The sequence below is a fragment of the Alcaligenes sp. AB3 genome (assembly GCF_031844565.1).
Classification (GTDB): domain Bacteria; phylum Pseudomonadota; class Gammaproteobacteria; order Burkholderiales; family Burkholderiaceae_B; genus Alcaligenes; species Alcaligenes faecalis.
Genome location: NZ_JAUZVM010000006.1, coordinates 57,672 through 173,014 on the forward strand (window position 1 = coordinate 57,672; position 115,343 = coordinate 173,014).

At 57.0% G+C, this 115,343-nt stretch carries 99 protein-coding genes and 4 tRNA genes (2 of these 103 cut by a window edge); 43 read left to right on the forward strand and 60 right to left on the reverse strand.

Features of this window, described 5'->3' with window-relative positions; translation table 11 throughout:
- The 3 genes from Q9R35_RS13340 to Q9R35_RS13350 all read right to left on the reverse strand — a co-directional run.
- On the reverse strand, window positions 1-423 hold the 5' end (the start) of the coding sequence (locus Q9R35_RS13340) for a sulfurtransferase (RefSeq protein ID WP_404977954.1). Its footprint begins 429 nt before the window's first position; the window shows 423 of its 852 coding nt (coding positions 1-423); the start codon lies at window positions 421-423; its stop codon lies beyond the left edge, outside the window.
- Window positions 416-1,324: a DMT family transporter gene (locus tag Q9R35_RS13345; RefSeq protein ID WP_080723741.1), complete on the reverse strand. Its 909-nt coding sequence runs from the start codon at window positions 1,322-1,324 to the stop codon at window positions 416-418. Before Q9R35_RS13345 ends, Q9R35_RS13340 begins: the two co-directional genes overlap by 8 nt.
- A 112-nt stretch (window positions 1,325-1,436) precedes the next feature.
- Window positions 1,437-1,571, reverse strand: a complete 135-nt coding sequence (locus Q9R35_RS13350) for a hypothetical protein (protein ID WP_255209290.1) — start codon at window positions 1,569-1,571, stop codon at window positions 1,437-1,439.
- Here Q9R35_RS13350 and htpX point away from each other — a divergent pair.
- Entirely contained in the window at window positions 1,570-2,451 is an 882-nt protein-coding gene (gene htpX, locus Q9R35_RS13355) for a protease HtpX (protein WP_026484332.1), read from the forward strand. The two genes, Q9R35_RS13350 and htpX, sit on opposite strands and share 2 nt — an antisense overlap.
- 239 nt (window positions 2,452-2,690) lie before the next feature.
- Here htpX and Q9R35_RS13360 read toward each other — a convergent pair whose 3' ends face one another.
- The 4 genes from Q9R35_RS13360 to aceE all read right to left on the reverse strand — a co-directional run bounded on the left by Q9R35_RS13360 (window position 2,691) and on the right by aceE (window position 7,019).
- A complete protein-coding gene (locus Q9R35_RS13360; RefSeq protein WP_063693575.1) occupies window positions 2,691-3,149 on the reverse strand; it encodes a GNAT family N-acetyltransferase in 459 nt (152 codons plus the stop codon).
- A 62-nt stretch (window positions 3,150-3,211) separates the two neighbouring features.
- Complete coding sequence (locus Q9R35_RS13365) at window positions 3,212-3,736, reverse strand: alpha/beta hydrolase (RefSeq protein WP_311219974.1); 525 nt, start codon at window positions 3,734-3,736, stop codon at window positions 3,212-3,214.
- Window positions 3,639-4,157: a hypothetical protein gene (locus Q9R35_RS13370; RefSeq protein WP_311219975.1), complete on the reverse strand. Its 519-nt coding sequence runs from the start codon at window positions 4,155-4,157 to the stop codon at window positions 3,639-3,641. The genes Q9R35_RS13365 and Q9R35_RS13370 overlap by 98 nt, the downstream gene beginning before the upstream one ends.
- A gap of 186 nt (window positions 4,158-4,343) precedes the next feature.
- On the reverse strand, window positions 4,344-7,019 hold the full coding sequence (gene aceE / locus Q9R35_RS13375; RefSeq protein WP_311219976.1) for a pyruvate dehydrogenase (acetyl-transferring), homodimeric type: 2,676 nt from the start codon (window positions 7,017-7,019) through the stop codon (window positions 4,344-4,346).
- Between the two features lie 178 nt (window positions 7,020-7,197).
- Between aceE and Q9R35_RS13380 the strand changes: the two genes are divergently transcribed.
- Both Q9R35_RS13380 and Q9R35_RS13385 read left to right on the forward strand, forming a co-directional pair.
- A complete protein-coding gene (locus tag Q9R35_RS13380; RefSeq protein ID WP_125304733.1) occupies window positions 7,198-7,647 on the forward strand; it encodes a MarR family winged helix-turn-helix transcriptional regulator in 450 nt (149 codons plus the stop codon).
- A gap of 60 nt (window positions 7,648-7,707) precedes the next feature.
- Window positions 7,708-9,372 carry a Na/Pi cotransporter family protein gene (locus Q9R35_RS13385; RefSeq protein ID WP_045931105.1) on the forward strand — a complete coding sequence of 555 codons (1,665 nt, stop codon included), beginning with the start codon at window positions 7,708-7,710 and terminating at the stop codon, window positions 9,370-9,372.
- Window positions 9,373-9,476: 104 nt separating this feature from the next.
- On the opposite strand, the gene polA is transcribed toward Q9R35_RS13385, so the two are convergent.
- A complete protein-coding gene (gene polA, locus Q9R35_RS13390; protein ID WP_311219977.1) occupies window positions 9,477-12,194 on the reverse strand; it encodes a DNA polymerase I in 2,718 nt (905 codons plus the stop codon).
- On the opposite strand from polA, the gene Q9R35_RS13395 reads away from it, so the two are divergent.
- The 4 genes from Q9R35_RS13395 (at window position 12,193) to hisM (ending at window position 15,165) form a co-directional block, all read left to right on the forward strand.
- A complete protein-coding gene (locus tag Q9R35_RS13395) occupies window positions 12,193-12,861 on the forward strand; it encodes a TIGR00730 family Rossman fold protein (protein ID WP_042484241.1) in 669 nt (222 codons plus the stop codon). The genes polA and Q9R35_RS13395 overlap by 2 nt on opposite strands.
- Window positions 12,862-12,963: 102 nt before the next feature.
- A complete protein-coding gene (locus Q9R35_RS13400) occupies window positions 12,964-13,758 on the forward strand; it encodes an ABC transporter substrate-binding protein (RefSeq protein WP_042484239.1) in 795 nt (264 codons plus the stop codon).
- Between the two features lie 16 nt (window positions 13,759-13,774).
- Window positions 13,775-14,464 carry an ABC transporter permease gene (locus tag Q9R35_RS13405; protein ID WP_042484236.1) on the forward strand — a complete coding sequence of 230 codons (690 nt, stop codon included), beginning with the start codon at window positions 13,775-13,777 and terminating at the stop codon, window positions 14,462-14,464.
- Entirely contained in the window at window positions 14,464-15,165 is a 702-nt protein-coding gene (gene hisM / locus Q9R35_RS13410; protein WP_311219978.1) for a histidine ABC transporter permease HisM, read from the forward strand. The genes Q9R35_RS13405 and hisM overlap by 1 nt, the downstream gene beginning before the upstream one ends.
- A gap of 75 nt (window positions 15,166-15,240) precedes the next feature.
- Here the strand turns inward: hisM and Q9R35_RS13415 are convergent, their stop codons facing one another.
- The 10 genes from Q9R35_RS13415 to scpB form a co-directional block, all read right to left on the reverse strand.
- Complete coding sequence (locus tag Q9R35_RS13415; RefSeq protein WP_172805346.1) at window positions 15,241-15,699, reverse strand: DUF1641 domain-containing protein; 459 nt, start codon at window positions 15,697-15,699, stop codon at window positions 15,241-15,243.
- 14 nt (window positions 15,700-15,713) lie between these two features.
- Window positions 15,714-16,904: an FAD/NAD(P)-binding oxidoreductase gene (locus Q9R35_RS13420; RefSeq protein ID WP_042484230.1), complete on the reverse strand. Its 1,191-nt coding sequence runs from the start codon at window positions 16,902-16,904 to the stop codon at window positions 15,714-15,716.
- 362 nt (window positions 16,905-17,266) lie between these two features.
- Window positions 17,267-19,084 (reverse strand): translational GTPase TypA, encoded by a 1,818-nt coding sequence (typA, locus tag Q9R35_RS13425; protein WP_063693561.1) that lies wholly within the window; start codon window positions 19,082-19,084, stop codon window positions 17,267-17,269.
- Between the two features lie 3 nt (window positions 19,085-19,087).
- Window positions 19,088-19,840 carry a tRNA pseudouridine(55) synthase TruB gene (gene truB / locus Q9R35_RS13430; protein ID WP_311219979.1) on the reverse strand — a complete coding sequence of 251 codons (753 nt, stop codon included), beginning with the start codon at window positions 19,838-19,840 and terminating at the stop codon, window positions 19,088-19,090.
- A 33-nt stretch (window positions 19,841-19,873) separates the two neighbouring features.
- Window positions 19,874-20,287 (reverse strand): 30S ribosome-binding factor RbfA, encoded by a 414-nt coding sequence (gene rbfA / locus Q9R35_RS13435; protein ID WP_009457603.1) that lies wholly within the window; start codon window positions 20,285-20,287, stop codon window positions 19,874-19,876.
- 3 nt (window positions 20,288-20,290) lie between these two features.
- A complete protein-coding gene (gene infB / locus Q9R35_RS13440) occupies window positions 20,291-23,347 on the reverse strand; it encodes a translation initiation factor IF-2 (RefSeq protein ID WP_311219980.1) in 3,057 nt (1,018 codons plus the stop codon).
- A gap of 67 nt (window positions 23,348-23,414) precedes the next feature.
- Window positions 23,415-24,899: a transcription termination factor NusA gene (nusA, locus tag Q9R35_RS13445; protein WP_042484214.1), complete on the reverse strand. Its 1,485-nt coding sequence runs from the start codon at window positions 24,897-24,899 to the stop codon at window positions 23,415-23,417.
- On the reverse strand, window positions 24,896-25,387 hold the full coding sequence (rimP, locus tag Q9R35_RS13450; protein WP_042484488.1) for a ribosome maturation factor RimP: 492 nt from the start codon (window positions 25,385-25,387) through the stop codon (window positions 24,896-24,898). Before rimP ends, nusA begins: the two co-directional genes overlap by 4 nt.
- A gap of 334 nt (window positions 25,388-25,721) precedes the next feature.
- Window positions 25,722-27,551, reverse strand: a complete 1,830-nt coding sequence (gene rluB / locus Q9R35_RS13455; RefSeq protein ID WP_311219981.1) for a 23S rRNA pseudouridine(2605) synthase RluB — start codon at window positions 27,549-27,551, stop codon at window positions 25,722-25,724.
- A gap of 2 nt (window positions 27,552-27,553) precedes the next feature.
- Window positions 27,554-28,594 carry an SMC-Scp complex subunit ScpB gene (gene scpB / locus Q9R35_RS13460; RefSeq protein WP_311219982.1) on the reverse strand — a complete coding sequence of 347 codons (1,041 nt, stop codon included), beginning with the start codon at window positions 28,592-28,594 and terminating at the stop codon, window positions 27,554-27,556.
- Between the two features lie 72 nt (window positions 28,595-28,666).
- On the opposite strand from scpB, the gene Q9R35_RS13465 reads away from it, so the two are divergent.
- Window positions 28,667-28,743, forward strand: a tRNA-Met gene (locus tag Q9R35_RS13465).
- Window positions 28,744-29,544: 801 nt separating this feature from the next.
- Window positions 29,545-29,621: transfer RNA gene (locus tag Q9R35_RS13470), tRNA-Met, on the forward strand.
- A 220-nt stretch (window positions 29,622-29,841) separates the two neighbouring features.
- Here the strand turns inward: Q9R35_RS13470 and Q9R35_RS13475 are convergent.
- Entirely contained in the window at window positions 29,842-30,807 is a 966-nt protein-coding gene (locus Q9R35_RS13475; protein WP_311219983.1) for a hypothetical protein, read from the reverse strand.
- 140 nt (window positions 30,808-30,947) lie between these two features.
- Between Q9R35_RS13475 and Q9R35_RS13480 the strand changes: the two genes are divergently transcribed.
- Complete coding sequence (locus Q9R35_RS13480) at window positions 30,948-32,090, forward strand: GNAT family N-acetyltransferase (protein WP_063693614.1); 1,143 nt, start codon at window positions 30,948-30,950, stop codon at window positions 32,088-32,090.
- 4 nt (window positions 32,091-32,094) lie between these two features.
- On the opposite strand, the gene phaR is transcribed toward Q9R35_RS13480, so the two are convergent.
- The 5 genes from phaR to Q9R35_RS13505 form a co-directional block, all read right to left on the reverse strand.
- Window positions 32,095-32,637: a polyhydroxyalkanoate synthesis repressor PhaR gene (gene phaR, locus Q9R35_RS13485; protein WP_009457627.1), complete on the reverse strand. Its 543-nt coding sequence runs from the start codon at window positions 32,635-32,637 to the stop codon at window positions 32,095-32,097.
- Between the two features lie 59 nt (window positions 32,638-32,696).
- Window positions 32,697-33,434: an acetoacetyl-CoA reductase gene (gene phbB, locus Q9R35_RS13490; RefSeq protein WP_009457629.1), complete on the reverse strand. Its 738-nt coding sequence runs from the start codon at window positions 33,432-33,434 to the stop codon at window positions 32,697-32,699.
- A 124-nt stretch (window positions 33,435-33,558) separates the two neighbouring features.
- Window positions 33,559-35,190 (reverse strand): alpha/beta hydrolase, encoded by a 1,632-nt coding sequence (locus Q9R35_RS13495; protein WP_042484201.1) that lies wholly within the window; start codon window positions 35,188-35,190, stop codon window positions 33,559-33,561.
- A gap of 142 nt (window positions 35,191-35,332) precedes the next feature.
- Window positions 35,333-36,100, reverse strand: coding sequence for a peptidoglycan editing factor PgeF (gene pgeF, locus Q9R35_RS13500; RefSeq protein WP_042484197.1), 768 nt, complete (start codon window positions 36,098-36,100; stop codon window positions 35,333-35,335).
- Window positions 36,082-37,047, reverse strand: coding sequence for an RluA family pseudouridine synthase (locus Q9R35_RS13505; RefSeq protein WP_052362931.1), 966 nt, complete (start codon window positions 37,045-37,047; stop codon window positions 36,082-36,084). The genes pgeF and Q9R35_RS13505 overlap by 19 nt, the downstream gene beginning before the upstream one ends.
- A gap of 116 nt (window positions 37,048-37,163) precedes the next feature.
- Between Q9R35_RS13505 and Q9R35_RS13510 the strand changes: the two genes are divergently transcribed.
- A complete protein-coding gene (locus tag Q9R35_RS13510) occupies window positions 37,164-37,940 on the forward strand; it encodes an outer membrane protein assembly factor BamD (RefSeq protein ID WP_042484476.1) in 777 nt (258 codons plus the stop codon).
- Between the two features lie 251 nt (window positions 37,941-38,191).
- Here the strand turns inward: Q9R35_RS13510 and Q9R35_RS13515 are convergent, their stop codons facing one another.
- The 7 genes from Q9R35_RS13515 to Q9R35_RS13550 form a co-directional block, all read right to left on the reverse strand.
- Window positions 38,192-38,872 (reverse strand): TetR/AcrR family transcriptional regulator, encoded by a 681-nt coding sequence (locus Q9R35_RS13515; protein WP_052695783.1) that lies wholly within the window; start codon window positions 38,870-38,872, stop codon window positions 38,192-38,194.
- Window positions 38,873-38,923: 51 nt separating this feature from the next.
- Window positions 38,924-40,219: a TRAP transporter large permease gene (locus Q9R35_RS13520; RefSeq protein WP_197313393.1), complete on the reverse strand. Its 1,296-nt coding sequence runs from the start codon at window positions 40,217-40,219 to the stop codon at window positions 38,924-38,926.
- A 2-nt stretch (window positions 40,220-40,221) separates the two neighbouring features.
- Window positions 40,222-40,728: a TRAP transporter small permease gene (locus Q9R35_RS13525; RefSeq protein ID WP_063693543.1), complete on the reverse strand. Its 507-nt coding sequence runs from the start codon at window positions 40,726-40,728 to the stop codon at window positions 40,222-40,224.
- A gap of 20 nt (window positions 40,729-40,748) precedes the next feature.
- The gene (dctP, locus tag Q9R35_RS13530) at window positions 40,749-41,741 is read right to left on the reverse strand and encodes a TRAP transporter substrate-binding protein DctP (RefSeq protein ID WP_042484192.1); all 993 of its coding nucleotides are present in this window, start codon (window positions 41,739-41,741) and stop codon (window positions 40,749-40,751) included.
- A 48-nt stretch (window positions 41,742-41,789) separates the two neighbouring features.
- The gene (locus tag Q9R35_RS13535) at window positions 41,790-43,115 is read right to left on the reverse strand and encodes an FAD-binding oxidoreductase (RefSeq protein ID WP_311219984.1); all 1,326 of its coding nucleotides are present in this window, start codon (window positions 43,113-43,115) and stop codon (window positions 41,790-41,792) included.
- On the reverse strand, window positions 43,112-43,477 hold the full coding sequence (locus Q9R35_RS13540) for an ethanolamine utilization protein EutQ (RefSeq protein ID WP_311219985.1): 366 nt from the start codon (window positions 43,475-43,477) through the stop codon (window positions 43,112-43,114). The genes Q9R35_RS13535 and Q9R35_RS13540 overlap by 4 nt, the downstream gene beginning before the upstream one ends.
- 357 nt (window positions 43,478-43,834) lie before the next feature.
- Window positions 43,835-44,722: an NmrA/HSCARG family protein gene (locus Q9R35_RS13550; RefSeq protein ID WP_311219986.1), complete on the reverse strand. Its 888-nt coding sequence runs from the start codon at window positions 44,720-44,722 to the stop codon at window positions 43,835-43,837.
- 90 nt (window positions 44,723-44,812) lie between these two features.
- Between Q9R35_RS13550 and Q9R35_RS13555 the strand changes: the two genes are divergently transcribed.
- On the forward strand, window positions 44,813-45,226 hold the full coding sequence (locus Q9R35_RS13555; protein ID WP_311219987.1) for a helix-turn-helix domain-containing protein: 414 nt from the start codon (window positions 44,813-44,815) through the stop codon (window positions 45,224-45,226).
- 25 nt (window positions 45,227-45,251) lie between these two features.
- Window positions 45,252-45,737 carry a hypothetical protein gene (locus tag Q9R35_RS13560; protein ID WP_144433385.1) on the forward strand — a complete coding sequence of 162 codons (486 nt, stop codon included), beginning with the start codon at window positions 45,252-45,254 and terminating at the stop codon, window positions 45,735-45,737.
- A 14-nt stretch (window positions 45,738-45,751) separates the two neighbouring features.
- On the opposite strand, the gene Q9R35_RS13565 is transcribed toward Q9R35_RS13560, so the two are convergent.
- A complete protein-coding gene (locus Q9R35_RS13565) occupies window positions 45,752-47,806 on the reverse strand; it encodes an ATP-dependent DNA helicase (RefSeq protein ID WP_311219988.1) in 2,055 nt (684 codons plus the stop codon).
- 160 nt (window positions 47,807-47,966) lie between these two features.
- On the opposite strand from Q9R35_RS13565, the gene Q9R35_RS13570 reads away from it, so the two are divergent.
- The 3 genes from Q9R35_RS13570 to Q9R35_RS13580 all read left to right on the forward strand — a co-directional run bounded on the left by Q9R35_RS13570 (window position 47,967) and on the right by Q9R35_RS13580 (window position 51,728).
- On the forward strand, window positions 47,967-50,315 hold the full coding sequence (locus Q9R35_RS13570; protein ID WP_063693535.1) for a Tex family protein: 2,349 nt from the start codon (window positions 47,967-47,969) through the stop codon (window positions 50,313-50,315).
- A gap of 3 nt (window positions 50,316-50,318) precedes the next feature.
- Entirely contained in the window at window positions 50,319-50,831 is a 513-nt protein-coding gene (locus Q9R35_RS13575) for a hypothetical protein (RefSeq protein WP_042484177.1), read from the forward strand.
- A gap of 240 nt (window positions 50,832-51,071) precedes the next feature.
- A complete protein-coding gene (locus Q9R35_RS13580) occupies window positions 51,072-51,728 on the forward strand; it encodes a CatB-related O-acetyltransferase (protein WP_197313398.1) in 657 nt (218 codons plus the stop codon).
- Window positions 51,729-52,016: 288 nt separating this feature from the next.
- Here the strand turns inward: Q9R35_RS13580 and Q9R35_RS13585 are convergent, their stop codons facing one another.
- The 5 genes from Q9R35_RS13585 to Q9R35_RS13605 all read right to left on the reverse strand — a co-directional run bounded on the left by Q9R35_RS13585 (window position 52,017) and on the right by Q9R35_RS13605 (window position 60,428).
- Window positions 52,017-53,339: a tryptophan--tRNA ligase gene (locus Q9R35_RS13585; protein ID WP_311219989.1), complete on the reverse strand. Its 1,323-nt coding sequence runs from the start codon at window positions 53,337-53,339 to the stop codon at window positions 52,017-52,019.
- Between the two features lie 75 nt (window positions 53,340-53,414).
- The gene (gene zapE, locus Q9R35_RS13590; RefSeq protein ID WP_311220009.1) at window positions 53,415-54,506 is read right to left on the reverse strand and encodes a cell division protein ZapE; all 1,092 of its coding nucleotides are present in this window, start codon (window positions 54,504-54,506) and stop codon (window positions 53,415-53,417) included.
- A gap of 217 nt (window positions 54,507-54,723) precedes the next feature.
- Window positions 54,724-56,151, reverse strand: coding sequence for a dihydrolipoyl dehydrogenase (lpdA, locus tag Q9R35_RS13595; RefSeq protein WP_042484170.1), 1,428 nt, complete (start codon window positions 56,149-56,151; stop codon window positions 54,724-54,726).
- 160 nt (window positions 56,152-56,311) lie between these two features.
- Window positions 56,312-57,526 carry a 2-oxoglutarate dehydrogenase complex dihydrolipoyllysine-residue succinyltransferase gene (gene odhB, locus Q9R35_RS13600; protein ID WP_042484168.1) on the reverse strand — a complete coding sequence of 405 codons (1,215 nt, stop codon included), beginning with the start codon at window positions 57,524-57,526 and terminating at the stop codon, window positions 56,312-56,314.
- Between the two features lie 34 nt (window positions 57,527-57,560).
- Window positions 57,561-60,428, reverse strand: coding sequence for a 2-oxoglutarate dehydrogenase E1 component (locus Q9R35_RS13605; RefSeq protein WP_042484166.1), 2,868 nt, complete (start codon window positions 60,426-60,428; stop codon window positions 57,561-57,563).
- 520 nt (window positions 60,429-60,948) lie between these two features.
- Here Q9R35_RS13605 and Q9R35_RS13610 point away from each other — a divergent pair.
- Window positions 60,949-63,243: an NADP-dependent malic enzyme gene (locus Q9R35_RS13610; protein WP_199265525.1), complete on the forward strand. Its 2,295-nt coding sequence runs from the start codon at window positions 60,949-60,951 to the stop codon at window positions 63,241-63,243.
- A 98-nt stretch (window positions 63,244-63,341) separates the two neighbouring features.
- Here the strand turns inward: Q9R35_RS13610 and Q9R35_RS13615 are convergent, their stop codons facing one another.
- Window positions 63,342-65,105, reverse strand: coding sequence for an L-lactate permease (locus Q9R35_RS13615; protein ID WP_311219990.1), 1,764 nt, complete (start codon window positions 65,103-65,105; stop codon window positions 63,342-63,344).
- A gap of 239 nt (window positions 65,106-65,344) precedes the next feature.
- Between Q9R35_RS13615 and lldR the strand changes: the two genes are divergently transcribed.
- Window positions 65,345-66,124: a transcriptional regulator LldR gene (lldR, locus tag Q9R35_RS13620; protein WP_045931083.1), complete on the forward strand. Its 780-nt coding sequence runs from the start codon at window positions 65,345-65,347 to the stop codon at window positions 66,122-66,124.
- 169 nt (window positions 66,125-66,293) lie between these two features.
- On the opposite strand, the gene gltA is transcribed toward lldR, so the two are convergent.
- The 7 genes from gltA to Q9R35_RS13655 all read right to left on the reverse strand — a co-directional run bounded on the left by gltA (window position 66,294) and on the right by Q9R35_RS13655 (window position 72,077).
- On the reverse strand, window positions 66,294-67,598 hold the full coding sequence (gltA, locus tag Q9R35_RS13625; protein WP_042484147.1) for a citrate synthase: 1,305 nt from the start codon (window positions 67,596-67,598) through the stop codon (window positions 66,294-66,296).
- Between the two features lie 18 nt (window positions 67,599-67,616).
- Window positions 67,617-67,877 carry a succinate dehydrogenase assembly factor 2 gene (locus tag Q9R35_RS13630; RefSeq protein WP_003802528.1) on the reverse strand — a complete coding sequence of 87 codons (261 nt, stop codon included), beginning with the start codon at window positions 67,875-67,877 and terminating at the stop codon, window positions 67,617-67,619.
- A gap of 18 nt (window positions 67,878-67,895) precedes the next feature.
- Complete coding sequence (locus Q9R35_RS13635) at window positions 67,896-68,612, reverse strand: succinate dehydrogenase iron-sulfur subunit (protein WP_003802530.1); 717 nt, start codon at window positions 68,610-68,612, stop codon at window positions 67,896-67,898.
- Between the two features lie 13 nt (window positions 68,613-68,625).
- Window positions 68,626-70,404, reverse strand: coding sequence for a succinate dehydrogenase flavoprotein subunit (gene sdhA / locus Q9R35_RS13640; RefSeq protein ID WP_042484142.1), 1,779 nt, complete (start codon window positions 70,402-70,404; stop codon window positions 68,626-68,628).
- A 3-nt stretch (window positions 70,405-70,407) separates the two neighbouring features.
- Window positions 70,408-70,791 (reverse strand): succinate dehydrogenase, hydrophobic membrane anchor protein, encoded by a 384-nt coding sequence (sdhD, locus tag Q9R35_RS13645; protein WP_003802535.1) that lies wholly within the window; start codon window positions 70,789-70,791, stop codon window positions 70,408-70,410.
- Complete coding sequence (gene sdhC, locus Q9R35_RS13650) at window positions 70,791-71,204, reverse strand: succinate dehydrogenase, cytochrome b556 subunit (protein WP_009457694.1); 414 nt, start codon at window positions 71,202-71,204, stop codon at window positions 70,791-70,793. The genes sdhD and sdhC overlap by 1 nt, the downstream gene beginning before the upstream one ends.
- Before the next feature lie 102 nt (window positions 71,205-71,306).
- A complete protein-coding gene (locus Q9R35_RS13655) occupies window positions 71,307-72,077 on the reverse strand; it encodes a GntR family transcriptional regulator (protein WP_042484137.1) in 771 nt (256 codons plus the stop codon).
- A gap of 289 nt (window positions 72,078-72,366) precedes the next feature.
- On the opposite strand from Q9R35_RS13655, the gene Q9R35_RS13660 reads away from it, so the two are divergent.
- A complete protein-coding gene (locus tag Q9R35_RS13660) occupies window positions 72,367-73,356 on the forward strand; it encodes a malate dehydrogenase (RefSeq protein WP_042484133.1) in 990 nt (329 codons plus the stop codon).
- A gap of 224 nt (window positions 73,357-73,580) precedes the next feature.
- Here the strand turns inward: Q9R35_RS13660 and Q9R35_RS13665 are convergent, their stop codons facing one another.
- A complete protein-coding gene (locus Q9R35_RS13665; RefSeq protein WP_311219991.1) occupies window positions 73,581-74,396 on the reverse strand; it encodes a helix-turn-helix transcriptional regulator in 816 nt (271 codons plus the stop codon).
- A gap of 101 nt (window positions 74,397-74,497) precedes the next feature.
- On the opposite strand from Q9R35_RS13665, the gene Q9R35_RS13670 reads away from it, so the two are divergent.
- Complete coding sequence (locus tag Q9R35_RS13670) at window positions 74,498-75,946, forward strand: MFS transporter (protein WP_311219992.1); 1,449 nt, start codon at window positions 74,498-74,500, stop codon at window positions 75,944-75,946.
- 67 nt (window positions 75,947-76,013) lie between these two features.
- Here the strand turns inward: Q9R35_RS13670 and prpR are convergent, their stop codons facing one another.
- Window positions 76,014-77,927, reverse strand: coding sequence for a propionate catabolism operon regulatory protein PrpR (prpR, locus tag Q9R35_RS13675; RefSeq protein ID WP_109088700.1), 1,914 nt, complete (start codon window positions 77,925-77,927; stop codon window positions 76,014-76,016).
- Between the two features lie 253 nt (window positions 77,928-78,180).
- Between prpR and prpB the strand changes: the two genes are divergently transcribed.
- The 11 genes from prpB to efp all read left to right on the forward strand — a co-directional run bounded on the left by prpB (window position 78,181) and on the right by efp (window position 91,162).
- Window positions 78,181-79,080, forward strand: coding sequence for a methylisocitrate lyase (prpB, locus tag Q9R35_RS13680; protein WP_026484284.1), 900 nt, complete (start codon window positions 78,181-78,183; stop codon window positions 79,078-79,080).
- 104 nt (window positions 79,081-79,184) lie between these two features.
- Window positions 79,185-80,348, forward strand: a complete 1,164-nt coding sequence (prpC, locus tag Q9R35_RS13685) for a 2-methylcitrate synthase (protein WP_042484119.1) — start codon at window positions 79,185-79,187, stop codon at window positions 80,346-80,348.
- Window positions 80,349-80,438: 90 nt separating this feature from the next.
- Window positions 80,439-80,840 (forward strand): hypothetical protein, encoded by a 402-nt coding sequence (locus Q9R35_RS13690; RefSeq protein WP_042484115.1) that lies wholly within the window; start codon window positions 80,439-80,441, stop codon window positions 80,838-80,840.
- 11 nt (window positions 80,841-80,851) lie between these two features.
- Complete coding sequence (locus Q9R35_RS13695) at window positions 80,852-81,127, forward strand: GNAT family N-acetyltransferase (protein WP_042484112.1); 276 nt, start codon at window positions 80,852-80,854, stop codon at window positions 81,125-81,127.
- A 139-nt stretch (window positions 81,128-81,266) separates the two neighbouring features.
- Window positions 81,267-83,852 (forward strand): bifunctional aconitate hydratase 2/2-methylisocitrate dehydratase, encoded by a 2,586-nt coding sequence (gene acnB / locus Q9R35_RS13700; RefSeq protein WP_022983544.1) that lies wholly within the window; start codon window positions 81,267-81,269, stop codon window positions 83,850-83,852.
- Window positions 83,853-84,166: 314 nt separating this feature from the next.
- On the forward strand, window positions 84,167-85,333 hold the full coding sequence (locus tag Q9R35_RS13705; RefSeq protein WP_162089982.1) for a TRAP transporter substrate-binding protein: 1,167 nt from the start codon (window positions 84,167-84,169) through the stop codon (window positions 85,331-85,333).
- A gap of 135 nt (window positions 85,334-85,468) precedes the next feature.
- Window positions 85,469-86,101: a TRAP transporter small permease subunit gene (locus tag Q9R35_RS13710; RefSeq protein WP_236780572.1), complete on the forward strand. Its 633-nt coding sequence runs from the start codon at window positions 85,469-85,471 to the stop codon at window positions 86,099-86,101.
- Window positions 86,098-88,020, forward strand: coding sequence for a TRAP transporter large permease subunit (locus tag Q9R35_RS13715; protein WP_311219993.1), 1,923 nt, complete (start codon window positions 86,098-86,100; stop codon window positions 88,018-88,020). The genes Q9R35_RS13710 and Q9R35_RS13715 overlap by 4 nt, the downstream gene beginning before the upstream one ends.
- A gap of 159 nt (window positions 88,021-88,179) precedes the next feature.
- Entirely contained in the window at window positions 88,180-89,391 is a 1,212-nt protein-coding gene (locus Q9R35_RS13720; RefSeq protein WP_311219994.1) for a DUF2863 family protein, read from the forward strand.
- 1 nt (window position 89,392) lies between these two features.
- Window positions 89,393-90,532 (forward strand): elongation factor P maturation arginine rhamnosyltransferase EarP, encoded by a 1,140-nt coding sequence (gene earP, locus Q9R35_RS13725; RefSeq protein ID WP_311219995.1) that lies wholly within the window; start codon window positions 89,393-89,395, stop codon window positions 90,530-90,532.
- Window positions 90,533-90,604: 72 nt separating this feature from the next.
- On the forward strand, window positions 90,605-91,162 hold the full coding sequence (gene efp / locus Q9R35_RS13730) for an elongation factor P (protein ID WP_003802564.1): 558 nt from the start codon (window positions 90,605-90,607) through the stop codon (window positions 91,160-91,162).
- A gap of 163 nt (window positions 91,163-91,325) precedes the next feature.
- Here the strand turns inward: efp and Q9R35_RS13735 are convergent, their stop codons facing one another.
- Window positions 91,326-92,474, reverse strand: coding sequence for an iron-containing alcohol dehydrogenase (locus tag Q9R35_RS13735; RefSeq protein WP_199265519.1), 1,149 nt, complete (start codon window positions 92,472-92,474; stop codon window positions 91,326-91,328).
- A gap of 135 nt (window positions 92,475-92,609) precedes the next feature.
- A complete protein-coding gene (locus tag Q9R35_RS13740; protein WP_026484276.1) occupies window positions 92,610-94,136 on the reverse strand; it encodes an aldehyde dehydrogenase family protein in 1,527 nt (508 codons plus the stop codon).
- A 242-nt stretch (window positions 94,137-94,378) separates the two neighbouring features.
- Between Q9R35_RS13740 and Q9R35_RS13745 the strand changes: the two genes are divergently transcribed.
- Complete coding sequence (locus tag Q9R35_RS13745; RefSeq protein ID WP_311219996.1) at window positions 94,379-96,256, forward strand: sigma-54-dependent Fis family transcriptional regulator; 1,878 nt, start codon at window positions 94,379-94,381, stop codon at window positions 96,254-96,256.
- Here the strand turns inward: Q9R35_RS13745 and Q9R35_RS13750 are convergent.
- The 8 genes from Q9R35_RS13750 to Q9R35_RS13785 all read right to left on the reverse strand — a co-directional run bounded on the left by Q9R35_RS13750 (window position 96,207) and on the right by Q9R35_RS13785 (window position 106,394).
- Window positions 96,207-96,683 (reverse strand): DUF1178 family protein, encoded by a 477-nt coding sequence (locus Q9R35_RS13750; protein ID WP_045931069.1) that lies wholly within the window; start codon window positions 96,681-96,683, stop codon window positions 96,207-96,209. The genes Q9R35_RS13745 and Q9R35_RS13750 overlap by 50 nt on opposite strands.
- Window positions 96,684-96,770: 87 nt before the next feature.
- A complete protein-coding gene (locus Q9R35_RS13755) occupies window positions 96,771-98,456 on the reverse strand; it encodes an ABC transporter ATP-binding protein (protein ID WP_063693498.1) in 1,686 nt (561 codons plus the stop codon).
- The gene (locus Q9R35_RS13760; protein WP_063693495.1) at window positions 98,453-99,907 is read right to left on the reverse strand and encodes an ABC transporter permease; all 1,455 of its coding nucleotides are present in this window, start codon (window positions 99,905-99,907) and stop codon (window positions 98,453-98,455) included. The genes Q9R35_RS13755 and Q9R35_RS13760 overlap by 4 nt, the downstream gene beginning before the upstream one ends.
- Window positions 99,908-99,914: 7 nt before the next feature.
- Window positions 99,915-100,892: an ABC transporter permease gene (locus Q9R35_RS13765; protein ID WP_311219997.1), complete on the reverse strand. Its 978-nt coding sequence runs from the start codon at window positions 100,890-100,892 to the stop codon at window positions 99,915-99,917.
- Entirely contained in the window at window positions 100,892-103,078 is a 2,187-nt protein-coding gene (locus Q9R35_RS13770; RefSeq protein WP_045931065.1) for an ABC transporter substrate-binding protein, read from the reverse strand. The genes Q9R35_RS13765 and Q9R35_RS13770 overlap by 1 nt, the downstream gene beginning before the upstream one ends.
- Complete coding sequence (locus Q9R35_RS13775) at window positions 103,072-103,644, reverse strand: thermonuclease family protein (RefSeq protein ID WP_231691585.1); 573 nt, start codon at window positions 103,642-103,644, stop codon at window positions 103,072-103,074. The genes Q9R35_RS13770 and Q9R35_RS13775 overlap by 7 nt, the downstream gene beginning before the upstream one ends.
- Before the next feature lie 102 nt (window positions 103,645-103,746).
- Entirely contained in the window at window positions 103,747-105,348 is a 1,602-nt protein-coding gene (locus Q9R35_RS13780; protein ID WP_311219998.1) for an acyl-CoA dehydrogenase family protein, read from the reverse strand.
- A 41-nt stretch (window positions 105,349-105,389) separates the two neighbouring features.
- Complete coding sequence (locus Q9R35_RS13785; RefSeq protein ID WP_035275091.1) at window positions 105,390-106,394, reverse strand: magnesium and cobalt transport protein CorA; 1,005 nt, start codon at window positions 106,392-106,394, stop codon at window positions 105,390-105,392.
- Between the two features lie 92 nt (window positions 106,395-106,486).
- On the opposite strand from Q9R35_RS13785, the gene Q9R35_RS13790 reads away from it, so the two are divergent.
- The 7 genes from Q9R35_RS13790 to Q9R35_RS13820 all read left to right on the forward strand — a co-directional run bounded on the left by Q9R35_RS13790 (window position 106,487) and on the right by Q9R35_RS13820 (window position 111,167).
- On the forward strand, window positions 106,487-106,867 hold the full coding sequence (locus Q9R35_RS13790) for a DUF423 domain-containing protein (protein ID WP_042484071.1): 381 nt from the start codon (window positions 106,487-106,489) through the stop codon (window positions 106,865-106,867).
- Between the two features lie 58 nt (window positions 106,868-106,925).
- Window positions 106,926-107,963, forward strand: coding sequence for an adenosine deaminase (locus Q9R35_RS13795; RefSeq protein ID WP_311219999.1), 1,038 nt, complete (start codon window positions 106,926-106,928; stop codon window positions 107,961-107,963).
- The gene (locus Q9R35_RS13800) at window positions 107,956-108,573 is read left to right on the forward strand and encodes a DNA-3-methyladenine glycosylase (protein ID WP_063693471.1); all 618 of its coding nucleotides are present in this window, start codon (window positions 107,956-107,958) and stop codon (window positions 108,571-108,573) included. Before Q9R35_RS13795 ends, Q9R35_RS13800 begins: the two co-directional genes overlap by 8 nt.
- Before the next feature lie 58 nt (window positions 108,574-108,631).
- On the forward strand, window positions 108,632-108,946 hold the full coding sequence (locus Q9R35_RS13805; RefSeq protein ID WP_042484061.1) for an I78 family peptidase inhibitor: 315 nt from the start codon (window positions 108,632-108,634) through the stop codon (window positions 108,944-108,946).
- A 6-nt stretch (window positions 108,947-108,952) separates the two neighbouring features.
- Window positions 108,953-109,360: a PaaI family thioesterase gene (locus Q9R35_RS13810; protein WP_063693468.1), complete on the forward strand. Its 408-nt coding sequence runs from the start codon at window positions 108,953-108,955 to the stop codon at window positions 109,358-109,360.
- Between the two features lie 179 nt (window positions 109,361-109,539).
- A complete protein-coding gene (gene wrbA / locus Q9R35_RS13815; RefSeq protein ID WP_009457766.1) occupies window positions 109,540-110,139 on the forward strand; it encodes an NAD(P)H:quinone oxidoreductase in 600 nt (199 codons plus the stop codon).
- 14 nt (window positions 110,140-110,153) lie between these two features.
- Window positions 110,154-111,167 (forward strand): glutathione S-transferase family protein, encoded by a 1,014-nt coding sequence (locus Q9R35_RS13820; RefSeq protein WP_063693465.1) that lies wholly within the window; start codon window positions 110,154-110,156, stop codon window positions 111,165-111,167.
- Here Q9R35_RS13820 and Q9R35_RS13825 read toward each other — a convergent pair.
- Window positions 111,161-112,330: an alpha-hydroxy acid oxidase gene (locus Q9R35_RS13825; protein ID WP_311220000.1), complete on the reverse strand. Its 1,170-nt coding sequence runs from the start codon at window positions 112,328-112,330 to the stop codon at window positions 111,161-111,163. The genes Q9R35_RS13820 and Q9R35_RS13825 overlap by 7 nt on opposite strands.
- Before the next feature lie 275 nt (window positions 112,331-112,605).
- Between Q9R35_RS13825 and Q9R35_RS13830 the strand changes: the two genes are divergently transcribed.
- Window positions 112,606-112,682 (forward strand) — tRNA-Arg (locus Q9R35_RS13830).
- A 200-nt stretch (window positions 112,683-112,882) separates the two neighbouring features.
- Here Q9R35_RS13830 and Q9R35_RS13835 read toward each other — a convergent pair.
- Complete coding sequence (locus Q9R35_RS13835; protein WP_311220001.1) at window positions 112,883-113,356, reverse strand: hypothetical protein; 474 nt, start codon at window positions 113,354-113,356, stop codon at window positions 112,883-112,885.
- Between the two features lie 326 nt (window positions 113,357-113,682).
- Here Q9R35_RS13835 and Q9R35_RS13840 point away from each other — a divergent pair.
- From Q9R35_RS13840 to Q9R35_RS13850, 3 genes are all read left to right on the forward strand, one after another.
- Window positions 113,683-113,759 (forward strand) — tRNA-Arg (locus tag Q9R35_RS13840).
- Window positions 113,760-114,276: 517 nt separating this feature from the next.
- Window positions 114,277-114,660: a hypothetical protein gene (locus Q9R35_RS13845; RefSeq protein WP_026484260.1), complete on the forward strand. Its 384-nt coding sequence runs from the start codon at window positions 114,277-114,279 to the stop codon at window positions 114,658-114,660.
- An 86-nt stretch (window positions 114,661-114,746) separates the two neighbouring features.
- Window positions 114,747-115,079: a hypothetical protein gene (locus tag Q9R35_RS13850; protein ID WP_026484259.1), complete on the forward strand. Its 333-nt coding sequence runs from the start codon at window positions 114,747-114,749 to the stop codon at window positions 115,077-115,079.
- Window positions 115,080-115,161: 82 nt separating this feature from the next.
- Here Q9R35_RS13850 and Q9R35_RS13855 read toward each other — a convergent pair whose 3' ends face one another.
- Window positions 115,162-115,343, reverse strand: partial view of an NAD(P)(+) transhydrogenase (Re/Si-specific) subunit beta gene (locus tag Q9R35_RS13855; RefSeq protein WP_311220002.1) — the 3' portion only. 1,255 nt of this gene lie beyond the right edge of the window; only the last 182 of its 1,437 coding nucleotides appear in the window; its start codon lies off the right edge, out of view; it ends in the stop codon at window positions 115,162-115,164.

Consider the following 115,343-nt stretch of genomic DNA (forward strand, 5'->3'; position numbering starts at 1 on the left):
TACAGGCTTGGCCGAGCCGCTTTCTTCGGCTCCGCCCAATTGCTGCCAGGCCTGCCAGCCACCATCCAGAATGGCGACCTGGGGATGCCCCAGCCAGCGCAGCATCCACCACATATGGCTGGCAAACAAGGAACCCTGAGCATCGTAGACCACGACCTGCATGCCATCACGCAAGCCGTTTTGCTGCAAAAGCTGCGCCAGCTCCTGACGGCTGGGCAAAGGATGACGACCATTCAGACCCGTCTTGGGAGCTGCCAGATCGACCTCGTGATCCAGGAACACCGCGCCCGGAATATGCCCCTGCTCATAAGCGCGTCGTCCTGCCTGATGGTCGGCCAAATCATGGCGTACATCCAGAATCAACCACTCCGAGTTATCCAGATTGGCCTGGACTTGTTCTGCGCTAACCAGAAATTCAAACACGTTCTGCCTCCTTGACGGGTGCCTGCTCCGCTGCCGTGGCCTGACCTCGCAAGATACGATCCTCGCTGTAGGTACGCCAGGCCGACAACAGACCAGACCCAATAATCAATGCCATGCCAGCCCAGGCTAACCAGTCCGGCACATCGCCCCAGAAAGCAATGCCAATCAGGGCGGCGAAAATAATGGTGGTGTATTGCAAGGCTGCGGTCAACAGGGCCGAGCCCAATCCAAAAGCACGCGTCATGGTCAGCTGCCCGAACAAGCCGGACAAGCCTACCCCCAGCAAGGCCAGCCAGGCGCGCCAGCTTAGCTCACGCCAGCCTTCCCACAAAAGGCCAACCAGACTGGAACAGACAACAAAACAGGAAAACAGCAGCACGGTGCGCCACTCAGGCTCGCCCGAACGCCCCAGCGCGCGTACCTGCATCATGGCCACCGCGCTCAAGGCACCGGCACACAGGCCCAGCATCGCCGCCCACCATTGGTCAGGCGTAATGCTGGGGCGCAAGACACCGATCACGCCCATAAAGCCCAGCAGTACCGCAATCAGACGCACGGGATCACGCTGGGTGCCACCCCAGGCAAGCATCCAGAAAGCAATAAACAAGGGAGCGGTGTAGTTCAGGCTGACGGCTGTCGACAAAGGCAGATTGGCCAGAGCCAGAAAACCCAGCCACATGGAACTGACCCCGGAGACATTACGTCGGATATGCAGTTTCCAGCTTTGAGGAGCCAGCCGTAAACCACGGCTCTTGGCCCAGAACACCAGAAGAAGTACTGAGGGCACACCCCGGAACAAAACGATTTGCGCCATCGATGCGCCCGCATCGGCGGACACTTTGACACAGGCCCCCATAATGGCAAACATGGCGCAGGCTACCAGCATCCACAATGACTGCATGTGATCAGACCAAATCAGTAATAAGGGAAAGCCATTACTATACTCCCCACCTTGTAAAAGTGGCCCGGTAACCCCATATCCAGACCACTTACATAACAGCATGAAAGACAGCTCAAGAAACTATCTTGTCCAAAAGCTGACTAAAAGCTGAATCTTTTATTGTCCCGCCTGGAATCAAGGCTAAAATTCGCGCAGATCGTGTTTCCACGATCACGATTTCTTCTGTCATACCGGAATCCGCATTCATGAAACGAATTGTCCTTTTCTTAATAACCAACTTGGCCGTCATGCTGGTGCTCAGCGCCTCCATGAATATTTTGGGTGTGGGACGTTACCTGAACGCGCAAGGTCTGGACCTGACTCAATTGCTGATTTTCTCGGCTTTGGTCGGCTTTACCGGCGCCATCATTTCCTTGCTGATGAGCAAATGGATGGCCAAGCAAAGCGTGAATGCTCGCGTCATTGACCCGAACGCTCCCGCCAACGCCGAAGAAGCCTGGCTGGTAGATACCGTGCATCAACTGGCCGACCGCGCCGGTATTGGCCGCCCGGAAGTAGCCATTTACGAAGGCGAACCCAATGCCTTTGCCACCGGTGCGTTCAAGAATGATGCGCTGGTCGCCGTGTCCACCGGCTTGCTGCGCGGCATGACCGAAGAAGAAGTCATGGCCGTGCTGGGCCACGAAGTCGCCCACATTGCCAATGGTGATATGGTGACCCTGACCTTGATTCAGGGCGTGGTGAACACCTTCGTAATCTTCCTGGCCCGTCTGGCCGGCTACTTTGTAGACCGCGTGCTGCTGCGCAATGATCGCGATGTGGGCATGGGTTACTACGCCTCGGTCTTTGTGTTCGAGCTGATTTTTGGCGTGCTGGCCTCCATCATCGTGGCCTGGTTCTCGCGTCAGCGTGAGTACCGTGCTGATGCCGGTTCCGCCCAGCTGCTGGGTTCGCGTCAGCCCATGATCCACGCACTGGCCCGCCTGGGTGGCATGGCTCCTGGCGAACTGCCCAAGAACTTTGAAGCCTCCGGTATTTCGGGTGGTCGTTCGATCAGCGCGATCTTCGCTTCCCACCCCCCTATCGCGGCACGTATCCAGGCTTTGCAAAACGCCCAGTCAGTCTAAGAGCACCGGCAGCCTGAACGGCACATCCCAACAAAACACCCCAAAAGCCTGTGTGCTTTTGGGGCGTTTTTTTTTTACCTTGGCGCAAAGTTAACGTATCGGCTGTCGGACGATCATCCTGTGCCGACTCGACACCGCCTTGCTCCAGTCATTCAGATGGATCTCGTGGTACACGCCCCGAGGCTCCAGCACTTCCTGCGCTAGAAACCCGCCATAGGCGGTCACAGACAGCTCCAAACTTAATCTGCAAAGTGATATTCCAAAATATCGTCACCGAACTCATCACGCTGGCCACTTTCGGTCCAGCCCAAATGACGATAGAAACCATAGGAACGCACCTGAGGATCGCTATTACAGGCCAGGAACAGGCGCGTAAAACCACGCGCCTGCAAATCCTGCACCATCTGTTCCAGCAAACGGCGGCCCAAACCCAGGCTTTCGTATTCAGGCAATAAGGCCAGCACCATGATCTCGCCACTCTCGCTATCACCAAAGCAATAGCCAGCTATCTGTTCACCCACCAGAGCGACATAGCCGGGGCAACTGCCATCTTCAATACCGGCAGCCCAGCTTTCGGCGGTAATCCCCAGGGCCGCCAGGTCCTGTTCGGAAAAGGCATTCTCGCGGGTCAGGCTCCGAATGCGCAGGCACTCGCGGGCATCTTCAGGCACTGCAGCGCGCAAGACGGTCTTGCTCATTGACTACTCCAATAAAAAGAACGCGGACGACAAATCATCACCTTGTCGACCATAAAAAAGACTTAAGGGGTGCCGCGCTTGAACTGATTGAGCCACTGGGCAATATCCCCCACCACCTGTGGCATGGCCGAGCTGCCGTCGGGCTGATTCATGCCGTGGTCCAGATCGGGATAGGTGCGCCACACCAGATGTGGGTTATCAACCTGAACCAGCATCTCGGCAGCCGCTTGCGGCGAGACCGAGGCATCGCGCCCGGACTGGATCACCAGCGTTGGAATACCAATTTGTCGCAGTACATCAGCCTGATCCAGGTTCAGCATTTGCTGCCACCAGTCCCGGCCATGCTGACTCATCTCGGTATCCAGACCAGCCTTGGCCTGCTTCAGAAAACCACCCAACCCATCCAGCATGGCTTGCTTGTCAGCAGCCGGCATCTCCTCCACCGACACGCTATAGAGCACATCATCCTGGAACCAGCGCCCGCCACCATTAAAGCTGACGGCGGCATCCAGATAAGGGGTCCGGGCCGCCAGCAGATGGACGATGACCGCCCCTTCGCTCCCCCCCCAAGGCAAAGAGCTGGTCATAGCGAGTCTGGCTTTGCAGCTGTTTTAAAACTGCCTCAAGATCGGCCACACGCTGCTGGGGATTGTCGTGCTGAATATAGTCTGTCGGGCAGTCGCTGCGCTCGGGGTCATCGCTGGCGGGCAAAGCCGCTGTCAGCGCATACTTTTCTACGGCCAGCACCTGGGCTTGCGGGCGGGCTTTGGCCAGGGTTTCCCAGACAATCTTCTTGTGTGCCACGCTATTGCAGTCCGAGCCTTGCACAATCAGAAGCAGTTCATGCACGCCGTCCTGGGGAGCGACAGCAGGCTGGACATAATAATGGATGGTGCTGCCATCTGCACGCGCCAACTCATGAGACTGGACCTGAGCATGGGCCTGACCGCCCAAGCTAGCCAAGACAGCAAGGCCCACCAGGCGAGCCAAAGAAATTGAGTAATCCATGCCGTACTGTGGCACAGAATGATGAAGATTTGATGGAGAAAATGGCGCGCCCATCGCCATAAAAAAGGGACCAGCCAGCAAAGGGCTGACCTGACCAGGGGAGACAGCAGGCCATCGCACCCCTTGCTGACTGGTGTCCCGCCGCCGGTCGCCGTTTGCCCAAAAAGACGACCGGACTGGCAAGACTCAAGGCTTCATGGGATTGGTCTTCTCAGGGTTGATTTGATAGCGCTGCAAGGCCTCACTGACCAAGGAACGCGGCACCGAACCTTCATCAGCCAAGGCTTTCAAGGCCGAGACCAAGATGAAATGCCTATCCACCTCAAAGAACTCGCGCAGCGACGCACGTGTGTCGGAACGCCCAAAACCGTCCGTACCCAACGCCAGCAAACGACGCTCTGGCAGGAAGGGTCGAATCTGCTCCCCCACAATCTTCATATAGTCCGTTGCGATCACAATCGGGCCTGCATGCCCTTCCAGGCAAGACTGCACATAAGGAATGCGCGGCTCGCTTTCCGGATGCAAGGTGTTCCAGCGCTCGGTGTCCAGACCATCACGACGCAGCTCGTTCAGGCTGGGCGCACTCCAGACATCGCTGGCCACGCCAAAGTCGTCTTGCAGCAATTGCGCGGCAGCCAGCACTTCCATCAGGATCGAGCCACTGCCCAACAACTGCACACGCGGGGCCTTGGCTTTGTGCTGCGGTCCAGCCTGCAAGAGATACAGCCCTTTGATAATGCCCTGCTCCACGCCGTCGGGCATCTCGGGATGCGGGTAGTTTTCGTTGAGCACGGTAATGTAATAGAACACGTCCTCCTGATCCTGATACATGCGACGGATACCATCCTGCATGATCACGGCCAGCTCATAGGAGAAGGTGGGGTCGTAAGAGCGGCAGCTAGGCACCACGCTGGAGAGCACATGGCTATGACCATCGTCATGCTGCAAACCTTCGCCCATCAAGGTGGTCCGGCCCGAGGTTGCGCCAAACAGGAAACCCCGTGTCCGTGCATCCGCCGCAGCCCAGATAAAGTCCCCCACTCGCTGAAAACCGAACATGGAGTAGAAAATAAAGAGCGGAATCGTGGGAACACCGTGATTGCTGTAGGCCGTACCTGCCGCAATCCAGGAGGAGATTGCCCCGGACTCATTCAGGCCTTCCTGCAAGATCTGCCCATCCTTGGCCTCTTTGTAATAGCTCAGCTGGCCGGCATCCTGCGGCGTGTACAACTGCCCTAAATAAGAGTGGATACCAATCTGGCGGAACAGACCTTCCATCCCAAAGGTGCGCGACTCATCCGGCACGATGGGCACAATCAATTTGCCCAGCACCGGGTCTTTCAACAAGGTGCTCAAGATACGCACAAAAGCCATGGTCGTGGACAGGCCACGCTCCCCTGTGCCTTTCAGCTGGGCCGCAAAACTGTCCAGCGCGGGCACTGTCAAAGCCGGGACAGAGGTTCTGCGGGATGGCACAAAGCCACCCAAGGCCGCACGACGCTGCTGCAAGTACAAGGCTTCCGGGCTGCCTGGCTCCGGACGCAGATAAGGCAGCTCTTCCAGTTGTTCATCCGTCACGGGGAGCTGGAAACGATCCCGGAAGGCACGCACGGCATCGGCGCTCACTTTCTTGAGCTGGTGATTGATATTCTGGCCTTCACCGGCCTCGCCCATGCCAAAGCCTTTCACGGTTTTCACCAGAATCGCGGTTGGCCCACCCTGAGGGTTACGCGCAGCTTGCGCATAAGCAGCGTAGACCTTGTCGGGATCGTGACCACCACGAGCCAGAGCCCAGATATCCTCGTCCGACAAATCCGCCACCAGTTCCAGCAGTTCGGGATACTTGCCAAAGAAGTGCTCGCGCACATAAGCGCCACTTTGCGATTTGAAGGTCTGATAATCCCCGTCCACGCACTCCATCATGCGTTTACGCAGCAAGCCGGTTTTATCTTTGGCCAGCAGATCATCCCAGCCTGCGCCCCAAATCACCTTGATGACATTCCAGCCTGCGGCACGGAAGGTCGCTTCCAGCTCCTGAATGACTTTGCTATTGCCACGCACAGGGCCATCCAGCCGCTGCAAATTGCAGTTGACCACGAAGATCAGGTTGTCCAGCTTCTCTCGGCCACCCACAGCAATGGCGGACAGGGCCTCGGCCTGATCCATCTCACCATCACCCAGAAAGGCCCAGACCTTGCGGCCATCCATAGGCTTCAGGCCCCGGAAATCCAGGTAGCACATGTAGCGAGCCTGATAAGCAGCCATCAATGGCCCCAGACCCATGGACACGGTGGGAAACTGCCAGAACTCGGGCATCAAACGTGGGTGCGGGTAAGACGGCAGGCCACGACGTCCGGCCTCACGACGGAAGTTGTCCATCTGCTCATCGTCCAGGCGCCCTTCTACATAAGCACGGCCATAAATGCCGGGGGCGGAGTGGCCCTGTATATAGACCAGATCACCGTCAAAGCTTTCTGTACGGCCCCGGAAAAAATGATCAAAGCCCACGTCGTACAAGACCGCCGCAGACTGATAGGTGGCAATGTGCCCGCCCACATTGGAATGCCGACCAGCACGCAGCACCATGATCATGGCATTCCAGCGCACATAGGCATTGAGCTTGCGCTCCAGTTCCTTGTCACCCGGGTACGGGGTTTGCTGATGCACGGGGATGGTATTCACATACGAGGTAGTCACGCGCGTGTACAGGTCGCCATGATGACGCGCATCGAAATCCAGCAATTGGTCAATCAGATAATGGGCACGGGAGCGCCCTTCTGCCGCGGTGACCGATTCCAGGGCATCAAGCCACTCGGTCGTCTCTTGCGGGTCCACATCCGCGATCTGCAAAGCGTGATTCATAACAATCTCCAGGTGGATAGGCCGGATTCGCCACTCGGCGTCCTCACAGCCTGAACAAGACGCAGGGCAGGACAGACCCTCACCCATACGATTGCAATTGCAACTACTTTATGTAGCGCATCTTATCCACGTATAATTGCATTTGCAACTAAAAAATAAACTCCTGGGGGAAAGAACGATGAGTCGCTCCGATACTGATCTGTGGTTTTCCTTTGTGCGGGCGCACCGCAGCATCCTGAAAGAAATCGAACGCAGACTGGCTGCCGAGAAGCTGCCGCCTTATGCCTGGTACGACGTGTTGTGGGGGTTGGAAACCGGGACGGAAGGCACCCGCCGCATGCATGAACTGGCCGACCGGCTGGTCATAGAGCGCTATAACCTGACACGACTGGTTGACCGGCTGGAAGCGCAAGGTCTGGTCCAGCGCAGCCGTTCTTCTGAAGATGGCCGAGCCGCTTTTGCCCGCATCACAGATGAAGGCCGGGCCTTGCGCAAACAAATGTGGCAGGTCTACCAGAGCGCGGTGCAGGAGCTGTTCCTGTCGGCCTTTTCCGACCAGGAACAAGCACAGTTTGCAAAAGGTCTGGATCTGGCTGCCCGACAGGCGCGGCAAACTCCCAACACCTGAATGTGTCCAACTGCAAGCTGAGACTCACGCTTGCAAGATGCGCTGGGCTATTATTTAGCAATGAAAGAAATCTTCGCACTTCTCGATTTCGGGGGTTATATCGCCTTGCTCCTGTGGGGTATCCACATGGTGCAAAGCGGTGTGCAACGCGCCTTTGGTGCTGAGCTGGGCGTCTGGATGGGCCATGCCCTGGGCCGCCCCCGTCGCGCCTTTTTTGCGGGTGCGGCCATTACCGCTGCCATTCAAAGCAGTACCGCCACCGGACTGATGATTACCAGCTTTGCCGCCACCGGCATGGTTGCCCTGGTTCCGGCCCTGGCCGCCATGTTGGGCGCCAATGTGGGCACGACGCTGATCGTGCAACTGCTGTCCTTCAAGATGACCGCGCTGGCCCCCGCCCTGATTCTTCTGGGTGTCTGGCTATTTCGCTCGCAAGAGCCTGGACGCCGTCGCGATCTGGGCCGCGTCTTTATTGGTCTGGGCCTTTTGCTGCTGTCCTTGCATGAACTGGTGGGTCTGTTCTCGCCCATTCAGGACGCCCCACTGCTGCAAACCATTCTGGAAGCGCTGGCAGGCAGCCCCATGACAGGCATGTTGCTGGCCGCCCTGCTAACCTGGGCCGCGCACTCCAGCGTGGCCATTGTGGTGCTGATCATCTCGCTGGCCAGCCATCAGCATATGGATCCACAGCTGACCTATGCACTGGTACTGGGTGCCAACGTGGGCACGGCCATCAACCCGATTCTGGAAGGGGCTGGCAGCACCAAGGACCCAGCCAACAAACGTCTGCCCATCGGCAACTTGGGCACACGTGTGTTTGGCTGCCTGATTGGCATGATCGTGCTGCCCTGGATTCCGGATCTGATGAGCTGGTTCACCGATGACCCGGCCCGTGCCGTGGCCAACTTCCACACCTTCTTCAACCTGGCCGTAGCCGCGCTGTTTCTGCCTTTGCTCAAACCCTATTCGCGCCTGCTGAGCCGTTACCTGCCTCGTCGCACCGATCCGGATGATCCTGGCCTGCCCTTGTATCTGGACCAGTCCGCACAGGAAGTGCCTGCCGTGGCCTTGGGCAATGCGGCTCGAGAAGCGCTGCGTCTGTCCGATATGCTGCAGGAGATCCTGGATACGGCCCGCCAGAACATGCTGAACAATAGCGCCCAGAGCATCAACCACGCGCGCTATATCAGCAATGCTGTCAACCGGCTGGAGCCGCTGATCACCACTTATCTGGCCAGCATGGACCAGGAAAACCTGAGCAAGAAAGATACCCGTCGTCTGAACGACATTCTGACTTTCTCCACCAATATCTCGCACGCCGCCACGATCAGCGTCAATGGTTTGCTCAGTCACACGGCCAAGCTGCGCAAGCAAGGCTGGATACTGCAATCGGAAGAACAGGCCGAGATCGGCAAGGTCATGGACAGGCTGATTCGCAATCAGCGTCAGGCTGCCGCTCTGTTCGTGGCCGAGGACGTGAAAACCGCCCGCTTCCTGGCCTTTGAAAAAGACTTCTTCCGCGAGCTGGAAGTGGCTGCCGCAGACCGCCATATTCGCAAGATCAAGGCCGGTCAGCTGGACTCTGCCGAGCAGGGTTCCTTGTACCTGGAGATTTTGCGTGACGTGCGCACCATCAACTCCTATCTGGTCAGCGCCGCCGCCTATCCCATTCTGGCCAAGCACGACGAGTTGCTGCCCAACCGGGTACGCTCCAACGAGGAATAAACAGACTGCAGCCGGGCGGTTAAAACAAGCCGTTCTGCTGCTTAAAAAGGAAAAGGCGACCATCAGGTCGCCTTTTCCTTTTGCCTTTAGCTTGCCAAAAAGCCTTAGTGAGCCTGTTCCCAGTTATCGCCCACGCCGACTTCAGCCACCAGCGGCACATCCAGCTTGGCCACATTGCACATCAGGCCCGGCAAGTTTTCACGCAGGACATCCAGCTCGTCTTCGGGTACATCGAATACCAATTCGTCATGTACCTGCATCACCATCTGCGTACGCAGCCCTTTTTCTTCCAGCCAGCGTTGCACCGCCACCATGGCCATCTTGATCAGGTCAGCCGAAGTGCCCTGCATCGGGGCGTTAATGGCGGCACGCTCTGCACCGGCCATGCGTGGCCCTTTCGCGCCCTTCAGTTCAGGTAGCCACAGACGGCGACCAAACACGGTTTCCACATAACCCTGCTCGTGCGCCTGCGCTTTGATGCGCGTCATGTAGCTGGCCACACCAGGATAGCGGGCGAAGTAACGATCAATATAGGCACGGGCTGCATCACGAGTAATACCCAGATTGCTGGCCAGGCCGAATTCGCCCATGCCGTAGATCAGACCAAAGTTGATCGCCTTGGCCGCACGACGCTGATCAGAGCTGACGTCCTTGGCATCCACACCGAAGATCTCGGCAGCGGTCGCCGTGTGCACGTCCCCGCCCTGCTCGAACACCTGCTGCAGATTTTCGTCGCCCGACACATGGGCCATCACACGCAATTCGATCTGGGAATAGTCAGCCGAAACCACTTTGCCCAGTTCAGACACGAAGGCGGCACGAACACGGCGACCTTCTGCCGTACGCACCGGAATATTCTGCAAGTTAGGGTCGGAAGACGCCAAACGCCCGGTAATGACAGCAGCCTGTGCATAACGGGTATGCACGCGGCCACTGTCCGGATTCACCATTTTGGGCAGTTTGTCCGTGTAGGTGGACTTGAGTTTGGCCAGGCCACGGTATTCCAGCAGTACCTGCGGCAAGGGGTAATCCTGAGCCAAACGGGTCAGCACATCCTCATCGGTAGAGGGAGCACCGCTGGCCGTTTTACGAACCACCGGAATACCCAGCTTGCCGAACAGAATCTCGCCCACTTGCTTGGGGGAGTTCATATTGAAGGGCTGATCGGCCAGTTCGTAGGCCTTGTTTTCCAGCTCCAGCATTTTCTGACCCAGCTCGTGGCTTTGGCGCGCCAAAGTAGGTACATCAATCTTGACGCCATTGCGCTCCACAATGGTCAGCACATCCGAGGCCTGAACTTCCAGCAGGTAAATGCGCTCCAGCCCCTCTTCCTTGGCCACTTGGGGACGCAGGCACTGATGCAGACGCAAGGTGTAGTCCGCATCTTCGCAGGCGTATTGCGAAGCCACCGGAATATCCACCTCATCAAAGCCGATCTGCTTGGCACCCTTGCCGCAAATATCCTCATAAGACGCCCCTTTCAGACCCAGCCATTGCAAGGCCAGCTCTTCCATGCCGACACGCTTGTGCGATTGCAGAACATAAGCCTGCAACATGGTGTCCTCGCGGATACCGCGCAGGCTGACTTTTTCATTCAGCAGGACATGAGTATCGTATTTGGCGTTATGCAGGACCTTGGCCGCCTCTGCGTTTTCCAGCCAGGGACGCAGGGTTTCCAGCACATAGTCTTTATCCAGCTGCTCTACATCCAGCGAGCCACGGTGGGCCACCGGCACATAGAAAGCCTGACCGACCTTGACCGACACCGACAAGCCCACCAGACGCGCCATCAAGGGGTCCAGGGAGGTGGTTTCCGTATCCAGCGCCACCAGCTCGGCCTTTTCCAGCAGGCTTAGCAGGGACTGCAACTGTTCTTTAGTCGTGACGGTCTGGTAATCCAGCTCAGCGGGGGCTGCAGGCGTTTCAGCCTCGACACGCGCATCCTGGGCGGGCACGCGCGTGGGATCAGCCGTCAGTTCACGCAACCAGCTGCGGAACCCATAGGTTTCGTAGATATCCTGCAACACGACATTGTCGCGGGGCTCCGGCTCCAAGGCTTCGAAATCCCCCGTAAAACCAGGCACCTCGCAATCGAGTTTGACCGTGACCAGCTTGCGCGTCATGTCAAAGTTGGAGCTGAAATCACGCAGGTTCTGGCCGGCCACCCCCTTGATCTTGTCGGCATGCTGCAACAGTTCGTCCAGGCTGCCATACTCGGCCAGCCACTTGGCGGCCGTCTTGGGGCCCACCTTGGGCACGCCGGGAATATTGTCCGAAGTGTCGCCAATCAGCATCAAATAATCGATAATCTGATCTGGGCGTACGCCGTACTTGCTGGTGACGCCTTCTACATCCAGCTTTTCGTTACTCATGGTATTGACCAGCTGCACATGCTCATTGACCAGCTGGGCCAGGTCCTTGTCCCCGGTAGACACCACCGTCTCGATGCCATTTTCAGCCGCCAGACGGGAAAGCGTGCCGATGATATCGTCGGCCTCTACGCCAGGCTGACAAATCAGATGCCAGCCCATGGCGCGTACCGCTTTATGAATAGGCTCTATTTGCACCGCCATATCTTCGGGCATGGAGGGCCGGTTAGCCTTGTATTGATCGTACAGATCGTCCCGGAAAGTGCGGCCCTTGGCATCGAAAACGCATACCATATAGTCCGCCTGATAATCCTGTAGCAGACGGCGCAGCATATTGATGACCCCGTACAAGGCGCCTGTAGGCTGGCCTTGCGCGTTTCGCAGATCGGGCATCGCATGGTACGCTCGGTACAGATAGCTGGAACCATCAACGAGCAACAAGGTTTTTTTCATGTCTAACAATAAAATCGTCCGTTTACCGGCCTCTGAGCAGATTCCTACCATCATGAAGGAACTGCAAACTGCGGTCGATACATTAAAAGAAATGGGTGCTGGCGTTAGTGTTTTCGGCAGCGCACGCATCAAACCCGGTCATCCTTACTACGAACTGGCCCAGGAACTGGGTCGTCGTCTGGCCGAAGCGGGCGTCACCCTGATTGCAGGCGGCGGCCCTGGCCTGATGGAAGCCGCCAATAAAGGCGCGTACGAAGCAGGCGGGCAAAGTATTGGCCTGAATATACGCTTGCCCCACGAAACCACCAACAACCCGTACCAGACACAAAGCCTGCAGTTCGAGTACTTCTACTCGCGCAAGGCCACCTTTTTCATGCACAGCTGGGCTTACATTGCCCTGCCTGGCGGCTTCGGTACCCTGGACGAGCTGTTTGAAGTCATGACTTTGGTCCAAACGGGCAAAGTCCCACCCGCACCCATTGTACTGATCGGCACTTCCTTTTGGTCCGGCCTGCTCGACTGGATTGGTGAGCAATTGATGGAGATGGGCCTGATTGGCCCCAAAGACCTGAATTTGCTGGTCCTGACCGACGATCTGGACGAGGTCATGGGCTACATCAACCAGTGCTGCGTACTGCCTAGGGCGGAACCCGCATTGCCCCAGTAAGGCGTACGGGTTAAATTTGCAGTCTTTCTTCGGCCCTCCATCAGCAGGGCCGAATTTGTATTGAATGCCACAAGCTAGTCGATATTTGCCGGAGTCCTCCACATGAACAAAATGCTTGCCCGCCTCCTGATGGTGGCTTTTTGCAGTGCCTTGGTGCCCGCTGCTGCCCATGCAGCCGGGCCGTCCGAAATCCGTTTTGCCACTGAAGCGGGCTACCCCCCCTTCGAGTTTCTGGACCCCAGTGGCGAGCTGCAAGGCTTTGACATCGACATCGGCAACGAAATCTGTAAGCGCCTGGACGCCAAGTGCGTGTGGATCGATCAGTCCTTTGACAGCCTGATCCCTGGCCTGCAAGCGCGCAAGTTCGATCTGGCCAACTCCACCATGACGGCTACTGAGGCACGTGCCAAGGTGATCGACTTCAGCGAGCCCATGTACATCGTGCCGGTTCGCCTGGCTGCGCGCAAAGGCAGCGGCCTGGAACCCACCGCCGAATCCCTGAAGGGCAAGCGTGTCGGCGTGCAACAAGGCACCACCATGGAAACCTATGCGCGTCAGAACTGGGCCAATAACGGTGTGACCATTGTGGCCTACCCCAGCTACACCGACGCGTTCAATGATCTGGCCGGTGGCCGTGTGGACGCCACCTTCCAGGAAGCCCAGAACGCCGTTGAAGGCTTTTTGACCAAGCCGGCCGGTGCCGACTTTGAGCTGACTGGCAGCACCGTGGACGACAGCCCAATTCTGAACGAGCCTATCGCCATGGGCATTCGCAAGGGCAACAAGAAACTCAAGAAAACCGTTGATGAAGTTCTGCGCGAAATGAAGGCCGATGGCACCATGCAGACCTTTGCCGACAAGTACTTCCAAAAAGAAAACATTCGCATCGCGCCCTGACCTGGATACCTGAACCATGTTGCTTTACGGTTATGGGCCGCAGTTGCTGGTCGGCACCTGGGAAACCATCAAACTGGCCGTGCTCTCACTGCTGGTTTCCCTGGTGCTGGGTCTGGTCGCTGCCCTGATGAAACTGTCCCGCGCCTCGCTGCTGCGTTGGGTGGGCGGTTTGTATACCACCTTGATCCGGGGCGTCCCGGATCTGGTGCTCTTGATGCTGTTCTTTTTCAGCCTGCAAATCTGGCTGAACGAGCTGACTGACTGGCTGGAATGGGACATGATCGAGATCGATCCCTTTGGCGCCGGTGTGGTCACGCTGGGCTTTATTTATGGCGCTTACTTTGCCGAAACCTTCCGTGGTGCCCTGATGGCCATCCCCAAGGGCCAGATGGAAGCCGGCAAGGCCTGTGGCTGGAGCGCCTGGCAGGTTTTGCACCGCATCCAGATTCCACAAATGATGCGCTACGCATTGCCCGGACTGGGCAACAACTGGCAAATCCTGCTCAAATCCACCGCGCTGGTGTCCCTGATCGGCCTGAGCGATGTGGTCAAGATTGCGCAAAACGCCGGTAACGCGACCTTCAACTCCTTCTTGTTTGTCGGCATCACCGCCCTGATCTATCTGGGCCTGACCGCCGTCAGCAATATCGGGCTGGGCTACCTGGAACGACGCTACAACATTGGCGTGAAAGGAGCGCAGTTCTAATGGATGTTCTGAACGAATTCTGGCGCGCCTATCTGTACCAAAGCAATGGTCAGCTCTCGGGCCTGGCCATGACACTGTGGCTGCTGGTGATCTCGGTCGTGATCGGCTTTTTCCTGTCGATTTTCATGGCCATTGGCCGTGTCTCGGGCAAAACCTGGCTGTCGCGCCCTATCGGTGCTTTCACCTACTTTTTCCGTGGCACTCCCTTGTATGTGCAGATCCTTTTGATCTACACCGCCATGTACAAGCTGGCCATCGTCAAGTCGGTGCCTGCACTGGAAGCCTTTTTCATGAGTGGCTTCAATTGCATGATTCTGGCGCTGACCTTGAATACCGTGGGCTATACCACCGAGATTTTTGCTGGGGCCATCCGCTCCATGCCGCCCGGTGAAGTCGAGTCGGCCCGCGCCTATGGCATGTCCGGCTGGACCTTGTACCGCCGCGTGATTCTGCCGCAAGCCCTGCGCCGTGTCCTGCCTGCTTACAGCAATGAAGTGGTGCTGATGCTGCATGCCACCTCGCTGGCCTTTACCGCCACGGTTCCTGACTTGCTCAAGATCGCGCGAGATGCCAATGCGGCCACGTACCAGACCTTTACCTCCTACGGGATTGCTGCACTGATTTACCTGTGCGTGTCCTTTATTTTGGTGGGTGCCTTCCGTATTGTGGAAAAGCGCCAGATGGCATTTTTGAATCACTAAGTGCTGAGGTACTGAACAAAAAAATGGGCTGCTTGCAAAAGCGGCCCATTTTTCTTTAGCGATACAGCTACCGTATCAATCCCCCATATGGTCCAGGTTCTGATAGCGCATCTGGCGCCCCATCACACCGGCCATCATCAGAAAGAACGTCAGGCCACGTCGCACTTCCGGCTCCTTGGCCAGGCGTATAAGCCCCATCAGGGTCGGGGTGGTCTCCGTAGCCCTCACCTGGTCCGCAGCCATACGTGCGGCGTTTCCAACCGACCAGGCGGCCCCTACGCCCTCCTCAAAGCCCTTCATGAGCTTTTCAAGCATATAGTCGTCGCTCATATCGACCAGATCGGCCAGCAGGGACACCGCATCCACCACCCGATTCAAACGACCACCCGCCAGCAAGGGTTCGATCTTGCCGATCAACTCATCCAGGCCCTTGATGCCCGGATCTTCTCCCAGCAGGCTTTCCAGGGCGGAAGGGGCCTTCTGAGCAGCGCCCGCATCACCGGGATTCAAGGATTTATCCGATACCGAATTCATCTGTCTCTCCTGAATTAGACCAAGCCACGGGCCACGGCCCAGTAAATACCCCGGTTAAAACCCTTGCGCAGCAAGCCACCCAGTTTGGTGGGCGGCGTAGGATGCACATCCTCCTTGTAGTCGTACCAGAGCGGCATGCCGCCCTCCAGACCCATTTGTGCCACCGCCACCACCCGGCCATCGTATTCGTCACAAGTGCGTCCAAAACGCAGCTCCGAGGCCAGGTTATTAACGACGACGGGAGACTGATTGTGACAAGAACCACCGGCTTTACTGATAGGCAAGTCCACCGTATCGCCCAGTACATACACATTGTCCAGGCCCAGCACTTTCATTGTCTGGTGATCCGTGGGTACCCAGCCTTCGTTGTCGGCTGCTTGAGAAATTCCCGAGTCACGAACGGCGGGCACGGCCGTAATGGGAGGAGTTGCCATCAGGAGGTCGAATGGCTCTTCTGCGCCTTCTTCGGAATAGGCAATCTTGCGTTCAGGGTCCACCCGGCTCAAGGTAAAGCCGCGTTGGTGCTTGATGTCTCGGTCCTCAAAAATGGGCGGCAAAACCTGACACACCTCGTTCTGCATGAACAGGCAGTTGCGCAAAAGCTGAGAGGTCGTTGGATAGGTGTAGGCAATCTCCACCTTGTCGCGCACACCACGGCGGCGCAGATACTCATCCAGCATCAAGGTGGTTTCTACCGGCGCGATACCGCACTGGTGGGGAACGTTATGGGTCTTTGGGAAAGTCACCGTTACCAGCACACGACCCTTTTCCAGCTTGCTCAGGCGGTCCGCCAATTGGCGCGCGGGCGCATGCTGATAGAAATGATCGCCGCCCTCTTTCAGACCTTCGATTTTTTCCGGTGAGGGGACGCAGCCGGTAGACAGAACCAGGTAGTCATAGTCGATCTTCTTGCCGCTGGCGCAGTGCAGACGGCTGGCCTTGAAGTCGAAACCAGTGACTTCCTCCAGCTGGAAATCAATTTCGGGGCGTAAAAGGGAAATTTGGGGACGTCGCAGCTCGTCCCTGAAAAAAGCATCAAAAGCCACGTACATAAAAGCGGGCTTGTAATAATGCCAGGGGGAATTGGACAACATGGTAATGCGGACTTTACCAGAGCGAATTTCCGGGTATAGCTTGGTCACCAGATGATTGGCGGTCATCGTACCGCCAATACCACCACCTACAATCACAATATGCTGCACCATCAGTATTCTCCTTAATGGGGGAAACTGCGCAGAGCATCCTGAATCACCAAAAATCCAGTAAAAACAGGATGATACACAGCAATAACTGAGACTTCGCAAAGCGAGCTTGGTAATGTGTCCAGCCAGTTTGTATCAAGCAGGTATTAAGCCAAAATTAAAACAGCGCTCTCTTTTTGATAAGCTGCTTAATCAATTTTATTTATCTCACACCCTCTGCTGATTTTAAAAATCAAGCTGGGGCGATTATGCATGCGCCCCAGCTTCTTAATAATTTCTGCAAATCTGACCTGACCGAGACAATATAGAATAAAAAAAACGCCTGCATCAAGCAGGCGTTTTCTCGTATCGCTAAACCCGAAAAATTAACTTTCGCGTTGGCTGCGACGGCGCTCGTGTTCTTTCAGGTAACGCTTGCGCAGGCGAATGGACTTGGGAGTCACTTCAACCAGCTCATCGTCATCCAGGAAGTCCACGGCGTATTCCAGGCTCAAGCGGATAGGTGGAACCAGATCAATGTGCTCGTCCTTGCCGGAAGCACGCACGTTGGTCAGTTTCTTTTCCTTGATGGGGTTAACCACCAGATCATTGTCACGGCTGTGAATACCGATGATCATGCCTTCGTACAAGGCATCACCGGGAGACACGAACATGCGACCGCGATCCTGCAGTTTCCACAAGGCGTATGCTACGGCATCACCGTCGTCCTGGCTGATCAGCACGCCGTTACGACGCTCGCCAACCGCGCCTTCACGCATGGGGCGGAACTCGTCAAAGGTGTGGCTCATCAGGCCGGTACCACGTGTCAGCGTCATGAACTCGCCCTGGAAGCCGATCAGGCCACGGGCGGGAATACGGTACTCCAGGCGTGTACGACCACGGCCATCGGCAACCATATCCTGCAAGTCACCACGACGGCGACCCAGTTCTTCCATCACGCCACCTTGGTGGCCGTCTTCGACGTCCACGGTCAGTTGCTCGTAGGGTTCCATCTTGACGCCGTTCTCTTCACGAATCAGCACGCGTGGACGCGATACGGCCATTTCATAGCCTTCACGACGCATGTTCTCGATCAGAATGGTCAGGTGCAACTCACCGCGACCGCACACTTCAAACACGGTATCGTCGTCGGTTTCGTTCACACGCAAAGCCACGTTGGACTTCAATTCGCGGTCCAGACGGTCACGCAGCTGACGGCTGGTCACGAACTTGCCTTCACGGCCGGCCAGAGGCGAGGTGTTCACCATGAAATTCATGGTCAGGGTAGGCTCGTCAATGCGCAGCAAAGGCAAAGCCTCCTGGTGAGCAGGATCGGTTACCGTGCAACCAATGCCCAGCTCTTCAATACCGTTGATCAGCACGATGTCGCCGGCCTCGGCTTCATCTACCGACACACGCTCCAGACCCTTGAACTTCAGAACCTGGTTGATGCGGCCCTTGATGACTTCGCCATCAGGACCAAATTTCACGACCACGTCCTGGGCCGCGCGCACGCGACCACGGTTCACACGGCCTACACCGATCTTGCCCACATAGGAGCTGTAGTCCAGGGAACAGATCTGCAGCTGCAAAGGTGCGTTGACGTCATCTTCACGCTGAGGAACGTGTTCCAGAATCGCTTCGAACAAAGGACGCATGTCGCCTTCACGCACATCTTCGGTCAAACCGGCGTAGCCCGACAGACCCGATGCGTAAATGATGGGGAAGTCCAGCTGTTCGTCGGTCGCGCCCAGTTTGTCGAACAGGTCGAACGTGGCGTTGATCGCGAAGTCAGGACGGGCGCCGGGACGGTCAACCTTGTTGACCACCACAATCGGACGCAAACCCAGTTCCAGAGCTTTACGAGTCACGAAACGGGTCTGAGGCATGGGGCCTTCAACCGCGTCCACCAGCAACAGCACGCCGTCAACCATGGACAGCACGCGCTCGACCTCACCACCGAAGTCGGCGTGACCGGGGGTGTCGATAATGTTGATGTGGGTGCCTTCGTATTCGACGGCACAGTTCTTCGCCAGAATGGTAATACCGCGTTCTTTCTCGATATCGCCCGAGTCCATGACACGTTCGGAGATATGTTCGTTGTCACGGAACGTACCTGCCTGTCTCAACAATTGATCGACCAGGGTGGTCTTCCCGTGGTCAACGTGGGCAATAATGGCCACATTGCGCAATGCGCGTCTCATAACTCATCCTTCTGATTGAAGTTTTTTGGGCAAAATCTCGGTAGGCAAGCTCTCGATGGCCAGCAAGGCCGACATCGGGTCTTCCATCGCCTGCAACCCGTCCAGGGTGTAGGCGTCGTCGATATGAAAAGGTCCTAACTCTGTCCGGCGCAAGGCCGTCAGATGGGCAAAACACCCCAGAGCACGTCCAATGTCTTGCGCCAGGGTCCGGATATAGGTTCCCTTGCTGCAACGTACAAACAGACGCGCCGATTGCGGCGTAAACTCTTGCACCTGCAAATCGTGAATCACGAGATGTCGTGCCTCACGTTCCAGCTCTATACCCTGACGGGCATATTCATACAGGGGCTTGCCATCGCGCTTGAGCGCGGAATACATGGGCGGCACCTGGGTAATGGGTCCTCGGAAAGCAGGTAGTACTGCTTCCAGCGCCTCGAGGGTGACACCGGCAAAATCTGCCGGAGCCTGAGACACCACATTGCCGGTCAAGTCACCTGAATCGGTTTCCTGTCCAAACTGCAAGGTAGCTTCATAGGCTTTGTCTGCTTCCAGCATCGTGGCGGAAATCTTGGTAGCCCGGCCAAAACAGCAAACCAGCAGGCCCGTTGCAAACGGGTCCAGGGTTCCAGTATGGCCAGCTTTGCGGGCATCCAGAGTGCGGCGAGCACGCTGCAAGGCGTGGTTGCTGGACATTCCGTCGGACTTGTCCAGTAGCAGCACACCGTCAATCAACTGCCCGCGTTTTCGCGTAGCCATCGTGTGTCAATCCGTGAAGAAACAACAGCCGCGTCAGGGCTGTTCGTCTGGCTCGTCCGATTTGGAAGCAGAGCCAGTCAATTCGCTATCGGCCTGGTTGGCGCTGTCGATGAGCTTGGAGAGCTCCATGCCGCGTTCCAACTGTCGGTCGTGATGAAAATGCAGAGTAGGAACGGTATGGATATGCAGCAGCTTGAACAGCAGCGAGTGCAACCAACCGGCCTTCTCGGTCAAAGCCGCCTGGGCGACTTCAGGCTCGGCGCCCAGCACCGAGTAATACACTTTGGCGTGAGCGTAGTCGGGAGACAATTCCACGCCGGTCAAGGTAATCAGACCAGCGCGGGTCATGTCGATCTCGCGCTGGATCAGGACCGCCAGATCCTTCTGGATCTGGTCGGCCAGGCGCAGATTGCGCCCTGGGTTTGGTTTGGACTTGTGTCGTGCCATAAATTACAGTGTCCGGGCGATCTCTTTGATCTCGAAGATCTCAAGCTGGTCGCCCACTTGGATGTCGTTGTTGCCGCGCAGCGTGATACCGCAATCGAAGCCGGAACGCACTTCCTTGGCATCGTCCTTGAAGCGGCGCAGGGAATCCAGGTAGCCACTCCAGTGCACGACGTTGTTGCGCAGCAAGCGAACTTGCGAGTCGCGACGGACCACGCCTTCGGTAACCATACACCCGGCGATGTTACCAATACGTGACACGTTGTAGACTTCACGAATTTCAACCATGCCGATGACTTCTTCGCGCTGCTCGGGAGCCAGCATGCCGGACAGAGCCGCTTTGACCTCGTCAACCGCATCGTAAATGATGTTGTAGTAACGCAGGTCAATGCCATTGGCTTCGGCCAGTTTCTTGGCGCTTTGCTCGGCACGGACGTTAAAGCCGATCACCACCGCGTTGGACGCAATAGCCAGGTTGACATCGCTCTCGGAGATGCCACCCACGGCCGCGTGTACAACCACCACACGCACTTCGTCGGTAGACAGCTTGACCAGCGACTGCACCAGCGCTTCTTGCGAACCTTGCACGTCGGTCTTGATGATGAGCGACAGGGTTTGCGTGCCTTCGCCCAGGTTGTCGAACATAGACTCCAGCTTGGCGGCCTGTTGACGCGACAGTTTCACATCACGGAACTTGCCTTGACGGAACAAAGCGATTTCACGGGCTTTACGCTCGTCGGCCATCACAACCAGTTCGTCACCCGCGGCTGGCACTTCGGTCAGACCCTGAATTTCCACAGGAATCGACGGACCTGCCGAGTTCAGCGACTTGCCGGTTTCGTTCAGCATGGCGCGAACGCGACCGAAGGAAGCGCCAACCAGCACGCTGTCACCACGATTCAAGGTACCGCTTTGAACCAGGATGGTGGCGACAGGACCGCGGCCCTTGTCCAGACGGGCTTCAATAACCGTACCCTTGGCTGGTGCGTCAACCGGAGCCTTCAACTCCAGCATTTCGGCTTGCAGCAGCACGTTTTCCAGCAATTCGTCGATGCCCTGGCCGGTCTTGGCCGACACAGGAATAAAGGGCACATCGCCACCGTATTCTTCAGGCACCACTTCTTCGGCCACCAGTTCCTGCTTGACGCGTTCCGGGTTGGCTTCAGGTTTATCAATCTTGTTGATCGCCACCACCAGCGGTACGCCAGCAGCGCGAGCATGGTGAATCGCTTCACGAGTCTGAGGCATCACGCCGTCATCGGAGGCCACCACCAGAATCACAATGTCTGTTGCCTTGGTACCTCGAGCACGCATGGCCGTAAAGGCTTCGTGACCGGGGGTATCCAGGAAGGTGGCAGTGCCGCGATCCGTTTTAACGTTGTAAGCACCAATGTGCTGCGTAATACCACCGGCTTCGCCCGACGCGATCTTGGCGCGACGGATGTAGTCCAGCAGCGAGGTCTTGCCGTGGTCAACGTGACCCATCACGGTTACCACTGGCGCGCGGGGCTTCAGTTCGGCGTCGTTCTGGGCATCCGTATCCACCAGGAAGGCTTCAGGATCGTCCAGCTTGGCGGCAATTGCCTTGTGACCCAGTTCTTCGACCAGAATCATGGCCGTTTCCTGATCCAGCACCTGGTTGATGGTAACCATCTGACCCAGCTTCATCAGATGCTTGATCACCTCGGCAGCCTTGACGGCCATCCGGTGAGCCAGATCGCTGACCGAAATGGTTTCAGGCACGTGCACTTCACGGGCAATGAATTCTGCCACTTGCGGTTCGCGACGCTCGGCCTGCGCATTGCGGCCACCACGGCCACCCTTGCCACGACCAGCCTTGGCATTGGACTTCCAGCCTTCGCGACCACCACCGGCACCGGCGGAAGCCACATCAGCCTTGGAAGGCTGCTTCTTGCGGCTGGCATCGCTGGTCCAGCCAGGCGTGCTGTCGGTCTTGACGGGTTTGCCTGGAGCCTTGTCAGTTTTCGAGCCTTTGGCGTCTTTCTTCTGAGCGCCCTTGGCACCTGCCTTGCTATCAGCCTCTGGCTCGGGAGCACGCAAGACCTTACGAGGACGGTTCAACATATCGCGCAAAGCAGCGGCTTCTGCCTCTGCGGCCTTACGGGCGCGATCACGATCCTGGTCTTGCTCCACATCGGCGGCAACAGGCGGAATCACCGGGCCACGCACTGCACGGCGCTGACCAGTGGCGGCCATATCCCGAGGTTTTCCAGTCGAAGTGGGCGTTTTAGTCCCTTGAGGGTGCTGATTTTTATTCACAGAGTTAGCTTGACGGGCGTCGTTTACAGATTTAGTAGGTTCCACGGGCTTTTCTTGGGCCGTAGGAGAGGGAGCCGATTCGGCCTTTTCCTGAACAGGCGCTGCCGCGGCTTCGGAGGGTTCCGTTGCAGCAGGTGCTTGTTCCTGAGGCTGAGGCTCGGGTTTCTTTGTATTTTCCTGGGCAGCCACAACGGGCTCTGCAGGAGCAGCAGGTTCGGGCGCGGGCTCAGCAACAGGAGTCGGCTCGGGAGCAGCGACCACTTCGGGTTCAGGCTCTGGCGTGGGCTCAGGCTTGGACTCCACAGGGGCTTGCTCTTTCACAGGCGCTTCAGGAGCGGCTGCCACAGGAGCGACGGGCTCGCTGACAGGCGCGGCAGGCGCCTGTTCAACAGCCGGTTTTTCCTGACTGGCCGCCTGGGCCTGAGCAGCTTGCTCCTTTGCATTTTCCTGTGCCAATGCCGCATTGGCTTCTGCCACCAGCTCGGAGGGATCACGCTTTACAAACACACGTTTTTTGCGTGTTTCCACCTGAATCGTGCGGGAGCGACCCGACCCGTCATCCTGACGGATCTCCGATGTTTGACGGCGAGTCAGGGTGATCTTGTTGCCTTCCTGACTGCCGTGCGAGCGGCGCAACGATTCAAGCAGCTTCGCCTTATCCGAATCAGTGATGGCGTCATCAACTGATTTGAGCTCAATACCTGCGCTACGCAACTGCTCCAGCAGAACATTCGCAGGCATTTTCAGTTCTTGAGCGAACTGGGCGACAGTGTTACTCGACATTCGACTCTCTCTTGCTTTACTACAACTATTCTTAATGAATACAACGCGCGGGACCTAGCTAGACATATCAGGCCTCGTCGTCAAACCAGTGGGCACGGGCACGCATGATCAGATCGCTGGCCGCATCTTGCGCCAGGCCGGTCATCTCGGACAGCTCGTCCGTTGCCAGTTCCGCCAGTTCATCCAGCGTTGTAATCTCGTTTTCGGCCAGTACGGCGATCAGCTCGGGCGTCATGCCCTCGACTCCTGCCAGTTCCTTGACCGCGGTCTGTACCAATTCTTCCTTGGCGATGGCCTCGCTCAGCAGTGCATTGCGGGCGCGGGCACGCAGCTCGTTGACGGTTTCTTCGTCAAAGGCTTCGATGTCCTGCAATTCCTGCATGGGCACATAAGCGATTTCTTCCAGACCGGTAAACCCTTCGTCGATCAGAATATCGGCCACGGCTTCATCCACATCCAGACGGGACATGAAGGTAGCGCGCAATTCTTCGCGCTCTTCGTCTTGACGGTTGCGGCTTTCTTCCGGTGTCATGATGTTGATCTGCCAGCCGGTCAGCTCCGATGCCAGACGCACGTTCTGACCACGCGAACCAATCGCCTTGGGCAGGTTTTCTTCGTCTACCACCACGTCCATGGCGTGCTTGTCTTCGTCCACCAAAATGGATTCGACGTGTGCCGGCGCCAGAGCACCGATCACAAATTCGGCCGGATCATCCGCCCACAACACGATATCGACCTGCTCACCGCCCAGCTCGTTGCGCACCGCAGTCACGCGCGAACCACGCATGCCCACGCAAGTACCGATAGGATCGATGCGCTTGTCATAAGCAATAACGGCGATCTTGGCGCGCACACCCGCATCACGGGCAGCTGCCTTGATTTCCAGCAGACCCTGTTCGATCTCGGGCACTTCGTTCTCGAACAGTTCTTTAATAAAGTCAGGCGCAGTACGCGACAGGATGACCTGCTGGCCACGTGCTGCGTAATCCACTTTCTGAACCCAGGCACGAACACGATCGCCCACGCGGATATTTTCCTTGGGGATCATTTCCGAACGAGGCAGACGTGCTTCGATCTTGCCCATTTCGATAATGGCATCGCCCTTATCCATGCGCTTGACCGTACCGGAAACAATGGTTTCACCACGCTCCAGGAAGTCGTTCAGAACCTGTTCACGCTCGGCGTCGCGGATCTTTTGCAAAATGGCCTGTTTGGCCGCCTGGGCACCGATACGACCGAACTCGATAGGTTCGAGCGGCTCTTCGATGTAATCGTCCACTTGCAGCTCGGGATCGATTTCCTGGGCGTCCGACAACATTTCCTGTTTATCGGGCTCTTGCAGGCCGGCCTCATCAGGCACGACCAACCAGCGCCGGAACCCTTCGTGGGCGCCAGTTTCCCTGTCGATTTCCACACGGATATCGACATCTTCCTTGAAGCGCTTTTTCATGGCCGAAGCCAAAGCGCTTTCGAGCGCGGTGAACACGACATCACGCGCTACGGATTTTTCACGCGCCAGCGCATCGACCAGCAATAGAATTTCGCGACTCATCGCTTCTTACCCTTGAAATCAAGAACGGGATCCAATTTGGCACGATCCACCTGGTCATAGGTGAATTCGACCTGCGTCAGCTTGCCCGATGCTTCGTCCAGTTCCAGCCTAAAAACGGTATCCAGCGGAACACTAGCCGGTAGCGCCCCTTCAGGAGCGTGGAGCGTACCCACAAACACTTTCCGATTATCGAGTGCTTCGTGCAGGCGCACCTGCACCCGACTGCCCGCAAAACGCACGTAATCGCCAATGCGCAGCAAAGGGCGATCCACCCCCGGCGAGGTCACTTCCATGCGGTTGTAGTCCACGTTTTCCACTTCGAAAACGCGCGACAATTGTTTAGACACCCATTCGCAGTGTTCGATACGCACCCCTTCCGGGTGATCGATGATGATGCGTAACAAGCCTAGCGGCGCACGCTCCACGTCCACCAGTTCGTACTCGGTACCCGCCAGGGTCTCTTGTGCCAAAGCCAGAATGTCTGCCATAAAATCCAAAAAAAATGGGCTGTACGCCAGCCCATGGTCACCATGCACACTTGAGAGTCAAGCGGGCCCTGGTCTTGCGCATTGCCAACGTCAAATCGGGATAGTTGCAGGCGCAACCGAACCGGATGATCCACGCGGTCTTTACCTTGACTTTGCCTTGAAAGACCGCCCTATTCGCTGGCGCGCAGCATCAAAAAAGACCCAGCCGACACAAACGTCTCTGAGCCAAGTTCTATATTCTACCAGAAAACCGGAAAATACGTGCATTCACACGGCCTTACAGGCCCAAACCGCAGGGTTCGGGCCACAAACTCAAAGTCCGTGCGACTTGGCTTTACCGGCGCCCGCGTCCCAAGTGGGATTCATGGGCTGCCGAGCTGGCTGGCTGCCAGTCGTCATCACGACGGCTGACACGGCGCACCACCGTTGTTTTCTTCACATGAGCCTTGGGCGCTTGCCCGGCACCGGCACGATCGGAAGCACCGCGACGGGTTGAAGGCGCACGTCCTTCCTGAGCACCGCGAGCATGACCGCCACGGGCCTGATCACCACGACCTTGCTCACCACGCGCCTGATCGCCACGTGCTGGGCGGCGGCCATTATGCACACGGGCACCTTCCTGCGAACGCCCCTCGCGACCGCGACCTTCGTGTGTACGAGCTTCCGAAGAACGTCCTTCTGCCGCACGACCGCGCTGCTGCCCACGAGCACCCTGGCCGCTACGTGGGGCACCACGCCCGTGACCACCCTGTTCACGACGACCACCATCGGGATGACCGTTGGCCAGACCACCGCTGATGAACAAGGCGCCGCTGACGGATTCATTCACGCGCACATTGTTCGAGGAACGACCGCGACCAGCCACACGACCACCACGACCCATGCGAGCACCGCTCAGACCATTGTGCTCCAGCGTCCCGAAACCGGGAGGCAAGGCGCTATCGTGAGACAGTGGCTGCCGTTCGCGACGCTGGTGCGGGCCTTCGTCATCCGATTCCTTCACCAGGCCCAGACGCAGCATGAATGCCATCACCACATCAGCATCCAACTCTTCCCAACGACCACGGCGCAGGTTTTTAGGCAGCCCGACATCACCAAAACGGGTACGAATCAAACGGCTGACCGTCACACCCATGGCTTCAAACATGCGACGCACTTCACGGTTACGACCTTCGTGAATTGTGACGCGATACCAACGGTTGCTGCCCTCACCGCCCAAAAACTCGATCAAACCGAACTTGGCCACACCGTCTTCCAGCTGCACACCATCACGCATGGACTGCATTTGCTCTTCGCTCAGCTCGCCCAGAACACGTACTGCGTATTCACGCTCGGCACCGTAGCGTGGATGCATCATGCGATTGGCAATATCGCCCGATGTCGTGAAGATCAACAAACCTTCGGTGTTCAAATCCAGACGACCAACAGACAACCACTTGCCCACTTTCAGGGAAGGCAGGCGACCGAACACGGTGGCACGACCCTCAGGGTCGTCGTGCGTAACAATTTCGCCAGCGGGCTTGTGGTACAGAATCACGCGCGGAGGGCGCTTGGTATTGGCCCGATTGATCAATTGACCATTAATACGCACCTTGTCGTCTGCACTGACACGTTGACCAATATGAGCAGGCTCGCCATTCACGGAAACACGGCCTGCAACAATCAGCTCTTCCATATCGCGGCGCGAACCGATACCGGCCTCGGCCAGCACCTTGTGCAATTTAGGCTGCACCAGCTCGCTGCCCATGTATTTACCCAGGCGCTGCGACAGACGATTTTGCTTGTCCAGGTGGCTGAATGCGATGTCGTCATCCCCATCCAGAATCACAACCGGCGCGTCATCAGCCGGGTTCGAATAGCGAGCATCCTGCGCGCTGCCCTGGCGTTTGCCAGCACCACCGCGTGCATCTTGACGACGACCAGCCGGGGCGGGTTTGCGACGATTATTCTGTGGGCGAGCAGGACGGGCCTTGGCTTCACCAGGAGCGGCCGCCTGGGCCTCTTCATTCTGACGGGGAGCCGACTCTTGCGTGGCATCGCCACGACGGCGGCGAAACGGGGTGCGCAACTTGCGCCCCTGGCCTTTCGCGCGGGGATTCTTGGGGTCGGCCGCGCCAGAGGCGTCCGACACGGAGGCTGTGTTCGTCTCGTGCGAATCAGTCATTTTTAATCATTTACTCCAGAGTTTTTTATTTCATCCGGTGCCTGTATATCCGATAGGCCAGCCGTAGCCTGGGCCTCATCCACGGGGTCCGGTGTCGTATTCACTTCAGCTTGTTCAGTTTGTGGCCGCTCCGCCTCTGGAGCCGCCTCAAGCAAATCGTCCTGACTACCTGGCTCGGAATCCGGTTCGGACTCCAGCTCAAGCTGAGCAACAGAGGCCTGTAGCGGCTCCATGCTCACTTCCAAAGCAGCGTCTTGCCCTGCTTCTTGTTCTATTTCTTGCCCTGCTTCGGAACCCGTCCGCTGCGTTGCTGCAAAGGCAAACTCGTGCTCTGCGCCCTGCTCTGCCGCTTGCTCCTGGTTCTGACCCTGATGATCTTCACCCTGCCGTTGATCCGGTTGCTGACCCTGTTGCAGGTCCAGTTCTTGATCCTGCTCTTGATCTTGCTGTTGACCCTGTTCTTTGCCCTGCTCCTGATCAGCCGATGCCGCCTGCCCGTTTGGCAAGGACGCCAGCACATCCAGGGAATCCAGAGTTTCAACCGAAGGCAATTCATCCAAAGAACGCAGACCCAGATCGTTCAGAAACTGACGGGTCGTTCCCAGCAATGCCGGACGTCCGGGCGCATCACGATAGCCCAGCACTTCAATCCAGCCTCGATCTTCCAGGGTGCGCACAATTTGAGTCGATACGCTGACACCACGTATGTCCTCAATATCCCCACGGGTAACGGGTTGCCGCCAAGCAATAATCGCCAAGGTTTCCAGCACGGCCCGCGAATACTTGGGCGCGCGCTCCAGACTGAGGCGGGACAAAAACACTTGCATGGCCGGGCGACTTTGAAAGCGCCAACCCGAGGCGACCTGAACCAATTCCAGGCCACGCTCTTTCCAATCCAGTTGCAAGATAGCCAGATAACGGCGCAGATCATCCGCGCTCAGCGGCGGGGAGACAAACATCTTGCGCAACTCGGCGCTGTTCATGGGCTGCTGCGCACACAGCAAAGCCGTCTCCAGGACTCGGATTATTTCACTTTCAGTCACTGCTGGGAAGCCTCACTTTCTGGCGATACTTGCATAAAGCAAAAATTCCATGTTAATATTTATCTTTTCCGGCGCGGGGTGGAGCAGCATGGTAGCTCGTCGGGCTCATAACCCGAAGGTCGTAGGTTCAAATCCTGCCCCCGCAACCATCACCCGGAACTGCTTAGCAGAATCAAACAAGCCAGCCAATTCGCGCTGGCTTTTTTGTTGCCCGCTGTTTTGATCATCAATCTTGCGCGCAGCGCAGCCCATAGCCAGGGCACGCAGGCCAGCCATCAGCACCGCGGCAACAATCCCAGCCACAGCACGTATCCGAATCACCATCGCCGCCATCGGGCCTTGTACAGGGCCGGACGCGCACGCAAGCCCACCGCCCTGGCTCAAACCAGAAACAGCCGCTTTAAAAGCAATTAAAAATGTTGTGTAAGCACACATGCTGATGATGAGTATGTCCGCAAGCCCTATCGGACTGGATTTGAATTGGCGCTCCTGATTGGCGGAACGCGAAAACAGCACAACAACGTTTGGGGCAATAACTGATCGGGGCGACAGGTCTACATTGCCAAATGCCAACATCAAGGCACCAACAGACCACCGCAGGGGTTATCGATTGCCTAAACCTGAAGCAAAGCCAGAAACAGAGAAATTCGTTTTGCCGGGACATCCCGCCTAGTAGGGGAGCCGACTGCTATCAAAGCCAGATGCCAGCCATCAAGAACTGGTCGCTATACAGGGAGCCGCTTGCGCGTTTGAGCTTTTAGAAATGCCAATCCGGCTGAACCTGTAAGCACAGTCCGTATTACACCATTGCGACCAGCAAGACGCAAGAAAATTGAGGACCGTTTTATCCTGCCTTCATGCCCTTCCCGGCGACAATCCCCAAATATTAATGAAATAAACACGCCACACTATGTACATAATCAAAAATTATGTTATAGTTACTTTTCTGACGCGGGGTGGAGCAGCATGGTAGCTCGTCGGGCTCATAACCCGAAGGTCGTAGGTTCAAATCCTGCCCCCGCAACCAAATTTAAAAAAACCGTCGCTTATGTGGCGGTTTTTTTTTCGTCCTGCTTCCCGGCGCTCACCCTACCAGGCTTTCCCGCCGCCTGCGACAAAGCAAGCGGCACGCCCCGGACACGCCTTGCGCCCTAAGCCATAGCGTGTGTTGAACAGCACCCTCACTATCAATCGTAAAAGCCAGAAAAGCACTGCCAGCCCTGACAGCCAACAGCGCTTGGGGCCGATCAATTCGATGCGTCGGCCTTGCCCAGGCCAAACAGCTTCAAACCATAACGCAGGTGATCACGCAGCCAGACATAGGCAGAGGGGACTTCTTGTCCCGTATCGAACCTGGCTTTCACTTTCAGGCCAGACATCAATTTACGCATTTGATCCACAGACAAGCCAGACTCCAGGCGTGCTGCAGGCCAAGACGGGTCCATGTTCATCTCCAGTGATAAACGTCCCTCGGGTGCGGGAAGTTGGGCGATGAAGGCCAGCAAGGCATTGCGACTATCCCGATCAGCCACCGAGTCAGGCATCAACTGCACGGAAGTACGGGCTGCCAACAAGGCCTTCTCGACGGCGGGACGCGGGTCCTCGTACATGCTCATGTTCAAGACCAATGCAGGCATGACCATGGTCTGGATCAGATTCTGATTATCCAGGTACAGATTCAGGCTTTTAAGCTCCGCCTGCTCCAGCTCGTCCGGGCCCAAAGAACGCCCTGCTGCCGCCTTGATCCCGAATTGAGCCTGAACACGAACTTCACGCAGGTACTTGCTGCGCAGCCGGAGCTGCTCCACATCCAGTTGCGCCGAGGCCGAGTCCCACTTGTACTTAAGGGAAAAATCCATGGGCTTGGCTTGCAGGCGCATCACGTAGTCCTGCCCTGGCAAACGCCCTGTCAGAACGTAGATTCCGCTTACTCGTAGATCCATGGAATCAGGAATAGCTTGCTGCTCGGAAAGTTTTGCCAAACCCTCATCACGCAGGATCAGCTCATCAAAGGCCAGCAGCATCGATGAAAAGCCGGCCGACAACTGTCCGTTCTGAACCAGACATGCTCCATCCTGATCCAGCATCTGCAACTCATCGCCGAATTGCGGCTGCAAGGCGACGTGATTACGCAAATACTCACAAGCAGGACCTGCTTGAGCCGAACTCGCCAGCACCATCGCGGCACCCAGCATCAACGCAATTTTCTTCATGAATTCCTCGTATTGGGCAAGCACAGGCGACAATGCCCAACAAGCCTTCCCTTTGCATGAAACGCTGGCTAGTATACAAAGCCGTCACGGGCAATACCCTACCCTTGTTTCAAAATAGGCGCACCGAAGTCCCCCTTGCCATGGCCAGCACTGAACCCATCCAATTTTCACTTTGCACACAACTGAGTCAGCTCGACGCGGCACACTGGGACGCGCTCTCTGGCCATCACCTGCTGCTCAGCCATGCTTTTTTGACAGCACTGGACGCCGCTGGCTGCGCCACGCCACAGACAGGCTGGTCGCCCCATTACCTGTTGATGCATCGTGGACAGAGGCTGTGTGGCGCCGTACCCCTGTATCTGAAGCATCACTCCCGGGGGGAGTATGTGTTTGATCAGGGCTGGGCTCAGGCCTATCACCGGCATGGACTGGACTATTACCCCAAGCTCCTGTGCGCGATCCCCTTTACGCCTGTCAGCGGCCCTCGCCTGCTGGCTCGCACCCAGGAAGATCGCGTGCTGCTGGCCCGACAACTGATCCAGCTGACACAGAGCAATCAGCTGTCCTCTGTGCATGTGCTGTTCCCGAACCCGGACGACAGGCAGGCTCTGGAGCAAGCAGGTTTCATGATTCGCCATGATGTGCAGTTTCACTGGCAGAACCAGGACTACGGCAACTACGAGGACTTTCTGGCCTCCCTGACCCAGCAAAAGCGCAAAAAAATGCGACAGGACAGCCGCAAGGTCTACGAACAGGGCTTGTCCTTTGAACACAAGCAAGGCCAGGACATTAGCGAGCAGAACCTGGACTACTTCTACCAGTGCTACGCCAACACCTATCAGGAGCGCGGACAACGCCCTTATTTGAATCGGAATTTCTTTGCGCGCCTGCACGCGCAGTTACCCGAATCCCTGGTGCTGATTCTGGCGCAGCAAGATAGACAAGACGTGGCCTGCGCCCTGTCGCTACGGGATGGGCACACACTTTATGGACGTTACTGGGGCTGCACTCGATACGTACCTGGCCTGCATTTCGAGACCTGCTACAACCAGGCGATTCAGTTCTGCATTGCGCAGCAACTGCGTTTCTTTGAAGGCGGTGCTCAAGGGGAGCACAAGCTCTCGCGCGGCTTGCTGCCCACTCCCACCAGCTCGGCGCACTGGATTGCAGACCCACGCTTTGCCCACGCCATTGAAGAGTTCCTGCATGAAGAAGCGGGCCATGTGGCCCGCTATCAGGAAGCACTCAGCAGCCATACCCCGTTTAAAACGCTGGCAGGCTAAAAAATCAGTCTTTCTTGTCTTTGCCTGGTGGCGCAAAGGGAAAGACCGAGAACATTTGCCGGGTCTGATCCTGCATCTGGTCCTGCATTTGCACGAACAGATTCTTGCTTTGATCAATATAACTGTTCATGACGGTTTGCATCACAGGCGCCTGTATGCTCATGAATTGTGCCCAGGCCTCGGGGCCGAACTGCCCGCCATACACGCCCTTGGACTGTTCGGTCATGCGCTCCTGGATCTCCATGAAGGCCTGAATGTTCTTTTCCAGATACGAGCCCATCACCCCCTGCATGGCATTGCCATAAAAGCGGATGATCTGCATCAGCACCGGAGTGGAGAACATGGGGATACCCCCGCTTTCTTCCTCAAGAATGATCTGCAACAGAATACTGCGCGTCAGGTCCTCGCCGCTTTTGGCATCGACGACCGCGAACTCCTCTCCTGACAGGACCAGTTGCTTGACATCAACCATGGTGATGTAAGCGCTGGCCTGCGTGTCGTACAAGCGACGATTGGGGTATTTCTTGATGAGTCGAGGGGATCCCATGCTGGTGCTTACTTCCTAATCAATAAAACAAAAACACGCGCTATGCACTGCAACAAGCCTTAGCTCATGTGCAAGCCACCGTTCAGGGAGAAATCCGCACCCGTGGCAAAACCGGAATCACCCGAAGCCAGCCAGGCCACCATGGAGCCAATTTCATCCGGCGTACCCAAACGGCCCACTGGAATGGTCGCCACGATTTTCTCCAGAACATCGGGGCGAATCGCACGCACCATGTCCGTACCAATATAACCGGGGGAAATAGTATTGACCGTCACTCCCTTATTGGCAACCTCCTGGGCCAGGGCCATGGTAAAGCCGTGAATCCCGGCTTTGGCCGTGGAGTAGTTGGTCTGGCCAAACTGTCCTTTTTGCCCGTTCACCGAACTGATGTTGATGATGCGGCCCCACTGACGCTCTACCATGCCATCAATGACTTGCTTGGTCACGTTGAACAAGCTGTTCAGGTTGGTGTCGATCACCGCACGCCAATCTTCCTGGCTCATTTTACGGAAGGTGCCATCGCGTGTAATCCCGGCATTATTGACCAGCACGTCCACACGACCAAAATCGGCAAATACCTTTTTAAAGGTCTCAACGGTCGAGTCCCAGTCTGCCACGTTGCCCACCGAAGCATGAAATGTGTAGCCCAGCTCGGCCTGCTCGCCCAACCATTTCTGAAAATCACGGTTGGGGCCGCAGCCGGCAATAACGGTAAAACCGTCTTTGGCCAGGCGCTGACAAATGACTGTCCCTATCCCTCCCATACCACCAGTTACGTAAGCTACTTTGCTGCTCATATACATCTCCTGAAAGGGGTGACAAAGCTCGATCCCTTTGCCGGCCCGGGCAATGTAAAGCCTGACATCGGGATAAAGGAAGCAGGCCGATTACCCTGCTCCCGAAACCTGAAAAATTGAAGAATTAACTGGCGCGTACTTTGACGTAACTGCCGGGCGCCTCTTCCAGAACGGGATAACGCGCATGGCCCAGGCGACGTTTTGCACGACGTCGCGAGCCCGACAAGGGCGCAATCCAGGCAATCCAGTCTGTCCACCAGCTGCCGGGTACGGACTGGGCTCGCTCCATATACTGCTGGGCATCCAGCGTGGCGACCGGCTCGCCATCTTGCAGCACCCAGTAATTGCGGCGCTGCTTGGCAGGCGGGTTAATGACACCTGCGATATGGCCCGAGGCTCCCAGCACAAAGCGATGCTGGGCCGCAGGCAAGGCCTGCAAGGACGCGTAGGCCGACTGCCAGGGCACGATATGGTCTTCTTTGGAGCCATACAGGTACACAGGCAAATCCAGTTGGCTCAAATCCGCGCGGTGCGCCCCCACGGGGACACCACCCTTCTGAACCAGCCTGTTTTCCAGATAGGTATTGCGCAAATACCAGGTAAAGAAAGGACCGGGCAAATGGGTGCCGTCGGAATTCCAGTACAGCAAGTCAAAAGCAGGTGGCTTTTTACCTTGCAAGTAGTTGCTGTTCACATAGTTCCAAACTAGCTCGGCGGGACGCAGGAAAGAAAAGGTACTGGCCAGCTCGCGAGCATTGAGCAAACCACCCTGCCCCAACTGCCACTCCCGAAACGCGACCTGTGCCTCGTCAATAAAGACGTTCAGCATGCCCACGTCGGTAAAGTCCAGCATGGTGGTCAGCAAGGTCATGGAAGCGGCCGGGTCCTGGCCTTTATCGCGTGCCAGTGCCAAGGCACTGGCCAGCAAGGTGCCACCAATGCAAAAGCCCAGCGTGTTGATTTTCTCCTGTCCCGACAGCTCCTGGCTGACGCGAATCGCCTCCAGCACGCCTTGCTCCAGATAATCCTGCCAGCTCAGGGCATGAATATGGGCCGCGTCGTTAGGCTGGGGATTTCGCCAGGACATCAGGTACACCGTCAGCCCCTGATCGAGGGCATGACGCACAAAAGAATTCTCGGGCTGCAAGTCCAGAATGTAGAACTTGTTGATGCACGGGGGCACGATCAGCAAGGGCACGGCATGCACCATGCTGGTGGTGGGTGCGTACTGAATCAACTGAAAAATATCGTTCTGGAACACCACGGCACCCGAGGTGGTGCCCACGTTTTGCCCCAACTGAAACTGGCTTTCATCCGTTTGGGTCATGCGCCCTTTCTGCCAGTCGTCCATAAAATTGGCCATGCCTTCCAGCACAGACTGGCCGCCCGTCTCCATCATGGTTTGCAGGGCCTGGGGGTTGAGCATCAGATAGTTGCTGGGCGACATGGCCTCAGCCCACTGCATCATGGAAAAGCTCAGACGCTCGCGCTGTGCGGCGTCCAGCTCCATCAGGTCCAGCATCTCGTTCATGGCCTGAACGCCAAGCTGCCAGACATGGGCATTGAACGAGGCGGTAGGATTGCTCTGCCAGGCGGCATCCGCAAAACGGCGATCCTGTGGGGGTGGCAAGGCGCCGCGTTGGGCCTGGTCCCACAGATCCTGCCACTGCTGCATGTAACGAGCCTGAAGTTCAGCACAGCGGGTGGCATCCATCGGTTTGCCAAAACCTTGAAAAGCACTGTTGTTACTCGACATCTGCCACCTGTAAACGAATTGCAAATACGCTTAGAGCATGACGTTCGTAACAAAAGCAGTCAATTGGGGTAATTAATTAGGCTGGCACGCCAATAGACGGAATTAAAGATTCCATATCGTATTCAATACGATCAAAAAACCGTTAAAGCGGGTTCAAGCGAGCAATGGTGGCCTGTCGGCCCGTCAAGGACGAGCGCCGGTAGGAATAAAACAATTCATTGTCTTGAAACGTGCACAAGCCACTTAAATGCACCGTCATTTTGCCGGGGCCCAATTTTTCCAGTCGATGGCGTGCAATACCCGGCAAATCCGCCTGCCATTTTCCAGGACGCTGTCCCTGAGTAAAAAAGGCGGCCAATTCAGGCTCGTCCAGGACATAGGCATCAAAGACCTCCTGCCCGACTTCGAAGTGCTCCTGACTGATCGCCGGCCCAATCCAGGCTTGCCAGGACTGGGCTTGCGGACAACGAGCAGTCATCGCCTGCCAGGTACGCTCCAGGACTCCGGCTTGCAAACCACGCCAACCAGCATGGGCCACGCCCAGCACCTGGGCCTGCTCGTCCCAGATCACCACCGGCAGGCAATCCGCCGTCAGAATGGCCAGGGTGCGATCCCGACGTGTGGTGATAGCGGCATCAAACTGTCTGGGTACGGCAGGCAGGATGTCCTGATCCGCATCCAGTACCTCTGTGCCGTGTACCTGTGCCAGCCAGACCGGCTCCGAACCCAGGAAGTCTACAAGCCGCTGCCGATTGACCTGCACTCGCTCCGGATCGTCGCCAGTATTCAGGCCCAGGTTCAGGCTATCGCGCTCGTCCTGACTGACGCCGCCTGCCCGCGTTGTACAAAAATAAAGCAGCCCCTCTTGTTCGGGGCCGCTAACAGTAGCAATCAGCTTTGAGTGTGCCATTCAATCGTCTCTGCAACAGATTGATAATCAGACGGTGGCTCCGCCGAGAAGCTGCGGCGCTCGCCCGTATCGGGGTCCTCAAACTCCAGCACGTGGGCATGCAGCATTTGGCGCTGCGCCCCCGCGACGACGCGACCACCATAGAGGGTATCGGCCAGCAAGGGATGCTTGATCGAACTCAGGTGGACACGGATCTGGTGGGTACGGCCTGTCTCCAGGCGGCAAGCCACTTCGGTCACGGCTTCCTCGCCCGCATAACCCTGACGCAACATTTGATAATGCGTTACAGCATGCTTGGGGGCAACCGACGGCCCAGTACTCATGCGCACGGGCACGCGCAAATCGCGCCCAATCGGCTCATCGACCGAGCCCTGGCCCGGCAAGACACCATGGACCAACGCCAGATATTGGCGTCCCATGCTACGCTCTTGCAGTTGTCGGACAAAGTGAGTTTGTGCGACTTCTGTGCGAGCCACCACCAGCAAGCCGGAAGTGTCTTTGTCCAGCCGGTGTACAACACCGGCACGGGGTACCTGACGCAGATTGGGAAAGCGAAACAGCAAACCATTGAGCAAGGTGCCACGCCAGTTACCCGCGCCCGGATGCGTGACCAGACCCACTGGCTTGTTAACCACCAGCCAGGAGTCGCTTTGAGCCACAATCTCGAAGTCCACGTCATCAGGTTCGAAGGCCATGTCTTCTGGGGCCTGTTGTTCCCAGACCAGCACGGTATCACCGGGGTAAACCGTATGCTTGACCTTGACGGCCTGGCCGTTGACGAGAACATGCCCACTCTCGACCCAGGACTGTAGACGGCTGCGCGAATGCTGTGGCAGTAAACGCGCTAACGTCTTGTCCAGACGATCGGGAGACGCAGTGATGGGAAGGATAAAACGCAGTGCGTCGGAAGAAACAACACTATCTTTTTCAGTATCTGTGTCAGGCATGGCGACAAATCATATAATTGAGCAGCAATGCTAACACCAAGGACGCTTTTGTGACTCGCCTGAACCTGAACTTGCCACGCATTCGTGGTACCAAGCTGGCCCACGTAGCCGCATTAATGCTGGCTGCCACTTTGCTTGCTGGCTGCGGCACTACCAAAAAAGAAGTTGACCCCACCTCGGGTTGGACCGCCGAGCGTCTGTATAAAGATGCCCGCGAAGAAATGTCCGCCGGCAACTGGAAAGACGCGCGTACCCGCCTGGAAGCCGTCGAGTCCCGCTACCCCTTTGGCACTTACGCACAGCAATCGCTGATCGACCAAGCCTATATCAACTGGAAAGACGAAGAGCCAGCCAAAGCCCTGGCCGCTATCGACCGTTTCCAGAAGCAATACCCCAGCCACCCCGGTACCGACTATATGTTGTACCTGAAAGGGCTGATCTCCTTTACGCCTCCTAGCGCTGCCCTGTCCAACATTACCCAACAGGACCCCAGCGAGCGTGACCCCAAAGGTCTGCGCGAATCCTACGAAGCCTTTAATGATCTGCTGCAACGCTACCCCAATAGCCGTTACGCGCCAGATGCCGCCAAGCGCTTGACCTGGCTGGTCAGCACTATCGCCCAGAACGAAGTGCACGTGGCCGAGTACTACTACAAGCGCGGCGCTTACGTGGCTGCCGTCAACCGAGCGCAAACCGTGATTACGGACTTCAAGGGCGTGCCTATTGCTGAACGCGCGCTGTACTTGATGTACCTGTCCTACGACAAGATGGGTCAAACCGAGCTGCGTGACACCACCAAACGCGTGATGGACGAGAACTTCCCAGACTCCACTTACTTCAAGGACGGTCTGGACGCCAAGGTGAACTACTGGAACCCGATCAACTGGTTCTAAGCCCTGAAGCAAAGCAGCGCAAAATACGGACTGCTTTTGTGAAGCAAACATAAAACGCTTCACAGAAAGCCGCCCAAAAAAGGGCCGAATCCCATCCAGGATTCGGCCCTTTTAGTTTTCCGGCTTCAAACTGATGTTTCTTGCCAGCTCGTTCTATTCAGCTCAGCAGAGCAAGGACTATCGGTAAGGTAGCTCCTGCCCTGTGACCGCCCAAGCACGCCTCCCCTCACTGCCTGCAGAGCATCCAGCTATCACCCCGATTTCTTGGCATTGTCCTTTTGCACGCTATACATACGCTCTGCAAAAGCCTTGGCCTTGGCCGGGTCCAGAGGCTGACCGCCCAGAATCTTCATGGTGTCGTCCAGATAAACCATCCGGTCTTCCAGCTCTTCCTGCAGGCCAATCAGGTAATAGCCAATCTGACAAAAGTACGTCGTCCGGGCTCGGGTCTGGGCTTCGATCTCTTCCAGACCCATACGCTGAAAGAAATTGGCCAAGGCATTCATGCAGGCCTTGTCCGCCCGCGCGACGGCCTGACGCACCCGCTCGGAGCGCCTGGCCCAATCACGCATGGCCATGTCCAGACCCGGCTCAAAACGGGACACGTCCAGCCAGGTGGAGAACAGGGACAACATGCCATCTTGCAGATTGTCCACATTCTCCAGCGCCAGCATGGTGGAGCGCATGTTCTTTTGCTCCCAGAAACCGACCAGCCCATCGAGCAAGTCGTCCCTGTCCTTGAAATGCCAATAAAAGCTGCCGCGCGTGACGGCCATGACCTGCGCCAGCCGGGTGATGCGCACCGCCTCCACTCCTTCCTGCATAAACAAGCGTATGGCAGCCTCCAGCCAATCCGCCCGCGTCAAATGCACATTGGGCTCGGTCAGTGCCCCGGCCTGGGCCACGCGTTCAATCAGTTCCTTATCGCTCATATCGCCTGCTTGTAGAGTCGCTTTAGTCGCCAAAGTATACCGGCGCTCCTCTTATAACAGGCCCAGCATTCGTGGAAACGCCAAGGAAACGGCGGGCACGAAGGTGGTGATCAATTGAATCGGAATGGCCACAAACACAATCATGGCGATGGCCGGGCCAAAGGAGCGATGTACTGCGACTTTGCTGATGCGGCAGGACATGTACAGCACAGGTGCCATCGGCGGGCTGTTGGAACCCACAATCACCGCACACGCCACAATTGCGGCGAACTGCACCGGACTGACATCGGCCACACCCACCAAAGGCAGCAGCAAGGGGGCCACCACCACAGTCAAGGACACATCATCAATAATCATGCCCACCAGAATCAGGAACACATTGACCATCAGGAGAATGCCAATGGGGCTGTCCACCAGACCCGTTACAAAGGTGGTCAGGTCCTGCGGTACCCCCTGGGCGACCAGAATGCGGCCAATCAGGAAAGAGAACAACAAGATCAGGATGACCGTACCCGTGGTCTCTGCCGTGCGCACAAAGCTGTCGCACAGCTTGCGCATGCTCAGCTCGCGGTACACAAAGCAGCCAATACCGATGACCAGCACAACCGCGACTGCCGCCGCTTCTGTAGGCGTGAAGATACCGCCGTAAATCCCGCCCAGAATCAAGGCAGGAATACACAGGGCAGGAATGGCATAGAACAAGGTCTTGAGCGAGGAACGCCCCTTGGCCTCATCAGCAGGTTGAGCAGGCGACTCCTTGAACCAGCGCCCCGCCACGACGTAATTGAACAGAATCAGGCCAGCCATCAAGAGCAAGCCCGGTCCAATCGTCGCCGCAAAGCAGGCCACCACGGATTGCTGTGTCACCACGGCAAACAAGATCATGGTGATGGAGGGCGGGATCAGAATCCCCAGCAAAGAGGAAATCCCCAGCAAGGCCGCCGAGTACTGGCGCGGATAACCGCGTTGCTCCATGGGATCGACCAGAATGGTGCCAATGGACGCCACCGCCGCCGAGGCCGTACCCGAAATCGCCCCGAACACCCCGGAGGCCAGGACCATGCTGGCCCCCATGCCACCACGGCGATTCTTGACCAGCATCTCGGCAAAGCCCACCAAACGGTGCGCAATGCCGCCGGCCTGCATCAGATAACCCGCCATGATGAACAAGGGCAAGGCTAGCAAAACCAGGGAGTTCAAGGAACGGAAACCTTGCAGCATCAAGGTATTCAAGTTGACGTCATACACCAGCGTCAACATCAGCAAGGTACCGGCAAAAGACCAGGCTACCGGCACCCCAACACCCAGTAGGAACAGCAGCAAGAGAACAGAAAATCCAGCATGCATAATCAATGGCCTCCCTGGCGCAAGGCCATCAAAGACTGATAAACATCGCGCAAGGCATACAACAGGCTACCGACTGCGTTCAGGCCAATTGCAGACTGAGGTACCCAGACAGGAATCCCCAGCTCCGCCATGGTGGTCGAGAACCGGGAACCCCACATGAACATGCGCAAGGTCCAATAAGCAAAGGCCACCACAATAATCAGCACCAGCACCGACACAAAGAAACGGTGAATGGCGCGCGCCCGTGGCGTCTTCAAACGATGGGACAGGTAATCCACCACCAGATGCTGCCGGGACTGGCTGGCAATCAGCGCCCCCGTCATGTACAGCCAAATTGCGGCCACCATCACAATGGTGTGCACACCGGTTGCCGGCCAGTTCAGGTAATAACGTGCAGCCACCACGTAGGCCAAACCTGCCGCCACCACAATGCTGGACACAATGGCCAGCCATTCCAGGGCGATCAGGGTCGGCCCGCGCTTGATCGGGATGTCCTCACTCACATTCATACTCCCTTGATCCAAAGTGCTCACTTCAGAGCCGAGGCGTTTTTCTCGATATGGGCCATGATGCTGTCGCCTACTTCGGCGTGCATGGAGGGCCACACCTTGGAGCGAACATGCGTACCCAAAGCCGCCAACTGATCCTTGTCGAGTTCAACGTAGTTTTTACCCAGCGCCTTCCACTTCTCCACAATGGCCGCGTCGGCCACCTGAGCCTTGGCAAACTGCTCTTGCATGATGGTGATGGCCGAGGTCTGGATCACTTCCTGCTGCTCGGGCTTCAAGGCTTCCCAGGCTTCCAGATTCATGGACAACACGCCGGTAATGAACTGTTGCTTGCTGCGCACGTAGTAATCCAGCGTGTCGCGGAAGTATTCGTAGTCGTAATAAATGACGTTGGCCGCATCGCCATCCACCACGCCGGTCTGAATTGAAGTAAACACTTCCCCCCAGTCAATGACCGCTGTCTGATAGCCCATGGCTTGCACGGACTGCTGCATCATGGAAATCGGGGGCACCCGTACCTTGATGTTCCTGGCGTCCTCCACCGTCACCGCATGCTTGCCCTTGGTGGCGACGCCATTAAAGCCTTCAGGCCAGGCACCAAAGAACTTCAAACCGTTCTCTTTGTAGATACCGTCCAGCGTCTCATTCAACCAGCCACCGGGCTGGTAAGCGGCCAAGGCCTCTTCCCAAGTGGTGAACATATAGGGGGTGTAGATCACCGCAATGCGCTTGTCGTAGGAAGTCATGGGCCAGTTCAACATCAACTGCACATCACCGGCCACGTGCTGATCAAACACCTCTTCCTGACCACCCAACTGGTTCTGATAAAAAACGCGGGGCGACACGGCGCCTTGCGTGCCTTCTTTGATCATCGCGGCCCACTTCTCGATGGCATCACCGCTAGGCGAACCTTGCGCGCCCGAGTCCGTTGCAATGCGCATGGTTTGTGCGGACACGGTGGCCGCGCTCAGGCTGAACATTACCGTCAGCAAAGTCTTGCTCAAAAGCTTCATAACTCCTCCTGGGTATTTCTTTTAAATTTATTGTTCAAACGTCGGGTATCAGGCTTCCGCTCGGTGCCGCCACAGTTCCCAGCCCAAACGGGCCCGGACACCCACATCCAGAAACGGCCGTGGTGGCAAGGCATCGGGTTGTCCCAAGGCCTGCATATCGGCAATCAAGGGATTGTCCACACCGCAAGCCAGATCCGCGACCAACATGCCGGAGATCGTGCCCTTGGTCAGCCCCACCCCGTTCTGACACACCGCGGAATACACATGCGGGGCCACCTGACCAAAGCCGGGCGAGCCATTACGGGACAGACAGATAAAGCCCGTCCAGGTGTGCTCCATTTCCACGTTCTTCAGATTCGGGAAACGCTCGTCAAACAGGGTTTTGTGCTCGATGCGCACGCGGCGACGGCTCTCGTCATCGCTACGCAAATTGGGAGCGTATGTCATGTGCTGACGAATCAGAATGCGCTGGTCATTGGTGCGACGCATGGTAATGCCCACAAACGCGTTGGCGGGCGTCAAACCCCAGCTGGGCAAACCACCCAATTCGCGCTGTTCGCTTTCCGTCAGGCAACGGGTCAAGCTGGCATGAGCCGCCATCGGCATCAGCTTGCCGCTATAAAAACCGAACTGCTCCGCAAAGACGTTCACGGCCAGAATCACCTTGCCTGCACGCACCTTGCCACCGGGGGTTTCCAGCATGACGCCATCGCCTTGCTGCAAGGACAGCACGGGCGTTTTTTCGTAAACGGTGACGTTGGGAGGCATATTGTCGGCCAGACCACGCGACAGACCCGCCGGGTTCAGCAACACGGTACCGGGGGTATAAATGCCTGTGCGGAAATGCTTGAACCCCAGCTTGTCATGCAAGGCCTTACCATCCAGCCACTCATGCGGTTCCTTCAAGGACTCCAGCACCTGCAGCGTAGGCTTCAAGGTTGTGCGTACGCCTTCCTCGGAAACCGCAGCGTGGAATTTCCCGATGGGGCTCCAGTCGCACTCGATACCGTAACGCTCAACCTGGGTTCTTAGATAAGCAATCGCCGTACGCGCCAGGCGCACATGCGAACGGGCGGCGTCCAGTTCGCCCATGGAACTACCGACGTTATGAGGGCTATCAATCGCAAAGCCTGAGTTTCGGCCTTGAGCGCCCTCGCCCACCTGATCGGCCTCCAGCACCACGATGCTGTCACCGGGGCGGTTCTCTGCCAGGCGACGGGCAGCGGCCAAACCGGCCAGGCCACCGCCGACAATCACCCAATCAGCCTGCACGTCTTTGGCCAAAGCGGGCTTGGGCGTACGGGGAGCCAGGAGCCGACTCCACCCATTGGTCTTGTCGTTCTCAGGCAGACGCGTGATTTTCTTGATGCTCATGCCACCGTCCGTGCGCTGGCCCAGTTGCTGGGATGAAGGCAGTAGTGGATCAGAGCAGACTCTGCTTCGTAGATCAAAGGCGTGCCTGCGGGCAACCACACACAATCACGTGGACCGGCTTCCAGAATGCCCTGCGGCGTATGAATGCGCATGCTGCCCTCGATCACCGTCACGACCTCGTCATACAGCACGGTCCATTCGATGCGGGCCTGGTTCAAGCGCGCATAGCCCGCCCCCAAAGGCGTCCCATCCTCCTCACCCACGATTTCTGCCAACTGCGCCATCTCCGGTTTTTCCTGTCTGGGCTGGAAGGCCAAATCGTCAAAACGCATTACTCGCGGCAAAGTTTTTTCTGTTGTCATGTGGATCACCAAACACAAGTGGTTTTAGAACATACATAGTTGTATGTTGTGATGGTAATGAGCCGAATTTGACGCGTCAATGCGTGGAGAGATGGGGATTACCCTGCGTTCCAGGCGGGAGAGCTTTATATTTAAATAATTGAATTGGCCTTGTGACGGGCTCTGCAAGCAGGGAGCCTCGTAGCGCTTTGGGCTGTTTTTAGCAGGCTTATTGATAAGAAAAATAGCGCATGACAGTGGCGACTATTCAACAAGCAGTCGCTAAGCCGCAGGAATGAAATGGAGTTCTTCAGCCACAGCCAGAAAGCAAGGAAGATGGCGAGACTCCATCTGCGCACATTCCTTCGCAAAGCCTATCTACGCCTGTTTTCTGCGCAACGCTTCTTCCAGCTTTTCACGCCCTTCTCCCATCAGCCAAGAACGCAGCGAGACAAGTTCAGGATTGATTTCTCGCATCAGACCGAGGTCCACCTGTTCTGCAAGAGGGCCATCCTCCAGACTTGACGCCATATGTCCCAAATCGGCGTTGGCAGCTAATACTTCATCAGGGAATCGGGCATAGGTGATAGAGCGACCTGCGGCTTCAGAAAAGGCGGCCTCCAACTCCTGGCCGGTCACGCGATCACTGGCGATCTTCAAGCTCATTCCGGCAAAGCGCGCCCTGTCCGCAAACAGGGCGGCAACGATTCTCCCTATGTCTTGCACGGCAGTAAGTTGGATCGAATGATCACGGTGTATCAGGGACACCAGCCGTCCCTCCTCCAGGCCAAAGCCTGGACATACAAGCATCTCCATGAAGATCATGGGACGGATGATGGTTGCAGTCAGCGGCAGTTCGCGAATATGTGCCTCAGTACGAGGCTTGGCATCAAAGCGCGCAACACCTGTCAGTTTGTCCCCAGCGCTAGCCCCCGAGGAATAGATGAAATGCTCGACGCCATTTTTTGCCGCCAGATCAGCAAGGCGTGTGCCATAACAAACCTCCTCTTCTGCTGATAGGTTCGCAGGCATCACGCTGAATACGCCATACACATCCTTCATGGCCGACGCGATAAGATTGGCATCGTCCAATGACCCTTGCACGATTTCGGCGCCTGCTTCCCGCAGAGCGATTGAAGCCGGTTTGGATGGAGATTGCACAAAGGCGCGGACAGGCCAGTGAGCCTCCAGAAGTGCTTTGGCCACCGATCCGCCTTGCCGGCCTGTGGCTCCGAAAACCAGAATGGGACGATGTACTTTGTTCATGATTCAGCTCGAAAAAAAAGAGAATGTCGTATTCTTTCCTCGATATCTGAATTGCGGAAGACGGCACTTTTTTGAACCTCAGGCACAAAAATGAAACCCATAGATCCAGCAGAGTCGGATTCTCTCAAGGAGAAGCCCGACAGCGACTCATCCTTCCAGCCGATTCCCTTGAATGGAATCTGCACGCGACTCGGTGACAAGTGGACCGTGCAGGTCATCTGGCGCCTTGCCATCGTGGGTGATCGTAGACTGCGATTTTCCGAAATCAAGCGTGAGGTAGAAGGAATCACACAGCGCATGCTGACGCTGACACTCAGAAACCTGGAACGAGATGGCTTGATAGAACGCCATTATTTTCCCGAGGTACCTCCACGTGTGGAATACGAACTGACGGAGATGGGGAAAAACATACTCGATGCGCTGAAAGGCATCAATGTGTGGGTCAGAGAGAACCTTCCGCGTATACAGGAATCACGTCAAACGTACGATGCCAAAAACCCTTGATATAGAGTTACTGAATCACAAGACCATGAATCATGAACAAGCAGAAACACGGGTACTAGAAGCTATTCCTGTACTGGCAAAGGATCAAAGTATTGAGGAGTGCATCGCTCAACTGCAAGCCAGCGGCCTGTCTGAAGTCCGTGCGACCAAGCTTTGCGTGATGATTCCCGAAGCCTTCGGGCTGGCACTGGCCTGGCGCCTGGGTGCAGCACTGCCTGATGAAGAGCAGATGTTTGATGTGCACAATCGCGCAGGCGAGACGGTTCAGGTCCCCATGCTGGGCCAGCATGTGTTTTCCGTCGCCCTGGCAATGGCGGTGGCGGTGCTCAAAAAAGGCTGGTTTACGCCTATCACTCGGGAAGCGTTTGAGGCAGTCAGTAATCGCAGTGCCGTCATGTCCATTCTTCAGCAGGTAGAGGGCAGTCTGGAAGGCGCTGGCACACCCAGCCTGTTCTTATGGGGCTTGGTGGCAGAGGACATCGTCGCAGACGAGTCCTTGCCCTCGCTTTAATAGACAAAATACGCTCAAGCCTGCTCCGAGCTGTCGTTCAGCTCCACATCACTGACCTGAGCGCTCTGCCGCCTGGCTTTCTGCTCCCGCAGAAACGCCAAGGCACGAGCAGGATCACGGGTACGGGCAAAGGGTGGCAAACCACGCCACAGCAATTTGCCGTAGGGTTTCTCGACAATACGGGTGTCGCCCACCATCAGCACGCCCCAGTCGCGCTCGGTACGGATCAGACGCCCTGCCCCTTGTTTCAAGGCAATGGCGGCTTCGGGCAGTTGGTATTCCATGAAGGGATTACCGCCCCTGTCCTTGCACTCTTTGATACGGGCTTCCAACACCGGATCATCGGGTGGTGCAAAGGGCAGCTTGTCGATAGCAACCAGCGTCAAGGCGTCACCGGGCAGGTCAATCCCTTCCCAGAAGCTGGCACTACCCACCAGCACCGCATTGCCACGCGCACGGAACTCGTCCAGCAGGACCTGCCGTGAACGCTCCCCTTGGCGCAGCACATTGCGCTCTATGTCTTCCCGATCAAATCGGTCCCGCAGCATATCGGCAATCCGCTCTACCGAGCGCAAGGTGGTACAGAGCACCAGCACACCGCCCTGACCGGCCTTGATCAGCGGAATGAGCGCATCCACGAAAGCCTGGTTGAAATTCGGATGACTGGGAAGCGGCAAGGTGCTGGGCACATAGAACAGTGCCTGATTCGGATAGTCGAACGGTGAAGCCCAGGCTTCAGTACGGGCATCGAACAAGCCCAGCTGTCGTTTAAAGTGGTTGAAATCCCCATGCACCGACAAGGTGGCCGAAGTCAGCACCCAGGACTGCTCCTTGCCTCTGTAGCGCGAGAAAATCTTGGCCACCGACAAAGGCGCACTGTGCAGGCGCAGATAGTGCTGGCCGCTTTCTACCCAACGCACAAACTCGTCGGGTTGGTCTTCCTCTTTTTCGCTTTCGGGCAAATAGGCGTGGCGGCCCTGACGGTCGGGCTGGCTCCATTGGAACAAGCGTGCACGCAATTCCAAGGCACTTTTATGCGCTGCCGCCAGATCTGGATGGCGTTCAGCCACCATGGCCAGCATCTTGATGACCTTGTCGAAGGTCCCCAGCAAATTCTCCAGCGCTTCATCAAAAAGCTCGGGCTCGGGCAAGGCCTGGAAAGTGGCACGACCACCTTGAGCCGCCAGCGACGCGGTACGCAAATGCAAATCCCGAGCCGCCTGCTCCAGCTTGCGGGCAACCTGACTCCAGTCCACGGTCTCGCGCGCCTGGGCCAGCCCTGCCGCTTCTATCTGCCGACACAAATCCGTTAATTGATACAAGGACACGCTGCTACCCAGAAAGCGGGTGGCCACGTCGGGTAATTGGTGCGCTTCGTCAAACACCACCAGATCCACGCTGGGCAGCAAATCCGTCACGCCCTCTTCGCGCAAGGCCAAATCGGCCATGAACAAGGCATGGTTAACCACCACCACATCAGCATCCTGAGCATGCCGACGTGCTTTCATCACAAAGCAGTCGCGCACAAAGGGACAATCCTGCCCCAGGCAGTTATCCCGTGTGGAAGTGACTCGGTGCCAAATATCGGCGTCCTCGGGGACTTCGGCCAGCTCGCCCTTGTCACCGCTACGGCTGCGCTCGGTAAAAAGCTGGATGGCACGCAGATAAGCAATTTCCGCACGGGACTTCAGGGCCCGGTCATCCTGCCCCAATCGCTCCAGATGGTAATGACAGACGTAGTTGCTGCGCCCCTTGAGCAAGGCCACATCCACTGGCAAGGCCAGCGCTTTACGCAGGTGGGGAATATCCCGACGGAACAATTGATCCTGCAAGGTACGCGTTCCTGTCGAAACCAGCGCTTTGCCCCCTTGCATGAACACGGGCACCAGATAGGCCCAGGTCTTGCCCGTGCCTGTGCCCGCCTCGGCAATCAATACGCCGGACTCGGCGACCGTCTCGCTGATGGCTTGGGCCAGCTCCAGCTGAGCCTGCCGCGGACGATAGTGCGGAACAGACTCTGCCAGTGGGCCTTGGGGAGAAAAGATATCGGAATAATCCTGCAACAACATGGGGCAAAACCGCTCAGGGAGAGGTGACGAATGACAGAACTGTCTACAATCACAGTGGAATACATACAAGATGATACCTGCCAATTCTGGGTCGCTGCCGGTCTTTATGGCAAAATGCGGCGCTTGCAGACCCTTTTACAACGATGGACCCATAACTGAAATGACTGTGGAAACCCTCGCCCAGCAACAGGATCACCAACAGATTCTGGCGCTACTGGCCTCTGAACTGAACATCCGCATCCAACAAGCCGCCTCTACGGTTGAGCTCTTGGACAACGGGGCCACGGTCCCTTTTATTGCCCGTTACCGCAAGGAAGCGACTGGCGGCCTGGACGATAATGTCCTGCGTGATCTGGAAGTGCGCCTGATCTATTTGCGCGATATGCAATCGCGTCGTCATGCCATTCTGGAATCGATCCGCCAGCAAGAAAAACTGACGCCCGAGCTGGAGCAAGCCATTTTGGCGGCTGACACCAAGCAGCGTCTGGAAGACTTGTACGCGCCGTACAAGCCCAAGCGTCGTACCCGTGCCCAGATTGCCCGCGAAGCCGGCCTGGAGCCGCTGGCGGACGCCATTCTGGCCCAGAAGGATGCAGACCCTCTGGCGCTGGCCGAAGGCTATCTGAATGCCGAAGCCAAGATCGACACGGCCAAAGCCGCCCTGGACGGTGCACGCGACATTCTGGCCGAACGCTTTGCCGAGCAGGCCGACCTGCTGGAAGCCATGCGCGACTATCTGTGGAAGTCCGCCCACCTGTACTCCAAGGTTGCCGAAGGCAAGGAACAGGAAGGTGACAAGTTCCGCGACTGGTTCGACTTTAACGAAGCGCTGCGCCAACTGCCTTCTCACCGCGTACTGGCTTTGTTGCGTGGTCGTCAGCAAGGTGCACTGGATCTGCGCCTGGGCCTGAACCCCGAGCAGGATGCGCTTCTGCCCCACCCCTGTGTACTGAAAGTCGCCGAGCTGACCGATATTGGCGCGGACTTCTCCGCCGACGCCAGCCCACGCGATCACTGGCTGGCTGAAGTCTGCCGCTGGACCTGGCGTGTCAAACTGCTGACAGCATTCGAATCCGAGCTTATTGGCCGTCTGCGCGAAGAAGCCGAGCAAGAATCCACCCGCGTGTTTGCCGCCAATCTGCGCGATTTGCTGCTGGCGGCCCCCGCTGGTAATAAAGCTGTTCTGGGCCTGGACCCTGGTATTCGTACCGGCGTAAAAGCCGCTGTGATCGATGCAACCGGCAAGGTGCTGGATACTGCCACGGTCTACCCCTTTGAGCCCCGTCGTGACCGCGAAGGCGCGATTCGTACCCTGGCCGGTCTGGCTACTCGCTATCAAGTTGAACTGGTGGCGATTGGCAACGGCACAGCATCGCGCGAAACCGAGAAACTGGTTGCCGACCTGCAATCCGCTTTCCCGCAATTGCCTTTGACTCGCGTAGTCGTGTCCGAGGCGGGCGCTTCGGTGTACTCCGCCTCTGAACTGGCCGCACAAGAATTCCCGGATATGGACGTCAGCCTGCGTGGTGCCGTCTCTATTGCCCGCCGCCTGCAAGATCCACTGGCCGAGCTGGTCAAGATCGATCCAAAATCCATTGGTGTGGGCCAATACCAGCATGACGTGAACCAGCGCGAACTGGCTCGCAGCCTGGATGCCGTGGTCGAGGATTGCGTGAACGCCGTAGGTGTGGACGTCAACACCGCTTCTGCTCCCTTGCTGGCGCGCGTTTCCGGCCTGAACAACACACTGGCCAAAAACATCGTCACCTGGCGTGACGAAAACGGTGCGTTCCAAAGCCGCAAGCAGTTGCGTGACGTGCCGCGCTTTGGTGAAAAAGCTTTTGAACAGGCAGCCGGCTTCTTGCGTATTCCTGGCGCAGCCAACCCTCTGGACGCCTCGGCGGTTCACCCCGAAGCCTACCCGGTTGCCGCCCGTATTCTGGAGCGTCTGCAAACCGAAGCCAGTGATGTGATGGGAAAATCTGGCGCACTGAAAGGCTTGTCGCCCTCGGACTTCACGGATGAACGCTTTGGTTTGCCCACCGTGCGTGATATTTTTAACGAAATTGAAAAGCCCGGTCGCGACCCTCGCCCTGAATTCACCACCGCCAAGTTCCAGGAAGGCATCAACTCCCTGAACGATTTGACGCCCGGCATGATTCTGGAAGGCGTGGTCACCAACGTGGCCAACTTTGGTGCCTTCGTGGACGTGGGTGTGCACCAGGACGGTCTGGTTCATATCTCCGCCCTGTCCGAGACCTTTGTCAAAGATCCACGTGATGTGGTTCGCGTAGGTCAGACGGTTAAGGTTAAAGTCCAGGAAGTGGATGTAGCCCGCAAGCGTATTGGCTTGACCATGCGCCTGAACGACGACAGCGCCCCGGTGCGTGGCTCCAGCAGCACAAGCAACGCTCCCCAGCGCCGTTCCGGAAACAATCGCCCCAACCGGCAAGCTGAACCGGCACCAACAGGTGCCATGGCAGCCGCCTTTAGCAAACTTCGGAGATAAGCCATGACTGAGACCGAGCGCCTTTCCCAACTGACGCGTCTGCTCAATCTGCTGACCGGATTTGATCAGAAGGAACAGGATATTGCAGCCATCAGCCAGTCCGTGCTGACCGCCAGCGCCAGCCCGGCAGCGATGGGTGAGGCGTATGGCAAACACGCCCAGAACCTGATGGAACACGATCCCGATGGCGCTCTGATTCTGGCCATCAGCTACGAGCTGGACGACTATCTGGCCCTGGCCGATACCGTGGACGAACTGTGGGAAGAAATTCTGGCCGCTTTTGAAAGCCAGGACCTGCCCGCCTTTCCCTACGACGACATGCCTTTTCAGGACGTGGACGGCTTTTTCCAATGGGCGAACGAGCAGCTGCAGGAGTTTCACCCCTCCTACTGCCTGCTGGAGTTTGCCCAAAGCTATGACGAGGAATTTCAGCTGATCGTGGTCAAACGCGAGAACCTGGAAGAAATTCTAAGTCTGTGTGAAAAACTGGATATTCCCGCTCAACCTGCCGAATAAGACAGGTATTCCTGGCCCAAACCCATCATCAAGCCCTGCATGAACATTCATGCAGGGCTTGATGCTTTTGGCCCGCTTGAATGCAAAGCGCCTCAAAGCGCATTAGACTGGTCCCGCCATCAGCGTCAACAAAGCGAGCCTCCTGTACTCGCCTGGCTGCCTGGTCCAAACAGAAACATCCCACTTTGCCGTGACTGGCGCAAAGCCAAATCCAGCGCGGCAAGGTCCAGAAGGAGAAGCATGGTGCAAAAGCACTGGTCGCAGGTCGAACTCCTGCACGAAACCGTATCCAACCCCAACATCCATGTGTGTGGCACACACAGCTACTACAGCCATGCCTGGACCGGCAGTTTTGAAGAAAGCGTGGTGCGTTACCTGTACGGGGACGAATACAGCCGCCAGGCCTGGACCTCTCAATGGCCGGTAGACCAGCTACATATTGGCGACTACGTGTGTATCGGTGCCGAGGCCGTGATTCTGATGGGCGGCAACCATACCCATCGCATGGACTGGTTCAGCCTGTATCCCTTCGTGGACAAGATTACGGACGCCTATGTGGGCAAAGGCGGCACCCACATCCATGACGGTGCCTGGATCGGCATGCGGGCCATGATCATGCCCGGTGTGGTGATTGGTGAAGGCGCTGTCGTGGCCTCCGGGGCGATTGTGACCAAGAGCGTGGCACCGTACACGATTGTGGCCGGAAATCCGGCTGTGCCCGTGCGCAAGCGCTTTGACGATTCGACGACTGAGCGACTGCTAGGCCTGAAGATATATGAATGGCCGGAAGAGAAATTCACAGCTCTGCGCGACGTGATCTGCGCAGAAGATATTGCGGCCTTGGAGCTGGCCAGCGAAGACTGGGACCAGAAGTCCACGATTCAGACACAGACCTGAACGAACCCTTGCATTAGGGATTGCAAATACAGAGCAAACGTTGGGGCTAAAAGCCGACTGCAAGGATATGTCTACCGCAAGCCTGATCCTCAAACACCTTTCAATGCATTGATAAATAAGAAAAAAAAAGCCCCTGACATGAGATGAACATCTCATGTCAGGGGCTGTTTATTTTCAAACTTGCTTCAAGGTAGAACGCAGCAGCACAAGGAGGCTCGCTACATCCTGCATGGGATCAGTCCTGAGCAAACTCTTTGCAAAGAATCAATCCCACCACAGTCACCCTACTTAGTCGCGCATCGAATCCAAAGCGGCTTCAAGTGCGTCACGCAGATCTGCCGATACGCGCGCGACTTCCTCACCGGCGCAATGGATTTGCAGTTCCTGGCCGTCTTGCTTGGTCACCTCTGCAAACGCAGCAGTCTGCAATGCTTTGATCGCTACACCAGCCTGCTTAGGGTCAGTGTAGGAGCGGGACAGGAACAGCTCTTGTCCCGCGGCATCTTGCAGACGAAAACGGAAAGTACCATCTTCATCACGGAAGTTTACAAAGCGGGCTTTACGGGCCTTGGCTTCGGACTTGCTGGCAGCGGTACTCAACGGATCGCGCAGGCCTACAGCGGCCTTCAGCTCGTGGATGAAAGGCGTTGCGTAGGCACGAGCCTTGCGGGCACCCACTTGCAGCAACTCTTCAATTTCCTGAGGGCGAGCCATCAGGGACTCGTAACGCTCACGCATGGGGGCGATCATGGTTTCCAGAACCTGATGCAAAGCCTCCTTGGCCTCACCCCAGGCCATCCCTTCGATCAGTTGCTGACGGAAGGCCTGCGTCTGCTCCGGCGTCGCGAAGGCCTTGTACAAGGCGGTCAGGTGGGAATCGTCCGGGTTCTTGGGCTCGCCTGGACCTTTGGAGTCCGTCACGATACGGGCGATGGCAGACTTCAGTGCCTTGGCACCACCTTCAAACAAGGGAATGGTGTTGTCGTAGCTCTTGGACATCTTGCGACCGTCCAGGCCCGGCAGCAAGGCCAGGTCTTCTTCTACCTGCACTTCAGGCAGCACAAACAGCTCTTTGCCACGACCATACAAATGGTTGAAGCTCTTGGCGATATCGCGTGCCATTTCCAGGTGCTGTACCTGATCACGGCCCACGGGCACTTTGTGCGCATTGAACATCAGAATGTCGGCCGCCATCAGCACGGGGTAGCTGAACAAGCCCATGGTGACGCCATCATCAGGATCAATGCCGGCAGCTTCGTTCTTGTCCACGGAGGCTTTATAGGCGTGCGCACGGTTCATCAAACCCTTGCCGGTCACACAGCCCAGCATCCAGGACAGTTCCGGGATCTCTGGAATATCGGATTGACGGTAGAACGTTACTTTTTCCACATCCAGGCCGCAGGCTATCCAGGTGGCGGCAATCGCACGGCGCGAAATGGCTACGCGCTCCGGATCGTCACATTTGATCAGGGCGTGGTAGTCCGCCATGAAGAAAAATGCGTCGACATCGGCTTGCTGGCTAGCACGGATAGCCGGGCGAATCGCCCCGGCATAGTTACCCAAGTGTGGAATACCGGTCGTTGTAACGCCGGTCAGTACTCGTGTCGTCATGATAAAAAATACGCTTATAAAACTACGTGTCAGGGTCAGGGATCAGGCGCATTGGCCACCGGCCGCGCCCAGGCCCTACAAAATAACTGCCTGGCGCCGTTCTGACTCCAGGTACTCGCGCGATTGCATTTCCATCAAACGCGAGACAGTACGGTGGAACTCATTGGCCATGGGGCCATCTACATACAACTCATCCTCGGGCACTGCCGCGGACATAATAAATTTGACTTTGTGATCGTAAAAAACGTCCACGAGCCAGGTAAAGCGTCGGGCCGCAGAGGCATCTCGGGCGGTCATGCGGGGGACATCAGACAGGATCACGGTCTGGAAACGGTTGGCCAGTTCCAGATAATCGTTCTGCGAGCGCGCGCTGACGCACAGGGTTTCGAAATCAAACCACACGGCCGAGCCTGACAAGGCCACCGCTTTCACATCCCGGTTTTCGATGCTGAGCACAGGCTCTTGAGGAGCCGTATCCGACAAGGCCGTGAACATGGATTGCAGTTCTGCGGTGGTCTCCGGGCCCAATGGCGTCAGATAGGTTTTCACCTGTTCCAGCGCACGGCGGCGGTAATCCACACCGGTGTCCACGTTCATGATGTCCATATTCTTCTGGATCAGCGCAATGGCGGGCAAAATGCGATCGCGGTGCAGGCCTTCGGGGTACAGCGTGGGCGGCTCGTAGTTGGACGTCATCACAAAGGACGTGCCGCGCTCGAACAGGCCCAGCAGCAGCTTGTACAGAATCATGGCATCGGCCACGTCCGAGACGTGGAACTCGTCAAAACAGATCAGGCGGTAACGCTTGGCGATACGCTTGGCAACCTCGTCCAAAGGATCGCTCATGCCTTTAACCTGATTCAGCTCCTTGTGCACGCCACGCATGAACTCATGGAAGTGAATGCGGGTTTTGCGCTTGAGCGGCACCGTCAGGTAGAAGGCGTCCATCAGAAAGCTCTTGCCGCGCCCTACACCACCCCACAGGTACACACCGCGCGGCACTTCCGGGCGGGAAAACATGCGACGCAAGGTACTGGAGCGCATTTTGCGATACTCCACCCACTCGTCGTAATAGCGTTGCAGCCGGTCTATAGCTTGCTCCTGTGCCTGGTCGGCACGGTAGCCTTTTTCCGCTAAAGCCTGATGGTAATACTCGCGAACATTCATATCACTGAAAATAAAAGAACCTGTCCGAGACAGGTAGTGGTCTGCCAGCATGCGCTGCGGTCCACAACAGCACTGCCTTTGATGCAGGGTCTGAGCATACTGCGCGGTCAATTATCTCACGCATCACAGCCTGTACAGACTGCTTTGATCAGCCTTTCGTGACGAAAAAAAGGGCGAGCCCGTGCCCGCCCTTTTCCAACAACACCCTGAAAGTCTATCAGAAGTTCAGAGCGCGTTTGTCCACTGCCAAGGCCGCTTCTTTCAGGGCTTCGGACAGGGTTGGGTGAGCATGGCAAATACGGGCGATGTCTTCCGACGCGCCACGGAATTCCATGATCGCAACAGCTTCAGCCACCAGCTCGGAAGCGACAGGGCCCACAAAGTGAACGCCCAGAACTTCGTCAGTCTTGGCGTCAGCCAGAACCTTCACAAAGCCGGTGGTGTCACCCAGTGCGCGGGCACGGCCGTTAGCCAGGAAGGGGAAGCTGCCAGCGCGGTAAGCACGGCCTTCGGTCTTCAGTTGCTGTTCGGTCTTGCCAACCCAAGCGATTTCGGGGGAGGTGTAGATAACCCAAGGCACGGTGTCGAAATTGACGTGAGGTTGCTGACCCGCCAGACGCTCGGCCACAGCCACACCTTCTTCTTCGGCTTTGTGAGCCAGCATAGGGCCACGCACCACGTCACCCACTGCCCAGATACCTGGCAGGCTGGTGGCGCAATCGTCGTCCACCACCACGAAACCACGCTCGTCCAGTTTCAGACCAATGGTTTCTGCACCCAGACCAGCGGTGTTAGGCACACGGCCAATGGAGACGATCAGCTTGTCGGCTTCCAGCTTTTGCTCGGCGCCTGCAGCGTCCACGTAGTTGATAGTGACCTGTTTGGCAGACTTCTTGATCTCGCCAACTTTCACGCCCACATTGATCTTCAGACCTTGCTTGGTGAAAGCTTTCAGGGCTTCCTTGGCCACGTCGCGATCCACGGCGGACAGGAACTCGGGAGCACCTTCCAGAATGGTCACTTCGGCGCCCAGACGACGCCACACGCTACCCAGTTCCAGACCAATCACACCGGCACCGATAACAGCCAGTTTCTTGGGAACCTTGGGCAGACGCAATGCGCCGTCGTTGGACAGAATCTGCTCTTCGTCGAACTCAGCACCGGGCAAGGCACGAGCTGAGCTACCGGTCGCGATGATGACGTTCTTGGCAACCAGCTCTTCGGCGTTGGCACCAGCCACGTTCACCGACCAGCCGCCGTCAACCTTGGCGCCAAACGAAGCGGTGCCGTGGAAGAAGTTAACCTTGTTCTTCTTGAACAGGTACAAGATACCGTCGTTGTTTTGCTTGACGACCACATCTTTGCGACCGACCAGCTTGTCCAGGTTCAGCGACACGCCCTTGACGTCCACGCCGTGCTCGGCCAGATGCAGATTGGCGTGTTCGAAGTGCTCGGACGATTGCAGCAAGGCCTTGGAAGGAATGCAACCAACGTTGGTGCATGTACCACCAGGAGCGGGCTTGCCTTCAGCGGTGGACCATGCGTCCACGCAAGCGACGCTCATACCCAGTTGAGCGGCACGAATGGCGGCGATGTAGCCACCGGGGCCTGCACCAATCACGACAACATCAAATTGCTTAGCCATAAAAAATCCCATAAATGTGAAAAGGCACGCTGGACCGTCCAGAAGTCAGACGGGAAGGAATCAGGCGGCGAACACCAGCCCCCAGGGCCTTAAACAAAATCGGCCAAGGCTTAGAAGCAAGCACTTGGCCGTAAACATACTAGACCGAACTACCGCGTGCTTAGACGTTCAGCAGCAAACGCTGAGGATCTTCCAGCGCTTCTTTCATGGCTACCAGACCCAGAACGGCTTCGCGGCCGTCGATGATGCGGTGGTCGTAGGACATAGCCAGGTAGTTCATGGGGCGAACCACGATCTGACCGTTTTCCACAACAGCGCGATCCTTGGTGGCGTGAATGCCCAGGATGGCAGACTGAGGTGGGTTGATGATGGGAGTGGACAGCATGGAGCCGAACACACCGCCGTTGGAGATGGAGAAGGTACCGCCTGTCATTTCTTCCAGGGTCAGCTTGCCGTCGCGAGCACGGGCACCGAAGTCAGCGATTTGCTTTTCGATGTCAGCGATGGACATTTGATCAGCGTTACGCAGGATAGGCACCACCAGACCGCGTGGGCTACCAACGGCCACACCGATGTCAAAGTAACCGTGGTAGATGATGTCTTTGCCATCAACCGAGGCGTTCAGCACGGGGTATTTCTTCAGGGCGGCAACAGCAGCCTTGACGAAGAAGGACATGAAGCCCAGTTTCACGCCGTGCTCTTTCTCGAACTGATCCTTGTACTTCTTGCGCAGATCCAGCACCGCTTGCATGTTCACTTCGTTGAACGTGGTCAACATGGCGTTTTCGGACTGCGACTGCAGCAGACGCTCGGCGATACGAGCGCGCAGGCGGCTCATGGGCACGCGCTGTTCTGGACGACCGTCCAGGGACAGGGTTGGAGGGGCAACAGGAGCGGCAGCAGGTTTGGCAGCAGCGGCGTTGGCTTCCAGAGCGTCACCCTTGGTGATGCGACCACCACGGCCCGAGCCTTCCACGGAGCTGGCTTCCACACCCTTTTCAGCCAGGATCTTGGCAGCTGCAGGCGAAGCAACCGAAGAGGCGGCGGAGCTGGCAGCAGGAGCTGCAGCGGCTGGGGCAGCAGCAGGAGCGGCTTCTTCAGCAGCGGCGGCAGGAGCAGCAGCGCTAGCCTTGCCTTCGGAGTCGATACGGGCCAGCACGTCGCCGGAGGTAACAGTGCTGCCGTTGGCCTTGACGATTTCGCTCAGCACGCCCGAAGCAGGAGCGGGAACTTCCAGAACGACCTTGTCGGTTTCGACTTCGATCAGGATTTCGTCAGCCTGAACCATTTCGCCAGGTTGTTTTTTCCATTCCAGCAAGGTTGCTTCGGAGATGGATTCAGAGAGTTGGGGAACCAGAACGTCAGTAATTGCCATGATTATATTTTCCGTATTTAAAATTTGGGGTGCGTTATTTGGTCAGCATGAAGCCTTTGCGAGCGCCGAAAGCCTGCTCCAGCAGCGCCTTGTGCTGTTCCTGGTGTTTGGCCAGGTAACCCACTGCAGGCGAAGCGGAAGCGGCACGACCGGCGTAGCCAAGCTTCTGACCTTCGGTCATGTTCTCGTAGATGTGATGCTGAACGTAGAACCATGCACCTTGGTTTTGAGGTTCGTCCTGAACCCAGATAACTTCCTTGGCGTTGCTGTACTTAGCCAGCTCTGCCTGGAAGGCCTTGTGGGCAAATGGATACAACTGCTCCACACGGATAATGGCAATATCGTTGCGCTCCAGTTCTTTACGGTGGTTCACCAGATCGTAGTAAACCTTGCCCGAGCAAGCTAGAACACGTTTGACAGCGGCTGCATCAATCGCCTGATCCGTTTCACCGATCACAGGCATGAAGTGGCCTTCAGCCAGATCGCTCAATGGCGAAGTAGCATCTTTGTTACGCAGCAAGGACTTGGGCGTCATGATGACCAAGGGCTTGCGGAAAGGACGGATCATCTGACGACGCAGAACGTGGAAGATCTGGGCGCCGTTGGTGGGCTGGACAACCTGAATATTGTTGTCTGCGCACAGTTGCAAGAAGCGCTCGATACGGGCCGAGGAGTGCTCCGGACCCTGACCTTCGTAGCCGTGTGGCAGCATCAGAGTCAGACCGCAATGACGGCCCCACTTGGCTTCACCCGACGTAATGAACTGGTCGATAACAACCTGGGCACCGTTGGCGAAGTCGCCGAACTGGGCTTCCCAGATAGTCAGGATGTTGGGCTCTGCCGAAGCGTAACCGTATTCAAAAGCCAACACGGCTTCTTCGGACAGGACCGAGTCGATCACCGTGAAGTTGGCCTGGCCTTCAGAGACGTTCTGCAAAGGAATGTAGGTACCGTCGTTCCAGCGCTCACGTTTCTGATCGTGCAGCACGGCGTGACGGTGCGTGAACGTACCACGGCCCGAGTCCTGGCCAGTAATACGGATGGCGTAGCCGTTGTTCACCAGGGTTGCAAAGGCCAAGTGCTCGCCCATGCCCCAGTCCACCTGAGCTTCGCCACGTGCCATAGCACGACGGTCGTTCAGCATGCGGTTGACCAATGGGTGAACGGTAAAGCCTTCTGGCACGGTGGTCAGTTTTTCACCGATGCGTGTCAGTTCGGACATCGGCAAGGCGGTGTCAGCCTGGTCAGTCCATTTGGCGCCCAGGAAAGCAGACCAGTCGGTGGCGTACTTGTTCTTGTAGTCTGTCAGAACAGGTTCAACCGTGCGCTTGCCATCTTCCATCAGTTGACGGTAAGCCTTGACCAGATCTTCGGGTTCGTTCTCGGACAGAATGCCTTGAGCAACCAGCTTGTCGGCGTACAGTTTGCGGGTACCGTTATGCTGACCAATCTTCTTGTACATCAGCGGCTGGGTCATCGAGGGAGTATCTTGCTCGTTGTGGCCCAGTTTACGGAAACAAACAATATCAACCACGACGTCGTGCTTGAACTCGCGGCGGAAATCCAGAGCCAGCTGAGTCACGAACACCACGGCTTCAGGATCGTCGCCGTTCACGTGGAAGACAGGGGCTTCAATCATCTTGACCACGTCCGTGCAATACAGCGTGGAGCGTGTATCGCGGGGGTCAGAGGTGGTGAAACCGATCTGGTTGTTGATCACGATGTGCAGCGTGCCACCGGTACCGTAGCCACGGGTCTGGGCCAGGTTCAGTGTTTCCATGACCACGCCCTGACCGGCAAAAGCCGCGTCACCGTGAACCAGCACAGGCAGAACCTGGCTGCCGTCTTCGTCGCTACGACGATCCTGACGAGCACGGACCGAACCCTCGACCACTGGGTTAACAATTTCCAGGTGGGATGGGTTAAAGGCCAGAGACAGGTGGACTGGACCGCCGCGGGTGGACAGGTCGCTGGAGAAGCCGTTGTGGTATTTCACGTCGCCGTCGGTCAGGCCTTCAGCGTGACGGCCTTCAAACTCGGCAAACAGGTCACCGGGCATTTTGCCCATGATGTTGACCAGCATGTTCAGGCGACCACGGTGGGCCATACCCACGATGATCTCCTGAACACCGTTCTCGCCAGCGTGGTTGACCACTTCATCCATACAAGCGATGAAGCTCTCGCCACCTTCCAGGGAGAAGCGTTTCTGACCAACGTATTTGGTGTGCAGGAAGCGCTCCAGGCCTTCGGCCTCGGTCAGCTGCTGCAAGATGTTGCGTTTTTGTTCAACGTTGAAAGAACCTGTGCCATGCACCGACTCCAGGCGCTGCTGAATCCAGCGCTTGACGACCGGGTCGGAGATGTACATGAACTCTGCGCCCACCGAACGGGAGTACGTATCACGCAGGGCCTTGAGCATGTCGCGCAGCGTCATGGTGTCGGCTTTGGTGAAGTAGGTGTTGGTGGCGGAGTAGACCTGGTCCAGATCTGCTTCGGTCAAACCGTAGAAAGCAGGGTCCAGTTCAGGGATGCTGGGGCGTTCGGAGCGCTTCAGAGGGTCCAGATCAGCAATGCGTGCACCCAGGGAGCGGTACGCAGCAATCATGGACTGGATCGACACTTGCTTCATGGCAACTGTCAGGTCCGGTGCTTGCGCGCTGGTCAGGAAGGCATTGGCTTTCGCACGTTGGGCGAAGGACTCGACGATAGGAGCGTGAGCTTGATCGCGGGTGCTGTCGCGGCCGTCAGTAGCTGGCTGATGCTGCAGTTGATCGAAGTACTCGCGCCATTGGTCGGCGACGGAGCCCGGATTGTCGAGGTAGGACTCGTAGAGTTCTTCGACGTAAGGAGCATTGCTCCCGAACAGATAAGAGTTACTGAGCAGTTCTTTTTGCGATGACATTATTACGCTTCACCTATCCGAGTGTTTCACTCGTGTTGAGATGCAGGAAAACCTTCCGCGACACGGACCTCGCCGGTTAGCGGATAGCAGGAGCAGAAGGCAACGTAGGACGCCTTATACAAGCCGTATTGATCTAGTATAACGCTGCACACAAAAGGCGCAATTAATGACATCTAAAATGCTTGGCGACTGCAGCAGACCGTTGGCATTAACAAACACATCGATCTATCACACGGGCGAATTCTTACAAAAGAAGCGCTCCAAATCATGATTGACGCCCCTGGCCTGCCCCACATGAAGGAAAAATTCCGATATGCTAAACGGGTGCAGCAAGTACGCGCTTCGCGGGCCCCTTTTCCACCAAACCGAGCCCAGCCTGCCCTTGGTCACCTTGAGGCAGGCAACCAGCGTTGCCATGACATATGCTGCCTATAACAAATCAGCACCTACCTGGTGACTGTATTTCTTATAAATTAGATTCACTTTTACACTAGAAAATCCTATCAGGAGCTTTACCAAAATGGATGCCAACGCCGATCTGGCCAAACTTGCGCTGGACTATCACGCGTATCCCACTCCCGGGAAAATCTCGGTGGTCCCTACCAAGACCCTAGCCAATCAAGATGACCTCTCGCTAGCCTACTCCCCCGGCGTCGCATCTGCTTGCATGGCCATCCACGCCGAAGGCGAAGAAGCCGCCGCCAAGTACACCTCGCGCGCCAACCTGGTTGCCGTGGTCACCAACGGTACCGCCGTGCTGGGTCTGGGCAATATCGGCCCGCTGGCCGCCAAGCCCGTCATGGAAGGCAAAGGCTGCCTGTTCAAGAAATTCGCCGGCATCGATGTGTTCGATATCGAGTTGAACGAAACCGATCCGGACAAGCTGGTCGACATCATTGCTGCACTGGAACCCACCCTGGGTGGTGTGAACCTGGAAGACATCAAGGCCCCCGAGTGCTTCTACATCGAGAAGAAGCTGCGCGAGCGCATGAGCATTCCCGTGTTCCACGATGACCAGCACGGTACCGCCATCATCTCGTCCTCGGCGGTTCTGAACGGCCTGAAAGTCGTCAACAAGAACATCGCCGACATCAAGCTGGTTTGCTCGGGCGCTGGCGCTGCTGCCATTGCCTGCCTGGACTTGCTGGTGGCCCTGGGCGTGAAGCTGAGCAACATTTTTGTAGCCGACTCGCGCGGCATCATCTGGAAAGGTCGCGACGAGAACATGGAGCCCAACAAGGCTCGCTACGCTCAGGAAACCGACGCCCGTACACTGGCTGATGCCATGGTCGGCGCTGACGTGTTCCTGGGTTGCTCGGCTCCTGGCGTGCTGTCTGCCGACATGGTCAAGACCATGGCCGACAAGCCTCTGATTCTGGCCCTGGCCAACCCCGAGCCTGAAATCCGCCCTGAAGTGGCCAAGGCTGCCCGCCCCGACTGCATCATCGCCACTGGCCGTTCGGACTACCCGAACCAGGTCAACAACGTGCTGTGCTTCCCCTTCATTTTCCGTGGCGCCCTGGACGTTGGTGCCAGCGTGATCAACGAAGACATGAAGCTGGCTTGCGTGAAAGCCATTGCCGAGCTGGCCCAGGTCGAGCAAAGCGACGATATGGCCACCGCTTACGGCGGCGAAGACCTGCGTTTTGGTCCTGAGTACATCATCCCCAAACCGTTTGATTCCCGTCTGATTGTTCAGATTGCCCCTGCCGTGGCCCAGGCTGCGATGGACTCCGGCGTTGCCGCCCGTCCCATCGAAGACATGGACGCCTACCGTCAGAAACTGATCGCCATGACCTACCACACCGGCCCGCTGATGCGTCCGTTGTACATGCAGGCCAAGGCTGCGCCCAAGCGCATCATTTACGCTGACGGCGAAGACGAGCGTGTATTGCGTGCCGTGCAAACCGTGGTGGACGAAAAGCTGGCCCAACCTATTCTGGTGGGTCGCCCCAGCGTGATCGACATGCGCGTCAAGAAAGCGGGCCTGCGTCTGGAAGCCGGCAAGAACGTGCAAATCGTTGATCCTGAAGACGATGACCGCTTCACCGAAACCTGGACCGCCTACTACAAGCTCAAGGCACGTGAAGGCGTCACTCCAGACATCGCCAAAGCCATGATACGCAAGCACAACTCGCTGATTGGCGTGATGCTGCTGCAACGCGGTGATGCAGATGGCATGATCTGCGGTGTCGCCAGCAACTACGACAGCCAGCTGAACTACGTTGAGCAAGTCATTGGTCTGAAAAAGGAAGCTCAAACCTTCGCCGCCATGAACGTGCTGATGCTGCCTACACAAACTCTGTTTGTGTGCGATACCCACGTGAACGAGAACCCCACAGCCGAACAGATCGCCGACATGACGATCCAGGCCGCCGAGGAAGTCCGCCGTTTTGGCGTGGTGCCTCGCGTTGCTCTCTTGTCGCACTCGAACTTTGGCAGCCGCCAGACCGAGTCCTCGCGCAAGATGGCCAAGGCTCGTCAGATCCTGGCAGAACGCGCTCCCGACCTGGAAGTGGACGGCGAAATGCACGCTGACTCCGCCCTGTCCGAGAAGATCCGCCTGAAAGCCTTCCCCGACAGCACGCTGCGCGGTTCGGCCAATCTGCTGATCACTCCAAACCTGGACGCCGGCAACATCACGTACAACATGCTGAAGATGACAGGCAGCAACGGTGTGGCCATGGGCCCCATCCTGCTGGGTGCGGCTCGCCCCATCCACATCCTGACCACCAGCGCCACTGTGCGTCGCATCATCAACATGACAGCCCTGGCTGTTGTGGATGCTCAGCAAGAGGCTCAGCAAAACAGCTAATCCTGTTTAGCTGAATAAAAACCGGATGCAGCGTAAAAGCGGCATCCGGTTTTTTTTATCCCTGATCCAGATTCAGTTCTGTACGACAAGGGCTCCCATCAAGCCATCGCCGGAGCCATTGGGCGGCCCCGAGACAGACTCAAGCCACCGATTGCGACCACCAGGAAGATTGCCGCTGCCAGCCACCACCCTACTGCACCCGTAATCAAGGCCTGCCCGATCAAGCCAGCCTGTATCACGTAATAAACCATGGGAATCAAGGTCTTGCGCACAATCTCCCCTTCCCGTCCCAACATGCCTACCACGGCACCTGCAGCAACCACATTATGCACGCAGATCATGTTGCCAGCTGCCCCACCGACGGCCTGCAGAGCCACCACAATGGCGGACTGATCCACACTCAAACCAATTTGCTGAGCAGTCGAGAATTGGAAGTACGAGAACATCATGTTGCTGACCGTGTTGGAGCCAGCGATAAAGGCCCCCAGGCTGCCTACCCAGGGTGAAATGGTCGGCCACGCCTGTCCAGCTGCAGCAGCCGCGCCTTGAGCCAGAACCAAAGGCATGCTGGCTATTGAGCCATCTGCGGCGGCCGAGTTGATGAACACCTGCACCATAGGCACAGCCAGCAACAAGGCAGGAGCAGCACTGCCCATGGTGCTCAGCGACTGCTTGACCCCTTGCATGTACTGCTGGCCATTCATGCGGAAGATGGCGATACATGCCAGGGATACCAGAATCAGGATAGCGCCCGGTGAAAACAACAGCTGCGCCGAGGTGGAAATACCGGTACCAAACAAGGCTTCAACCTTGATCGTGGCAGAGGGACCTGTCAACCAGGCTTTCACGGCGGGAACAGTACGGGTCAAGATCAGCAGCAGCACAACGAGCACGTAGGGCGAAAAGGCTCGCAATACGGAAAAGCTCTGCTTGGTTTCCACATTGTCCATGGCAACTGTACCCAGCCACTGAGAAGGCCACTGACTGCGATCAGGGAAGTCAAAGGTCTTGGAGGGCGCAAACCAGCCTTTGCGTGCCGCCGTCACCACAATCACCAGGCCCACCATTGCGCCCACCATGGATGGAAACTCCGGCCCTAAGACCACCGCGATCAAGTAATAAGGAACGGTGAAAGCCAGACCCGCAAACAGGGCAAACTTCCAGGCGCCCAAACCCTCCACGAAGGATCGGCGCTCGCCAAAAAAGCGCGTCAGCAAGCCACACAGCAGCAAAGGAATCACAAAGCCCGTCAAGGCATGAATCAAGGCTACGTTTTCGACAATCTGCTGCAAATACTCCAGAGGCTGCATAGGAGCGATAGTCGCCGCGACATCGGCCTTGTTATCGACGCCCGAGCGCACACCGACCAGCATGGGGGTACCGACAGCACCAAACGAAACCGGGGTGGACTGGATAACCAGTACCGACATCACGGCCGCCATTGCCGGAAAACCCAATGCCAGCAACAAAGGCGCACCGACCGCAGACGGTGTACCAAAACCCGATGAGCCCTCGATCAGTGAGCCGAACAGCCAGGCCACAATAATGACCTGTATGCGACGATCAGGGGACACATCCATAAAGCCCTGGCGAATGGCTGCCAGCGCGCCGCCCACCTTGAGCGTGTTCAACAGCAGTACGGCCCCAAAGACAATGAACAGCAAGGTCAGGGCAGTCACCACCCCGTTGACCGTCGCTGCGGCAATAACCTCGGCCTGACTGCCCCACACGAACAAAGCCAGCAAGGCTGTCACAATATAGGCTGCGCCCATGGACAGCTTTGCCGAACGCCCCAGCACAACCATCAACAAAAACACAACCAACAATGGCGCCAGGGCCATCAAGGTGTATAAAAGACTCATCTCCAGATCTCCTTCGTGTCGGTAGCACGTTTTATGGAAAGAGGAGCTGCCAGCCCAGAGCTCAAAACCGTGGTGCCGGTCTCGATTTCGAGCAGCCCTCCCCCTCTTGTTCTAGCTTGGAGAATGATAGAGGTATTACCACTTTTTAATTACCGGCATAAACCCTGATCTTTTTAATCATTTTCACCCCTATACTCACACTAAAAACACAAATTGGTCTTACCACTTCAAACCGATTCATGACTACGAACCCTAAAACGCGTCTCTCCGACCAGATCACTGAAAAAATTATCCAGCTCATCCAGGAAGAGAAACTGCAACCTGGTGACCGGATCCCCTCCGAGCGTCAATTAGCCGAGCAACTGGAAGTGTCACGCGTACCGATACGGGAAGCGCTGCGTACGCTAAGTTCACAGGGAGTGTTATTTACCCGCCAAGGCGGCGGCACTTTCGTGCAGAAAAGCGACCTGATCAACTGGCCTGCCCAGGCCATCGCCCCTTTGGAGCAGCTCCTGAGCCAGGACCCCTTGTATCGCTACGATGTGCTGGAGGCGCGGCGGGCGCTGGAGGCCAGTACGGTATGGCACGCCGCGATACGAGCCACGGAGGCGGACAAAAAAAGAATCAGGCAATGCTTTGACATCATGGTTGAACATCAAAAGAATCAGGATGCCGAACTATCGGCCCGCGCTGATGCTCAATTTCACCTGGCCATTGCCCAGGCATCCCACAACGTGGTGCTTTTGCAAATCATGAATGGCTTGTTCCAACTGGTGTTCTCCACCGTCAAGGAAAACCGCCGTGCCATGTTTGAGTTCGACAATGCGCGCGAGGTAGAGGTCCTGACCCAGCAGCACGAAGCCGTGATGAACGCCATTTTGGAAGGCAATGCCGACCTGGCCCGTGAGCAGATCAACAAGCATCTGGATCATGTACAGGCTAAAGTCCGCCAGTCCGAAGAAAACAATGCGCGCGAGCAGCGGCTCTCCCGTTTCAACCACCAGCTTCTGCAACCCTGAACCCCGCCAGTGCCGGATGCGTTTCGTCACGATCGCGTGGCGCAATAAGCAAAACAGCAGGCGAAAAAAAAGTGCACCACAAATTGGTGCACTTGCGTAAAACCAGGGGCTCAGTCAGCGCAGAGGCTAATGACACCTGGCTTGATCCAGGTCTCTGAGCCCACAGTGATTAACGCTGATCAGGTACGTCGCGCTGAGTTGGGCCCACGTACAACTGACGTGGACGGCCGATCTTGTAATCTGGATCGGACAACATTTCGTTCCACTGAGCAATCCAGCCCACGGTACGAGCCAGGGCGAAGATAGCGGTGAACAAGGAGGTTGGGATACCAATAGCGCGCTGAACGATACCCGAGTAGAAGTCTACGTTGGGGTACAGCTTGCGTTCGACGAAGTATGGATCTTCCAGAGCAATGCGCTCCAGTTCCATGGCCAGCTTGAACAGAGGATCGTTCTCCAGGCCCAGGGCTTCCAGAACTTCCTTGCAAGTCTCTTGCATCAGCTTGGCGCGTGGGTCGTAGTTCTTGTAGACACGGTGACCAAAGCCCATCAGGCGCACGCCCGAGTTCTTGTCCTTGACCTTCTCCATGAACTCGCCAACCTTGTCGATGCCGCCGTTGGCTTGCAACTCTTCGAGCATGTTCAGGCACGCTTCGTTTGCACCACCGTGGGCAGGACCCCACAAGCAAGCAACACCCGCAGCAATAGCAGCGAAAGGATTGGTGCCGGACGAACCGCACAGACGCACGGTGGAAGTCGAGGCGTTTTGTTCGTGATCTGCATGCAGGATGAAGATACGGTCCAGAGCGCGCTCAACCACTTCGTTGACCTTGTAGTCTTCGCAAGGGGTAGCGAACATCATGCGCAAGAAGTTGCCGGTGTAGGACAAATCATTCTTGGGATAGATGAAGGGCTGTCCCAAAGAATACTTGTACGCCATCGCAACCAGAGTAGGCAGCTTGGCGATCAAGCGGATAGCCGACACATGACGGTGATGAGGATTCGTGATGTCCGTGGAATCATGGTAGAACGCCGACAGGGCACCGACCAGGCCAGTCAGTATTGCCATGGGGTGAGCGTCCGGACGGAAGCCGCGCAGGAAGTGCTGCATCTGCTCCTGAACCATGGTGTGGTTCGTGACCAGGGAATCAAATTCCTGCTTCTGATCTGCGTTGGGCAACTCGCCGTTCAGGATCAGGTAGCACACATCCATGAAATCGCACTTTTGTGCCAACTGGTCGATCGGGTAACCACGGTACATCAACTGGCCCTTGTCGCCGTCAATGTAGGTGATACCGGATTCGCAAGCCGCCGTTGCCATAAAGCCTGGATCATAGGTAAACATACCTGTCTGACCGTAGAGCTTACGGATATCGATCACGTCCGGACCTACGGTGCCCTTGTGTACAGGGAACTCAACCGAAGGGCTACCGTCGGAGAAGGATAGCGTGGCTTTTTTATCTGACAATTCCATCACTTTTTTCCTCAATGGTTATAGCTTTCGCATAATGTCTACTAGTCGCTGAATGTCCGGTGTGGCGTACTGCCCTTCTGGCTCGGAGCGAGCCAGAAGGACATCCAGCAAAACTGTATCGTCCATTTCGAACAAGCGGGTCAGGGCCGAGACGTCCTGATCAGTCAGCTCGTTTTCGTATTGATCCAGAAAACGGGTGATCATCAAGTCGTTTTCAAGCAAGCCCCGGCGCGCACGCCAGCGCAGGCGCGCACGCTCCAATTCCGTCAATGTTCTCATCGGTACATACCCACCTTTTTAGATACTGCGACGCACCAGCATTTCTTTGATCTTGCCGATGGCATGCGACGGGTTCAGTCCTTTTGGACAGACGTCCGTGCAATTCATGATCGTGTGGCAGCGGAACAAGCGGTATGGATCTTCCAGATTGTCCAGACGCTCGCCCGTTGCTTCGTCACGCGAGTCGGCAATGAAACGATAGGCTTGCAACAAACCAGCAGGACCGACGAACTTGTCGGGGTTCCACCAGAACGATGGGCAAGAGGTCGAGCAGCAGGCGCACAGAATGCACTCGTACAGACCATCGAGCTCCTCACGGGCTTCAGGCGTTTGCAAACGCTCTTTCTCTGGAGGAGGAGCATCGTTGATCAGGAACGGCTTGACCGAATGGTACTGATCGAAGAAGTGGGTCATGTCCACGATCAGGTCACGGATAACCGGCAGACCTGGCAGTGGGCGCAGAACCACAGGCTCTTTCAAGTCGCGCATGTTGGTGGTGCAGGCCAGCCCGTTCTTGCCATTGATGTTCATGGCATCGGAACCGCACACACCTTCACGGCAGGAGCGACGCAGCGCCAGGCTGTCGTCCATGTCATTTTTAATGCGCAGGATCGCATCGAGCAGCATCTTGTCGGTAGGTTCCAACTCGACTTCGATCTTTTGCATGTAGGGACGCTCGTCCTTGTCAGGATCGTAGCGGTAGATTTCAAATTTGACCTTACGTTTTTGACTCATGTCTGTATCCTGCTTAGAAAGTCCGGGCCTTGGGCGGAATCGTTTCGGCTGTCAGAGGCTTCATCTGGACAGGCTTGTACTCCAGACGGCTGCCTTCCGAGAACCACAAGGTGTGACGCAGCCAGTTTTCGTCGTCACGTTCTGGGTGGTCGTTCAGGGCATGAGCACCGCGACTTTCAGTACGATTGGCGGCCGACTTCGTGGTGGCGCGAGCCACTTCGATCATGTTGGCCACTTCCAGAGCTTCAATACGGGCGGTATTGAACACTTTGGACTTGTCTTTGAAGTAAATGTCCTTGACTTCGGGAACCAGGGATTCGATCTGGTCGACACCCTTGTGCAGCAGATCCAGGGTACGGAACACACCGCAGTGAGCCTGCATGGCCACACGAATCTTGTTGCCCACGTCCTGTGCCTTTTCGCCCGATGTGCGGGATTCCAGACGGTTGACGCGGTCCAGCGAGTACTCGATGGAGGACTCGTTGATTTCCTGGTGAGAGTGCGTTTTCTCGGGGTGCGAATCCACAATGTGGTTGCCTGCAGCGCGACCGAACACGATCAGGTCCAGCAGGGAGTTCGTACCCAGACGGTTGGCACCGTGCACAGAGGTAGCGGCACATTCACCGATGGCGTACAGACCGTTGACGATCTTGTTCTCGCCCGTTGGCGTTTGGGTCACAACCTGACCGTAGTAGTTCGTGGGGATACCGCCCATCTGGTAGTGGATGGTTGGAACCACAGGGATTGGGTCTTTGATCGGGTCCACGTTACCGAACTTGATCGCGATTTCGCGAATCGAGGGCAGACGTTTCTTGATGACGTCAGCGCCCAGGTGATCCAGTTTCAGAACCACGTAGCTGCCATCGCCACAACCGCGTCCTTCCTTGATTTCCTGGTCCATGGAACGGGACACGAAGTCACGTGGGGCCAAGTCTTTCAGGGTGGGAGCGTAACGCTCCATGAAGCGCTCGCCGTCTTTATTGAGCAAGATACCGCCTTCACCGCGCACGCCTTCGGTAATCAGCACGCCAGCACCGGCAACGCCAGTGGGGTGGAATTGCCAGAATTCCATGTCTTGCAAAGGCAGACCGGCACGCGCAGCCATACCCAGGCCGTCACCGGTGTTGATGAAGGCGTTGGTGGAAGCAGCCCAGATACGGCCAGCACCACCGGTAGCCAGCACCACGCGCTTGCCTTCCAGAACGTAGATTTCGCCGGTTTCCATTTCCAGAGCGGTTACGCCCAGAACGTCGCCAGCTTCGTTACGCAGCAGATCCAGAGCCATCCATTCCACGAAGAACTGGGTACGGGCAGCTACGTTACGCTGGTACAGGGTGTGCAGCATGGCGTGACCAGTACGGTCAGCAGCAGCACAGGCACGTTGAACAGGTTTTTCACCGAAGTTGGCGGTGTGACCACCAAATGGACGCTGGTAAATCGTGCCGTCCTGGTTACGGTCAAACGGCATACCGAAGTGCTCAAGCTCGTACACAGCGTGTGGAGCTTCACGGCACATGAATTCGATGGCGTCCTGGTCGCCCAGCCAGTCCGAACCTTTAACGGTGTCGTACATGTGCCAGTACCAGTGATCCTCGCTCATGTTGCCCAGGGAGGCACTGACGCCACCTTGAGCCGCCACAGTGTGGGAGCGGGTTGGGAACACCTTGCTGAGCACGGCAACGGACAAGCCGGCCTGAGCCAATTGCAGGGAACAACGCATACCGGCGCCACCGGCACCGACCACCACTACGTCAAACTGACGGCGGGGCAAAGATTTTGTGATGGAAGCCACGGTTTAGAGACTCCAGATAATTTTTGCAAAAAAGACGACACTGGCGACCAGCCACAGCAAGGTCAACACTTGCAGGAACAAGCGCAGACCAGCGGGCTTGACGTAGTCCATCCAGATGTCACGCACACCAATCCAGGCGTGCCAGGACAAAGACAGGAAGAACAAGGTTGCCAGCAACTGACCCAAAGGCAGGGAGCCGACCGTGAACGAGAACAGGCCGCGCCAGGTCTCGAAATTCAGTTCACTGCTAAACAGGATGCCGCCGATGATGACCAAGGTGTAGATGGCCATGATGACTGCGGTGACACGCTGTGCCAGAAAGTCCAAGGTACCGTAGTGGGCACCCACTACCAGGCGGTTTGCGCCAATGCGCTCACGATTTGCCATTACCACACCCCAAACAGTTTCAAACCAAACACAACGGTCAGCGCCAGGCTGACCCCGAACACCATACCGGCCGACTTCTTGGCGGACTCTTTGTCGTTACCCAGGTGCAGGTCCAGTGCCAGATAGCGGATACCGGCACAGAAGTGGTGCAGGTAGCCCCAGATCAGGACCAGAAGGATCAGCTTACAGACAGGGTTGTCGACGTAGCTGCGCAAGGTCTCGAAGGACTCTGGAGAGCTGACGCTCAAAGAGAACAGTGGCAATAGAACGAGCGGCAGGCAAAGAAACAGCAATGCACCACTGACACGATGCAAAATCGACGATTTTGCAGCCAGGGGCAAGCGGTAGCTCAATATCTGCGGCACGCTGATATTGCGATACTGCGGACGCTGCTTGGGTGCGGTATCAGACATGATGGCCTCGAAGTAGATAAAAAAAAGTCATAAAATTTTTAACCTTGGTATTTTCACCTATTTGACACTACGGTGCAGTATCAAATACCGTATGCCGCCGCACTAGCTGAGCGTGTTTCGGTAATGGAAGCGCTCAGTCAGGTACAAGCCCCGGCGCAACTCCATCGGTCGGTCACCATAGGTATAGGACACGCGTTCCACGTGCAGGAGCGGCGAACCAGCTTCCACCTGCAAGACCGAGGCGGCCTCGTCAGTGGCGCTGACAGCACCGATCTTTTCATCGGCGCGCACCATGCTCACGCCAAACTTGCTCTCGAACCAGGCGTACATCGGGCCCTTGTTTTGCTCGACGGCTTCCAGGGTCAGACCCTTGAAGACGGAGCCGGGCAACCAGATATCGTCATAAATGGTCGGGACCTGATCAAAAGACAGAACCCGGCGCAGATTCACCACCATGTCGGAAGTGCGCAAGTCCAGCAGTACGGCAACATCCGTTGGCGCTTTCATGCGGCGCACATCCAGGATACGGCTTTGGGAAGCAACGGGCTTGCCATCGTCCGGGGCCAGGCGCAAAAAACGAAAGCGCACACGAGCCTCGTGATGGGTGGCCACAAAGGTGCCTTTGCCCTGGCGACGAATCAGGAGGTTGTCGGCGGCCAGCTCATCAATGGCTTTGCGCACCGTGCCCTGGCTGACCTGAAAACGGGCGGCCAGTTCCAGTTCACTGGGGATGGCCTCGCCAGGTTTCCACTCGCCACGATCCAGCCCCTGCAGCAACAAAGCCTTGATCTGTTGATACAGAGGGCTATAGGCCGCGCTAGGAGCGGATTTTTCGATTTCCTGGGTGCGTAGCGGCGGCACGTTATCAGACATGGGGCTCATAAAAAATGCGCGATCTATACAGCCTGCGGCGCGCATTTGTTCATAAAATAGACAGTGCACTAATTTTCGCATGACCGGCCCCGAATGTCTAACGCTCTTATGTCTTATATAAGATATAAGACGTTTGACGGCGCTATCGTTTTGGTCTAGTCTGCGCAGTGAAAAAAGAGGCTTTTCCTCTTGCGAAAAACCGTTTTCCACGCCAGCCGCCCGGTCTGCAAAAGATTTAAACTGTGTTTTTCGTCACCGTCTTCAAACCCAAAAACGGAGTCTTACTCTCATGTCCAAACCCGCAATGCGCGTCGCCGTTACCGGCGCTGCTGGCCAGATTGGCTACGCCCTGCTGTTTCGCATCGCTTCTGGCGAAATGCTGGGCAAAGACCAGCCTGTAATCCTGCAGTTGCTGGAACTCGCCGACGAGAAAGCCCAAAAGGCCCTGAAAGGCGTCATGATGGAACTGGACGACTGCGCCTTCCCGCTGCTGCAAGGCATGTCCGCCCACAGCGACCCTGAAACCGCATTCAAGGATGTTGATATCGCCCTGCTGGTCGGTGCCCGTCCTCGCGGCCCAGGCATGGAACGTAAAGATCTGCTGGCCTTCAACGCCCAGATCTTCACTGCACAAGGCCGTGCCCTGAACAAAGTGGCCAGCCGTGACGTGAAAGTGCTGGTGGTCGGCAACCCTGCCAACACCAACGCCTACATTGCCATGAAGTCCGCTCCTGATCTGCCAGCAAAGAACTTCACCGCCATGCTGCGTCTGGACCACAACCGCGCCCTGTCGCAGTTGGCCACCAAGTCCGGCAAGGCTGTTGCTGACATCGAGAACCTGATTGTTTGGGGCAACCACTCGCCCACCATGTACCCTGACACCCGCTTCGCTACCGTGAACGGCGAGAAGATCGACGCGATCATCAACGATCAGGCCTGGAACCGCGAAACCTTCATCCCCACCGTGGGCAAACGTGGCGCCGCCATCATCGAAGCCCGTGGCCTGTCCTCGGCAGCTTCGGCTGCCAACGCGGCCATCGACCACGTGCGTGACTGGGTCCTGGGTTCCAATGGCAAATGGGTCACCATGGGTGTTCCTTCGGACGGCTCCTACGGCATTCCTGAAGGCATCATCTACGGCGTGCCTGTGACCACCGAAAACGGTGAGTACAAGCGTGTTGAAGGCCTGGAAATCGACGCCTTCTCGCGTGAGCGCATGGACCACACCCTGAACGAGCTGCTGGAAGAGCGCGACGGTGTGAAGGACCTGCTGGGCTAATTAAGCCGCCAGTGTCTGCAATCCCCGCCTGATCGGCGGGGATTTTTTTTGCCTGGTGCCTACCGCCTGATGGGTGAGACCTGACGTTTGATCTCTAACGTCTGCTGCTCAATGCTTAATGCGTGTTGCTGAATGCTGGAACTCAACACGTAAAACCAGGATCTTGCTATTAACATCACGGCAGTACTGAGCACTCACTTGCGTTCTACAAGCTCTGCACAATACTAGCGTGAACTGCCCCCATCGCCTTGACCTTGCTGCAAAGGCGGCACATACACCACCATACGCAAATGCCGACTCTCATCAATGATGAGCGAGGTCTGCTCAAACTCGCGCAACTCTCCATCTACAAGCAATGTGCGTAGCGCACCGCAAGGCGGATGTACATCATGTTGCTCCCACCACAGTTTGAACTCCGGTGATACGCGTTTGAGCTCATTGGCCAGTTCATGAATGTCCGTACCGTCTGTGGCCCGAGCAAAGTCGCGACGAAAACTGGACAACATCTCCAGCGCCTGCGATTCCCAGGGCACGAAGCGTGTGTGCAAAGCGGGATTCGTAAACATCTGCCATAGAAGATTGCGCTGCCCCTCGGGATACACCCCCAAGTCCAGCAAATCATCCGCCAAGGCATTAAAGCCCAGAACATCCCAACGTAAATTCAAGACAAAAGCCGGATGAGGCAAGTCGTGCATCAAGCGTCGCACCAACGGCGGCAAGACGCACCAGGTAATTCCTGGCTCGGCAGGCAGGCGCTCATGCGCCAGCAAAAACAAGTGCCTACGTTCGGCCGCATCCAGTTTCAGAACCCGCGCCAAATTGTCCAGAAAACTGGCCGACACCCCAATATCACGCCCTTGCTCCAACCAGGTGTACCAGGTCAGCCCCACTCCTGCCAAAGCGGCCACTTCCTCACGGCGCAGCCCCGGCGTACGACGACGCCCACCACTGGGCAAACCCACCTCCTCCGGCAAGAGGCGTTCACGGCATGCACGCAAGAAGGCTGCCAGATCCGGTCGCGTTCGTTCCAGCGTTCTCATGATTCAAGACCCCATTGCTTTAAGTAATAGCATAAACAGTTAAATTGTAATTGCTTAAAAAGAGTTCAAGAATACACGGGTTTCTACCTCAAACAAGCATCATGAACTCCAAGCCGCATTCCCCAAACACTCACGCAGCCTCCACAAACACCCCGCCCTGGCTGGGCCTGTCCGTGCTACTTCTGGCGGGTTTCGTCACCATTTTTGACCTGTTCGTCGTCAATGTCGCTATTCCCAATATTCAGAGCCAACTTGGCGCCAGCTTTAGTCAGATCGGCTTTATCGTGGCGGGCTACGAACTGGCTTTTGGCGTACTGCTGATTACAGGAGGACGGCTGGGCGATTTATTTGGCCGACGCAAGCTCTTTATCATCGGCATGGCAGGCTTTACGCTCGCCTCTGCCCTATGCGGTCTGGCGCCCAATGCTTTTTTTCTGATTATTGCCAGGGTATTGCAGGGCCTGGCTGCCGCCCTGCTCTTCCCCCAGGTCTATGCCTCCATTCGGGTGAACTTTGACGGCGATAACAGCCGTCGCGCCTTCGGCCTGCTGGGCATGACGCTAGGGCTGGCCGCTATTGCCGGACAGGTCCTGGGAGGCTGGCTGATTCACGCCGATCTGTTTGACCTGGGCTGGCGCAACATCTTTCTGATTAATATCCCGATTGGTCTACTGGCGATTGCGGCAGCGCGCTACATCCCTGAAACCCGAGGCCCTCAAAACCAGGGACTGGACGGCACAGGCGTCATTCTGATCAGTCTGAGCCTCAGCCTGTTACTGATCCCTATCATCCAAAGCTCGGAGCATGGCTGGCCCCTTGCCAGCCTGACGAGTCTGGCCGCCTCTCTTGTCTTGCTGTTTGTTTTTTATCGGCACCAGCAAAGACGGCGACGCATCGGATATTTGCCCTTGGTCGATATGCAACTGCTGGCGCAACCCCGCTTTGCTCTGGGCGCCCTGCTGGTCTTGCTGGTGTACTCCACCGCCAGCTCTTTCTTTCTCTGTTTTGCCCTGTTGCTGCAAAGCGGCTTTGGCTTAAGTCCTTTCCACGCAGGTAGTATTTTTGCCCCCGCCAGCGTGGGGTTTATTGCCGCCTCTCTCTACGCGCCACGTCTTGTCACCCGCTACGGCACCCAGGCTATTACAACGGGAGCAATAGGCTACGCCCTCTCCTTTGCCTGGCTAATCGGCCAAGTGGCTTGGGCAGGCCCACAACTGGAGCCCGCCCACCTGATTCCTGCCTTGATTTTCCTGGGGGCCAGCCAAGGCCTGATCATGACGCCCTTACTGAATCTGATACTAGGCTTTATCGACGAGACTCAAGCTGGCATGGCCTCGGGTGTGATCTCCAGCATTCAGCAAATTGGTGCCGCTCTCGGGGTTGCCGTGGTCGGCTTCCTGTTTAATGCCGGACGAAACGCAGGCAGCGCCGCCCTGAGCCAGGCTGAGCACTATGTTTCTGCCTTTGGCATGGGGCTGACGTACAACCTGGTGGCCTCCTTGCTGGTCAGCCTGCTTTTGATAGCGTTAAGCAGAATCAGTCGGCACTAAAACCAGCCTTGAAGGAAACGGCGACGTATGGGCTTTGCTTGAGCCCCAAGGAGTATTGACGAGCCCATCAACCTTTACGCAACTTCCGCCACAACGTACTGCGGCTGATCCCCAGTTGCTGGGCTGCAAGAGCACGGTTACCGCCACACTCTTCCAGCACCTTGGCCAGATGCTCCTGCTCGCTGCGCTCTTGCTGATCACGCAGCGCAGGCATAGCGGGCTCTGCCACCACTGCCCGCAGCTCCGGCGCAATATCTTCCAGTACCACAGCCTGATCGCCTTGCACTGTGCCCAGGACCATCAAGCGTTCGATCAGGTTTTCCAACTCACGGATATTGCCGGGCCAGGTGTAGTGACGGCCCAGTTCCAGCAGCTCGGTCAGCCAATCCGGGTTGAGCGTTACAGCCCCACCCAGACGTTGAGCCACTTTTGCCAGGAGATGCTCCACCAGTTCTGGCAAATCCTGTGTGCGCAAACGCAAAGGCGGCAAGCGCAGCACCAGAATATTCAGGCGATAAAACAGGTCCTGACGGAACACACCTTCTTTAACCTGCGCGGCCAGATCGCGGTGAGTGGCCGCAATCACGCGCACATCGACTGGCGTTGGCTCAATCGCCCCGATACGCAGGACTTCTTTTTCTTGCAGCACCCGTAGCAAACGGGTTTGCAGTGGCAAGGGCATTTCCCCGATCTCGTCCAGAAACAAGGTGCCGGTGTGAGCCGCTTCCACCAGCCCTACTTTGCCGCCCCGGCTGGAGCCTGTGAAGGCGCCTTCCACATAACCGAACAGTTCGCTTTCCAACAGGCTGTCAGGGAAAGCCGCGCAGTTCACGGCCACAAAGGGTTGCGCGCGTCTGGCGCTGGCGCTGTGAATGCCTTGGGCCAGCAACTCCTTACCCGTACCGCTTTCACCAATGATCAAGGTCGTCGCTGTGCTTTGCGCACAAGCCTGAGCCTGAGCACGCAGCTTGCGCATGGGCGAGCTCTGTCCCACCAGATCAGACAGCTCGTACCGGGCATGACGCGATACCGCTTGCTGACTGCGGGAACGCAAGCTGCGGTCCAGTCGTTGAATCGCGGCCGGGTCCTGGCAGAGCAACACCGCCCCGCTCAAGCGCCCCTGCTCCAGAATCGGCATGCGGGTGACAATCGCGGTACGGCCACCCACTTGTTGCACCGTATCCAACTGCACGTCCAGACTGCGCAGCGTGCCGGCCAGATCCAGCTCGGGATACAAGGAACCCAAGCGACGGCCAATCATGGCTTGGGCCGGTTGGCCCAACCAGGCTTCCATCGCCGGGTTCACGGTTTCAATGCGTTCGTCCCTGTCCACTGACACCACACCGTCACGCAACTGCGCCAGAATCGTATTCAAGCGATCCCGACGGGCTGCTTCGGCGCGAGCAACACGGGCCAGTTCGATAGCCGATTCCAGGGCCTGTCGCACTGCCCCTTGTGAATACAGCAGCACGCCTTCCATCTGGTTCTCGCGCGCCAAGTCCACCACCAGACCGGGTGCCAGCACCCACTCCACGCCCAGCTCTTTCAAATCCTGAACACAGCTACGTGCATCAGCCTCGCTGCGATAGCTGCGTAGCTCCACAGGCAGATCAAAGCGCTGCACAAACTCCATCAGTTCCAGCGGCATTTCGCCGTAAGTCACCACGGCCTTACGCTCGGCCTGTGCCGAGGCCAGACTGCCCATAATGTCAAAGCCACCGGGATGTACCAGTACCACCGGCAGGTCCAGATGTTCGCGCAAATAACTGCCGTTGGAACCGGCAGACACCAGCACGTCAATTTCACCTGTTTGTCGCAACACCTGCACGGCTTCTACGGCCTCGCCATAGGCTTTGTCCACGATCAGTATTTCGGCCTGGGCGCGGAACTGCGGCACCAGTTCTTCCAGAAGAGAACGCAGTCCATGCAGTCCGAAAGCCACCAGACGCAGACGGGCAGGAGGGGAAGAAGGATAAGGCATACGGTTTCACCCAGGCATCACCAATGCGACACCGTTTCAAATTACGTTTCAATATTGAAACACAAAACAGGAAAAGGCAGTATTCACAGCAAGGAGTGACGACGGCAAACCACGGGAGAAATCCCCTTACTGGCTGGCTTCAGGCGTTTCATCCTCTCCATACCTGAACTTGGCACAGCATTTGCTTTAGTAGAACCAACCCATCGCAGCATCACGCTGACGACATTTTTTATTTTGTGATCTGGAGCCCCAAATGAGCCAAAACCAACTGACATCGGCAGGCGCCCGTTTCCGCCAGGCCCTGCGTGAAGAACAGCCTTTGCAAATCATCGGCGCCATCAACGCCAACCACGCTTTGCTGGCCCAACGCGCCGGCTACCGCGCCATTTACTTGTCGGGTGGCGGTGTCGCGGCTGGCTCTCTGGGCTTGCCTGATCTGGGCATCAATACGCTGGACGACGTGCTGACTGACATTCGCCGCATCACCGATGTGTGCGACCTGCCTTTGATGGTGGACATTGATACCGGCTTTGGTGCCTCGGCCTTCAATATCGCCCGCACCATCAAAAGCCTGATCAAGTTCGGCGCCGCCGCTTGCCACATTGAAGACCAGGTGGGTGCCAAGCGTTGCGGCCACCGCCCCGGTAAAGAAATCGTCAGCACTGGCGAAATGGCCGACCGCGTGAAAGCGGCTGTCGACGCGCGTACCGACCCGGAATTCTTCATCATGGCTCGTACGGATGCAATTGCAGTTGAAGGCGTGGACGCCGCTCTGGAACGTGCCCAGGCTTGCGTGGAAGCGGGTGCAGACGGCATTTTTGCTGAAGCTTGCTACGACCTGGACACCTACCGTCGCTTTACCGAAACCCTGAATGTGCCTGTACTGGCCAACATTACCGAGTTCGGTCAGACCCCGCTGTTCACCGTGGAAGAACTGGCGTCGGCCAATGTGGCCATGGTGCTCTACCCCCTGTCCGCCTTCCGCGCCATGAACAAGGCCGCCGAAACTGTCTACCAGGCGATCCGTCGTGACGGACATCAAAAAAACGTCATCGATTTGATGCAGACTCGTGAAGAACTGTACGATCGTATCGGCTACCATGCTTACGAGCAAAGCCTCGACAAGCTGTTCCAGAAAAACAAGAAGTCCTGAGCCACCACAGGCTCCCGCCCGGCCCGTTGACAGGGCCGTCGCGCGGGTAAAACCCCATTCAGCAGCCAGCCTCGTGCTGGCTGCCCAGCAACCAGGAGACCTTTATGAGCAGTACTGAGAACACCCCTAGCACTGGCTTCAAGCCCAAGAAATCTGTTGCCCTGTCTGGCGTTGTTGCAGGCAATACCGCCTTGTGCACGGTCGGTCGCAGTGGTAATGATCTGCACTACCGCGGCTACGATATCTTGGACCTGGCCCAGGCTTGCGAATTTGAAGAAGTGGCTCATTTGCTGATTCACGGCAAATTGCCCAACCGCGACGAACTGCGCGCGTACAAGCAAAAGCTCAAGCGTCTGCGCGGCCTGCCTCTGGCCCTGCAAACCGCGCTGGAAACCCTGCCTGCCCACAGCCACCCCATGGACGTGATGCGCACTGCCGTGTCGGTTCTGGGCTGCGTGCTGCCCGAAAAAGACGACCACAACCTGCCCGACGCACGCGATATCGCCGACCGTCTGATGGCTTGCCTGGGTTCGGCCCTGCTGTACTGGTACCACTACAGCCACAACGGCGAAATGATTGATGTGCAGACTGACGATGACAGCATCGGCGCGCATTTCCTGCACTTGCTGCATGGCGAGAAGCCATCGGCCGAGTGGGAAAAAGCCATGCACGTGTCGCTGAACCTGTACGCCGAGCACGAGTTCAACGCCTCCACCTTCACCAGCCGCGTTATCGCCGGTACGGGTTCGGACTTCTACTCCGCCATTGCCGGCGCTATCGGCGCCCTGCGCGGTCCCAAGCACGGCGGTGCCAACGAAGTGGCTTTTGAAATCCAGAAGCGCTACGAGAACCCCGACCAGGCTGAAGAAGACATTCGCAAGCGCGTGGAAAACAAGGAAGTCATTATTGGCTTCGGTCACCCCGTCTACACCATCTCCGACCCACGCAACGAAGTGATCAAATCGGTGGCCAAGGAACTGGCCGAGGCCGATGGCAACACCCGCATGTTCGACATTGCCGAGCGTTTGGAAAGCGTGATGTGGGAAGTGAAAAAAATGTTCCCCAACCTGGACTGGTTCTCGGCCGTGTCCTACCACACCATGGGCGTCCCTACCGCCATGTTCACGCCTTTGTTCGTGATCGCGCGTACGGCTGGCTGGGCGGCTCACGTCATTGAGCAGCGCGTGGACAACAAGATTATTCGTCCTACCGCCAACTACATTGGCCCTGAAAACCAGAGCTTTGTGCCTCTGGATCAGCGCCCATAAGTCACAGATCCTGGGCTATTATTTGCCTGTGATCTAACCCACACGGCCCCGCTGCATTGCGCACGCGGGGCCGTCTTGCTGGTGACTTCCATGCTCTCTGAATTTGTACGCTACGCCCTGCCGCTGGCCGGCACCCTGATGATTGCCTGTGCCCTGACCAGTCTGGTCTCCGGCGCTTATTTACTGCTTTTCAATCTGCGCCGCAGCAACCAGGTGTTGCGTCACCCTTATCTGGATCAGTACCCCTGGGAAAAACTCAGTTTTTCGCTGAAGGCAGGCGTACTGCTGGATTATTTTTTACGTCTGAATTTCCCCAAACGCCAAAGCTCGCTGTTTGGCAATGCCAATCGTCTGCTCAAGCACGTACAGCCCGACGACGTTCCCATGGGCGTCAAATGGCCCCTGATGGGACTGTGGGGCGGCTGCTTTCTGGGCATGATCAGCATGCTGGCTGTTTGGATTCTGATCGCTCTGCACTCCAACCCCACTTGAAGGAGCCTGCCATGACTACCGAGATCCACCACGACCCGCAAGCACGTCTGTTTTACTGCGACGTTGAAAACCTGCGCAGTGTTATCGAATACGAACTGGACGATGCTGTCATGAGCATCACCCACACCCGCGTGCCGCCCCAGCTGGAAGGCCGCGGCATTGCGGGGCAACTGACCCGCTTCGCATTGGAAACGGCAAAAAACCAACAGTGGAAAGTACGCCCTGTTTGCAGCTATGCCGTGGTCTATTTCCGCCGTCACCCTGAATACGCCGATTTGCTGGCCTGAGCCAAACGACATTCAGCTTCTCGTAAGTCTTATATAAGATATAAGACCATTGCTTCGCTGCGCGCTTCAAATTACAATTGGGGCAACACGCGATTTATTGCATTTTCATATCAACCATTTACCGATAGGCACCCGCACTATGCTGGACTCTTACCGCGAACATGTTGCCGAGCGCGCTGCTCTGGGCATTCCCCCGCTGCCTTTGTCGGCTCAGCAGACCGCCGAGCTGATCGAGCTCATCAAGAACCCACCTGCCGGTGAGGAAGCATTTCTGGTCGACCTGCTGACGCACCGCGTCCCCGCCGGTGTGGACGATGCTGCCAAAGTGAAAGCCTCCTACCTGGCCGCTATCGCGCTGGGCACAGAAACCTGTGCTTTGATCAGCCGCGAGCGTGCCACTGAGCTGCTGGGAACCATGCTGGGTGGCTACAACATCAGCCCGCTGATCGACCTGCTGGATTCGCCCGAACTGGGCCAGATCGCCGCCAACGGCCTGAAAAACACCCTGTTGATGTTTGACTCTTTCCACGACGTTCAGGAAAAAGCCGAAAAGGGCAATGCCTTTGCAAAAGAAGTGCTGCAAAGCTGGGCCGACGGCGAGTGGTTCACCAGCCGTCCTGAAGTACCCGAAAGCCTGACCGTGACCGTTTTCAAAGTCACCGGCGAGACCAACACGGACGATCTGTCCCCCGCCCCTGACGCCTGGAGCCGCCCGGACATTCCGCTGCACGCTCTGGCCATGCTGAAGAACCCACGCCCAGGTATCGAACCTGAAGAGCCCGGCAAGAAAGGTCCCGTCAGCTTTATCGAATCCCTGAAAGAAAAGGGCCACCTGGTTGCCTACGTGGGCGATGTGGTCGGTACCGGTTCTTCGCGTAAATCGGCCACCAACTCCGTGTTGTGGTTCACCGGCGAAGACATTCCTTTCGTTCCCAACAAGCGCTTTGGTGGCGTGTGTCTAGGCAGCAAGATTGCTCCTATCTTCTACAACACCATGGAAGATGCCGGCGCTTTGCCTATCGAGCTGGACGTTTCCAAAATGGAAATGGGCGACGTGGTTGAACTGCGTCCCTACGAAGGCAAGGCCTTCAAGAATGGCGAACTGATCTCCGAATTCCAGGTCAAGTCCGACGTCCTGTTTGACGAAGTGCGCGCCGGTGGCCGTATTCCCCTGATCATTGGCCGTGGCCTGACCACCCGTGCTCGCGAAGCACTGGGTCTGCCCCCAACCACGCTGTTCCGCCTGCCACAAAGCCCTGCCGATTCCGGTAAAGGCTTCTCCCTGGCCCAGAAGATGGTTGGCCGTGCTTGCGGTCTGCCTGAAGGCCAGGGCGTGCGTCCCGGTACCTACTGCGAACCACGCATGACCACCGTTGGCAGCCAGGACACCACCGGCCCAATGACTCGCGACGAACTGAAAGACCTGGCTTGCCTGGGCTTCTCGTCCGATCTGGTGATGCAGTCCTTCTGCCACACCGCTGCTTACCCCAAACCTGTTGACGTTAAAACTCACCACGAACTGCCTGCTTTCATCAGCACACGCGGTGGCGTTTCCCTGCGTCCAGGCGACGGTATCATCCACTCCTGGCTGAACCGCATGTTGTTGCCCGATACCGTGGGTACCGGTGGCGACTCGCACACCCGTTTCCCTATCGGCATCAGCTTCCCCGCTGGTTCCGGTCTGGTGGCCTTTGCCGCTGCTACCGGTGTGATGCCTCTGGACATGCCAGAATCCGTACTGGTGCGCTTCAAGGGCGAAATGCAGCCCGGCGTCACTCTGCGTGACCTGGTTAACGCCATTCCTCTGTACGCCATCAAGCAAGGTTTGCTGACCGTGGAAAAAGCCGGCAAGAAGAACATCTTCTCCGGCCGCATTCTGGAAATCGAAGGTCTGCCCAACCTGAAGATCGAACAGGCTTTCGAGCTGTCCGACGCTTCGGCCGAGCGCTCCGCCGCTGCATGTACCGTGCGTCTGAGCAAAGAGCCCATCATCGAATACCTGAACAGCAACATCACGCTGCTCAAGTGGATGATTGCCAATGGCTACGAAGACGAGCGCACCATCTCGCGTCGTATCAAGGGCATGGAAGCCTGGCTGGCCAACCCAGAACTGCTGGAACCCGATGCAGACGCTGAGTACGCGGCTGTTATCGATATCGATCTGGCTGAAATCCACGAGCCTATCGTGGCTTGCCCGAACGACCCTGACGACGTGAAAACCCTGTCCGACGTGTCCGGCACCGTGATCGACGAAGTGTTTATCGGTAGCTGCATGACCAACATTGGTCACTTCCGTGCCGCTTCCAAGCTGCTGGAAGGCAAGCGCGACATTCCAACCCGTCTGTGGGTCGCTCCTCCGACCAAGATGGACCAGCAACAGCTGAGCGAAGAAGGCCACTACGGCGTTCTGGGCGTGGCGGGTGCTCGTATGGAAATGCCCGGTTGTTCGCTGTGCATGGGTAACCAGGCACAGGTTCGCGAAGGCGCCACCGTCATGTCCACCAGTACCCGTAACTTCCCCAACCGTCTGGGCAAGAACACCAACGTGTTCCTGGGTTCGGCTGAACTGGCCGCCATCTGCTCGCGTCTGGGTCGCATCCCGACCCGCGAAGAGTACCTGGCCGACATGGGCGTACTGCAAGCCAATAGCGAAGACATCTATCGCTACATGAACTTCGACCAGATCGAAGAGTTCAAGGAAATTGCTGACTCCGTAGGTCTGTAAGCCCTAGCGCTTGCAAATAACGCCTTCGCCGCTGCATGCGGCGAAGGCGTTTTTCTTTGCCTGTTTGAAATGATCGCCCTCCCAAGGGGCATGCAAAAAGCCGCGATAGCGGGGGCCAAGCACTACTGGCAGTGCACGTATCCACGGCTGCCAGCCCACGGGTATACCCCTATCATCATTGTGGTTACTCCTTATGTACGGCTGTCGTTCGAATCGCATATAAAGCTGAAAGCAAACTGAAAGAAAGCTGAAAACAACACCAGATTGCTGCAGTTTGCTCTCGAACGCTTACAGCCACTTCGGAGACACACCCCATGAGAAACAGGATCAAAAAAAGCACCGCGCCCCAAGAACAGAACGGCGCATCCCGGCGCAAGTTCCTGAGCGGTGCTGCAGCCGGCACCGCGGCTGCAGCAACGATGGGCTTTCCTGCCATCGCTCGCGCGCAAGGTCCCATCAACTTCCGCTTTCAAAGCACTTGGCCCACCGTCGACATCTTCCACGAATTCGCTCTTGATTTCGCCAAGAAGATCAACGATATGACTGGTGGAGATCTGAAAATCGAAGTCCTGCCCGCCGGGGCGGTTGTACCGGCCTTTGGCCTGCTGGATGCCGTCTCCAAGGGAACGCTGGACGGCGGCCACGGCGTACTGGGCTACAACTACGGCAAGCAAAATGCCCTGGCTTTGTTTTCGTCGGGCCCGGCCTTCGGCATGGACGCCAATATGGTGCTGGCATGGCACAAATACGGCGGCGGCAAGGAACTGCTGGCCAAACTGTACGATGCCATCGGTGGCAACGTCGTCTCCTTCCTGACTGGCCCGATGCCCACACAACCGTTCGGCTGGTTCAAAAAACCCATCACCAAGACCGAAGACCTCAAGGGCCTGAAGTTCCGCACCAATGGCCTGGCTATCGACCTGTTCACCGAAATGGGCGCTGCCGTGAACGCACTGCCAGGCGGTGAAATTGTGCCAGCGCTGGACCGTGGTCTGCTCGATGGTGCGGAGTTCAACAACGCCGCCTCGGACCGCGCTCTAGGCTTCCCGGACGTGTCCAAGGTCTGCATGCTGCAAAGCTTTCACCAGGCCTCGGAAACCTTCGAGATTATGTTCAACAAGGATAAATACAACGCCTTGCCGACACAGCTGAAAGCGATCGTCGACAACGCCGTGGAGGCCGCATCGGCCGACATGTCCTGGAAGGCGGTGGACCGTTACTCGCAGGACTACCAACGTCTGCAAAAGGAAGACGGCGTCAAATTCTACAAAACGCCCGACACCATCCTGCAGCAACAACTGGTCGTGTGGGACCAGATCGTCGCCAAAAAAGCCGAGACCAACCCCCTCTTCAAGGAAATCGACGCATCGCAACGAGCGTTCGCGGCACGCGCCATGGCATGGGACATGGACACCAACAATAACCGCCGTATGGCCTACAACCATTACTTTGGCCGCAAGGCTCCCCAAGCCAAGAGCTGACAAAAAGGGCAATCGCACCGCGTCATCCCGTCCATCCGGATGTGGATGACGTCTCCCCCTACCCCAGGCCGGCCGCGTTCCACCCCGCAGCCGACACGCATCAGACCCTTTCCGCGCTAGCAAGGTGAACCTACCATGCAGAAAATCCTGGTCTTCATCGACCGGTTCAATACGTGGATAGGCCAGTTGTTCGGCTGGCTAGTCCTGGCATTGACCCTGTTCGTTTCCTTCGAGGTCTTCTCTCGATACGTGTTGTCCAACCCGCATGCCTGGGCCTTTGACATGATGAACATGCTGTACGGCGGCCTGTTCATGATGGCCGGTGCCTACACGCTCTCCAAGAACGGCCATGTCCGCGGGGATGTGCTGTACGGTTTTTTCCCGCCCCGCCTGCAGGCGGGCCTGGACCTGATCCTGTACATCCTGTTTTTCATTCCCGGGGTGGTCGCCATGTTCTGGGCCGGCTACTACTTCGCTGCCGAATCCTGGGCCATCACGGAGCACTCGAACATCACGGCCAACGGGCCGCCCATCTACCCGTTCAAGGCCATCATCCCGCTGGCTGGTCTATGCCTTCTGCTGCAAAGCTTCGTGGAAATGGTGTACTGCGTGCGCTGTCTGCGGGACGGGAAATGGCCTTCGCGCGACAAGGACGTTGAAGAGGTCGATGTAGACAAGCTGATGGATATGGTGGACGTCAACAGCGACGATATTAAAAAGCTGGATGCCTTTGTCACAGGCGACGGCAAGAAAGGGAGTCCAACATGAGAAAAGAGATCTGGTTTGGACTTACCATCTTGATCGGCATCGTCCTGAGCATTGCCGTATTCATGCCGTCCCCAGCAGATATGACTAATGGCCATTTGGGCCTGCTCATGCTGGCCCTGATTGTCGTCACCATCATGCTGGGCTTTCCCACTGCCTTCACCCTGATGGGAATGGGAGTGATCTTCACCTGGCTTGCCTACCGCGACATGGGGACACAGCAAGCGATCCAGCAGACCCTGGACCTGATGGTTCTGCGTACCTACGCCGTCATGACCAACGATGTCCTGATTGCGGTGCCTCTGTTTATCTTCATGGGTTACCTGGTTGAACGCGCCAACCTGATCCAGAGCCTGTTCCAGGGCATGCATCTGGCCATGGCACGGGTTCCAGGCTCGCTGGCGGTGGCCACTATTGCCACCTGCGCCATCTTTGCCACGGCCACTGGCATTGTGGGTGCGGTCGTGACTCTGATGGGACTGCTGGCCATGCCCGCCATGCTGCGGGCGGGCTACAGCGTACAGCTGACGGCCGGCTCCATTACCGCCGGGGGCTGCCTGGGCATTCTGCTGCCCCCCTCCGTGCTGCTGATCCTGTACGGCGCTGTCGCTGGTGTCTCGGTCGTGAAACTGTATGCCGGGGCCTTCTTCCCGGGCCTGATGCTGGCGGTCATGTACGTGCTGTACGTGATTATCCTGGCCAAGCTCAAACCCAGCGTCGCGCCCCCTCTTTCGGCGCAAGACCGAATTGTGCCGCTGCCCACCTTCGCGCAAACCATCAAGGAGACCATCACGGACCGTGCCGTGCCCGGCCTGATCAGCGCCATGAAGGGACCGCGCAATATCGATGTACCCATGAAGCTGCTGCTCAAGAATCTGGCCGTGGCCTTGCTGCCTGCTGTGATCTTCATCGCAGTCATGGGTTTCAGCTATCAATCGGTCACCGCGCCCAAGACCGCCGAGCATTACGAGCTGCAGGAAATGGGCGGCGGTTTCAGCAGTTTCGACAATGACTACAGTGGCGGCGGACTGGCAGAGCCTCCGGGGGCTGGCGGTTTATCCGAACCCGAAGGGAGTGAGCCACTCCTTGCGCTGGGTGCCAGCGAACCGGGCGCAGAAGCGTCCGCAACTGAAGCAGAGGCCGCCGAAGAAGCCACCACGGCGGAACGCCAGGCAGCACCGATGACCTTCTGGATTTTCCTGATCGTAGGCAGCCTGGCCTTGCTGTGCTACTACGTGATGCTGAATTTCGCACGGCTGGAAATCTTCAAGATGCTGCTCAGCTCCTTCTTTCCGCTGACCATGCTGATCCTGGCCGTGTTGGGCAGCATCATCGTCGGCCTGTGCACTCCCACCGAGGCCGCGGCCTTGGGCGCATTGGGCGGCATCCTGCTGGCCTTCGCCTATCGCCGCCTGAACTTCTCCATGGTGCGCGAATCGGTATACCTCAGCGCCAAGACCAGTGCCATGGTCTGCTGGCTGTTCGTCGGCTCCAGTATCTTCTCGGCCGCCTTCGCCTTGCTGGGCGGTCAGGAACTGATCAATAACTGGGTGCTGTCTATGGATCTGACACCTATCCAGTTCATGATCCTGGCGCAAGTGGTCATTTTCCTGCTGGGCTGGCCACTGGAATGGACGGAGATCATCATTATCTTCATGCCCATTTTCCTGCCGCTGCTGGCGCACTACCAGATCGATCCGCTGTTCTTCGGTCTGCTGGTGGCGCTGAACCTGCAGACGGCATTCCTGTCGCCGCCGGTTGCCATGTCGGCCTTCTATCTGAAGGGTGTCTCGCCACCCCATGTCACCCTGAACCAGATTTTCCTGGGCATGATGCCCTTCATGGGCATCCAGATCCTGGCGATTATCATCCTGTATCTGTTCCCCGACATCGGCCTCTGGCTACCCAGAGTACTGTATTGATCCCAACCCTGTAGCGCCGGATCGCAACAGAAGCCGCCGCATTTCCGGATGCGGCGGTTTTTTTGCTTCATGATCCTTCCTAGGGAGCTTCCCTCATTCACACACCCCGGTCGTGGCAAAGGGTAAACTAGCCTGTCCCTCTATCGGTTTTGTATGTCCATGTCGCAACTCAATTCCAAACTGCTCGCCCAACAACCCAAAGAAATCCAGCGTCTGATCAATTACACAGACGCGCTGGTGCGTTCCGGCTCGCAGATCGAAGATCGCTACTGGCAAGGGCTGACCGCTCAATTGCTGGACAAGCTCTATAGCGGACGCCGCAATACAGCCGTTGAACAGACACTGGAACTGCTGGGCAGCCAGCAGCAAAACCAGCATTACGAAATTTTGATGGAACTGGCCGAGTCCCACGCCGAATGCCAGCAAATCGAGCATGACGGCGTGCTGTACGACGCGCTCCTGTTTTCGGCCCCGCTGACTGCCTGGACACGCTATCAACTGCCCCAAGGCACACTCAAGCCACAACAGCACAAGGAACTGGAAGAAGCCTTGCGCGCTACCGTGCTGGCTGAAGGTACGATGTGTGCCCTGCTGCCCAATCTGGTCAATTACGACGAGATGCCCCAGACCTACCAGCAAGCTTACGCCTGGACGCGCAGCCTGACCGCGCAAGCCCTGGGCCGCAGCCAGGAACCTGCCCCGCTGAACAAGCCGGAAGAAGCCAGCAGCCTGTTGGCCGACGCCCGCTTTCTGATTGGCGTGGTCATGGCCCCAGTCGGCCAACCTCTGTTTCGCTGGCAACAATCCAGCGACAATCTGCAAGCCGATCACCTGCGTTGGGTAGAACAATGGGTGGAGCGTTATTCCGCCATTGTCACGCCGTTGTTTACCGGCTGCCAGCTGCAATTCCTGGCCCCCAACGCCTACTACGTCAATAACCGCGAGTCGGACCGCGAGATTCGCCCGCTGGCCCTGAAGGCTGGCATCACCTGGCTGCAAACAGCGGTGAAACTCCCGCCCGACCATTTGCGTGCGGTCATCGTCGCTTGCGGCGAAGAGCAGATCGAAGAATATCGCGTGGGCTTTAGCACCATTTCCTCGCCCACCGTGATTTATGGCTGTATCTGGCCGGTGTTGAGCCAGGAGGAGGCCGAATCCTCTTTCCACAGCGATGACCATATCGACATTCCGGACGTGATTGCCGCCCTGCTCAGCACCCTGGGCCTGGTGCAGATTCAGCGCCTGCCCGGTCTGCACTCTACCGATACCTGCGACGACTGCAACGCCCCCTTCTTCCCGGACATTAACGGCGAGATGCAGCACCCGGAACTGCCGGACGAAATCGATCTGGACCCCGTACAACTGCACTAAATTGAATACCGCTCCTGTTTCCCAGCCTGTATCCATAGACCTGTTTTGCCGTGTTATCGACAATCTGGGGGATATAGGTGTGTGCTGGCGACTGGCCCGTCAGTTGGCTGCCAAACCCGAGGTCGCCCAGCTACGCCTGTGGGTGGATGACCTGCACAGCTTCAGCCGCATTCAGTCCGAAATACAAAGCGGCCTGCAAAGCCAGCAATTGCAAGGTGTGGATATTGAACACTGGCACGATGCGCGCCAGGACTACCCCGCACCGCACCCCTTTGTGATCGAAGCCTTTGCCTGCGAGCCGCCCGAAACCATGACAAGGCAACTGACGGCAGACAAGCATGTGTGGATCAATCTGGATTACCTGAGCGCCGAGCCCTGGGTGCAAGGCTGCCACGGCCTGCCATCCCCACAAGCAAACGGGGCCAACAAGTATTTCTTTTTCCCCGGTTTTGTCCCGCAAACAGGAGGCCTGCTGCGTGAAAGCGATCTGCTGGCCCGCCGCGATGCCTTTCAACAGGACGATGCTGCCTACCAGGCCATGCTGAACCGCTTGGGCGTGTCGCAGGAACACATTCAAGCCCTGCTCCAGGGCGAGATGCAGCAAATGTTCCTGTTCTGCTATCCTGATGCGCCCGTGCTGGCCCTGCCCGAGGTGCTATCCACGCTACAGCAGAAAACCCTGCTGCTGGTACCCGAGTCGGTTGCCCAACGCATCCCGGATCTGGAGCAAGGCCATTTGCTGGTGCAGCGTATCCCTGCTGTGAACCAGGCCGACTTTGATGCCCTGCTCTGGCGCAGCGCACTGAATATCGTACGCGGCGAGGACTCCCTGGTGCGCGCCATCTGGGCCGGTCAGCCCATGCTGTGGCAGCCCTACGTACAGGAAGAACAGGCCCATCTGGACAAGCTGCAAGCCTGGCTGGATACCGGCAATCTACCCGAGCCGGTTCAAGCCCTGCACCTGGCCTGGAGCAGTGCGGATCAGAGCGGCGCAGCCGTAGCCTTGAGCCGCTGTCTGGAACCGCAGGTGTTGCGTCTATGGCACCAAGAAGCCCGTGCATATAGTGCAAAACTGGCTGAACAAGCCGATTTGGCCAGCAGTTTGCTGAGTTTTTACACCCAAGTCGCCCGAAAACGCTAAAATAACCGATTACCTCTTAAAAGCTCCCTGACACTGCGTTTGGCGGAGCCTGTCCCATTCGGAGTTTTTTTAATGAAAACCGCACAAGAACTGCGCGTTGGTAACGTCGCGATGGTCAATGGCGACCCTCTGGTCGTTCAGAAAACGGAATACAACAAATCCGGTCGCAACTCCGCCGTTGTCAAACTGAAGTTCAAGAACTTGCTGACCGGCTCGAACAGCGAAGCCGTGCACAAAGCCGACGAAAAATTTGAAGTTGTTCAGCTGGAAAAGCGCGAATGCACTTACTCCTACTTCGCTGACCCCATGTACGTCTTCATGGACGAAGAGTACAACCAGTACGAAATCGAAGCCGAAAGCATGGGCGACGCCCTGGACTACCTGGAAGAAAACATGTCCGTTGAGGCCGTTTTCTACGAAGGTCGTGCCATCTCGGTTGAGTTGCCCACCATCATCGTGCGCGAAATCACCTACACCGAACCTGCTGTGAAAGGCGATACCTCCGGTAAAGTGCTGAAACCCGCCAAGATCAACACGGGCACCGAAATCAGCGTACCTTTGTTCTGCAACATCGGTGACAAGATCGAAATCGACACCCGCACTGGCGAATACCGCAGCCGCGTGATGTAAGAAAGACATCGTGCCGCCCAGTGCGGTACACGCAAGAAAAGGGGCTGTTTTTACAGCCCCTTTTTGTTGCCTGCCAGATTACTAAAAATACTGAGCAACCGAGAAAGAGGCAGCATTCACTTATCACCAAAATACTTATCTGCCCCTTGCTCTTAGCACAGCATTACCTCACCCCAAACGCCTCCTCAAAAATCCCCATAATCGTCTTCTTATCCGTCTGAATCGGATTAGTCGCACCACAGACATCCTTGAGCGCGTTATCTGCCAGAACCGGGAAATCTTCTCGCTTCACGCCCAGTTCTTCCAGCGACTTCGGAATCCCCACAATATCCGCCAGTTTTTTAATCGCCGCGATGACATCCAGGCCTTTCAGATCTGCATTGTTATCCGATAGCAGCTTGCCGATTTCATTCAGGCGTTCCCCCGCCACCTGCATATTGAAAGCCTGCACATGCGGCAATAGAAGTGCATTACAAACACCGTGCGGCAGGTCGTAGAAACCGCCCAGTTGGTGCGCCATTGCGTGAACATATCCCAGCGACGCGTTATTGAATGCCATCCCTGCCAGGAACTGCGCATAGGCCATTTGTTCACGGGCTTTCTTATTGTGTGGCTCGCGCACGGCAGTTGGCAGGTATTTGGCGATCAGCTCTACCACTTTCACCGCACAGGCGTCGGTGATGGGGGTGGCGATTGTGGAAACGTAGGCTTCGACTGCATGGGTCAGAGCATCCATACCGGTGGCAGCGGTTAAGGATGCAGGCATCCCTTCCATCAGGTCGGAGTCGTTCACTGACAGGAAGGGTGTGATGTGGCGGTCGATGATTGCCATTTTTACGTGGCGGGTTTCATCGGTGATGATGGTGAAGCGTGTCATTTCCGATGCCGTGCCTGCAGTGGTGTTGATAGCCAGCAATGGCAGTTGCGGCTTGGCGGATTTATCTACGCCTTCGTAGTCGGCAATCTTGCCGCCGTTGCTGGCAACCAGGGCTACGCCTTTGGCACAGTCGTGAGAAGAGCCGCCGCCCAGGGAGACGATCAGGTCTGCGCCGTGTGCTTTCAAGGCATCCAGGCCTGCATTGACGTTACCTACGGTGGGATTGGGCTGCACCTTGTCAAAAATTGCGGTGTCGATGCCCTGTGCAGTCAGCTTGTCGGCTACCAATTGGGCCATGCCCAGTTTGGCCAGATCGGCATCGGTGATGATCAAGGCTTTTTTGAAGCCCATTTTCCCGACAATCGGCATGGCCTGATCCAGCGCGCCAGGACCCAGGATATTGTGGGATGGGATAAAGAATTCCGAGACTGTCATTGTGCGTATTCCTTATGGATGATCGAAGAGATTCCTTGCGGCCCTCTGGGATAAACACATAGCAAGCGCGCAAGAAGGGCATCCCTCCATATTGCATGGAGGGATGTCTGACAACACTACGAATAGATCAAGAGATCAGAAGAAGCCCAGGGCATTCGGGCTGTAACTGACCAGCAGGCACTTGGTTTGCTGGTAGTTATTGAGGGCCATCTTGTGGGTTTCGCGGCCAATGCCGGACTGCTTGTAGCCACCGAAAGCGGCGTGAGCGGGATACAGGTGATAGCAGTTTGTCCAGACGCGACCAGCTTCAACGCCACGGCCTACGCGGTAGGCACGCGAGCCGTCGCGGCTCCAGACGCCAGCACCCAGACCAAACTCGGTGTCGTTGGCGATGGCGATGGCTTCCTCTTCATCCTTGAAGGTGGTCACTGCGGCCACCGGTCCGAAGATTTCTTCCTGGAAGGTACGCATGCTGTTTTTACCCAGCAGCATGGTGGGGCTGATGTAGTAGCCGTTATCCAGCCCCTGGCCCAGACGATTGCGTTCGCCGCCGGTCAAGGCTTGTGCGCCCTCTTCCCGACCGATATTGATGTAGCCCAGGATGCGCTCCATCTGTTTCTCGGACACCTGCGCACCTACCATCGTCCCGGCATTGAGCGGATTGCCGGTCTGAATACGTTTGACTCGCTCCACGGCGCGCTCGATAAAGCGTTCGTAGATGGACTCCTGAATCAGGATGCGCGATGGGCATGTGCAAACTTCACCTTGGTTCAAGGCGAACATGCTCAAGCCTTCCAGGGCTTTGTCCAGGAAAGCATCATCAGCCTGCATCACGTCTTCAAAGAAGATGTTGGGGCTCTTGCCGCCCAGCTCGACAGTCGCGGGGATAAGGCGGTCGGCCGCTGCGTGCAGGATTTCTCGGCCGACAGGTGTGGAGCCGGTGAAGGCGATTTTGGCGATGCGCTTGGAGTTGGCCAAGGCATGGCCAGCTTCTTTACCGTAACCAGTGACCACGTTCAGTACGCCAGCCGGTAGAAGATCACCGATGATTTCCATCAGCAGCAGGATGGAAGCGGGAGTTTGCTCGGCGGGTTTCAGGACGATGGGGCAACCGGCCGCCAGGGCGGGAGCCAGTTTCCAGGCGGCCATCAGCAGCGGGAAGTTCCAGGGGATGATCTGGCCGACGACGCCGATAGGCTCGTGGAAGTGGTAGGCAACAGTGGTGCTGTCCACATCCGAGATGCTGCCTTCTTGTGCGCGCAGGCAACCGGCAAAGTAACGGAAATGGTCGACCGCCAGGGGCAAGTCAGCCGCGCGGGTTTCACGAATGGGTTTGCCGTTGTCGATGGTCTCCGCCACCGCCAGACGTTCCAGATTTTGTTCGATGCGGTCGGCAATGCGCAGCAAAACAGCAGAGCGTTCGGCAGGCGGGGTATTGGCCCACTGGTGGCGCACCTTGTGCGCAGCATCCAGAGCCAGGTCAATATCCGCTGCACCCGAGCGGGCTACCTGGCAAAACACCTGTCCGGTGACGGGCGAGACATTATCAAAATACTCGCCTTCAACCGGCGGCACCCAACGTCCACCAATGTAGTTGTCGTAACGGGACTTGAAGGGGAATTCCAGATCCAGGCCCATGGATTTGAGATCGGACAGATTCATGATGTCTCCTTATTGATTTAGTTCGGTGTCACAAAGCGTGCACCGCAGGGAAAGGTTAGGGGTGCCTTTATCCTGATTTAACTAAAGCAAATAACGTGCCAAACTAAGTAGCGATTGTCCCGACTCGCTCCTGGGCTTGCCCGCCTCCATAATGGAACGACCTCCAGTCGCAGGCTGCGACAGCTACTGTCGCAAAACGCGAGCACTGTCGCAGGATGCGACACCCCTCCCGGAGCACACTCATGACTTCTCTACACTCGTTTTGCCCGCAGACCAACGAAACCATGTGGCGTCAGTCCTGGGAACGCTGTCAGACGATGGAGTCGGAGTTAAGCGCGGAACCCAGGGACATGAGCCAAGGTGCGCTGCGACAGTTGCTGGAACAACAGCATCACTTGTTGCATCACTCCTCGGCAGCGGTACAGGATCTGGCGGCGCTGGTGCACCCGCATCGCAGTCTGGTTTTATTGTGCGACGCACAAGGCACGGTCCTGCAACAGGCGGGCGATCCGCATTTTCTGCAACGGGCCGAGCAGGTTGCCTTGCGTGCAGGCGTAAGCTGGGCCGAGAACCATCGCGGCACAAATGCAATTGGCACCGCGCTGTTCTGCGCGCAGCCCATCAAGATTCACGGCAGCCAGCACTATCTGCCTGACAACCGGATTCTGAGCTGCCATGCCGCCCCCATTTATGACCCTTATGGTCAGATCATTGGGGTGCTGGATATTTCCGGGCCTTCGGAGCTGGAGCATCACTACGCGCTGGATTTGGCGCAGCTGTACGCCCGCCAGATCAGCCGCCAGATGCTGGAGTCGCTGTGCACGCCGTCCCGCCGCCTGCTGCATCTGCATACCGACCCCGGCCTGCTCAATAGTGCTTTTAGTGGTCGACTGGTTCTGGAGGACGACACGATTGTGGCCGCCGATGAATTGGCCGCCCGCATGTTGCGCCAGGACTGGCAGGAGCTGCCCGGCCAGGATTTAAGTTCAGTACTGGAACAGGCGAAAAGCACGAGTCGGCCCGTAACGCTGCACCTGAGCACGGCCGCCAAAGCCCCGGCTCCGGCCCGCGCGGTGCAAGCTCAGACCGAGACAACAGAAACAACACAACTGTCCCCTCAACAGGAAAAGGCGCTGGAACCGGCGTTGCGAGCCATGCAAATGGGCCTGTCCATCTTGCTCAGCGGCCCCAGCGGCTCGGGCAAGGAGCGTATGGCGCGTGAGCTGCATCGCCGTCACAAGTCCCAGTCCGGTCCTTTTGTGGCGATTAACTGCGCCGCCCTGCCCGAAACCCTGATTGAAGCCGAGCTGTTTGGTTATGAAGCCGGTGCGTTTACCGGAGCGCGTCGCCAGGGCTATGCCGGTAAATTGCGTCAGGCCCATGGCGGTGTGCTGTTTCTGGATGAAATTGGCGATATGCCAGTGGGTTTGCAAAGCCGTCTGCTGCGGGTTCTGCAAGAGCGCGAAGTTCAGGCGCTGGGCTCGGAACGTACACACAGGCTGGACTTCCAACTGATCAGCGCCAGCCATCAGCCGCTGGAAAAACTGGTACGTGATGGTCGCTTCCGTGCCGACCTGTACTTCCGGCTGCAAGACTATATCTGCACAGTCCCCAGCCTTAGAGAACGGAACGATCTGGGCGACTACATTTCCAGAGAGCTGACCGTTCTGGCACAAGGCCAGGCTGCGCCCCAGCTACATCCCGAAGCACTGCAAAAACTGCAGGACTACGACTGGCCGGGCAATTACCGCCAATTACGATCAGTGTTGCTGCAGATTATTGTGCAGGATACGCCGGGACGTCTGTGGTTGGCCCAGGACCTGCCTGCCTTGCCATGCTTGAATGCCGAGCACCCGGTGCCGGCTCAAGAGCCTGCCGCCCCGGCAGCCCGGAATATCACGGAATCAACCCTCCTTGCCGCCCCCAAGCCACAAACCCTGAAGGAACAGGAATACGCCGCCGTGCAGCAGGCTTTGGAACAACATCGGGGAAATATTTCACGGGCGGCGCGCGCCTTGGGACTGCATCGCAGCACCTTGCATCGCAGACTGAAAGAAATGTCGCTGCTAATTACTGCAGACGGTCATCATCCAGAAAGTCCGGAATCGGCATGGCAATAATGCCGTCGTCGGCCAGTTCCTGATATTCCTGCGCCGTGGCCTGACCACGGATCGCGCGCGGTTCAATATCGCCTTCGTGCATGCGACGCGCTTCCTGGGCAAACTGGGTGCCCACATTGTCCGACTTGCGTATTACCGAACGCAGCTCTTGCAAGAGCTGGCCTTGAATCGCCCGCATTTGCTCTTCGGTAGGCATGGTTGAGGGCAAAGGCGGGGGAACCGGGGCACTGACTGGAGCGCTGATGCTTTCCTGCGCTCCTACATTGATACGGGGAGCCGAAAGCTTGCGTTTGACCTCGTGGCTGTCGCAGACGGGGCAACACAAGAGCCCACGACTGATCTGCTCATCGTAACTTTCGCGTGAGCTAAACCAACCCTCGAACACATGGCCGTGTTCGCATTCAAGATCAAAAACCTTCAGACTCATAATGTGTGTATCAATGGGCGGACAGACCGCCGTATTGTGACATAGAAGTACCGGACTAATTATGGCAAGTCCGGCAGGTGGCGCGACTTAACGAGGTACAGCGGCCAGCAGACGCTGTGTCAGTTCTTCCTGCGGATGGAACAGAACGTGCTGTGCACTGCCCTGCTCCACGATACGCCCCTTGGCCATGATAGCAATTCGATCGGCTAGGTACTCCACAACCCCGAAATTATGGGTAATGAACAAATAAGCCAGACCCAGTTCCATCTGCAATTCGCGCATCAAATCCAGAATCTGCGCCTGCACGGACACGTCCAGGGCCGAGGTCGGTTCGTCGCAAATCAGAACGGCGGGTTCGACTGCCAAAGCCCGCGCAATGGCGATGCGCTGACGTTGCCCACCAGAAAACTCATGCGCGTAACGATCCAGGGCGTTCTTAGGTAGACCGACTTGGTCCACTAAAGTTTCAATTCGCTTGCGACGCGCCTTGGCATCCAGCTCGGGACGCAGCGCCGTCAGACCTTCCAGGAGGATATCGCCCACCATCATGCGTGGGTCCAGCGATCCATACGGGTCCTGAAAAATGATCTGCAAGCGTGAGCGCAATTGCCGCAAGGCCTTGCCTTTCACTTGCAAGACATTCTGCCCCTGCATTTGTACCTGACCACTGATCTGCGCCTGGTGATCCAGCAAGCGCATCAAGGTGCGCGCAACCGTGCTTTTACCGCAGCCCGACTCGCCGACCAAAGCCAGGGTTTCGCCCTTGTGCAGTTGCAGGCTCAAGTCTTTGACCACGGGAATCACGGGCAGGCGTCGCCACCAGGAGCCAGCCTGCTTATAGGAAACGGACAAGCCCTGAATATCCAGCACCAGCTCTTTGCCGTTCCTGCGTGGAGCTACGGCTTCGATAGGCGCAATGGCGCGGGATAAAGGGCGTCCGCGCTTTTCAAAAGTGGGAATGGCATCCAGCAATTCACGGGCATACGGATGGCTGGGGCGCAGAAAGAACTGACTGGCCAGCCCGGCTTCCACAATTTGGCCGTGCCGCATCAAGGCCACATAGTCGGCGTACTGCTTTACCAGCAGCAAATCGTGCGTAATCAGCAAGATAGCCAGGCCCATCTCTTTCTGTATATCGGCCAGCAACTGCAAGATCTGCGCCTGAACCGTCACATCCAGCGCGGTGGTTGGCTCGTCAGCCACCAGCAAATCGGGCTCTGCCGCCAGGGCAATCGCAATCATGATGCGTTGCTTCTGGCCGCCGGAAAACTGGAACGGAAAATCGTCGTAGCGCTGGGCGGCGCCGGGAATGCCGACACGCTCCAGCCACTTGATGGCCGTTGCCCTCTCCTGCCCCGCGGGAACCACGGCATGACGACGAATCACCTCGCTAATCTGCCGGCCAATCGACATGACCGGATTCAGGCTGGTGGACGGCTCCTGAAAAATCACGCTGATACGTTTACCGCGCACATCCTGCATTTGTTGTTCAGGCAAAGGCGGCAATTCCAGCCCGTCCAAGGCAATTTGTCCGGACTGCATCCAGGCAGCTTCGGGCAAGAGGCGCAGGATTGCCATGGCCGTCATGCTTTTGCCGCAGCCGGACTCCCCCACCAAAGCAAAGGTTTCACCGCGCTGCACGGCCAAAGACAGATTGCGCACCACACTTTGCACACCCGCATCGGACTGCACACGCAGTTCCAGGCCCTCGATATTCAGCACGGCAGGCGTGGCGGAGGGCTTCACGGCGGAGACATTTTCAAGCTCACTCATACCTTGGCTCCTCCTGTGCGACGTACTCGCAAAGCCTTGAAGCGGCGGGTGCGAGGATCAAAGGCTGTTTGCACCGCATCGGCAAAAATGTTCGCGGACAGAACCAGCCCCAACATCATCACAAAGGCCCCGGCCAAACCCCACCAGATAATCGGGTCGCGGGACAATTCGCTGCGGGCGGCATCAATCATGCGTCCAAAAGAGGGCATGCTGGGGTCCACACCAATGCCCAGATAAGACAGCACGGCCTCATACAGCACCAGACCGGAGAACTCCAGAATCAGGGTGATCAGCACAATGTGCATGACGTTAGGCAGCAGGTGGCGGAACATGATGCGCAAATGGCCGACACCAAATGCTTGGGCAGCCTGAACGTAGTCCAGCTCGCGCAGTTTCAGCACCTCGGCACGTAGCAGGCGGCACAGGCCCGCCCAGCCGGTCAGGCCCAGAATCAGACACAGCATGAACAAACGCAGATCGGCGCGAGCAGCCACGGTGTCGAAGCTATCGGGATGGGTGTCGATATAGACCTGCATCATCAACACGCAAGCGGCGATCAGCAGCACGCCAGGGATGGAGGTCAGCGTGGTGTAAATGTATTGAATGACATCATCTACCCAGCCGCGGAAGTATCCGGCAGCCAAGCCCAGAATGATGGCAGGCGGCAGCATGGCGAAGGTGGTCAAGGTGCCAATCACCAAAGCGGTGCGCACGCTTTTCAAGGCTTGCCAGATGATGTCGTTACCCGTGCGGTCAGTGCCCAGCACGTAGTAATTCGCGCTAAGACTCACAACCAGGCATAGCACGATCACCAGCACGCAGGCACTGAACCACACCAAGCGCCAATTCACTAAACCCTGCCCCTGCCACCAGTACCGCCAGGCCGCGCCCCAGCCCGGCTCCATGGCTTGCTTGCGCCCCCACAGTGTCAGCAAGACAGCCAGCACCACGCTGCCCAGAAGTCCCCAGACCAAGCCTTTCAGACTGAGCTGGAGAATATCCTGTCGGTGTTCCTCGGGCGTATCCATGCCCACCCCGGCATTGACCAGACGCGGGAAGTCTCGCACGGGCTTGCCGTCAATCAGCATGCTTTCTTTGGTCAGCTGAAAACGGGCCAAGGGAGCTGAATAGGTTTTTTCCACCTCGGTCAGACCTGCCATCTTCAACACATCATCCAGGGCTGAACGGGCCACAGGTGCATAACTGGGTGTGCTGGCTTCCTGCCCGGGAGCTGCAGGCAAAAGCGGCCGATAATGAATGGAGTCCAGCAAACCAACCAGCAGAAAAAAGACTAGAAAAACCGCGGCACACATGGCCGATGGCGTACGCGCCACACTGGCCCAGGCCGAGCGCAAGGCGGGACGCTTGACGACACGCCAGGTATAGACCGCCATGGCCAGGAACAGTGCCAGCACAAAGGTATCGGTCCAGAGAAAGACGAACTGTGGCATGGCGGGCTCAACTGAAACGAATGCGGGGGTCGACCAAGGTGTAGGAGATATCGGCCAGAATCAAACCGGCGATATAAAGCATCGATCCTAAAAACACCATGGCACGCACAATGGAGAAGTCCTGGGCATTGATGGCATCAATGGTGAAGCTGCCCAGACCCGGAATACCAAAAAAAGACTCGGAGATCAGGCTGCCCATGAACAGCAAGGGCAAGGCCGAGACGGTGCCCGTCAGAATGGGCAACAGCGCATTGGGCAAGACGTGGCGGAACAGGACGGTGGATTCCGTCAGCCCCTTGGATCGCGCCGTACGCACATAATCGCGGCTGGCCTCTTCCAGGAACAGGCTGCGATAAAAGCGGGATTCTGCGCCGATTCGCGACAAAATCCCCACCAGCACCGGCAAGACCAGAAAGCGCCAGTTATCCATCCCTTCCACCCAGCCCGAGAACGGCACCCAGCGCAACACCCGCGCAAACAGCCACTGCCCGGCGATGATGTAGAACAGGCCTGAAATGGACATCAGCACCACGCACAGCACAACGGCGGAAAAATCCAGTCGGGTTCCCCGGAAGAACACCATCAGCAAGGCAAAGCTGATGCACACCCATAAGCCTAAAAAGAAGGTGGGCAAGGCCAGCGCCAGACTGGGCCCCATGCGTTGCTTGATCTGATAGGCAATATCCTGCCCCTGATCAGACAAACCAAAATCCAGGCGCAACAAAGGAACCGAGCGCTCGTAAAAAATCGTGTCGGTAAAGGTTTTGGAGCCTTCCGCCTGCGCGTTATAAAACAGCGGCTTGTTATAACCGCGCTCTACCTTCCAGTTTTCAATGGCCGTCTGGCTGACGCGCTGCCCACCAATGGACAGGCGGGCCATATCGTCGGGCGTATTCACGGCAAAGAACAGCACAAAGGTCAGCAGATTGACCCCGATCAGAATCAGCACGCCATACAGAATGCGCCGCAGCATATAGGAAAACATCAGTCTTTCTCCTTGCGCAGAGCCACGTGGCGACGACGCGCCTGAGCCTGCGAGCGCACCACCCACACCAGAATCAAAGCCAGCAAGCCCAGCGGAATGGCGGGCCACCAGACAGGGCCGTTCCAGCGATCAATGCGCTCCACACGCTGTTCGGGGTCGATACGGTAATACTGGATGCTGTCGCGCACCATCATGGACGGCTTGGCATTGCGCACCCAGCTTTGATAGGCACCGCCCGCATTGGGCACATAGCCAAACATCCAGGGGGCATCGTGCTGAACCAGATGGATCATCTGCTGTACCACTGCCTGTTTGTCCGGGCCATCGTTCAGAAAACGCATTTGCTCGTACAGGCGATCAAACTCGGCGCTTTGGTAGTTGGCGGCGTTTTCACCCCCAAAATCTTTCTTGGCCTGGGGGCCATACAGCAAGGTGAAGAAGTTTTCCGCATCCGGGTAGTCGGCTACCCAGCCCCAAAGGAATAGCTGTGCCGCGCCGCGTTTCATCTTGTCCTGAAAACGGTTGTAGTCGGTGGCGCGCACTTCCAGCTGCAAGCCTACCTGGGCCAGCTGACGGCGCATCCAGTCCACCGTGGCATCCGAGCCCATGCCCATCATGGAGTCGTAATACAGAATCAAGGGCTTGCCGGTGCGGCTGTCCCGTCCATCGGGATAGCCTGCCTGTCGCAGCAAATCGCGGGCTTCGTCCAGGCTGCGGCGTTTCACCACGCCATTATCCTTAGTGTAGACGTAAGGGTTGGCGCCTTGTGGCAGCGGCTGGTAACCCGGTACGCCGGGCGGCAAAGGACTATGTGCGGCTTCCCCCTGGTCGTTCATGAAAATGGAAACGTACTGCTCCCAATCGAACACAATGCTGATGGCCAAACGCAGCTTGCGGTTTTTCTCGAACTGCTCGGGCGTGTCGCCCTGACCGACCACCGGGTCGTGCCAGTTAAAGCCCATATAAAACAATTGCGCTTCGGGAGCCGTGCGCAATTGCAGGCCGCGCTCCTGATACAGATTGGCTTTGTCTACCGAGTCCTGCGCAGCTACCGTCATGGCGACGCCGTATTCGCCCCGCTCCACCTGCGGAATGTCGTAATAGCCTTGCAGGAACTTGCCCATCAAGGGAACGCTCTCTTTCTCCAAAGAGAACACCACTTTGTCCAGGAAAGGCATGGGTTTGCCGCAATCCTCCAGCAGTCCCGCCTCCTGGTCGCCCGGTTCACCGACGCAGGGGTAAGGTTCGCCCCGGTAATTGGGGTTGCGGCTCAGGACATGACGGCGGTTGGTCAAGGACTCCGTCAGCATGAACGGCCCCGTGCCCACCGGCCAGCTATCCAGCGTCAGATTGTGCTGTGCCATGCGCGGCTGGCTGTAGAAGCGCTCGGCCTCCCAGGCCATGGGCGCGGTAAAAGTCATGGCCAGCCAGTACTTGAACTGCGGATACTTGCCCTTGACCTCGATACGCAGCGTATGTTTGTCCAGAGCCCGCACGCCCGGCAAGGTGAAGGGCCGCAAATCCAGCCATTGCGGCCTCGGCTCCTGCTTGTCGACACGGGCCAGTTCTTCGCTGAACTCCTTGAAGCCCCGTATATGCTCGGCCATCACACCCAGCACAGGGGACGCCAAACGCGGGCTGGCCAGACGCTTGAAGGCGTAAACGTAATCGTGAGCCGTCAGCTCGCGCGAGCCGGTATGAGCGAAGTCAGCAATGCTGAAGGCATCGTTCAGATCCGGCGCCCGCATGGGGTAATAACGAAACTCACCCTGCTCATCCAAGGCAAAAGCCGGATGCGGTTGAAAGCGAATGCCTTGCTTGATCGGAATGTCGTAACGGCTGATGGCTACCTGTTCCCCCGGCACATCGGCAGGCAAACGGTTGCCCTGCTCATCCAGATACACCGGGTCTACCAATTCGGCCGCCGCCTTGGGAATCAGACGATAAGGCCGGTCCAGATAGTGATAGCCGTACAGTGGCTCGTAAATCGAGTAGGTAAACGGCGTCTCGTCACCGGAGTAGGACAAGGCTGGGTCCAGGTGATTGGGAGAACGGGTCGTGAACGCGCTGTACAGCGTGTTTTCTGCTGCACTGTGTTCATGGTAAGGGCTGTTAACGGGCTTGGAGCAGGCTGCCAATCCGACGCACAACAGAGCCAGTCCGAGCCGCCGCAAAGGGCTTAGCATTGCCCTTGCTGCCAGCAGTCATAACGCCATTTCCATGGCGGAACAGGATTGGGCTCGGACCAGATGCCTACACCGGATTCTTTAGCCTCGCGTTCCAGTTGATCAATACGCGGGTCGCGCAGGAAACGGCCACGTTTTTCACGATTGGCCATGGCCATTCCGGCCCGTACCAGTTTCTGATTGGCGGTTTCGCCATCGGCCAAAGGCACATCACATACCGCGCGCCCATGGCGGTCGCTCTCATAGCAGGACAGGGTCAAGTGTTTACCAGACACCAAATCCGACAAGAAGCGCCGCGAGGCCACCGCAAAGGGCTGGCCAGGGCGACGGCTGTCTTTGGTGGTTTCAGGGGCATCAATACTGGCCAGACGCACGCGCACCTGCCTGTTATTGCTGGGCAGAATCGTCAGCGTATCGCCGTCGGCCACCCGCACTACGCGCCCGGTCAACTCGAAGTGTTGAGCCTGAACAGGCAAGGCCCAGACAGCCAGCACAGCCGTCAAGCCAGCACAAACGGCTGTGCGCCGCGTCAAAGAAGAAAAGCCGGACAGGGAAAACACAGTCATGATGCGGACAACACTCCAGGCGGGTAGCAGAAACTAGGCTAACAAATTATAGATACTGCGCACCGCCTGTCCAGAGCAATGTCCCTAGTAGGCAGGCCTGCATCAAGACGCCTGCAGGCGGGGCCAGATGCGATGCAAATACCAGGAAGCCTGCTCCACACCTTCCAGCCCGAGTATGGCAGCGGGACCTTCTTGCAGACGATGGGTTGCAAACATATCCGCGACGGCATCGGGAGCTAGTTCGCGCATCAAGCAGGCTTGATAGAGAAGTGCCAGTTTCTGCGTCCAGACACGGCCTCCGGCCTGGGAAACTGTGCTCAACAAATCCTGCGCCGCTTGGCCCAGTTCCGCATCATCTCCCGTACGGGCACGCAAATCCGCCTGCAAGGCCTCCAGGACACCTTCCTGACTCAAGGCGCGCTGCACATCCAGACACATTACATTGCCTGAGCCTTCCCAAATCGAATTGACGGGGGCTTCGCGCAGCAAGCGCGGCATGGGGCCATCCTCGATATAACCGTTACCGCCCCAGGTTTCCATGGCTTCGGCACACAGGGCGATGGCCCGACGGCATACCCAGAACTTGGCAGCTGGAGCCAGCACGCGTAGCACCGCCTGCGCCACGGAATCATCGGCACGCTCCTGCAAATCCACCAGGAACAGGGCCAGATGAGTGGCGGCTTCGCTTTCCAGGCTCATGTCCAGCAGTACCGCCTGCATCAAAGGCTGCTCGATCAATTGTTTGCCAAAGCAGCGTCGGTGCTGACAGTAATGCAGGGACTGCACCAAGGCTTGTCGCATCAGGGCGGCGCTGCCCAGCACGCAATCAATACGGGTACGGGCGGCCATTCCGGCCAGCAGCGCAATACCGCGACCGGCTTGGCCCACGCGCCAGGCCAGCGCACCGTCAAAATCAATTTCGGCACTGGCGTTGGAGCGGTTGCCCAATTTATCTTTCAGCCTGCGTATATAACGGCGATTCAAACCGTATTCGGTATAGCGCGGCATCAAGAAACACGAAAACTGCTCGTGCTCGCGCGCCAGTACCAGATGCCCGTCCGCTTGCGGCACAGAAAAAAACCATTTGTGCCCGTAAAGACGAAAAGCCTGGGCCTCGGGATGGGCTTCGGTAGTGCAGCCGCGCAGATCCGAGCCGCCCTGCATTTCCGTCATGCCCATACCCAACAGCACGCTGCTTTTTTCTGCCATCAACTGATGAGAAGCGTCGTACTGATTGATGTCCAGCTTGGCGGCCCATTCCTGAAACGGCTCAGCCTGTAATAAAGGCGCAGCGGCGCGCGTCATGGTCAAGGGACACAAAGTGCCCGCCTCGATCTGACCATGCAGATAAAAACCCATAGCCCGTTGCAAATGCTGACCGGGCTGGGGCTGATGGGGCCAGATATGCAGGCCCTGCTCCATGCCCAGACTCATCAAATGATGCCAGGAGGGATGAAAATCCACCTGATCGACTCGTTGCCCTTGGGCAGACCAGCCTCGCCATTGCGGCGGCTGACGATTAGCCAAAGCGCCTTGCTCGCGCCAATGGGCAGAGCCCAATTTCTTACCGTAGTCCGCCAGACTTTGCCGGGCCTCGTCGCTGGCCAGTTTGCTTTGCCAATGTTGTAAAGCCGGATCTTCGCCAAACAGATCATCATCCATCAAATCCGGCACCTGATTCTGTAACTGCTGTTCCAGACCCATCTCGCCTCCTTGATTTCGGCCTTCTCGCTCTTTGCTTCAGGCTAGAGCCATTTGGCCTTTTTGAATTTCCAGTACAAAAATCCGCAAACGCTGCCCATCAGGCCCAAGGCCAGCGGGTAGCCCAGCGTCCATTCCAGCTCGGGCATGAATTTGAAGTTCATGCCGTAAATCCCCGCCACCGCGGTCGGCACAGCCAGAATGGCCGCCCAGGCCGCCAGCTTGCGGGTGGTATCCGTCTGCTGCATCTGACCTATCATCAAGCCGCCTTCAAAGGCGAAGGCCAGGGCTTGCCGCAGGCTGTTAATAAATTCGGAAGTACGGGCAATGCGGTCTGCCACTTCACCAAAATACGCCCGGCTTTCCGCATCCACATACGCCAGCTCGATGCGCGACAAACGACGGCTTAGCTCCGCCAAAGGCGTCACCGCGTTATACACACGCAGCAAATCGCGTCGTAAACGATAAATACGCCGTACATCGTTTTCCTTGAAGCCCCGAATCAGGAATTGCTGTTCAATAGCTTCGACCGCCTTTTCAGTTTGTTCCAGGCAAGTCTGGTACTGATCCACAATCAGATCCAGCAATTCCGAGGCCACAAAATCACTGCCCCGTTCCAGCAAGGCTGGTGTGCTTTCCAGACGGGAACGCAACTCCAGATAGCTGCTGTTGGAACCGCGCCGTACTGTCAGCAACAAACCATGGGCAATCAGAATCTGCGTGGTGCCAAAAAGCGGGCGCAGGTCTTTCAGGCCCAGAGTCACTGCCACCACAATCAGACAATTGCTGAACTCCAGCAATTTGGGACGACGATGGGGAGCAATCAATTCTTCAACCGCATTGTCGGGCAGGCCCAGCTGCGCCCCCACTTCGCGCAAAGTTGCTTCGCTGGGGTCTTTCAAACCAATCCAGATAAAGCCGTCCTTCAAGGGGTTGTGTGCAGGCAGGTGGTGAATATCCAAGGCCTGAGCAGGCTGGCCAGACTGATAGCGATACGCGGCCACCACAACGTCTTGTGCATCAGGGGCGACCGGAGCTATTTCTTGCATGCTGCCTCCTTGCAGACAAAGCCAATTTTTTTGTTCGATAATAGCACTGGCCTCCCTCCGCGCTGCGAGTGCAGCGACTTGCAAGGAAAGACATGAAATCACGATCCATCCTGTGCCTGGGCACACTGATTATGGCGCTGGGCGTAGGCCTGGGTGCGTTTGGTGCCCACGCACTGCGCTCCATGGTTGATGCGTCAGCCTTGGCGACCTGGCACACGGCCGTGCTGTATCAATTGCTGCATGGTCTGGGCCTGCTGCTGATCGCCGCTTTGGGCCCCCAACTGAATGCGGCCTGGCAGTCTCGCAGTGCGATTCTGATGCTGGCTGGCGTCCTGATTTTTAGCGGCAGCCTGTACATTCTGGTGCTGAGCGGCGTGAAATGGCTGGGCGCAATCACCCCCATTGGCGGGGTGGCCATGATTCTGGCCTGGCTCTTTCTGGCGATTGCCGCCTTGCGTGGCAAGGACAACTGACCCCAGAGCTATTGCCTTCGTATAATGGGGCGCATAGTCTGCCTACCAGGAGCGCTCCGTGTCTGATTCCGCTTTTTCTTTACGCGAATTTACCCGCCAACTGCCCAAGGCCGAACTGCATCTTCATATTGAAGGCACGCTGGAACCGGACTTGATCTTCAAGCTGGCCCAGCGCAATCACATTACGCTGCCCTATCCCGATCAGGCCAGCCTGCACGCCGCCTATCAGTTCACCGACTTGCAGTCCTTTCTGGACCTGTATTACGCCGGAGCCGGTGTCCTGATTACCGAGCAGGATTTCTTTGACATGACCTGGGCCTACTTTCTGCGCGCCCAGGCCGATGGCATTGTGCATACGGAAATCATGTTTGACCCGCAAACACACACGGCACGCGGGATCGCCATGAAAACCGTATTTGCCGGAATTGCCCGTGCCGCTCGCCAGGCCAAGTCCGAACTGGGGATCAGCAGCTATCTGATCCTGAGCTTCCTGCGCCATCTGAGCGAAGCCGACGCTTTTGCCACTCTGGAGGCCGCCCTACCCTTGCGCAATCAGTATGCCGACCTGTGGATTGCGATTGGCCTGGACTCCTCGGAAAAGGGCAACCCACCCGCCAAGTTCGAAAAAGTCTATGCCCGTTGCCGAGAGCTGGGTTTCCGGCTGGTCGCCCATGCCGGTGAAGAAGGCCCGGCCAGCTATGTACGCGATGCCCTGCAGCTTCTGAAAGTGGAGCGCATCGACCATGGCGTGCGCAGCCAGGACGATCCGGCCCTGATGCAGTATTTGGCCGACCACGCCATTTCCTTGACGGTCTGTCCCCTGTCCAACATCAAGCTCAAGGTTTTTGACAGCCTGCACCAGCACAATCTGAAGCATTTGCTGGATCGCGGCCTGAATGTTTGCGTGAACTCGGACGACCCGGCCTATTTTGGCGGCTATCTGCTGGACAACTATATGCAAACCGCCCAGGCCCTGAATCTGCAGGAAGCCGACTTGCGTACCCTGGCAGCCAACAGCCTGCGCTCCTCCTTTTTACCCAAGGAACACAAACAGGTCTGGCTGAACAAGCTGGAGCACATCCCCGGCAATGACTAAGTCCACGCTGCAACTGCCAAGAACGTTCTTTGCCCGTGATCCGCGTTACGTGGCCTTGGAATTGCTGGGCAAAACCCTGGTTTTGAATGACGAACGCGGGGAGCGCTGCGCCACCATTGTGGAAACCGAAGCCTATCTGGGTCCCCAAGATCAGGCTGCCCACAGCCGACGCGGTATCACCGAGCGCACGCGACTGATGTTCGGCCCGGCAGGCTACGCCTATGTGTATTTGATTTACGGCCTGCATCACTGCATGAATATCGTCAGCGGCGTGGAAGGTGACGGAACGGCCGTCTTGCTGCGGGCCGCGCAATGGACGTCACCCGTTGATGGCCCCTCCCTGTCCGGCCCAGGCCGTCTGTGCAAGGGACTGGGTATCGACAAGAGCTATAACGGCGCGGATGCCTGCGGCCCAAGCTTGCATCTGCTGGACGCCCCCGCCCTGCCGCCAGAGCAAATCCTGGTCGGCCCGCGCATCGGGGTGGACTATGCCGGCCTCTGGGCCCAGGCCCCCTTGCGCTACTCGATTGCCCAGCATCCGGAGGTATCGGTCAAGCCGGGCAAAACCACCACAAAACGCAGTGCCAAAGGCCTTAAACGCCCCGCCTAGAACAGGTATTATTAATCCTTCAAGCTGAATGCTTCCCAGCTGTTTTTAAGGATTTCCCATGCGACTCTCCGTACTACTTAGCGTACTTCCCGCCGTTTTGCTCGCTGCTTGCACGGCCACGGGTAATAGCGCACAAACAGGCTCGACCTCTTCGTTCAGCGACTCCTCTGGTGGTCTGTGCAATGCGGACGCCTTGAATCCAGCCGGTCAAACCGCCAGCCAAAGCCAGGTGGAGCGTCTGGTCAAACAGGCCGGTGCAGCCAAAGCTCGCGTCCTGGCTCCGGACCGCATGTACACCACCGACTATGACCCCACCCGTTTGAACATTCGCGTGGACGAGCAGAACAAAATCACCTCCGTTTACTGCGGCTGATCCCTGATGACTCACGAACAAAGCCAACACCTGCTGGACACGCTGTTCGCACCCTGGGTCCAAGCGTTGAAGCTGCGCGTAGAAAATCTGAATGAAGACGGCGTGGTTCTCCGCCTGCCTTTTTCGGATCAATTGACACACGTGGCCGGTGTAGTCTGCGGTCAGGTGTATATGGCGGCAGCCGATACCGCCATGGTGCTGGCCGTCAGTCAAAGCCTGGGGGAATTTCGCCCCATGACCACGGTTTCGCTGAACACCAGCTTTGTCCGCCCGATCAGCCAGGGGGATGTGCTGGTGCACGCCCAGGTGCTGAAACGTGGCAAAAGCATGGTCTTTGGCGACATCAAGCTGCTGGACGAGCAAGGTCGACTGGCGGCCCACGCCACCACCACCTACGCGCTCCTGCCGGGCTGATTCCGCCCAAAACCCCCGCCCGCTTTGCAAGACAGACTCTGACACAAAACAATCCGTCCAAGGGTTTGGCATAGCGGGCTTGGCACGACTATCATCGTCATAGCAGGTGAGCCCCGACATGGTCCTGGGGCCGCTGCCCCGCCCGATTCCTTGTTGATCGCTTTTCTGGAGAAGTTCAAATGGCAAAAGTCCTGGTTCTCTATTACTCCGCCTATGGCCACGTAGAAAAAATGGCCCAAGCGGTTGCCGAAGGTGCACAAAGCGCTGGCGCGACGGTGGACATCAAGCGTGTCCCCGAACTGGTCCCGGAAGCCGTGGCCCAGAAAGCGAATTTCAAGCTGGATCAGGCCGCCCCGGTCGCCACTATTGGCGACCTGGAAAACTACGACGCCATCATTGTCGGCACCGGCACCCGTTTCGGGCGTATCAGCTCACAAATGGCCAGTTTTCTGGATCAGGCCGGTGGCCTGTGGGCGCGCGGCGCACTCAATGGCAAGGTAGGCGGTGCCTTTACCTCTACCGCCACCCAACACGGCGGGCAGGAGCTGACGCTGCTGTCCATTATTCATAACCTGATGCACTTTGGCATGATTGTGGTGGGCCTGCCCTACAGCTTTGCGGGCCAGACCCTGCTGAACGAAGTCACTGGCGGCAGCCCCTACGGCGCATCCACCATTGCCGGTGGCGACGGTTCACGTCAGCCCAGCCAGAACGAGCTGGACGGCGCCCGCTACCAGGGCCGTCACATCGCTGAAATTGCAATCAAGCTGAAAGGCTAAAACGGAGTACACAGATGGGCATGATGATAGATGGACAATGGCATAGCAAAGAGCCTGTCAGCAGCGCTCAGTCCGATACATTTCAACGTGCCCAGTCTGCCTTCCGGGACTGGATTACCGCCGACGGCGGCCCCGGCCCGGACGGACAGGCGGCGCAGCCTGCCCAGGCCAATCGCTATCACCTATATGTCTCGCTGGCCTGCCCCTGGGCGCACCGCACCCTGATCATGCGCGAATTAAAGGGGCTGCAAAAGCTGATTTCAGTGTCGGTGGTGAACCCCATCATGGGCGATCAGGGCTGGACCTTTGAACCGGCGGAGGGCGTGGTGCCGGACCCGGTCATGGATGCTCAATTCCTGCATCAGCTCTATGCCAAGGCGGACCCGCAATTCACAGGGCGCATTACCGTGCCCGTACTATGGGACAAGCAGCGCGGCACGATCATCAATAACGAGTCGTCCGAGATCATGCGCATTTTCAATAGCGCCTTTGATACTTTGGGCGCGCGCAGTCTGGATATGGCACCTGCCGAGCTGCTGGGCGAAATCGACAAGATCAATGCCCATGTGTATGACACCGTCAATAACGGGGTCTACAAAGCAGGTTTTGCCCGCTCACAAGCCGCCTACGACACGGCAGTTCATGCGCTGTTCGACAGTCTGGACGGGCTGGAGGCTCGCCTGAGCCAGCAGCGCTACCTGACTGGCACGCAACTGACCGAGGCCGACTGGCGCTTGTTCACTACCCTGATTCGCTTTGATCCGGTCTATGTCGGCCATTTCAAATGCAATCTGCGCCGTCTGATTGATTATCCGAATCTGTGGAACTACATGCTGGAGCTGTACCAAATGCCTGGCGTGGCCAGCACGGTCAGCCTGGATCACATCAAGACCCATTACTACAGCAGTCACCGCCATCTGAACCCGACGGGTATTGTGCCGGCCGGCCCGGTGCTGGATCTGAACGGGCCCCACGGACGAGGTCATTTACCCGTCCAGCCAGGGCCCTTGCATATCGGTCTTCAGTAACCGGGACGATCAAAAATATCGGGATTGAGCAAGATGGAGCGGTCTACCTGATTGATATCGGTACGACCGCAAAACGCCATGGACACGTCCAGCTCATTCGCCATCAGTTTCAGCAAACGGGCCACACCGGCCTGCCCCGCCGCACCCAAGGCATACAGGAAAGCACGGCCAATCATGGCACCTTGAGCGCCCAAGGCGCGGGCACGCAACACATCCTGACCGCTGCGAATACCACCATCGACCAGCACTTCGATCTTGTCACCTACCGCCTTGCTGATCGCAGGCAGGCAGGAAATTGAGGATGGCGCGCCATCCAGCTGACGGCCACCGTGATTGGACACGATCAAGGCATCGGCACCGCTATCCACGGCGTAACGAGCATCGTCGGCATCCATAATGCCTTTAACAATCAGCTTGCCGCCCCAGGCATCCTTGATCCACTCGATATCTTTCCAGTTCAGGCTCGGGTCGAACTGCTCGGCAGTCCAGGTCGACAAGGAGCGCAGATCCGATACTCCCTTGGCGTGGCCGACGATATTGCCAAAGCTGCGACGATGCGTGCGCAGCATATTGCGGCACCAGTACGGCTTGGTCGCCAGATTCAGCAAATTAGGAATCGTCAGGCGTGGAGGCGTGGTCAGGCCATTCTTGATGTCCTTGTGACGCTGGCCCAAGACCTGCAAGTCCAAGGTCAGCACCAGGGCCGAGCAATTAGCCGCTTTGGCACGCGCAATCAGGTTTTCAATAAAGCTGCGATCACGCATCACATAAAGCTGAAACCAGAACGGGGCGCGGGTAGCCTGGGCCACGTCCTCCAGCGAGCACACACTCATGGTGGACAGGGTGAACGGAATACCAAAATCCCGTGCGGCCAAAGCCGCCAGCATTTCACCATCGGCGTGCTGCATGCCGGTCAGACCGGTAGGGGCAATAGCCACGGGCATGGCAACATCCTGGCCCAGAAGCTTGGTCTTCAGACTGCGATGATCAATGTCCACGGCCACGCGCTGTTTGAATTTCAGCTTGTGAAAATCCTGCTCGTTCGCATGATACGTGCCCTGCGTCCAGGAGCCGGAGTCGGCGTAGTCATAAAACATCTTGGGCACGCGGCGTTTGGCCGCCAGGCGGAAATCTTCAGTGCAGGTAATTTTCGACAGATCCATTACATTGGGCTCCAAAACAATGGCGTAATAATGCGACTTTGTGCCCTGTGGGGCAAGTCATCCTGTACAGACTGTTCGATGTTTCTACCTGCTCTGCTTACCTATGCTGCCCGAATCAAGAGAGGGAGCTAGTCCCGACAGGGCTGCAAGCCTTGCAGCAGGCGGCTTCTCAGCCTTTGCGTATCCCGAAAAATCAAAAAAGAGACTATTTGAATAAAAAATGCGGATATTTTGGTGACAAGCAAAAATAGCCATGCTATAGTTCTAATTCTTTAGCGGCTGTAGCTCAGTTGGATAGAGTACTTGGCTACGAACCAAGGGGTCGTGGGTTCGAATCCTGCCAGCCGCGCCATATTCAGTAAAAAAGCCATTTCTTCGGAAATGGCTTTTTTGCTTTCTACTCGATTATCACACGGCATCACTACGCTACCGAGCGTCGCTCAAGCCTGTACCCACAATAACAATAAGCAATACGAGCAGGCTTGAACAAAGAAATAGAATGAGCAGTAGCGATCAGGGCTATATGTAGTTAGGAACGGTTCCTGCAAGGCCTTATCGCCTTTCAGATAACTCAAGACCCAGACCGTCACCGAAGCCATCATGCACCCATGCCGTCACGGGGATGGCATAGCTCCACCCGCCTGCTTTCCACCAGCATTCTGCAAACCACGCTTGGGTGATATTGGCCGCCATGCTCAGGCCATCAAACTCTTCATCCAGGAAATAGGCTTCGTGGAAGGCGTCCATCTTGTCTAAACCCAGAGCAAGCTCCATGGCTCTACCGGGAAAAATGGAAGGGTCGCTGCTATCGACCTTATTATTGTCGCCACGGTAGTAAATCCATGCCGATGGGGTTTCCAATCCGTCTTCACCAAAGAAAATTTGCACCTCGGCATCCGTCACTCTATCTGGCACGGGCAAGGCGAACAAGGTACGTAACTCGGCAATAAGGGGCTTTGAGGCGCGTTCCAAACACCGCTTATAACGCAGCTGAAACTGTGCCGGACTTAAGCCGAGTGGGACCATACCTGTAACTCCTGAGGCCTTGAAACTGCTGCTAATTGACTGGTGCCAGCGGCATCACCACATTTGGTTTTGACGCAGCCACCACGAAGAGTAATGGTCCCATGCCTGCACCAGCAAGTCACGCTCGTGTCGAGAAGGCCCTCAACATCACCATCACGGCTTAAAGACATTACAAAGTGTCGGGTTAAATCCGCATTACCCTGCTCCACAAGCCCGCCCAAGCCTTGTTTCCTGGTGTTTTCAGAAAAATTTCGCATTCATTTCAAGAAAAATGCTTTTTAGGCTTGCCATGCAGATAAATAGTCTGCTATAGTTTCACTTCTTTAGCGGCTGTAGCTCAGTTGGATAGAGTACTTGGCTACGAACCAAGGGGTCGTGAGTTCGAATCTTGCCAGCCGCGCCATATAAAGAAAAAAGCCACTTCTTCGGAAGTGGCTTTTTTCGTTTGTCTTTCCGCTTTTTTACCCAACCTGACTTTCCCGGTTTCTCTGCTTTTTTCCTGTGATTTGCATGCAGCGGGCAAAGTTAATTGTTTCCACCCATCAGTCTTGTCAGGCAAAAAAGCACAACACCCATCCTCAAGTCCCTGCTCAAGCGTTTATAAACTGAACTTCACAAATGCCACGAATGGGATGTAACAATTGAAACTTTATTTTAATTTCAAAAAATTAGGGTAAAACCTCTCTATTATTGCCAACACGAATTAAAAGAGGGGACATACCATTCCAAGAGCTTATGCCACGGGCTGCGTACAACATGCAGTCACATACGACAGAGAAAATTGAGCCTTCCAGCTTGTATCTACTGAAACCGATACCCCGGTGCAGCCTGTCGTTGGCACATCTTAGGCTATTCCCATCTTTGAATAGACCCGAAAAACAAACAAAGCAGATCTGTTCATTAATCTAAAGAGGAAACCCATGACTCGTCGCATGCTCGCTGCGCTTTTACTGTCCATTCCACTTGCTGCCTGCCAGACCCTACAAGGTGGTGGAACGGGAGGCGAAGACAAGTTCACTGCCACCTACATGCAAACACACCTAAAACCAGGCGTGACCACCGTCGAGCAAGTACGCCAACTCTACGGCAAACCAGATACCACTCAAGAAGGCCCAAGAGGTCCGTCGATGTGGACCTATTCACCCTCTAACAAAGCAACCTCTGACTTGCTGTCCTCTGCCATGGGTGCCTTCGGGCTGGGCGCCGCCAGCAGCATCACCGGGGCAACACAAGAAGATGGCCGCAGACTATATATCCATTTTGAAAACCATAAAGTCTCCGACTACAGCTTATCGCACCACTAAAAATCTCTTAGTTTGAGACTCGCTACACTCAAAACGCCTGAGCTGTTAGGCCCAGGCGTTTTTACAGCAAGGCAACAAGACTCATCATGATCTCACGCACTATCCATTTTCTGCCCGCCGTCCTGCTCCTCGCCTGCAGCCTGTCGGTCGCGCAAGAGGCCAACCCTACGGCCCAACTGGCCCAGATGGGCGGCGCCATGCATGCGGCCGCCCAGGTCTGCGGCGACTACACTGACACGCAATTACAGGACATGAAGAACAAGCAGAAAGAAGCCATGAAGGATATGGGCCTTAGCGAGGCCGATTTCGATGTGGCATTCGAGCAAGGCCTGCAGCGCGGCCGCAAGGACCTTGAGGGCGCCACCAACACCCAGCGCAATCAGATGTGCGAGCAATTGCGTTCCGGCCCCAAGTTCTAAATTCGCTTTGCCCAACAAGAAAGCGCTCTGGCCCGCAAGGAACCAGAGCGCTTTTTACTGCCGGCGCAAAAACCCGAAGGTCTTACAGCGCCTTGACCATATCTTCAATGGTCTTTTTGGCATCACCAAACACCATCATGGTCTTGTCCATATAGAACAGTTCGTTATCCAGACCAGCATAACCGGCAGCCATGGAACGCTTGTTCACGATCACGGTTCTGGCTTTGTAGGCTTCCAAAATCGGCATGCCTGCAATCGGCGAAG

Bases quoted from the DNA above. Each gene is read 5' to 3' on its own strand.
- Q9R35_RS13345 (WP_080723741.1), bottom strand. From the start codon at position 1,324: ATGCAGTCATTGTGGATGCTGGTAGCCTGCGCCATGTTTGCCATTATG.
- htpX (WP_026484332.1), top strand. From the start codon at position 1,570: ATGAAACGAATTGTCCTTTTCTTAATAACCAACTTGGCCGTCATGCTG.
- Q9R35_RS13350 (WP_255209290.1), bottom strand. From the start codon at position 1,571: ATGAATGCGGATTCCGGTATGACAGAAGAAATCGTGATCGTGGAAACA.
- Q9R35_RS13360 (WP_063693575.1), bottom strand. From the start codon at position 3,149: ATGAGCAAGACCGTCTTGCGCGCTGCAGTGCCTGAAGATGCCCGCGAG.
- Q9R35_RS13365 (WP_311219974.1), bottom strand. From the start codon at position 3,736: ATGACCAGCTCTTTGCCTTGGGGGGGGAGCGAAGGGGCGGTCATCGTC.
- Q9R35_RS13370 (WP_311219975.1), bottom strand. From the start codon at position 4,157: ATGGATTACTCAATTTCTTTGGCTCGCCTGGTGGGCCTTGCTGTCTTG.
- aceE (WP_311219976.1), bottom strand. From the start codon at position 7,019: ATGAATCACGCTTTGCAGATCGCGGATGTGGACCCGCAAGAGACGACC.
- Q9R35_RS13380 (WP_125304733.1), top strand. From the start codon at position 7,198: ATGAGTCGCTCCGATACTGATCTGTGGTTTTCCTTTGTGCGGGCGCAC.
- Q9R35_RS13385 (WP_045931105.1), top strand. From the start codon at position 7,708: ATGAAAGAAATCTTCGCACTTCTCGATTTCGGGGGTTATATCGCCTTG.
- Q9R35_RS13395 (WP_042484241.1), top strand. From the start codon at position 12,193: ATGTCTAACAATAAAATCGTCCGTTTACCGGCCTCTGAGCAGATTCCT.
- polA (WP_311219977.1), bottom strand. From the start codon at position 12,194: ATGAAAAAAACCTTGTTGCTCGTTGATGGTTCCAGCTATCTGTACCGA.
- Q9R35_RS13400 (WP_042484239.1), top strand. From the start codon at position 12,964: ATGAACAAAATGCTTGCCCGCCTCCTGATGGTGGCTTTTTGCAGTGCC.
- Q9R35_RS13405 (WP_042484236.1), top strand. From the start codon at position 13,775: ATGTTGCTTTACGGTTATGGGCCGCAGTTGCTGGTCGGCACCTGGGAA.
- hisM (WP_311219978.1), top strand. From the start codon at position 14,464: ATGGATGTTCTGAACGAATTCTGGCGCGCCTATCTGTACCAAAGCAAT.
- Q9R35_RS13415 (WP_172805346.1), bottom strand. From the start codon at position 15,699: ATGAATTCGGTATCGGATAAATCCTTGAATCCCGGTGATGCGGGCGCT.
- Q9R35_RS13420 (WP_042484230.1), bottom strand. From the start codon at position 16,904: ATGGTGCAGCATATTGTGATTGTAGGTGGTGGTATTGGCGGTACGATG.
- typA (WP_063693561.1), bottom strand. From the start codon at position 19,084: ATGAGACGCGCATTGCGCAATGTGGCCATTATTGCCCACGTTGACCAC.
- truB (WP_311219979.1), bottom strand. From the start codon at position 19,840: ATGGCTACGCGAAAACGCGGGCAGTTGATTGACGGTGTGCTGCTACTG.
- rbfA (WP_009457603.1), bottom strand. From the start codon at position 20,287: ATGGCACGACACAAGTCCAAACCAAACCCAGGGCGCAATCTGCGCCTG.
- infB (WP_311219980.1), bottom strand. From the start codon at position 23,347: ATGTCGAGTAACACTGTCGCCCAGTTCGCTCAAGAACTGAAAATGCCT.
- nusA (WP_042484214.1), bottom strand. From the start codon at position 24,899: ATGAGTCGCGAAATTCTATTGCTGGTCGATGCGCTGGCGCGTGAAAAA.
- rimP (WP_042484488.1), bottom strand. From the start codon at position 25,387: ATGGCAGACATTCTGGCTTTGGCACAAGAGACCCTGGCGGGTACCGAG.
- rluB (WP_311219981.1), bottom strand. From the start codon at position 27,551: ATGACTGATTCGCACGAGACGAACACAGCCTCCGTGTCGGACGCCTCT.
- Q9R35_RS13475 (WP_311219983.1), bottom strand. From the start codon at position 30,807: ATGAAGAAAATTGCGTTGATGCTGGGTGCCGCGATGGTGCTGGCGAGT.
- Q9R35_RS13480 (WP_063693614.1), top strand. From the start codon at position 30,948: ATGGCCAGCACTGAACCCATCCAATTTTCACTTTGCACACAACTGAGT.
- phaR (WP_009457627.1), bottom strand. From the start codon at position 32,637: ATGGGATCCCCTCGACTCATCAAGAAATACCCCAATCGTCGCTTGTAC.
- phbB (WP_009457629.1), bottom strand. From the start codon at position 33,434: ATGAGCAGCAAAGTAGCTTACGTAACTGGTGGTATGGGAGGGATAGGG.
- Q9R35_RS13495 (WP_042484201.1), bottom strand. From the start codon at position 35,190: ATGTCGAGTAACAACAGTGCTTTTCAAGGTTTTGGCAAACCGATGGAT.
- pgeF (WP_042484197.1), bottom strand. From the start codon at position 36,100: ATGGCACACTCAAAGCTGATTGCTACTGTTAGCGGCCCCGAACAAGAG.
- Q9R35_RS13505 (WP_052362931.1), bottom strand. From the start codon at position 37,047: ATGCCTGACACAGATACTGAAAAAGATAGTGTTGTTTCTTCCGACGCA.
- Q9R35_RS13510 (WP_042484476.1), top strand. From the start codon at position 37,164: ATGCTGGCTGCCACTTTGCTTGCTGGCTGCGGCACTACCAAAAAAGAA.
- Q9R35_RS13515 (WP_052695783.1), bottom strand. From the start codon at position 38,872: ATGAGCGATAAGGAACTGATTGAACGCGTGGCCCAGGCCGGGGCACTG.
- Q9R35_RS13520 (WP_197313393.1), bottom strand. From the start codon at position 40,219: ATGCATGCTGGATTTTCTGTTCTCTTGCTGCTGTTCCTACTGGGTGTT.
- Q9R35_RS13525 (WP_063693543.1), bottom strand. From the start codon at position 40,728: ATGAATGTGAGTGAGGACATCCCGATCAAGCGCGGGCCGACCCTGATC.
- dctP (WP_042484192.1), bottom strand. From the start codon at position 41,741: ATGAAGCTTTTGAGCAAGACTTTGCTGACGGTAATGTTCAGCCTGAGC.
- Q9R35_RS13535 (WP_311219984.1), bottom strand. From the start codon at position 43,115: ATGAGCATCAAGAAAATCACGCGTCTGCCTGAGAACGACAAGACCAAT.
- Q9R35_RS13540 (WP_311219985.1), bottom strand. From the start codon at position 43,477: ATGACAACAGAAAAAACTTTGCCGCGAGTAATGCGTTTTGACGATTTG.
- Q9R35_RS13550 (WP_311219986.1), bottom strand. From the start codon at position 44,722: ATGAACAAAGTACATCGTCCCATTCTGGTTTTCGGAGCCACAGGCCGG.
- Q9R35_RS13555 (WP_311219987.1), top strand. From the start codon at position 44,813: ATGAAACCCATAGATCCAGCAGAGTCGGATTCTCTCAAGGAGAAGCCC.
- Q9R35_RS13560 (WP_144433385.1), top strand. From the start codon at position 45,252: ATGAATCATGAACAAGCAGAAACACGGGTACTAGAAGCTATTCCTGTA.
- Q9R35_RS13565 (WP_311219988.1), bottom strand. From the start codon at position 47,806: ATGTTGTTGCAGGATTATTCCGATATCTTTTCTCCCCAAGGCCCACTG.
- Q9R35_RS13570 (WP_063693535.1), top strand. From the start codon at position 47,967: ATGACTGTGGAAACCCTCGCCCAGCAACAGGATCACCAACAGATTCTG.
- Q9R35_RS13575 (WP_042484177.1), top strand. From the start codon at position 50,319: ATGACTGAGACCGAGCGCCTTTCCCAACTGACGCGTCTGCTCAATCTG.
- Q9R35_RS13580 (WP_197313398.1), top strand. From the start codon at position 51,072: ATGGTGCAAAAGCACTGGTCGCAGGTCGAACTCCTGCACGAAACCGTA.
- Q9R35_RS13585 (WP_311219989.1), bottom strand. From the start codon at position 53,339: ATGACGACACGAGTACTGACCGGCGTTACAACGACCGGTATTCCACAC.
- zapE (WP_311220009.1), bottom strand. From the start codon at position 54,506: ATGAATGTTCGCGAGTATTACCATCAGGCTTTAGCGGAAAAAGGCTAC.
- lpdA (WP_042484170.1), bottom strand. From the start codon at position 56,151: ATGGCTAAGCAATTTGATGTTGTCGTGATTGGTGCAGGCCCCGGTGGC.
- odhB (WP_042484168.1), bottom strand. From the start codon at position 57,526: ATGGCAATTACTGACGTTCTGGTTCCCCAACTCTCTGAATCCATCTCC.
- Q9R35_RS13605 (WP_042484166.1), bottom strand. From the start codon at position 60,428: ATGTCATCGCAAAAAGAACTGCTCAGTAACTCTTATCTGTTCGGGAGC.
- Q9R35_RS13610 (WP_199265525.1), top strand. From the start codon at position 60,949: ATGGATGCCAACGCCGATCTGGCCAAACTTGCGCTGGACTATCACGCG.
- Q9R35_RS13615 (WP_311219990.1), bottom strand. From the start codon at position 65,105: ATGAGTCTTTTATACACCTTGATGGCCCTGGCGCCATTGTTGGTTGTG.
- lldR (WP_045931083.1), top strand. From the start codon at position 65,345: ATGACTACGAACCCTAAAACGCGTCTCTCCGACCAGATCACTGAAAAA.
- gltA (WP_042484147.1), bottom strand. From the start codon at position 67,598: ATGGAATTGTCAGATAAAAAAGCCACGCTATCCTTCTCCGACGGTAGC.
- Q9R35_RS13630 (WP_003802528.1), bottom strand. From the start codon at position 67,877: ATGAGAACATTGACGGAATTGGAGCGTGCGCGCCTGCGCTGGCGTGCG.
- Q9R35_RS13635 (WP_003802530.1), bottom strand. From the start codon at position 68,612: ATGAGTCAAAAACGTAAGGTCAAATTTGAAATCTACCGCTACGATCCT.
- sdhD (WP_003802535.1), bottom strand. From the start codon at position 70,791: ATGGCAAATCGTGAGCGCATTGGCGCAAACCGCCTGGTAGTGGGTGCC.
- sdhC (WP_009457694.1), bottom strand. From the start codon at position 71,204: ATGTCTGATACCGCACCCAAGCAGCGTCCGCAGTATCGCAATATCAGC.
- Q9R35_RS13655 (WP_042484137.1), bottom strand. From the start codon at position 72,077: ATGTCTGATAACGTGCCGCCGCTACGCACCCAGGAAATCGAAAAATCC.
- Q9R35_RS13660 (WP_042484133.1), top strand. From the start codon at position 72,367: ATGTCCAAACCCGCAATGCGCGTCGCCGTTACCGGCGCTGCTGGCCAG.
- Q9R35_RS13665 (WP_311219991.1), bottom strand. From the start codon at position 74,396: ATGAGAACGCTGGAACGAACGCGACCGGATCTGGCAGCCTTCTTGCGT.
- Q9R35_RS13670 (WP_311219992.1), top strand. From the start codon at position 74,498: ATGAACTCCAAGCCGCATTCCCCAAACACTCACGCAGCCTCCACAAAC.
- prpR (WP_109088700.1), bottom strand. From the start codon at position 77,927: ATGCCTTATCCTTCTTCCCCTCCTGCCCGTCTGCGTCTGGTGGCTTTC.
- prpB (WP_026484284.1), top strand. From the start codon at position 78,181: ATGAGCCAAAACCAACTGACATCGGCAGGCGCCCGTTTCCGCCAGGCC.
- prpC (WP_042484119.1), top strand. From the start codon at position 79,185: ATGAGCAGTACTGAGAACACCCCTAGCACTGGCTTCAAGCCCAAGAAA.
- Q9R35_RS13690 (WP_042484115.1), top strand. From the start codon at position 80,439: ATGCTCTCTGAATTTGTACGCTACGCCCTGCCGCTGGCCGGCACCCTG.
- Q9R35_RS13695 (WP_042484112.1), top strand. From the start codon at position 80,852: ATGACTACCGAGATCCACCACGACCCGCAAGCACGTCTGTTTTACTGC.
- acnB (WP_022983544.1), top strand. From the start codon at position 81,267: ATGCTGGACTCTTACCGCGAACATGTTGCCGAGCGCGCTGCTCTGGGC.
- Q9R35_RS13705 (WP_162089982.1), top strand. From the start codon at position 84,167: ATGAGAAACAGGATCAAAAAAAGCACCGCGCCCCAAGAACAGAACGGC.
- Q9R35_RS13710 (WP_236780572.1), top strand. From the start codon at position 85,469: ATGCAGAAAATCCTGGTCTTCATCGACCGGTTCAATACGTGGATAGGC.
- Q9R35_RS13715 (WP_311219993.1), top strand. From the start codon at position 86,098: ATGAGAAAAGAGATCTGGTTTGGACTTACCATCTTGATCGGCATCGTC.
- Q9R35_RS13720 (WP_311219994.1), top strand. From the start codon at position 88,180: ATGTCGCAACTCAATTCCAAACTGCTCGCCCAACAACCCAAAGAAATC.
- efp (WP_003802564.1), top strand. From the start codon at position 90,605: ATGAAAACCGCACAAGAACTGCGCGTTGGTAACGTCGCGATGGTCAAT.
- Q9R35_RS13735 (WP_199265519.1), bottom strand. From the start codon at position 92,474: ATGACAGTCTCGGAATTCTTTATCCCATCCCACAATATCCTGGGTCCT.
- Q9R35_RS13740 (WP_026484276.1), bottom strand. From the start codon at position 94,136: ATGAATCTGTCCGATCTCAAATCCATGGGCCTGGATCTGGAATTCCCC.
- Q9R35_RS13745 (WP_311219996.1), top strand. From the start codon at position 94,379: ATGACTTCTCTACACTCGTTTTGCCCGCAGACCAACGAAACCATGTGG.
- Q9R35_RS13750 (WP_045931069.1), bottom strand. From the start codon at position 96,683: ATGAGTCTGAAGGTTTTTGATCTTGAATGCGAACACGGCCATGTGTTC.
- Q9R35_RS13755 (WP_063693498.1), bottom strand. From the start codon at position 98,456: ATGAGTGAGCTTGAAAATGTCTCCGCCGTGAAGCCCTCCGCCACGCCT.
- Q9R35_RS13760 (WP_063693495.1), bottom strand. From the start codon at position 99,907: ATGCCACAGTTCGTCTTTCTCTGGACCGATACCTTTGTGCTGGCACTG.
- Q9R35_RS13765 (WP_311219997.1), bottom strand. From the start codon at position 100,892: ATGTTTTCCTATATGCTGCGGCGCATTCTGTATGGCGTGCTGATTCTG.
- Q9R35_RS13770 (WP_045931065.1), bottom strand. From the start codon at position 103,078: ATGCTAAGCCCTTTGCGGCGGCTCGGACTGGCTCTGTTGTGCGTCGGA.
- Q9R35_RS13775 (WP_231691585.1), bottom strand. From the start codon at position 103,644: ATGACTGTGTTTTCCCTGTCCGGCTTTTCTTCTTTGACGCGGCGCACA.
- Q9R35_RS13780 (WP_311219998.1), bottom strand. From the start codon at position 105,348: ATGGGTCTGGAACAGCAGTTACAGAATCAGGTGCCGGATTTGATGGAT.
- Q9R35_RS13785 (WP_035275091.1), bottom strand. From the start codon at position 106,394: ATGCAAGAAATAGCTCCGGTCGCCCCTGATGCACAAGACGTTGTGGTG.
- Q9R35_RS13790 (WP_042484071.1), top strand. From the start codon at position 106,487: ATGAAATCACGATCCATCCTGTGCCTGGGCACACTGATTATGGCGCTG.
- Q9R35_RS13800 (WP_063693471.1), top strand. From the start codon at position 107,956: ATGACTAAGTCCACGCTGCAACTGCCAAGAACGTTCTTTGCCCGTGAT.
- Q9R35_RS13805 (WP_042484061.1), top strand. From the start codon at position 108,632: ATGCGACTCTCCGTACTACTTAGCGTACTTCCCGCCGTTTTGCTCGCT.
- Q9R35_RS13810 (WP_063693468.1), top strand. From the start codon at position 108,953: ATGACTCACGAACAAAGCCAACACCTGCTGGACACGCTGTTCGCACCC.
- wrbA (WP_009457766.1), top strand. From the start codon at position 109,540: ATGGCAAAAGTCCTGGTTCTCTATTACTCCGCCTATGGCCACGTAGAA.
- Q9R35_RS13820 (WP_063693465.1), top strand. From the start codon at position 110,154: ATGGGCATGATGATAGATGGACAATGGCATAGCAAAGAGCCTGTCAGC.
- Q9R35_RS13825 (WP_311220000.1), bottom strand. From the start codon at position 112,330: ATGGATCTGTCGAAAATTACCTGCACTGAAGATTTCCGCCTGGCGGCC.
- Q9R35_RS13835 (WP_311220001.1), bottom strand. From the start codon at position 113,356: ATGGTCCCACTCGGCTTAAGTCCGGCACAGTTTCAGCTGCGTTATAAG.
- Q9R35_RS13845 (WP_026484260.1), top strand. From the start codon at position 114,277: ATGACTCGTCGCATGCTCGCTGCGCTTTTACTGTCCATTCCACTTGCT.
- Q9R35_RS13850 (WP_026484259.1), top strand. From the start codon at position 114,747: ATGATCTCACGCACTATCCATTTTCTGCCCGCCGTCCTGCTCCTCGCC.